Raw genomic sequence first — 84,649 nt, forward strand, 5'->3', positions numbered from 1 at the left:
TCGCCGCACTGGGCGCCGGCGGCGAGCAGGGCGTGGGCCGGTTCGTGGAGCACTTCCTGCGGATGTGGGCGGACGGCCCGCACCGCTCCCCCGCGCAGGTGGACGGCACGCTGCGGGAACGCCTGCGCGCCGCGGTGACCGCCAACGTGCTGCGCCATGCGGCCGGCTTCGGCGCCGGGCGGGCGCGGGAGGCCGGCGCGGCCGGGCGCCTGGGCGAGCTGACGGTGCCGACGCTGGTGCTGACCGGCGAGCTGGACGGCGCGGACATCCTGGCCAACGCCCGCGCCGTAGCCGACGGTGCCCCGCACGCCCGCGAACTGGTCCTGCCCGGCGCCGGGCACATGGTCCCGCTGGAGCGCCCGGACCTCTTCGAACGCGAGCTGGACGCCTTCCTCGCCGCCCTCTGACAGCCCCTACCGTCCGTCGGCCGTCGCCGTGACGGACCTCGCCGGCACGCCGACGGCCAGGACGGCGCCGCCGAGCAACAGGCCGATCGAGCCGAGGACGGCGAGGGCGCCGACGCCGAACGCTCCCCCGACCAGGGCGACGCCGGAGCGGCTCGGCCGGGCGGTCCCGGACGGGTTCACGGTGCTCTCCTTCCGCGGTGCCGAGCGGTGCACCGCGAAGGGTGTCCGGGAAACGCGTCGGTCGCCGCGGCCGGCGCGTACCGGTCCGCGCACCGCTTGGCGGCGATCGGGCAACAGCCCCGCAACGGCCGGGGCGGTGCCCCCGGCCCGCTCAGCCCGCGAGGCCGTGGCCGACCAGGCGGCCGCGCAGGCCCGCCAGCTCGCGCCGGACCAGCGGCGGCAGCCCGGCCTCGCCGTCGCCCGCCGCCAGGACCGACCGGACCAGTTCGGCGGCGGCCCGCGGATCGTGCGCGATCAGGTGGCAGTCGGCCACCCGGACGGTGAACAGCAGGCGCAACGACGGAAGTTGGTCCGGCGCCAGCAGGGCGAGCGCGGTCTCGGCGGCGTGCACGGCGCGCCGGGCGAGCCGGGGGTCGTCGACCGCCGCGGCGGCGTCGCGCAGGGCGGCGGCGGCGCCCGCCTCGACCCGCAGCCGCATCGAGGCGATGGAGAGCCAGGCGGCGTCGGCCTCGTCGTGGACCCCGATGTGGTCGAGGTGGTGGCGGGCGCGGGCGATGTGGCGGACGGTGGACCGCACGTCGCCGGTCATCGCGTGGGCGCGGGCCAGGCCGATCTGGCCCATCGCGCCGGCCCAGTGCCGGGCGGGGGCGACCCGGACGATCTCGTGGGCGTAGCCGAGGGCCGCGCCGGGGTCGCCGTCGAGGCGGGCGAGGAAGCTCATGTCGCTGAGCGCGGCGACCTGGGTGGCGGCGTCCTCGGCGAGTTCGGCCCAGCCGAGGGCGCGGTCGAAGCAGGCCATCGCGGTGGCGTTGCGGCCGTCCTGCATGCGCAGCGCGCCGGCGGCGTGGGCGTACTCGCCGGCGAGCCGGGCGAGCGGGCGGCGGGCGGGGCCGGCCGGGTGGGCGGCCAGGCGTCGCAGGACGACGCGCAGGGTGTCCTCGACGGCCTCGGTGCCGGGGCCGTCGGCGCTGTCGCCGGCCCGCAGGTGGGCGGCGAGCAGGCCGGCGAGGGCGTGCACGGTGTCCGGGTCCAGCGGTGGCGCGGCGGCCGGGTCGGCGGCGCGGAAGGCCGCGTGCAGGACGGCGAGGTCGGCTGGCGGGGGGACGTCGCAGCCCGCGGCGTCGTGGAGCGGACAGAGCAGCCCGTAGTCGGGGAGGCGGACCGGCAGTTGGGGGGCCAGGCCGGGCGGCAGGGCGGGGACCAGGGCGGCGACGGGCGGGCCGGGCAGCGGGGCACGGGTCCAGTCGCCGGGGGCGGTCGGCGGCGCGGCGGGGGCGGGGCCGGCCGGCGGCCCGGCCGGGACGGGTAGCGCGCCCTCCTCGGCGAGCCGGCAGGCGTCGCGCAGTTCGCCGCCGGCGAGCAGCAGGTCGTCGAGGCGGTCGGCGATCCGGGGGCTGGTACGGCGGGTGCCGTGTTCGAGTTTGCTGACCGCGGTGTGGTCGTAGCCGATCTCGGCGCCGAGCTGGGCCTGGGTGAGGCCGGCGCGACGGCGCCACTGGCGCAGGCGAAGCCCGAAGGCCCGCCAGGCCTCGTCCTCGGCGGGCTTGGTCGACGCCCGGTTCCGGTGCACGGGGCTGCCCTCCCGAGTGCGTTCCGGGCCCTCCCGGTAGGGAGGTCCGCTGAGGAGGACGGTACTGGACGAGGACCTCCGGCGTACATGAGATGGTCTCAACCACTTTCGGTTACTGGTCTCTACCTCTTCTCCCTTTGGTCTCAACCTCTTCACGCACCGACCCCGGCCTCCCCCGCCGCCCCGGGCCGGGCCCGGCCGCCGCCCTCGACCTGCCCGGACGCCGCGTCAGACCTCAATTCCCGTTCCTGAAAAGGTTCCTGACGCCACTTGACGGAACTTGCCAACCGCCCTCCCCGCACGTCCGGACCGTTGACCGGGCCATGACGGCGTGTGAGGGTTCCGGCACCCGAGCGCGGACGCCCGCACACAGCCGCCCCCCAAACGGCCCCGCGGTGAGCGCCCTGACGGCACACCGTCCGCGATCGAGCACCCCCACGTTCGAGGAGCCTCGGAATGAAACGCAGATTGCTGACGGCGGGCACCACCCTGGCCGTCGTGGCCGGCATGCTGACCGCCACCGCGGTCGGCCAGGCCGCCGCCGACCCCGGTCCGGCCGTCTCGGCGCCGCCCAGCGCCCTGGCCGCCGCCGTCAACGCCGCCGACCAGGCGGCCGCGGCGGGCCTGGACGCCCTGGCCAAGGGCCCGGACGAGACCTATGAGCGCCAGTCCGTGACCCCCTGGCTGGGCGGTCTCTACTCGGTCGCCTACCAGCGCAGCTACAAGGGCCTGCCGGTGGTCGGCGGCGACGCCGTCGTGCTCGCCGACGGCCAGGGCAAGGTCCGCGGGCTGCAGGCCGCCTCCTCCGGCCCGGTGGGCGTGCCCACCACCGCGCTGGTCAGCGCCGCCAACGCGGAGAAGACCGCGCGCACCAAGCTGGCCGAGGTCGACGGCGTGCAGTCCCGCCGCCTGGTCGTCCGGGTCCAGGACGGCGCCGGCCGGCTCGCCTGGGAGACCGTGCTCACCGGCAGCAACGGCAGCGCCCCGAGCACCCTGCACGTCTTCGTCGACGCCCGCAGCGGCGAGGTCATCGACAGCTACGACGACGCGCGCGCCGGCACGCTCAACTCCAAGTGGAACGGCCCGAACCCCACCATCAACACCACGGGTTCCGGCAGCTCCTACTCGCTGCGCGACCCCAGCCGCCCGGGCCTGAGCTGCGCCGACAACGCCACCGGCCAGGTCTTCACCAAGTCCTCCGACTCCTGGGGCACCGGCAGCCCCACCAGCAAGGAGACCGGCTGCGGCGACGCCATGTTCGCGGCCCAGAAGGAATGGGACATGCTCCGCGACTGGCTCGGTCGCAACGGGCACGACGGCAACGGCGGCAGCTGGCCCGTCAAGGTCGGCCTGGCCGACGTCAACGCCTACTGGGACGGCTCCTCGGTCTCCATCGGCCACAGCAACGCCAATGAGTGGATCTCCTCGATCGATGTCGTCGGCCACGAGTTCGGCCACGGCATCGACCAGTTCACCCCCGGCGGCGCCAACAACGAGAACGGCCTGGGCGAGGGCACCGGCGACATCTTCGGCGCGCTCACCGAGGCCTACGCCAACCAGCCCGCCCCGTACGACAGCCCGGACTACCTCGTCGGCGAGATGATCAACCTCGTCGGCAGCGGCCCGATCCGCAACATGTACAACCCCTCGCTCGTCAGCAACAACCCCAACTGCTACTCGGCCTCGATCCCGAGCACCGAGGTGCACGCGGCCGCCGGCCCGCTCAACCACTGGTTCTACCTGCTCGCCGAGGGCTCCAACCCCGGCGGCGGCAAGCCCACCAGCCCCACCTGCAACAGCTCCTCGGTCACCGGCGTCGGCATCAAGGACGCCGGCCGCATCTTCTACGGCGGCATGCTGCTCAAGACCAGCGGCATGACCTACAAGCGCTACCGCACCACCACCCTGACCGCCGCCAAGAACCTCGACCCGAGCTGCAACCTGTTCAACCGCACCAAGGCCGCCTGGGACGCCGTCAGCGTCCCCGCCCAGAGCGGCGACCCGACCTGCACCGGCCAGGTCAGCGACTTCTCGATCTCGCTGAACCCGGGCTCCGGCCAGGTCCAGGCCGGCTCCTCGGCCACCGCGACGGTCGGCACCCAGGTGACCCAGGGCAGCGCCCAGAGCGTCAACCTGACCGCCTCCGGCGCCCCGAGCGGCGCGAGCGTCAGCTTCAGCCCGTCCTCGGTGCAGACCGGCGCCTCCGCCACGATGACCGTCTCCACCAGCGCGACCACCGCGCCGGGCAGCTACGTCATCACGGTCACCGCCACCGGCCAGGCCACCCACACCGCGCAGTACACGCTGACGGTCGGCGGCGGCAACCCCGGCGGCAGCGCGCCCGACATCAGCGTCACCAACGTCCAGGCGCACCTGGCCCAGCTCAACAGCATCGCCTCGCAGAACGGCGGCAACCGGCGCACCGGCACCAGCGGGTACAGCCAGTCGCTGGCCTACGTGAAGGCCAAGCTCCAGGCGGCCGGCTACCAGGTCAGCGAGCAGACCTGCGGCAGCTGCAGCTACACCGCCAACAACCTGATCGCCGACTGGCCCGGCGGCCCGTCCGACCAGGTCACCATGTTCGGCGCGCACCTGGACGGCGTCAGCGCCGGCCCTGGCATCAACGACAACGGCTCCGGTTCGGCCGTCCTGCTGGAGAACGCGCTCGTCCTCGCCCAGCAGAACCCGACCCTGACCCGCCACGTGCGGTTCGCCTGGTGGACCGGCGAGGAGCAGGGCCTGCAGGGCTCGCAGTACTACGTGAGCCAGCTCAGCTCCGCCCAGCGCAGCGCCATCAAGGGCTACTACAACTTCGACATGGTCGGCTCGCCCAACGCCGGCTACTTCATCAACAACGTCAACTCCACCACCTCGGCGCCGATGAAGGCGTACTGGGACTCGCTGAACCTCCAGCCGGAGGAGAACGTCGAGGGCCAGGGCCGCTCGGACGACGCCTCGTTCCAGTCGGCCGGCATCCCGACCTCGGGCTACGCCGCGGGCGCCAGCGCCACCAAGACCTCGGCCCAGGCCGCGAAGTGGGGCGGCACGGCGGGCCGCGCGTACGACTCCTGCTACCACTCGTCGTGCGACACCACCAGCAACATCAACGCCACCGTGCTGGACCGCAGCGCCGACGGCGTCGCCTACACCCTGTGGAAGACCTCGGTCGGCAGCGGCCCGATCCCGACCAACGACTTCTCGGTCTCGGTCAACCCGGCCACCGGCAACGTCAAGCCGGGCGCTTCCACCACCGCCACGGTGAGCACCCAGACCACCTCCGGCTCCGCCCAGACGGTGAACCTCGCCGTCTCCGGCGCGCCGGCCGGGGTGACCGCCTCGGTCAGCCCGTCCTCGGTGCAGTCCGGCGGCTCCGCGACGCTGAGCATCGCGGTCGGCTCGTCGGTCCCGAACGGGACGTACAACCTGACCGTGACCGGCACCGGTTCGGTCTCCCACACCAGCAGCTACTCGCTGGTGGTCACCTCCGACCCGGGCCCCGGTGGCGGCACCTGGACCCCGGGCACCACGTACCAGGCGGGTGACGTCGTCACCTGGAACGGCGTGAGCTACCGGTGCCTCCAGGGCCACACGGCCCAGGTGGGCTGGGAGCCCAACATCGTCCCGGCCCTCTGGCAGGCGATCTGAGCGGACCGGATCGTCTCCGGGACGGGATAAGGGCGGTGCCGCGGTTCGTCGAGGGGGACGGACCGCGGCACCGCCGCACGTTCGGGCGGCGGTCCGGCAGGAGCGCGGCGCGAGCACGGCGGCTGACGTAGAGTCGGCGCGGTCCGTCCGTCGCCGACCGAGGAGAGCTGCTGTGACCACGACCGCGAACCCCGGCTCATCGCCCGCAGCGCCCGTGCCCGAGCTCGCGCCGGCCGAGGTCGCCGAGTGGCGCGCCGAGGAGGCCGAGCTGATCGAGCTGCTGGCCCGCACCCGGCAGCGGCTCGGCGGCGTCGCCGCCTTCCGGATCGGCCCGCGGCCCACCGTCCTGGTCGCCGACCCCGAGGCCGTCCAGCACGTCCTCGGCCGGCACCCCGAGCGCTACGTCAAGCGCTCGCACCGCGCCCGGATGCTCGCCGGGGACGGCGTGCTCTCCGCGACCGGCGATGCCTGGAAGCGCCAACGGCGCATGCTGCAGGCCCAGTTCACCGGCCCCGGGATGCGCCGCTACGAGCAGCGGATCGCCGCCGCGGCCCGCCGCACCGCCGACCGCTGGGCCGGGTACGCGCACACCGGCGAGCGCGTCGACATCGGCGAGGAGATGCGCCACTTCGCCCTCGACACCATCTGGCGCGCGCTCACCGGCCACCCGCTGGACGCCGCCACCGAGCGCGAACTCGACCGCGTCCCCGCCGTCGTCGCGGCCCTCCCCCAACTGCCCGACGGCGCAAGGGCCCACGACGCCGTCGCCGGTGACCTGGCCCGGATCGACGCCGTCGCCCACGCCGCCATCGAGGCCGCCCGCCGCCGCGAGGACGGCCCCGACGGCCCCGGGGTGCTGCGCGACCTGCTCGACGCCGCCGAGCACCACCCCGAGTACACCGACCGGCTGATCCGCGACGAGCTCGTCACCCTGCTCGTCGCCGGCCACGAGACCACCGCCACCACCCTCACCTGGCTCTACCTGCTGCTCGACGCCCGCCCCGACGCCCGGGCGTGGGCCCTCGCCGCCGGCCCGGAGGGCTCACCCGAGCGGCGCGAGGCGGTGCAGGCGCTGGTCGGCGAGACACTGCGGCTCTACCCGTCCGCGTGGATCCTCCCCCGGCACGCGCTCACCGACGACACCCTCGCCGGCCACCACGTCGAGGCCGGCACCGACCTGCTGGTCTGCCCCTACCTCACCCACCGCGACCCGGCCCTGTGGCCCGACCCCGAGCGCTTCGACCCCACCCGCTTCACCGCGGACGGCACCCGCCCCGCCCAGCTCGGCGCCTACTTCCCCTTCGGCCTGGGCGCCCGCGCCTGCCTGGGCACCCAGTTCGCCCTGCGCGAGTCCACCGCCCTGCTCGAACTCCTGCTCCCCGCCCACACAGTGGACTTCCTGAGCATCCCGGCGGGCGCCGTCTGGGGCATCACCGTCCGCCCCGACGGCCCGACCCCGGCGGTCCTGACGGCAGCCACCGGCGGCTGAGTTCGGCAGCAGCGGCGCGGCTGGGCGGCCGGGGGCGGCATCCGGCCCATGCTCGCCGATCCCGCCTTCCTCGACTGGGTGCGCCGGATCCACGCCGGCACCCGGTTCACCACCTCGGTCTGCACCGGTTCCGTGGTGCTGGGCGCGGCCGGTCTGCTGAAGGGCCTGACCGCGACCACGCACTGGGCGGCGACCGCCGAACTGGAGTCCCACGGCGCGGTCTACACCGCCGACCGGGTGGTCCGCCACGACCGGCTGATCACCGCGGCCGGGGTCTCCTCCGGCATCGACATGGCCGTCCGGCTGGCCGCCCTGCTCACGGACGAGGTCACCGCCCAGGCGATCCAGCTCTGCACCGAGTACGACCCGCAGCCCCCCTTCGACACCGGCTCGGTGGAGAAGGCCCCGGCCGAGGTGCTCGCCCGCGCGCAGGAACTCGGCTAGGAGCGTGTTGCGCCCCTACGGCGCGCAGCAGGAGCGCGCGCCCCGGGCGCACGCCCACACCTCTCCCGTCGCGGAGGCGTAACGCGGGCGGCGGGTGGAACAGTTGGAGACCGGGAGCGGCGGCCGCGTCAGGCACGCCGCTCCCCCCGACCGCTGTTCCGCAAGCCCCACCGTTCGCACAAGGACGTGCCCATGAGCGACGACCCCGCCGGCCTCGCCGTCACCGACCAGATCCGGGCCGCGGGCGACCACGCCGAACGCCTGCTCATCGCCGCAGGACGCCCCGCCCCCGTCCGGACCACGCCCGACCGCGCCGCGCCGTGGTTCCGCGAGACCCGGGCGGTGATGCTCCGGGCCGAGGCGGACGGCACCCTGCGCCACTGCGACCACCTCACCGCCCCTCAGCCGACCGTCGTGCTGGCGGAGGCGGCGGACCGGCTGGTCTGCTGGGACTGCTACACCAAGGCGCAGGCCCTGCGTTGCTGCCACGTCTGCGGCGGCCCGGCGGGGACGAGGTCGCTGTACGGCGGCGTCGAGGCGGTGATCCGCGGTCCGGCGGCCGTCTACTCGCGCGTCGTCTGCCGGTCCTGCGCCGAACCGGCCGGCCCCCGCGGCACCTTCGGCAACGGCGGCTGACCCCCGGGGACGAGCGCGCCCGGGCGCCGGGAAGCCTCCTCCGAGCGCCCCCGCTGTCCGCCGGAGCTCCCGCGCAACGGCCCCGACGTGCCGCCCGGGGGTGCGGCGGAGACCGGTCAGACCCGGTGGCGCGGGGTGAGCAGGCCGCTCTCGTAGCCGATGATCACCAGCTGGACCCGGTCCCGGGCGTCGAGCTTGTCCAGCAGATGACCCAGGTGCGTCTTCACCGTCGCCGCGGAGACGTGCAGTTCCTGCGCGATCTCCGCGTTGGACCGCCCGGCACCCACCAGTTGGAGCACCTGCCGCTCCCGGCCGGTCAGACCGTCCAGCGCGGGCGGCGGACCGGCCGGTTCGGTGGCCGGATGCCGGCAGAACTCCGAGATCAGCCGGCGGGTGACACTCGGCGAGAGCAGGCTCTCCCCCGCGGCCACCACCCGGATCGCGTGCAGCAGGTCGGCCGGCGGGATGTCCTTGAGCAGGAAGCCGACGGCTCCGGCCCGCAACGCCGCGAAGACGTGCGCGTCCAGGTCGAACATGGTGAGCATCAGGACGCGCACGCCCGGGTGCCGCGCACAGATCGTCCGGGTGGCCTCGATGCCGTCCGTCCCGGGCATCCGCACGTCCATCAGCACCACGTCGGGCCGCTGCTCGGCGACCAGCTCGATCGCGGCGGCGCCGTCCGACGCCTCGCCGACCGCGGTCAGGCCGGGTTCGGCGTCGATCAGCATCCGGAAGCTGCCGCGCAGCAGCGCCTGGTCGTCCACCACCAGGACACGGACGGGCTCGGTCACACGGTCCTCCACACGATCGTCGTTCCACCCCGGCCGCGGGGCGATGGGCAGGGCGGCCGGCCGGCCGGGCTCACCCCGGACCCGGGCGGTTCGTCGCGCCGGTCCTGATCATGGCTCCTGACCCACCGGCACCAGGGCCCGGTAGGGCAGGTCGGCCCGAACGGCGAAGCCGCCGCCGGTCAGCGGGCCGGCCTCGAACCGTCCGCCGAACAGCTCCACCCGCTCCCGCATGCCGATCAGACCGTGGCCGTGGCCACCGCGGTGCCCGGCCGCCTCCTCGGTCCCGTACCGGGTCGGGTGCCCGCCGCCGCGGCCGGAGCGCCGGGCACCGCGGACCGCGGCGGCGCCCTCGTCGGTCACCTCGATCCGCAGCTCCCGTCCGTCGGCGACCAGCTCGACCCGGCAGCGGGTCGGGCCGGCGTGCTTGAGCACGTTGGTCAGCGCTTCCTGCACCACCCGGTACGCCGAACTCTGCACACCCTGCGGCAGGTCGGCGGTCCCCTCGGTGCGCAGTTCGGCGGTGAGCCCGGCCGCGGTGGCACCGGCCACCAGCTCGGGAAGCGCGGCGAGCCCGGGCGCCGGCCGCAGTCCGTCCAGGCCGTCGGCCTCCGGTCCGGACTCGCCGGCCCGCAGGACGCTGAGCATCTGCCGCATCTCGCTCAGCGCCGAGCGGCTGGAGGTCTCGATCACCCGCAGCGCGTCGCCGGCCCCCTCCGGGTGGGTGGCCAGGAGGTGATTGGCCACCCCGGCCTTCACCGCGATCACCCCCACGTGGTGCGCCACGATGTCGTGCAGCTCCCGGGCGATCCGCAGCCGTTCCTCCGCCACCGCCTCCGCGGCGACCCGCCGGGCCGACCGGGCGGCGTGCGCGCGCCGTTCGCGGACCGCACGGCCCAGCACCCAGGCCATCCCGGCCACGGCCAGGCCCGCCAGGTGGAGCACGACGTCCTGCCCGCCACCGCTCGGGACGCCCGAGACCAGGAGCAGCACCAGCACACCGCCGCTCACCGCGCCGATCGCGGGGGTGGGCACCCGCCGGGCCGGACTGGTGACGGCCACCTGGTAGAGCGCGAAGGCCACCGCGAGGAACGGCTCCCGGACGGTACCGGCCGCCGAGGCCACCACCGAGGCCGCCGTGACCACGGCGCAGACCGCCGCCGGGCGGGCCCGGCGCAGGACCAGCGGCAGTCCCATCGCGGCCGCGAGGGCGAGCCGGACCGACCATCCGCCGTGGGAACTCCACGCCGGACCCGGCAGGGCCAGGAAGAGCGCCGTCAGCGCCACCGCCACCAGGCCGTCGGCGGCCGCCAACTCGCCTCGGCTCAGCGGGCGGACAGCACCGTCGCGGTACGGTGTCCGCCAGGTCGGGGGGAGTCGGGCCATGCGCCCACCGTATCCGCCCGGGCGGGCCTGCGCCTCGGCCCCGGGAATGACCGACCGTGGTAGGAGACGGCACCGGTGGAGCCCGCCGTCTCCGCCTCCGGGTGGAGGCCGCGACTCGGAGCGCCGGCCGATGTGCCGCGGCACCGCCGCACGGCAGCCTGCTGTCGTGATCGAACTACGGCAACTGACCAAGCGCTATCGCGACACCGTCGCGATCGACGGGCTCACCTTCACGGTCCGGCCCGGCCGCGTGACGGGCTTCCTGGGCCCGAACGGGGCCGGCAAGTCCACCACCATGCGGATGATGCTCGGTCTGGAGCGCCCCGACGAGGGCGACGTCCGCTACCACGGGAAGGCCTACCACGAGCTGTACGAGCCGCTGCGGCACATCGGCGCGCTGCTGGAGGCCAAGGCGGTGCAGAGCAGCCGCACCGCGTACCACCACCTGTTGTGGCTCGCCCAGACCAACCGGATCGGCCGCGTCCGGGTCCGCGAGGTGCTCGCCATGGTGGGCCTGGAGTCCGTCTCCTCCCGGCGGACCGGCGGCTTCTCGCTCGGCATGGGCCAGCGGCTGGGCATCGCCGCGGCCCTGCTCGGCGACCCGGAGGTGCTGCTGCTGGACGAACCGGTCAACGGCCTGGACCCGGAGGGCGTGCGCTGGATCCGCACGCTCCTGCGGCGGCTGGCCGCCGAGGGCCGCACGGTCCTGGTGTCCAGCCACCTGATGAGCGAGATGGCGATCACCGCCGAGCACCTGGTGGTGATCGGGCGCGGCAGGCTGCTCGCCGACACCAGCACGGACGACTTCATCGCCGACAACTGCCGGCCGCGGGTCCTGGTCCGCACCTCGGAACCGGAGCGGCTGCTGGGCGTCCTGGACCGTGCCGGGCTGACGTTCCGCCAGGAGGAGCCCGGCACCGTGGTCGTCGACGGCGCCGGAACGGAGGAGGTGGGCCGGATCGCGGCCGCGGCCGGGCTGGTCCTGGGGGAGCTGGCCACCCGGACGGCCTCGCTGGAGGACGCCTTCCTCCGGCTCACCGGCAACGCCGCGGAGTACCGCACCGAGGCCTTCACGGGAGGGAACCGTCATGTCCTCTAACGCGGCGGCGGCCGTGGTCCAGGCCGAACTCACCAAGATCAGGACGGTCCGGTCGACGGTCGTCCCCCTGCTCGTCACCCCGGTCGTCAGCATCGGGATCGGTGTCCTGAACGGCGCCTCGGCCCGCTCGGCGATCGACAGCGGCAGCGACCCGCTCCTCGCCGACTTCGATCCCGTGGAGGCCGGATTCGTCGGTGTCGAGATGGGCCAGCTGGCCATGATCTCCTTCGCGGTCCTGCTGGTCTGCACCGAGTACGGCAGCGGCATGATCCGCACCTCGCTGGCCGCGGTGCCCCGGCGCGGCCTCTTCTACCTCTCCAAGATCGTCGCCGCCGCCGCGGTGGCCCTCCTGGTGGCCGTGCCGACCGCGTTCCTCGCCTTCTTCGCCGCCCAGGCGGCGCTGGGCCCGCACGGCATCGGGCTGAGCCACCCAGGAGCGCTGCGCGCCGTGTTCGGGGCCTGCCTCTACCTGACCCTGATGTGCCTGTTCGCGCTGGGCATCGCGACGATGCTGCGCAGTACGGCGCTGGCGCTCTCGCTGTCGTTCGCGTTCGTCTTCGTGCTCTCCCCGGTGGCCAGTGTCATCCCGGCACTGCGCACGGTGGCCCGCTATCTGCCCGAACACGCCGGCGCCCAGGCCATGAAGGGCGATCCGGCCCTCGCCCCCGCGACGGCTCTGCTGGTCGTCGCCGCCTGGGCGGCGGCGGCCCTGCTGGCCGGCCATCTCACGCTGCGCGGCCGCGACACCTGACCGCCGCCGACGCCGCAGGCCGCTCCCACCCTTCGGTGGAAGCGGCCTGCGGCCGTGTGCGGGCCCGACCGGGCGGAGGTGAACCCGCGCGCCCGACCGCGGACGGGTCAGCCGCGCTCGACGTCGACCTCGGTGAGGCGGGCGAAGCGTTCGGGATCGGTGCGGCGGATGCGGCGGGCCACCAGGAAGCCGGCCAGCGCGACGAGCGGCAGCGGGAGCAGCAGGAGCGCGTTCACCAGGCCCGAAGCGCCGGTCAGCAGGCTGAAGTTGAAGACGGCGAGCACCGTCAGCAGGGCCAGTCCGGCGGCGGCCAGCAGGGGCGCCCAGACCACCCGGAAGGCCGACATGCCGCGCCGGTCGCGGCGGAAGAACGCCCAGACCGCCACCGCCGCGAGCGCCTGCATCGCCATGATGCCCAGCACGCCCACGCTGTTGGACCAGAGCAGCACCACCAGGTAGGGGTCGGCGGCGAGCACCGCGCCCAGCAGGATCACCAGCGCGTTGAAGCCGCTCTGCACCAGCACGGCCGGGCCCGGGGAGCCGGAGCGCCGCGAGATCCGGCCGAGCCGGCGGGGCAGCAGGCCCTCGCGGCCGAGGGCGTAGAGGTAGCGGGCGGCCGCGTTGTGGAAGGCCAGGGTCGAGGCGAAGGCGCTGACCACGATCAGGACGTGCATCGAGTCGGACAGCCAGAGGCCGACGAAGCGTTCGGCGGCGGTGAAGGTGAGGTCCGGGCCGTCGGCGGCACGGGCGGCCGCGACGGCGGCGTCGGTGCCGTAGGCGCCCATCACGATCCAGGTGCCGAGGGCGTAGAAGACGGCCAGGAAGCCGATCGCGATGAAGGTGGCCCGGGGCACCGTGCGGCGCGGGTCGCGGGCCTCCTCGGCGTAGATCGCCGTCGCCTCGAAGCCGGTGAAGGCGCCGATGACCAGCACGAACATTCCGGCCACGCCGCCCTGGGTGAGCAGCGAGGGGTCGAAGGAGACCGGGTCCAGGGCGGCCGTGCCGCGCTCGGAGAGCACCCCGCCCTCCATCACCAGCAGGGACAGCACCTCCAGGACCAGCGCCACGCCGAGCACCTTGGCGCTGAGCGTCACCTTCAGCCAGCCCAGGACGCCGACCACCACCACGCAGACGCCCGACAGCAGCCACCACGGCACGTGCGCGCCGGTGCGCTGTTCGATGTGTTCGGCGGCGAAGTAGCCGAAGGCGGCGGCCACGCCGGGGGTGATGAGGTTGTAGCAGACCACCGCGACGTAGGCGGTGATCACGCCCATGGTCCGGCCGAGACCGCGCGCGACGTAGGCGTAGAAGGCGCCCGCGTTGCGCACGTAGAGGCTCATCGCGGTGAAGCCTGCGGCGAACAGGACGAGCAGCGCGCCGGAGATCAGGTACGCGGCGGGGGCGGAGGCGCCGCCGACGCCGATGGCGAACGGCGCGATGCCCGCGAGGACGGTGAGCGGCGCGGCGGCAGCGACCACGAAGAAGACCAGGTCGGTGGTGCCGATCTGGCCGCCCGCGAGGCGGCCCGGCGCGGCCGGCGACGCGGCGGGGGCGGGAGCGGCCGCGGGGGCGGCGGCAGCCGGGGCGGGCCGGGTTCTTTGCGCGGAGGGGTTCACGGTGGGGGCGTCCTTCCAACAGGGGTGGAGCAGGGGCCGGACGGGCCGAGGGTGGGGCCTCGGCCGGCCGCCGGGGAGGGGGTGTCAGCGGGTGCGGTCGAGGACGACCCGGCCGCCGTGCAGGACGAGCAGCCGCTCGGGGTGGGCGGCGACCGCCTCGGCGACGGAGCCGGCGGCGACCGCCACCAGGTCGGCCGGGGCGCCGGGGGTGGGCCCGTAGTCGGCGAGGCCGAGGGCGGCGGCGGCGTGGGTGGTCACCAGGTCGGCGGCGAGCCGCAGTTCGCCGTCCGTCATCAGCTCGCCCTGGAGGCCGATGATGGTGGCGCGTTCGAGCATGTCGCCGGTGCCGTACGGCCACCAGGCGTCGCGGATGTTGTCGGAGCCGGCGAACACCCGCACGCCGAGCTCGTGCAGCAGCTTGACCGGCGGCATGGAGCGGCTCGGCCCGTTGGTCATGATCGCCACTCCGGCGTCCGCCAGCCTCCGCGCGGTGTCGAGGAGTTCACCGAGTCCGAGCTCCCCCAGCGCGTACGCGTGGCTGACCGCGACGCGGCCGCCGAGGCCGAGGGCCGCCGTGCGGTCGGCGATGTCGCGCAGCTGGGAGGCGCCGACCGGCCCGCCGTCGTGGAGGTGGATGTCCACCCCGGCGCCGTGGCGCTCGGCGAGGCCGAAGACGACGTCGAGCTGACCGTCCACGTCGCCGTCGAAGCCGGCCGGGTCCAGGCCGCCGATCAGCTCGGCGCCCTCGCGCAGGGCCGCGTCCAGCAGGTCCGCGACGCCGGGGGTGGCGACCACGCCGCTCTGCGGGAAGGCGACCAGCTGGACGTCGATGACGTCGCGCACGCGCTCGCGCACCTCCAGCAGGGCGTGCAGGTGGTCCAGGCCGGTGTCCGGGTCGACGTCGACGTGCGAGCGGACGTGGCCCGTCCCGAGGGCCGCCATCCGGCGGGCCAGCGCCTCGGCCCGCTCGGCGACGGGCGTACGCTCGGCGACCTCGCGGCGCTGGGCGCGCTCGGAGGCGATCTGGGTGCGCAGGTCCGCGGTGGGGCGGTGCGGCTGCCAGGGCGCGCCGAGGAAGGTCTTGTCCAGGTGGGCGTGGCCGTCGACCAGGGCGGGCAGCAGCAGTGCGCCCCGCAGGTGGACGGCGCCGGGGCGGACCGTGCCGGGGCGGTCGCCGTCGCCACCGTCGGACGGCCGCGCGTCCACCGGGGTGAGGGCGGCGATCCGGCCGTCGGCGAGGTGGACGTCGACCGTGCTGCCGTCGGGCAGCGTGGCGTCGAGCAGGAGGTCGGGGGTGATCACATGAACGTCCAGATTTCGGGGGTCGCGAGCCCGCCCGGTCCTGCCGTGGTTATCGGGGGACGGCGGCTCGGCCCGGGCGGGGGCCTCAAGCTATCTGGTATACCGAATACCAGACAAGGGGTATCGGCCACCGATCTGAAATGATCTGTGCGGCCCCGCGACCAGGCGCCGCCCCCACCCGACTGGAGCACCCGATGACCGATACGCCCGGCGACGTCCACCAGTCGCTCCGGGACCTCGTCTACGTCCAGCTGCGCGAGCGGATCATCGAGGGCGAGTACCCCGCCGGCCGCCGCCTGGTCGAACGCGAGCTGGCCGAGACGATGGGTGTCTCCCGCGTCCCCGTGCGCGAGGCCATGCAGCGCCTGGAGGCGGAGGGCTTCCTCACCGTCCAGGCCCGCCGGGGCGCGGTGGTCGCGGAGTTCGGCCCCGCCGACGCCGAGCACTTCTTCGCCGTCCGGGAGTCCCTGGAGGCGCTCGCCGCCAGCCTCGCCGCGGTGCACGCCACCCCCGCCGGGCTGAAGAACCTCGAACGCATCCTCGCCCGCACCCGCCGGGCCGCCGAGAACGGGCGGCTGCGCGAGACCGTCGGCCTCAACGCCGACTTCCACCGGGCGATCGTCGAACTCTCCGGCAACCCGCTGCTCCAGGACATGATGGCCCCGCTCGACGGCCGGCTGCGCCGGCTGTTCCGGCTCACCTCCGGCCCCGAGAGCAGCACCCCGATGTGCACCGAGCACGAGCAGCTGCTCGCCGCCATCCGCGCCCGCGACCCCGAGGCCGCCGCCGACCTCGCCCGCCGCCACGTCGGCGGCACCCGCGCCTTCGCGCTCACCGCCCTGGCGAACGACTGAGGGTGCGGCGCGGGACGCGACCGGAGACGCCGGCCGGGAGCGCGGCCGCCCCCCAGGGTTCTGGGATGGGCAGCGGCACGGCCCGGCGAGCAGAATTGGCGTAGACCACTGGACCCCCCACCGCCGGGCTCCTCCGCCGCGTCCGGCCGACCGGAGGCACGCATGCTGCGAAGACTCACCTGGCTCCTCGCCCTGCCGACCCTCGCGCTGGGCCTGCTGGCCGGCCCGGCCGTCGTCCCCGCCAACGCCGTCACCGAGCACGAGTTCATCACCGACTACGGGCAGGTGGGACCGCTGCCCGCACCGGTGACCCCGCCCCAGCAGTGCACCTACCGGCGGCTGCACCTGGACGCCGGAACGTACTCCTGGACCCTCAACAGCCCGGGCGGCAGCGCGCCCGGCGAGGACATCCGGGTGAACGGCGGCGACTACGACTGGTCGCTCTGCGTCTACCCGCTCTCGCTGGTCTACCAGATCGACACCAAGCTCCAGCCCGTCGGGCAGAGCGGCTACTACCTCAAGACGAACACCTTCTCGACGTCGTTCGTGCACACCGCCACCTGGGGCTCCACCCTCTACCGCTGGGGTCCGCTCTGACCCGCGGCGCGCGGACGCCCCCCACCCGTCCCGGGCGGGGGGCGTCCGCGTGCCGCGGCCGACCGGCCGTCAGTCCTGGTCGGTCGACGGTTCGCCGGCCGGCGCGGTGGACCTGCCGCCCGACGGCGCCTTGGACCTGCCGCCGTTCGGCGTCGCGGCCCGGCCGCCGGACGGGGCGCCGGAGGGCGCACCGGAGGCGGTACCGGACGGCGAGCCCGTGGCACCCGGGGTGGCGCCCGGGTCCGGCCTGGGCGCCGGGTCGGGGATGTCCGCCATCGGCATCGACTGCTTGGGCGCGCCCCGCAGCGCCTGGTTCATGGCGTCCCGCCAGATCGGGCCGGGCCCGTCCGCGCCGAACACCTCGGTGCGGTACTTGCCGTTGATGGTGATGTTGCGCATCTCCACACCCCCGGCGGGGCCGCCGAGCCAGACCGAGGTGGCGAGCTGCGGGGTGTAGCCGCTGAACCAGGCGGCCTTCTTGTGGTCCGAGGTGCCGGTCTTGCCGGCGATCTGCCGGTCGCCCTCCAGGCTGAGCGCCGAGCCGGTGCCGCCGCTCTCGGTCACCCCGTTCAGGATGGTGTTCAGCACCTGGGCGGTGCTCTCCGAGAAGGCCCGGTCGCAGCGCGCGGGCGGGACGTTGACGTCCGTGCCGTCGACGGTGGTGATCTTGTTGATGGCGACCGGGGCGCAGTACTTGCCACCGGCGGCGAAGGTCGCGTAGACGTTCGCCATGGTCAGCGGGCTCACCTCCTCGACGCCCAGGGCCATCGCGGGGACCTCGTCCAGCGCCTTTCCGCTGGCCCGGGAGGTGATGCCGAGCTTGTTGGCCATCTGCTTGACCGCGCAGAGGCCGATCTCCTCCTCCATCTGCACGAAGTAGGTGTTGACCGACAGGGCCATCGCCTGCTTCAGCTGGTACGGCCCCTTCTCGCTCGCGGACTCGTTGGGCACCGTCACCTTGGGCTTGCCGGTGTTCTTCCAGGTGCCGTCGCAGGTCTTCATCGTCGGGTAGTCCATCTTGTTCGGCGAGGAGTACTCCTGGGTCGGTGACAGCCCCGCCTCCATGGCCGCGGCCGCGACCACCGGCTTGAAGGTGGAGCCCGGCTGGAATCCGTTGCCACCGCCCATCGCCGCGTCCGCGTTGAGGTTGACGACGGTCTGGTTCTTGGCCGGCTCCAGGCCGTAAGGGCGGGTCTGGGCCATCGCCAGGATCTTGCCGGTGCCCGGTTCGACCATGGTGGCGGCGGCCGAGACGCTGTCGGTGACCCGGACGTTGGAGCTCACCGCGTTCTGGGCGGCGGTCTGCTTCTCCGGATCGAGCGTGGTGTGGATGTTCAGACCGCCCTGGTCCCAGAACTTCTTGCGCTCGGCCGCGGTTGCGCCGAACACCGGGTCCTGCTTGACCACGTGCCGGACGTAGTCGCAGAAGAAGCCCATGCCCGCCTGGGCGGTGATGCAGCCCCGCTGCGGATCCCTGTACTTCAGGCCCAGCGGGGCGGCCTTGGCCTCCTTGGCCTGCTCCTCCGTGATGTGCTTGTTCTCCAGCAGCTTGTCGATCACGGTGTTGCGGCGGTTCAGCGCGGCCTGCGGGTGCGCCTTCGGGTCGTACTGCGAGGGGTTCTGCACCAGGCCGGCCAGGGTGGCGGCCTCGGCGACGGTGAGGTCCTTGTTGGACTTGCTGAAGTAGCGCTGGGAGGCGGCCTCCACGCCGTAGGCGCCGTTCCCGTAGTAGGTGATGTTGAGGTAGTTGGTGAGGATCTGCTCCTTGCTCAGATCCTCCTCCAGCTTGATCGAGACCTTCAGCTCCTGGATCTTGCGGCCCAGGGTCTTGCGCATCGCCTCCCGGACGGCGTCCTGGTCGTCGCCCGCCTTCTCGATGTTGACGTTCTTCACGTACTGCTGGGTCAGCGTCGAGGCGCCCTCGGAGGCGGTGCCGCTCTCCGCGTTCTTGCTGATCGCGCGCAGCACGCCCTTGAGGTCGACGGCGCCGTGCTCGTAGAAGCGGGCGTCCTCGATGTCGACCTGCGCCTGCCGCATGTACGGCGACATCTGCTCGGCGGCGATGACGGTGCGGTCGCGCTCGTAGACCTTGGCGATCAGCCCGCCCTTGGCGTCGAAGACCTGGGTCGCCTGGGTGAGCGGCGGGGTCTTGAAGTCGTCCGGAATGTCGTCGAACCCCTCCGCCGTGCTCTTGGCGGTCAGCCCGAGCGCGCCGGCGGCGGGCAGGGCTATGCCCGCGAGCAGCACACCGGACACCACGCTGACGCCCAGGAACGTCGCGCTGTGGCGGACGTACCGGAGCGGCGACTTCCGGGCGGGCCCGGCCGCTTCGCCGTCGGCCCGGTCCTCGGTCGGGAGAAGATTCGATTCCATACTTCCTGGATGTCGTGGAGGCCGCGAATCGTTGCGCGCCTGCGCGAATTTCCGCTCCGGTTCGGGCAGGAACAGCCCAAAAGGGCACATCCGGGCCGCTCCGGCCGCCCCGCTCCCCGGGGCGGGCCGACGGGCCGGGCTGATCGGTGCTGCCGCGCTCTGCCGCTGACCGGCCCGGGCACCCCGGTCCGGCCGGCCGGTGGCCGACGGCACCTGATCCACGTCCGAACTCCCCGCCACTGCCGCCGGGTTCAGCCTCCGACGGCTCCGCCCCCACTGCGCCCCCAGGTCCGCCCCACTTCCGTCCCCGCCCCGCCCCCGCGCTCGCCCCGTTCGCTCCCGTCCGCCGCCCGCACAACCAAGCAGGATCCTGCCCCAGCAGGATCCTGCCGCTCATCGATCGGGGTCGCGGCGGAGGTCAGCGGACGCGACGCCCGTCCGGGATCACCGGAACGCCCCTGGTGAGGGCAGCGGGGTTCGACAGGCGCCGACGGGCCGGGTGGTGCCCGGAGGACGCCGCGGACAACGACCCGCGGGGCGCGGCGAACGTCACCCGCGGCGGTACCACCGGAGCCGCGTCGTCGGCGAGGAACCCGGAGAGGAACCGTCGCTCCGACGGGCTGAGCGCGCGGGAACGGCCGGAGACCGCGTCCCTGGCGACCACGACCGTCCGTGCCCGCATGAACGTGTTCGCGTCACGACACACCTTGACCACCACATGCGCGGAACTGCGCCCCAGCCGGGCCACCGTCAGCCGCACCAGCAACGGTTCCGGCCGGTGGTACAGCTGCTCCAGATAATCGATCTCGTGCCGGGCGATCAGGAATCCGGACGGGAATAGGGATTCCCGGACGGCGACCGGGTGGTGGCAGCACAGGTCGTAAATTCCCTCCTGAACGTAGGAGACCAGCCGGGCGTTGTTGATGTGCCCGTTCTCGTCGACGTCGCTCCACCGGGTGGGACAGACCACCACGTGTGCGTCGACGTCCACCAGGTGTGCGTCGACGTCCACCGCCTGGGTGGCTGCCGCGTTCACCGCTGCTCTGCCGTGGAACCGGTGAGCAGCAGCGCCCGGCGCAACCGCGCGTAGTAGACGGCGTGTTCGGACGCCATCCGGGCCGCGGTCCAGCCTTCCTCGGCCGCCTCGGCGGCGGCTTCGACGACCAGGCTGTCGAGCACGCCGTCGACCGCCCGGCACAGATCGGCCACCGCCGAGAGGCGGTTCGCGACCTCGGCCCCGCCCGCGGCGTGGCGGGCCGGGAAGGCCGCGAGCGATTCCAGTGCGAGCCGCAGCTCGTCCACGGTCTCCGACCGTGATTCCGAAACGAAATTGCGCACAGTTCTCTCCCTGAATGGGTAGGGCATTTCTGGATGGTGCGGACCCGCTGAGCGGGCTCGGTTTCCCCCGGCGCCATGGACGCTATCCCAGCCCGGGGCGCTACCGGGAGGTATACGGAACCAGAGCGGAAACTGACCACTATTGGAGTAGTTTGGCGTTGCATAAAATCAGCCGCATCCTCCGAATGCCAGCCCGGCCGGTCCCGTCCCCCGCCCCTCCCGCCACCCCTCCCCGCGGTCCCGCCACCGGCCCACCGGGTCATCGCCCGATCCCCCAACTGGTCCACCAGCGCGCCTTGTAGAGGTGCGTGCCGGGCAGACTGCGGCTGCCGTCGGGGCGGTGCAGGGTGAGCACCGAGGTGCACCAGGTGCAGGGGCCGGCGTGGTCCGGGGCGGTGGTGAGCAGCCGCCCGGTGCCGGGTTCGTCGCCCACGCTCTTGATGTCCCGCTCGGCCTCCTCGCCGCCCAGCCGGATCCGGGTGAAGCGGTCCGCCGTCGGGTCGAAGCGCCACAGGTGCTCCCCGGTGCTCACCCAGAGCCGGCCGGGCTCGGCGAGCACCGGCGACAGGTCGTGGCCGCCCGGCTCGGGCAGCGGCACCGCGCGTTCGACGCCGAGCAGCGGGGCGGCCGCGGTGCCGCCCACCCGCAGTGCGGTGAGGGTGTCGTCGCCGAGCGCCCAGAGCAGCCCGGAGCGCCCGTCCCAGTGCACCCCGTGCGCGCCCGGCAGCCGGTACTCGGCGTGCGCGGTGGTGCGCGGTCCGAGGGAGGCGGCGTACAGCCGCACCCAGCCGCCGGTGGAGGCGGCGACGGCGACGTTGCCGTCGGGGAGGAGTTCGGCGCTGTGCGGGTTGGCGTGCTCTCCGGTGTCGGTGGCCCACGCGGTGGCGCCGGTCGCGGTGTCGACGACGGCCGCCAGTCCGCCGGAGGCGGTGACCAGCAGGTACCGGCGGCCGTCCCGCACCCGGCTCTTGGCCTCGTCCGGCGCCCCCCAGCTGCGGTGCGGGTCGAGGTCGTCGAGGTCGCCGGCGGTGTCCGCGGACCACGACCAGACCACCGGCTGCCGGTCCGGGCCGCGGTAGGCCATCAGTTCGTCCGCGCTCTGCACCACCAGCACCCGCCGCGAAGCCTGGTCCACCACGGCCACCGCCCACCCCGGCCGCACCCCGGCGGCCGTCGCCGGCACCGCGCCCGCGCCCACGGCCAGGGCCGCCAGGCCGGCCGTCGTCCGCCACAGCCGTGCCCGCTTCGACACCGCCGGCACCTCCCGTCGTCCGTCCCCCGCAACCACCGTGCGGTGCGGGCCCGCCGGCCGCCAGCGCGCGGCATCCGACCGGCGTAAGCGGGCTCGGGCCCCCCGCTTGTCGTACCCGGCTGGTTAGATCGGAAGCCGCGGGCACGGCGAGAGGAACCGGAGAGACGATGAGCACGGGCACGAGGAACGGCGCACAGGCACCGGAGCCGCACGCGGCGGACACCCACGACCTGATCCGGGTGCACGGCGCGCGCGAGAACAACCTCAGGGACGTCAGCATCGAGATACCCAAGCGCCGGCTGACGGTGTTCACGGGCGTCTCCGGCTCGGGCAAGAGTTCCCTGGTGTTCGACACGGTCGCGGCGGAGTCGCAGCGGCTGATCAACGAGACCTACAGCGCGTTCGTGCAGGGCTTCATGCCGTCGGTGGCCCGGCCGGACGTGGACGTGCTGGACGGCTTGACCACCGCGATCATCGTCGACCAGCGGCGGTTGGGCGCGGATCCGCGCTCCACCGTGGGCACCGCGACCGACGCCAACGCGATGCTGCGGATCCTGTTCAGCCGGCTCGGCCGGCCGCACATCGGCTCGGCCAAGGCGTTCTCCTTCAACGTCGCCTCGATCAGCGGCGCGGGCGCGGTCACCGTGGAGCGCGGCGGCCGGACGGTCAAGGAGCGGCGCAGCTTCAGCGTCACCGGCGGCATGTGCCCGCGCTGCGAGGGCCGGGGTTCGATCTCCGACATCGACCTCACCCAGCTCTACGACGACACCAAGTCGCTGGCCGAGGGCGCGATCACCGTGCCCGGCTACACCGGGGACGGCTGGATGACGCGGGTCTTCAGCGGCTCCGGCTTCCTCGACCCGGACAAGCCGATCCGCGACTACAGCGAGCGGGAGCTGCGGGACTTCCTGCACCACGAGCCGACCAAGGTGAAGATCAGCGGTATCAACGTCAGCTACGAGGGGCTGATCCCGAAGGTCCAGAAGTCCATCCTGTCCAAGGACCGGGAGGCGATGCAGCCGCACATCCGGGCGTTCGTCGACCGCGCGGTGACCTTCGCCGCCTGTCCCGAGTGCGACGGCACCCGGCTGACCGAGGCCGCCCGTTCGTCGAAGATCGACGGGATCAGCATCGCCGACGCCTGCCGGATGCAGATCAGCGACCTCGCCGAGTGGGTGCGCGGCCTCGACGAGCCCTCGGTGGCGCCGCTGCTCGCCGCGCTGCGGCAGACCCTGGACTCCTTCGTCGAGATCGGCCTCGGATACCTCTCGCTGGAGCGGCCGGCCGGCACCCTGTCGGGCGGCGAGGCGCAGCGGGTGAAGATGATCCGCCACCTCGGCTCCTCGCTCACCGACGTCACCTATGTCTTCGACGAGCCCAGCACCGGCCTGCACCCGCACGACATCCAGCGGATGAACGGCCTGCTGCGCCAGCTGCGGGACAAGGGCAACACGGTGCTGGTGGTGGAGCACAAGCCCGAGGTGATCGCGATCGCCGACCACGTGGTGGACCTCGGTCCGGGCGCGGGTTCGGCGGGCGGCACGATCTGTTACGAGGGCTCGCTGGAGGGCCTGCGCTCGGCCGGCACGGTCACCGGCCGGCACCTGGACGACCGGGCCGAGGTGAAGAAGGCGGTGCGCACGCCCACCGGCAAGCTGGCGGTCCGCGGCGCGTCCGCGCACAACCTCCGGGACGTCGACGTGGACATCCCGCTCGGTGTGCTGGTCGCGGTCACCGGTGTGGCCGGCTCCGGCAAGAGCTCGCTGGTGCACGGCTCGATCCCGGCCGGGGAGGGCGTGGTGTCCGTCGACCAGAGCCAGATCCGCGGCTCGCGGCGCAGCAACCCGGCCACCTACACCGGTCTGCTGGAGCCGATCCGCAAGGCGTTCGCCAAGGCGAACGGCGTGAAGCCGGCCCTGTTCAGCGCCAACTCCGAGGGTGCCTGCCCGACCTGCAACGGCGCGGGCGTCGTCTACACGGACCTGGCGATGATGGCCGGGGTGGCCACCACCTGCGAGGACTGCGAGGGCCGGCGCTTCGACGCCTCGGTGCTGGAGTACCGCTTCGGCGGCCGGGACATCAGCGAGGTGCTGGCGATGCCGGTGACCGAGGCGGAGGCCTTCTTCGCCGTCGGCGAGGCCCGCACGCCCGCCGCCCACCGCATCCTGACCCGCCTGGCGGACGTCGGCCTCGGTTACGTCAGCCTCGGTCAGCCGCTGACCACCCTCTCCGGCGGCGAGCGGCAGCGCCTCAAGCTGGCCACCCACATGGGCGACAAGGGCGGGGTCTACGTCCTGGACGAGCCGACCACCGGTCTCCACCTGGCCGATGTCGAGCAACTCCTCGGTCTGCTGGACCGTCTGGTCGACTCGGGCAAGTCCGTCATCGTGGTCGAGCACCACCAGGCCGTCATGGCGCACGCCGACTGGATCATCGACCTCGGCCCCGGCGCCGGCCACGACGGCGGCCGTGTCGTCTTCGAGGGCACCCCGGCCGAGCTGGTCGCCGCCCGCTCGACGCTCACCGGCCGGCACCTGGCGGAGTACGTCGGCGCCTGAGCCCGTGGCGCCCCCGGGTCGGCCGGTTCTGCCCGCCGGCCCGGGGGCTTCCGCGTCTACCGCCCGGCGACGGTGTCCGCGAGGCGGGCGAGGGGCGAGGTGGTGGGGCGGCGGCGGGCGGCCTCCTGGCGGTCGGCGGTGTGGTAGGCCGCGTAGAGGGCGTGCACGCCGAGCCAGCGCAGGGGTTCGGGCTCCCAGCGGCGCACGGTGTGGCCGACCCAGGGCAGCCGGGTGAGTTCGGTGTCGTGGCCGAGGACGAGGTCGCGCAGGGTGCGGCCGGCGAGGTTGGTGGTGGTCACGCCGCTGCCGACGTAGCCGCCGGCCCAGCCGAGGCCGGTGCGGTGGTCCAGGTCGACGGTGGCGCACCAGTCGCGGGGCACGCCGAGCACCCCGGCCCAGGCGTGCTCGATCCGGGCGGTGCGGGCGGCCGGGAAGAACGCGTGCAGGATCTCGCGGAGTTGGCGGATGGTGGCGGGCTGGGTGGCGCCGTCGGTGTCGGTCCGGGAGCCGAAGCGGTAGGGGACGCCGCGTCCACCGAGGGCGATCCGGTCGTCGGCGGTGCGCTGGGCGTACATGTAGGCGTGGGCGAAGTCGCCGAGCACCTCACGGCCCTCCCAGCCGGCCTCGGCCCAGAAGGACGGCGGCAGCGGCTCGGTGGCGATCATCGCCGAGTTCATCGGCAGCCAGGTGCGGCGCTCCCCCGCCAGACCCGAGGTGAACCCCTCGGTGGCGCGCAGCACGTAGCGGGCGGTGACGGTGCCGTGCGGGGTGACCGCCCGGGGCTTGCGGCCGCCGCGGATGCCGGTCACCGGGGTGCCCTCGTACAGCTCGACGCCCAGCCGCTCGACCGTCGCCGCGAGGCCGGCGGCGAGCTTGGCGGGCTGGACGCGGGCGCCGTAGGGGCTCCAGACCCCGCCGAGGGTGCCGGCGACGAGCAGCCGTTCGGCGGTCTCGCCGGCGCTCAACTCCTGGACGCGGTCGGGCCCGTAGCTTCGTTCGGTCTCGGCGAACTCGCGCAGCCGGGCCAGTTGGGCGGGGGTGCGGGCGACCTCCAGGACGCCGCCGCGCACCAGGTCCGCGTCGATGCCCTCGGCGTCCAGGGTGTCGGCGACCTCGCCGACCGCCGCGTCCATCACCCGCTGCATCGCGGCGGCGCCGGCCCGGCCGTGGCGGCGGGCGAAGGCGCCGCGCCCGGCGAAGCCGTTGTAGAGCCAGCCGCCGTTGCGCCCGGAGGCGCCGTAGCCGCAGAAGCGCTGTTCCAGCACGGCGATCCGCAGTCCGGGGTCGGCCTTCTTGAGGTGGTACGCCGTCCAGAGGCCGGTGTAGCCGCCGCCGACCACGCAGACGTCGACCTCACGGTCACCGGGCAGCGCCGGCCTCGGTTCGGGCAGTCCGAGCCGGCCCCACCAGAAGGACACCCCGCCGTTCACGCCCCTGCCACCGGATCCCACGGACCCCGACCTCCACTCGCGTTGATCGTTTCCCGGGACGGTACGCCCGCGTGCCGTTCGGGAACCACCGACAGCCTGGAAGAATCCGCACCCCGGCCCAGGCACCCTGTCAGGCCGACAGCCGTTCGAGGACCTCGCCGGCCGTTTCGTCCCCGTCCGCCTCGCCGGCGGCGGTGCGGGCGTCGAAGGCGGCGTTCCGGGCGCGGGCGAGGGTGCCGGCGTCCCGGGCGGGGTCGAGGAAGGCGGAGCGCCGGGGGGCGAGGTGCAGCAGCACCTTCTCGTCGCTCCAGTCGACGGTGAGCTCGACGAGGCCGCTGTCGTCGCCGGCCATCGTGTCGGCGAGGCCGCGCAGGGCGGTGAGCACCCAGATCATGCCGGGGAGTTCGAAGTCGACGCGGGTGTCGAGGTCGACGGTGAGGGAGCCGGTGGCCTCGTCATGGCGGAGGGCGAGTTCACCGTCCTCGTCCAGGCCGTGGAGGAGGGCGGCGTGGTCGCCGTCGATCCAGCGGTCGCACTCGGCGAGGGCGGCGGGCAGTTCGGCGCGGTAGCGGCGGCGGACGGCCTCCTCGCGCCAGGGGGCGCAGAGGCCGGTCCAGTCGGCCTCGGGCCGGGCGGAGGGCGGGGCGACCGGCGAGCGGAGGAACGCCCGCAGCCGTGCCGGGTCCATGGTGACGGCCGCCGTCACCGTGAGGTACCTCGCCATGCCCACCCCTTCGTCGGTCCGGTCGCGCCGGGTGCGCGGGGGCCGATTCTGCCCGCCCCCGCCGACAGCCGCGGCGTGCGCGGCGTCGGGGCGGGGACGGGCAGGGCGTCACGGGGCGGGCGTCAGCCGAGGGTGGAGGCGGTGACGGGCTCGCCGATCGGGATGGTCTGGCCGGCGAGACCGGTCTTGACGAACTGCCAGGTCAAACCGTTGATCACGCCCTGGCCGAGGGGTGCGAACCTGGCGAAGGCGGGCTGGCTGAGGTCGATGTGGGTGGAGTCGCAGGACGGACACTGGTCCTTGACGGGCACGGTGAGGGTCTTGCCCTGGTAGCTGACCTTGACCGAGATCCCCTTGCAGACCGGGTCGTTGTTGGGGTTGGCGGTGGTCCACCAGGTGTGCGAGACGGCGACGAGCAGCTGGGTGGCGGCATTGATCTGGGTGCCGCAGGCGCCGTAGCCGGCGTCGTTGTAGTAGGTGGCCTTGCCGGTCATGGGCTTGTTGATCGGTATCGCGGCACTCGCGGTTCCGGCGCTCAGGGCGACGATCGCGGCGGCGGCCAGCGGAACGCCCGCCAGGATCCGCAGCTTCGGGGCAACGCGCATGTGGGTCCTCCCAGTTGGGTCGTTGGGAAGGACGGTAGGCGGGATCGGGACGAGTGGTACAGACAGATGACATGTTGTCATGAACACAAGCCGGGAATCTTTACCCGCACGACCGAAGGAGGGACGATACGTGACCGCACCACTCCTCCGCGCGTTCAGCAGGGCACCCGTTCCCACGTCCTCGGAGGCCCCCGTGCGCACCCTCGCCCTGCTCGCCGTCCTCACCGCCGCGCTCACCGGAGCCCTCGCCGGACCGGCCGCCGCCGCCCCGGAGGTCCGGGAGGTCAACCAGGGCTACAGCATCCCGGTCGGCGCCGTCACCGACCTCGGCGCGCTGCCCGTGCTCGGCGGCCTCGGCCTGGACTTCGCCCGCCTGCTGGGGGCCTGACGAACCCCGCCCCGGACTTCGAACGGCCCGCCCGGACGCGCTCCGGACGGGCCCTTCCGCTGCCGGCGGGGTTTCTTCCGCTGCGAAAGTTAGTAATCCCGACACGCCCCCGACAGGCGGGAACACGCCGCCGCAGCCGTCCCGTCACCGCCCGACCATCGTCCGCAACGCGGCGCCACACGGCCGCAACATGCCTTCTCACCGGGCAGAACGGGTGATTGACAGGGAGGCGGGGGCTTCAGCACGATGAGCGCCGAGCCCACTCGCAGCGCCCCGGACCCGGAAGGAGGGCCGATGAGCACGGTTCACCGCACCGCCCCGGCCCGCCGCGGCTGTCGCTGTTGTCGCGGGGCACTCGCCCGCTGATCCCGGGCCGCCCGGCCCCCGCGTGCCACTCTTCACCGGCCCGCTCCTCACCGCGTCGCGCCGTGCCGCGTCACACCCTTCACCGCGTCACGTCCTTCACCGCGACCCGCCCCGCCCGCGTCCGCCGCCGGGGCGTACCCACGCATCCCCATGTCCGCTCCACGAGAGTCGAGGAACCGCCATGTCCACCGCCACCACCACCGAGCTCCGCCTCACCCCCGCCGCCGGCCGGATCGGCGCGATCGTGCACGACGTGCGCCTCGGCGGCGACCTGCCTGCCGAGACCGTCGCCGCCCTCGAAGCCGCGCTGTACGAGCACAAGGTGCTGTTCTTCCGCGGCCAGCAGCACCTCGACGACGCCGAACACGAGGCGTTCGCCCGCCTGTTGGGCCAGCCGGTCGGCCACCCCACCGTCCCGAGCGCCGACGGCCGGTACATCTTCGAGCTGGACGCCACCAAGGGCGTGCGCGCCAACAACTGGCACACCGACGTCACCTTCGTGCCGTCCTACCCCAAGGCCTCGATCCTGCGCGCCCTGGAGCTGCCGCCGGCCGGCGGCTCCACCGTGTGGGCCAACACCGCGGCCGCCTACCAGGACCTGCCGCAGCCGCTGAAGGTCCTCGCCGAGTCGCTGCGCGCCGTGCACACCAACGACTACGACTACGCGGCGAGCCTCGCGCTGCGCCCCGAGCTCGCCGAGAACGCCGAGGTGGCCAACCTGTTCCGCCAGGTTTTCGTCTCCACCGCGTTCAAGACCGAGCACCCGGTGGTCCGCGTCCACCCGGTCACCGGCGAGAAGAGCATCCTGCTCGGCGCGTTCGCCCAGCGGATCCAGGGCGTCTCCGGCGCCGACGGCAAGGCGCTGATCTCGCTGTTCCAGCGCTACGTGGAGCGGCTGGAGAACACCGTGCGCTGGGACTGGCAGGTCGGCGACGTCGCGATCTGGGACAACCGGGCCACCCAGCACTACGCCGTCAACGACTACGGCGACGAGCCGCGCCTGGTCCGCCGGATCACCCTGGACGGCGACCTGCCGGCCGGCGTGGACGGCGCCCCGAGCCGGCTGCTGGAGCCCACCGAGCCGCCGCGGGTGGCCGGGCTGGTGCCGGCCGAGCAGCTGGAGGCCGAGCGGCGGGACGCCCAGCAGTAGGAGACCGGGCCGCAGCCGACCGGGCAGCAGGCCACACCAACCCTCGCGCAGCGCTGAGCGGCGCCGGATCCCCGAAGGACGAAGGATGTTCGCCGAGCTGACGAGCACGGTCGTCACCACCGCCCCGCCGCGCACCGGGGACGCGCGGCGGGACGTCAACGCCGCCGCCGTCCTGCGGGCGGTGCTGGACCACGGTCCGGTGGCCCGCAGCCGGGTGGCCGCGCTGACCGGCCTGAGCCCGGCCGCCGTCTCCCGCCAGGTGGTCGACCTCGTCCGGCTCGGGCTGCTGCGCGAGCGGCCCGAGCTGGCGGCGGCCCCCGGCGGCGGCGCGGTCGGCCGCCCGCAGCTCCCGGTGGACGTGGATACCGAGCGGATCGCGGTGGCCGGCCTCCACATCGGCCTGCCGTCCACCACCTTCGCCTTCCTCGATCCGCGCGGGAACGTGCTGCACCGCAGGGAGTTGAACCACCGGGGACGCACCGGCCCGGCCGTGCTGCGGCCGCTGCTGGAACGGCTGCCCGGGCTGCTCGCCGCCGCCCCGGACGGCCGCACCGTGGTCGGCCTGGGCGCCGTCACCGGCGGCACGGTCGACCGCGATCGCGGACGGATCATCCGTCACGATCCGCTCGGCTGGCAGGACCTGCCGCTCGGCGAGCTGCTGGCGGACGCCTGCGGGCTGCCCGTCCAGGTGGACAACCACGCCCGCGCGCTGACCCAGGCGGAGATCCTGTTCGGCCACCCGGCGGCCCGGCGCTCGATGGTGCACCTGTTCGTCGGCCATGTGGTGGACGCGGCCCTGGCGGTGGCCGGTGCCGTGCACGTCGGCCCGGCCTCGCCGACCGGGGAGATCGCCCACCTGCCGGTGCCGGACAGCGACGTGCCCTGCCACTGCGGCCGGACCGGCTGTCTGGTGGCCGCCGCCTCGGACACCACGCTGTTCGAGGCGGCGGCTGCCGAGGGGATCACCGAACGGCCCGACCGCGCCGCGCTGGTGGCCGCCGTCAAGGCCGGCGACCCGCGGGCCGACCGGCTGGTGCGGCGGCGCGCGGAGGTCGTCGGCCGGGCGCTCGGCCTGCTGGCCGACGTGGTCAACCCCGATCTGCTGGTCCTGACCGAGCACTTCACCTCCCTCGACCCGGCCTATCTGGAGGTGGTGCGCGCCGCGTTCGCGCGCGGCTCGCACCTGCGGCGCGACACCGGCCTGGTGATCGCCCAGCGGCGCGGCGCCGACGTGCTCGCCGTGGCCGCCGGGGCGGCCTCGCTCGGCGCCCTGTACGCCCGCCCGGTGCACGCCCTGACGACCGCCCCGCCCCCTCGCCGACCGACCCCGACAGCTCCTTCCCGCAGAGGATCCCACTCGTGACCAGCTTTCCCACCGCCTCCCCGCTCTCCCGCCGGGCGCTGCTCCGCGGCGGCCTGGCCGGCGCCGGCCTGCTGACCCTGGCCGCCTGCCGCTCGGCCGCCGACACCGCCGCCGGACGGAGCGCCGGCGACGCGGCGGGCCCGCGCCGCGGCGGCGTCCTCACGGTCGGCGCCGGTGTCGACTTCACCCCGGCCCTGCTGTTCGCCCAGAGCGCCAACACCCTCGTCCAGCGACTGGTCTTCAACACCCTCACCCGCTACGACGACCAGCTGAAGCCGCAGCCCGAGCTCGCCACCTCCTGGGAGGTCGCCCCGGACGGCACGAGCGTCACCCTCAGGCTGCGCGAGGACGTGACCTTCCACAGCGGGCGCCGGTTCACCGCCGACGACGTGGTGTTCGCCGTCAAGAACCTCCAGAACCCGGCCCGCTCCGCCCAGTTGCGATCCACCGCCGCCGCCGTCACGGACTTCCGCAAGAACGGCGACTTCGAGCTCACGCTCGTCCTCGCCCATCCGGTGAGCAATCTCTTCGACCTCTTCGAGTTCATGATCATCCCGGACTCGGCGACCGTCGAGGAGGCCTTCGCCGGGACGAAGCTAATCGGCACCGGCCCCTACACCTTCACCGAGCGCAAGCCCGGCAGCTCGCTCACCTTCGCCCGCAACGCCGCCTACTGGAACCCGGGCCGCCCCTACCTGGACGGCGTCGAGATCCGCGTCGTCCCGCAGCAGGAGTCGCTGCTCTCCTCCCTGCGGACCGGCCAGACCCACCTGTCCTACAGCGTCCGCGGCAAGGACGTCGCCACCCTCCGGAGCGACCCGCAGTTCCGCGTCACGCCCTACGACACCGGCTCCGGCGCCCACTACATCGGCGTCAACCTGACCGCCGAGCACGTCGGCGACAAGCGGGTGCGGCAGGCCATCGCCTGGGCCGTCGACCGCGAGCGGCTGGTCCAGCAGGCCCTCGGCGGCTACGGCACCGTCTCCTCGACGCCCTGGCCCAAGTCCTCCCCCGCCTACGCCGCGGACGCCTCCGCCCACTACCGCCACGACCCGGAGCGCGCCCGGCAGTTGCTCAAGGACGCCGGACTCGGCGGCATCAGCCTGCCGTTCGCGCACAGCAACGACCCCGGCAGCACCTCCATCGCGCAGATCCTCCAGTACGACCTCCAGCAGGTCGGCATCGAGACCGTGCTGCAGCCCACCGACTCGCCCACCATGCAGAAGCAGCTCATCGCCCAGAGCATGCCCGCGCTGTGGACGCTGAGCCACGGCTTCGCCCAACTCCACCCCGCCACCCTGGCGGTGAGCGCCTACCCGTTCAACGAGGCCAAGAACAGCTCGCACTTCAGCTCGCCCGGCTACACCGACATCGTCCAGCGCGCCTGGAAGCGGCCGGACAGCGACAGTGCCGAGGCCAAGGCGCTCTACGGGCAGATCACCGACGTCCTGCTCGACGAGCAGTTCGTGATCGACCTCGCCATCGCCGGCCTCACCGAGGTCGCCGGCGGCAAGGTCCGCGGCGCCACCCTCAACAAGTTCGGCTACCTCAACCTCGACGACGCCTACCTCACGGCCTGAGCGGACGGCCCGAACCCATGCGAAGCTTCCTCCTCAAGCGGCTGCCCTCCGGGCTGCTCGTCCTCCTCCTCGCCTCCTTCCTGGTCTTCCTCATCCTGCGCCTGATCCCCGGCGACCCCGCCACCACGCTGGCCGGCCCCGACGCCGGACCACCCGCCGTCGCCGCGATCCGCGCCCAACTCGGCCTGGACCGGCCGCTGCTGACCCAGTACCTGCACTGGCTCGGCGATCTGCTCAGCGGCGACCTCGGGCCCAGCTACTCGATCGGCGGCCAGGTCGCCGACCTGATCGGCGACGGGATCGGCGCGACCGTCCAACTCACCGCCGCCGCCCTGCTGCTGGTCGTCCTGCTGGCCCTGCCGCTGGGCGTGCTCGGCGCCACCGCCCGGCGCCGCCCGGTCGCCGCCGCCGTCCGCGCCTTCACCACCGCCGTGCTGGCCGTGCCGCCGTTCGTCACCGGCGTGCTGCTGGTGCTGCTGTTCGCCGTCACCCTCGGACTGCTGCCGGCCGGCGGCCACGAGTCCCTGCTCGACGCCCCCGACCTCGCGCTGCAGTACCTGCTGCTGCCCGCCGTCTGCCTCGCCCTGCCCAGCGCCGCCGTGCTCGCCCGCTACCTCACCGACGGCATCCACCGCGCGCTCGCCGAGGACTACGTGCGCACCGCCACCGCCGTCGGCGTCTCGCGCCGCCGGATCGTCTGGCGGCACGCGCTGCCCAACGCGCTGCCCTCCGCCGTCACCGTGCTCGGCCTTCAGATCGGCCACCTGGTCGCCGGGGCGGTGCTGGTGGAGCGGATCTTCGCCTGGCCCGGACTCGGCCAGCTCGTCGAACAGGGCGTGCTGCGCCGCGACTACCCCGTGGTGCAGGCCCTGCTGCTGCTGATCGTCGCCGGCTACGTCGCCGTCCAGCTGCTCACCGACCTCGTGTACGCCTGGCTCGACCCCCGGATCCGGTGGGAGTAACCGATGACCGCCCTGACCGCCCCCGCCCCGGCGCGCCCCGCGCGCACCTCCGCCCGCAACCGCTACCTCGCCGGGCTGCTCTCCGCCCGCGGGCTGACCGGGCTCGCCCTGGTCGGCACGATCGCGCTGGCCGGGCTGCTCGCCCCGCTGCTCACCGACCACGACCCCGACGCCCAGGGCCCGCTCGCGCTCGCCGGGCCCAGCGCCGAACACCCGCTGGGCACCGACGACCTCGGGCGCGACCTGCTCAGCCGGGTCCTGCACGGCATCACCACCGACCTCGCGCTGACCTTCGGCGCCGTCCCGGTCGGCGCGCTGATCGGCTGCTCGCTCGCCCTGCTCGCGGCCGGCCACCGCTGGGCCGACACCGCCGTCCAGCGGGTCTTCGACCTGGTGCTCGCCTTCCCCGGCATGATCCTGGCGCTGGCCGTCACGGCCGTGCTCGGCCCGGGCCGCTGGCCGGTGTTCATCGTCATCGCGCTCGCCGAAGTCCCACTGTTCGGCCGACAGTTGCGCTCCGGCATCCTGGTCCAGCGGGAGCGCGAGTACGCGCTGGCCGCCCGGGTCGGCGGCGCCTCCCGGGCCCGGGTGCTGCTGCGGCACGTGCTGCCGAACGCCGTCGACCCGCTGATCGTGCAGACCGCGGTGGCGCTGTCGGTCGGTGTGTTCATCGAGGGCGCGATGAGCTTCCTCGGGCTGGGCGTACGCCCGCCGGAGCCGACCCTCGGCTCGATCCTCAGCCAGTCCGTCGGCTACCTCGCCACCCATCCGACCTTCGCGGCCGCCCCGCTGGCCGCCACCACCGCGCTGGTGCTCGGCTTCACGCTGATCGCCGAGGCCCTGAACCGGGGAATCCGCCGATGACCACCAGCACAGCGTCCGACGACACCCCGCCCCGCGCCGACCGCACGGTCCTGCGGGTCACCGACCTCACCGTGGCCTTCGAGGGCACCACCGCCGTGGACGGCGTCGGCTTCGACCTCGCCGCCGGGGACACCCTCGGCCTGGTCGGCGAATCCGGCTCCGGCAAGTCCACCACGGCGCTCGCCCTGCTGCACATGCTCCCCGCCGGGGGCCGGATCACCGGCGGCTCGGTGCAGTTGGCCGGCCAGGACCTCGCCGCCCTGCCGGAGAGCGCCCTGCGCGCCGTCCGCGGACGGCGGATCGCCATGGTCTTCCAGGACCCGATGTCCTCGCTCAACCCGGTGCTCACCGTCGGCAAGCAGCTCGACGAGGCGCTGCGCGCCCACGGCAGGCACCCCGACAGGCGTGAACGGGCCACCCGCGCCGTCGAGCTGCTCGACCTGGTCGGCATCCCCGACGCCGCCGGGCGGCTGCGCGACCATCCGCACCAGTTCTCCGGCGGACAGCGCCAGCGCGTCATGATCGCGCTCGCGCTCGCCAACGACGCCGAGGTGCTCGTCGCCGACGAACCGACCACCGCCCTCGACCCGACCGTCCAGCAGCAGATCCTGCGCCTGCTCACCCGGATCAACCGGGAGACCGGCACCGCGCTGGTGGTGATCAGCCACGACCTCGGGGTGATCGCGCAGACCTGCCGCCGGCTGCTGGTGATGCGGCACGGCCGGGTGGTCGAGTCCGGCGCCACCGCCGAGGTCCTCGGCTCGCCCCGGCACCCGTACACCAAGCAGCTGCTGGCCGCCGTCCCGCGTCTGGAGGCGCCCTCGGCGGCCGCCGCCAACAGCGCGCCCGGCACCGAACCGCTGCTCACCGTGACCGGTCTGCGCAAGACCTACGGCGCGCGGCGGCGCGCGGTCACCGCGCTGGACGGCGTCGACCTGGTGCTGCACCCCGGCGAGACGCTCGGACTGGTCGGCGAATCCGGCTCGGGCAAGTCCACACTGGCCCGCGCGCTGGTCCAGGTGCACGCCCCGACCGGCGGCGAGATCCGTTTCCGGGGGCGGGAGTTCGGGCGTGGCGGCGAACGGGACGCCCGGCGCGAGGTACAGCTGGTCTTCCAGGACCCGTACGCCTCGCTCAACCCCCGGATGACCGCCGGGCAGATCATCGCCGAGCCGCTGATCGCCCACGGCCTCGGCGACCGGGCCGCACGCGCCCGGCGGGTCGCCGAACTCCTGGAGCAGGTCGGCCTCGATCCCGACAGCGCCGAGCGGCATCCGCGCGCCTTCTCCGGCGGCCAGCGCCAACGCATCGGCATCGCCCGGGCGTTGGCGCCCGAACCGAGCGTGCTGATCTGCGACGAGCCGGTCTCCGCACTCGACGTCTCGGTCCAGGCCCAGGTGCTCGATCTGCTCGCCCGCCTGCAGCGCGAGCTCGGCCTCGCCCTGCTGTTCATCGCCCACGACCTCGCCGTCGTCCGGCAGGTGAGCCACCGGATCGCCGTCATGCACCGCGGCCGGATCGTCGAGACCGGCCCGGCCGACCGGGTCGTCACCGCGCCCCAGCACCCCTACACCACCGAACTCCTGGCCGCCGTCCCGCGCCTGGACACCCGGCCCGCCGTCCGCACCGGCCGGCCCGCCGCCCTCACCACCCGGAGCACCGCATGAGCGCATCCCCCGACGCCCGGCCGTACCGCGATCCGTACGCCGGCTTCCCCGGCACCGTCGGCCGCACCTTCCGGGAGTCCACCCCGGCCTGGCCCGACCGGGTCCGCCCGCGCGAGGGCGCGCCCAACATCGTCGTCGTCCTGGTCGACGACCTCGGCTACAGCGACATCGGCCCGTTCGGCTCCGAGGTCCCCACCCCGGTCCTGGACGGCCTCGCCGAGCGCGGCGTCAAGCTCGCGAACTACCACACCATGCCGCTCTGCTCCCCCGCCCGGGCCGCCCTGCTCACCGGTCTCAACCCGCACCGGGTCGGCTACTCCTTCGTCGCCAACGCCGACCCCGGCTTCCCCGGCTACGGCATGGAGATCGCCGACGACATCCCCACCCTCGCCGAACTGCTGCACGACGCCGGCTACGCCACCTACGCCGTCGGCAAGTGGCACCTGACCCGCGACTCCGCCTCCAACGCCGCCGACCACCGCGCCAACTGGCCGCTGCAGAAGGGCTTCGACCAGTACTACGGCGTCCTGGAGGGCCTCACCAGCCTCTTCCACCCGCACCAACTCGTCCGCGACAACAGCCCGCTGGACATCGACGAACTCCCCGACGGCTACTACTACACCGACGACATCACCGACCGCGCCATCGACATGGTCACCTCGCTGCGCGCCCACGACGCCGACAAGCCGTTCTTCCTCTACCTCGCCCACAACGCCGTGCACGGCCCGCTGCAGGCCAAGCCCGAGGACCTCGCCCGCCACCGGGGCCGCTACGACGACGGCTGGGACGAGCTGCGCGCCACCCGGTTCGCCCGCCAGCTCGCCGCCGGCCACTTCCCGCCCGGCACGCGACTGCCCGACCGCAACACCGAATCCGGCTACGAGGTCGGCCCGTGGAGCGAACTCACCCCCGCCCAGCGGCAGCTCTACGCCCGCTACATGGAGGTCTACGCGGCGATGGTCGACAACGTCGACCAGAACCTCGGCCGGCTGCTCGACACCCTCGCCGCGCTGGGTGAACTCGACAACACCATCGTGGTGTTCACCTCCGACAACGGCGGCACCGGCGAGGGCGGCGCCGAGGGCACCCGCAGCTACTTCAGCCGCTTCGTCCACCACCCCGGCCTTCCCGAGGACTGGAACCCCGACGTCGAACGGGAGGTCGAGCTGATCGGCGGCCCGCGCTCGCTGGTCCACTACCCGCGCGGCTGGGGCATGGCCTCCAACACCCCGTTCCGCCTCTACAAGGGCCAGACCCACGCGGGCGGCGTGCGCGTCCCGTTTGTGCTCTCCTGGCCCGCCGGCCTCCCGCGCGCCGAGGGCGACCCCGGCGTGCGCACCCAGTACCAGTACGTCACCGACCTGCTGCCCACCCTGCTCGACCTCGCCGGCCTGGAGCGGCCCGCGCGGCGCGGCGGCCAGGACACGCAGTCCCTGGACGGCTTCACCTTCACCTCCGTCCTGCGCGACCCGGCCGCCGCCTCCACCCACCCCGAGCAGTACTGCGAGATGACCGGCAACCGCAGCTACTACCGCGACGGCTGGAAGCTGGTCACCCTGCACCGCCCCGGCGCCCCGTACGACGACGGCGAGTGGGCGCTGTACGACCTGCGCACCGACCCCACCGAGATCCACGACCTCGCCGCCGAACACCCGGACGTCGTCAAGGAGTTGTCTGCCGCCTGGGAGCAAGCGGCCTGGCGCAACGGCGTCTTCCCGCTCGCCGACGGCAGCGGTGCGCTCGCCCGCCGCCACCCCGACGACGCCCGGCTGCGCCGCCCGCTGCGCCTGCTCGCCGGCACACCCGAACTGGAGCGCTACCGCTCGTCGCGGCTGATCTCCTTCCGGTCCTTCGCCGTCGAGGTCGAACTCGCCCACCACGGCGCCGAGGACGCCGGCGTCCTGGTCTCGCACGGCGACCAGGGCGGCGGCTACAGCCTCTACGTCGAGGACGGCCGGCTGCACCTCGCCTACAACCAGTACGGCGAACTCTTCGAGGCCGACGCCGGCCCGCTGGCCCCCGGCGCCCGCCTGGTCACCGTCGAGGCGACCGCGGTGGCCGGCCTGCGCTGGGAGTTCCGCGTCCTGGTCGACGGCACCGAGACCGGCCGGCTCGGCCCCGTCCACCAGCTCATCGGCATGGCCCCGTTCCAGGGCATCAGCGTCGGCGTCGACCGCAGGTCCCCGGTCTCCTGGCCGCTGTACGAGCGCCACCGCTCCTTCCGCTACAGCGGCGCCCTGCGGGCCGTCACCTACCTGCCCGGCGAGCCCGCCCCCGACGACCCGGAGACCGTCGCCCGTGCGCTGCGGGAGGCCGCCGCCGCCTTCGAATAACCGATCAGTCAGCCGATCATCGCGCTATCCTCCGGAAGGCTCTTGTCGTCCGTCCTGTCCGGGGGAACAGTGATCAGCGAACTCCTTCCCGAAGCCGTCGTCGTCGAGACCGCCTACTCCGACCCGCCCGAGGCCCGCCTCGAACCCGAGGAGCAGGCGGTCATCGCGCGCGCCGTCGAGTCCCGCCGCCGTGAGTTCACCACCGTGCGCCACTGCGCCCGGCTCGCCCTCACCCGCCTCGGCGTCCCCTACCGCCCCCTGCTCCCCGGCCTGCGCGGCGCCCCCGGCTGGCCCGACGGCGTCGTCGGCTCCCTCACGCACTGCGCCGGCTTCCGCGCCGCCGCCGTGGCCGGCGCCGAGCACGTGCTCTCCCTCGGCATCGATGCCGAACCCGCCCTCCCCCTGCCCGAGGGCGTGCTCGACGCCATCGCCCTCCCCGCCGAACAGCAGCGCAACACCGCCCTCAGCACCGCCCACCCCGACACCCCCTGGGACCGCATCCTCTTCAGCGCCAAGGAATCCGTCTACAAGACCTGGTTCCCCCTCACCCAGCGCTTCCTCGACTTCTCCGAGGCCGACCTCACCCTCCACCCCGACGGCACCTTCACCGCCACCCTCCTCGTCCCCTCCCCGCTCGCCACCCTCGCCGGCCGCTGGCGCGTCCACAACGGCCACCTCGCCACCGCCATCACCGTCCTGCGGTAGCGGGCCGCGTTCAGCCCGCGGCCGGTCCGCCACGCCGGCCGTGGGCGACGTGCGGCTCCTTCACCTGCTTCGCCCAAGCCGGTCCCGAGCGGTCCGGAGGCCTCGGCCGATGACCTCCGCCACCGCGGCGGTCAGATCCAGCCGTGGCGGCGGGCGTGGTGGAGGGTGGCGGCGGGGTGGGGGGTGCCGAGTTTGGTGGCGGCGGTGGCGAGGTGGTGGCGGGCGGTTCGTGGAGGGACGGGAGTGCCGGTGGCGGTGAGGTCGAGGATGTCGATCTCGTCGGCGGTCAGGACGGTGGTGTCCGGGGCCAGGAAGTCCGGGTGGATGTAACGGGCGCCGGTGTGGACGGTGCGGGCGACGTGGGCGAGGTGGGCCGCCGAGACGCTGCGGGGCAGGAAGGCCCGGGCGCCGGCGCGCAGGGCGCGGCGCAGGTCTCCCGGGCGGTCGTGGGTCGTGATGATCACGGTCGGGCAGGGCGGTAGCGGCGCCCCGTCGAGGGCCGGGGAGCGCAGGGCCAGGAGGGCGACGTCGGCCCGCCGGCGGGCGGCCAGGGCCCTCGCGGCCGGGGCGGAGTCGGCCTCGGCGACGACGGTGAGCCCCTCCTCAAGCGCCAGGAGGGCCGCCAGGGCCTCTCGGCGGACGGGCTCGTCGTCGGCCAGCAGGAGGCGGAGGGCGGGGAGGCGCGCGGTCATGCCGTTCAGCCTTCCAGCCACCCCGGGGTGGCGGAAGTGCGTGCACTCACCGAGGGTGCTGGAACTTCTCAGTGGCGGCCCGTGACAAATGTCATGACGGAACGTCACCCGAGCCGGGCGGGGCGGAGGAATCCGCAGGTCGGGGCAGAAGTGGGGCCGTGGGCTCATGCTCCTGGGACAAGGGTGGAGGGAGGGTGGTGGTACGTCGCCCGTCGGACTGGAGCACGGGCCGAGATGATCACGAGGTGTCACCATGAGTAGCAATTCTGTGAGCGAGGTTCCCGCGCTGGCGGTGACCGTGCACACGCAGGAGGAGGGCGGGGTGGCCGGCGAGCGGGTGGGGTACGGCTTGCTGACCAGTACGGAGACGGTGCTGGTGCCGGATCCGGTCGAGGCGCTGGCCAATCCGTGGCGGAGGTTCGTGGCCCGGATCTCGCGGTCACCGGGGGGCGGCGACGACGGGGTGGTGGTTCCGGTCGGCGGCGTCAGTGTGGCGGCGCTCGACGGCGAGGGGATCACGGCCGCGGCGGCGGTGCTGACGCTCGTCTGGGCCGAGCCGTTCGGTGTGGCGGCCGTGAAGGCCACCCGGGCGCAGTTGGCGGAAGCCCTGCTGCGCAACCACGGTGACCAGTGGGCGACGTACGCCGAGCTGGGGTTCCGGGTGGTGCCGCCGGAGAAGGACGGGCCTCCGGACACCTGGTGGCTCGGGGCTCCCGACACCATCGTCGGGGTCGCGGGGAGTGCCGACGTCTACGCGGGAGGCACCTGTTGCAGCAGCCGGATCTGCTGCAGGGCGCCGCAGACGGCAGCGGAGTGATGGTGGCGGTGGCGTGATGGTGGCGGCGGTGGCGCAGGGGCAGGCGCAGGCACAGGGCCGGGCGCGGCGGCGGGGGGCGGCGCGGTGGCTGCGGTCGGTGTGGCTGCAGGACACCGCGCTGGCCGTGGCGGCGGTCATTCCGGAGCTGTTCTACTTCGGCACCTTGATCGCCCCGTGGGCGGACTGGCAGCAGCGGATGTGGATGCTGCTGCTCGCCCTGGCCGAGGTGCTGGCACTGGTGCTGCGGCGCCGCCGGCCGCTGGCGGTGTTCGCCGCCGTGTGGGTCATCGCGATCACCTCCGACCTGCTGTCGTGGGCGAACACCGTCGACTACACGCCGTGCTTCGGCCTGCTGATCGCCCTCTACACGGTGGCCGCGCAGTACCGGCGGCCGGTGGCGCTGGGCGTCCTGGTGGCGAGCCTGATCCCGATGGGGATGGCGATCGCCGAGACGATCGGCGACTACGAGGGCCCGCTGACCACCCCCGTCCTGGTCGCGAACATCGCGTTCTACGCCCCGGTGACGCTGGTGGTGTGGGGGTTCGCCCGGTGGAGCCTGGCGACCAGGACGGAGGCGGAGCGGCACCGGCAGGAGGTCGCCGAGGCGCGGTTGCGGGTGACCCAGGAGCGGGTGCGGATCGCGCGGGAGCTGCACGACATCGTCGCGAACGCCGTCGCGGTGATCGTCATGCGGGCGGAGACGGCGCGGGCCACGGCGCTGGAGGATCCGGCGTGCTCGGAGGCGTTCGCGCACATCGAGGACCTCGGGCGCTCGACGATGGCCGAGCTGCGGCACATGCTGCGGCTGCTGCGCGGCTCGGAGGCGGCCACCGAGGACGGCTACAGTCACGGGCTGGGCGATCTGGATCAGCTGCTGGCGGACGTCCGCAAGGCCGGCGTCCGGATCGCGCTGGAGGTCCGGGGCACGCCGCTGCGGGTCGACGACAGCGTCGGTCAGACGGCCTACCGCCTGGTCCAGGAGGCCGCCACCAACATCACCAAGCACGCCGGCCCGGGGACCCGCGCGGTCGTGCGGATCACCTGGGACCGGGCGCTGCTCATCGAGGTGGTGGACGACGGTGCGGGGCGCCCGCCGGACGGGGAGCGCGAGGAGGGCCAGGAGCTGTCGACCGGGCACGGGCTGCTGGGGCTGCGCGAGCGGGTGGCGCTGTACGGCGGGCTGCTGAGCGCGGCCCCGTACGGGCCCGGGTTCCGGGTGGCGGCGGCGCTGCCGGTGTCCACGGCGGCCGGCCCGGCAACGGTGCCGCGGTGACGCGGTGAGGCGGCGGCCGGCTCCGGGCCTGGCGGGTCAGCAGCCGAGCCGGACCTGGGCGGCGCGGCGCAGCGTTCCGGCGGCTTCGGTCCGGGCGCAGCGGACGATGCCGTTCTCCACCGACCCGTACGTGATGAACGTCCCCGTGGTACCGCTGCCCGGGACGGCGCTGACCCACTCGCCGGTGTCGGGGCCCGTCCGGACGCAGACGTACTTGACGTACTCGCCCAGGACCCTGCGGGTCCCCCGGTAGAGGCCGTAGCGGTCCGGCTGGTTGTAGCTCCACGTGGTGGTGAGGGTGAGGCTGCTGGTGGACGAGGTGGTCTTCTGGACCGGGAAGCCGACCCAGGCCTCGGCCTTGAGGAGGATCTCGCTCTCCGCGGCGGTGATGTTCGCGTTGCCGTCGACGGAGGTGGTCACCGGGGCCACCCGGGGCAGGACGTCGGTGCGCGTCCCGGATCCCTCGCCGACGACGACCATCGTGAGGTAGTCGGTGACGATCGGGTCGACCTGGGTGTGGATCACATCCACCCAGGGGGCGTCCACGGCGGGGTTGCAGCTCGACCGCAGCGAGCGGGTGTCGGCGTGGGCGGTGGCGGCCCCGACACCTCCGAGTTCCAGCAGGGCCAGGGCCGTCATGGTGGCGGCCGCGGTCGCGGCGGTGCGGCGGTGGCGCGGGCGGTGGGCGGGGGTCATCCGTACTCCTCCGTCGGTCGTGAACCGGCCGGGCGCGGGCGCGCCCGGGCGGACGTGCGCGGGGGGTGCGTCACGCATCCTCACCGGGACGACGGGGGCGCCGGTATCCCAGATTTGTTGGGTGGTTCGTTCCTTCCGGCGGAACGTCCGCCTACCGGAAGGCGTCGGAGAGGCGGGTGAAGGTGCGACCGGCGGCCAGCAGGGCGGGGAGGGCGGCGGCGACGCCGCGGGCGGTGCCGGAGGCGGGCCGGTTCATGTGGGCGATGACGATGCCGCCCGGCTCGGCGTCGGCCAGCTCCCGCTGGACCTGGGCGGCGGGGAGGGTGGCGCCGCCGTCGGCGTTGGTGCTGAATCCGGCGATCCGCTGGCCGAGGTCGGCGGCGATGCGGGTGGCGACATCGTCGTAGTGGGCGGTGCCCGAGCGGAAGAAGCGGGGCGGGCGGCCGAGGAGGGCGGTGAGCTTGGCGAGGTTGCCGGCGACCTCGTCGTAGACCTCGCCGGGGTCGCGGGTACCGGCGATGCCGTAGGCGGAACGGCCGGTGACGGAGAGCGGGCGGTGGGCGGTGCCGTGGTTGGCGATCTCGAAGAGCGGGTCGGCGGCGAGGTTCGCGAAGACCTCGGGGTTGGCGTCGATCCAGCGGGCGTTGAGGAAGAGGGTGGCGGGGACGGCGTGGGCGCGGAGGGTGTCGATCAGCGCGGCGTCGTAGCCCGAGCCGCCGGAGCCGCCGCAGGCGTCGAAGGTGAGGGCGATGGCGCGGGCGGCGCCGGGGAGGGCGGTGAGCACGCCGGGGACGTCCAGGCCCCAGCTGGTGGGCGCGGCGGCGGCGTAGCGGGTGGTGACGGCCGCCCGGGTGGGGAGGGTGGTGGCGGGCGCGGAGGCCGGCGGGGAGGCGGGTGCGGAGGCCGGTGCGGAGGACACCTCGGCGGAGGGGGAAGGGGTCGCGGAAGGAACCGGGGAAGGGGCCCCGGACGGCGACTCCGACGGGGACGGGGTGATCGGCGGTGGGGTGATCGGCGACCGGGTCGGCGGCGCGCCCGGAGTGGGCGCGCAACCGGCCAGCGCGGTGCCGGCCGCGGCCGCCAGGAGGGTCCGCCGACTGAGTGCCATGAGAGCTCCGCACCTGTCCGTCCGTCAGAGATCACCGTTCCACGCCCCTCCATTCAGGGCCTCCGCGCCCGCCCGTGCAAGCCGACGCGGCCTTCACGGGGCTGCCGCACGGCCGTGGGGCCCGGCTCACCGGGGGTTCACCGGGGCGGGTACGAGACTTCGCTGACATCCCGGCGAGAGCGGAGGCTTCCGATGGCTGAGGACATGCACGAGGACGGCAAGGCGCGGCCGGCCCGACGCGGACTACTGGCGGCGGGGGCGCTCGGGGCGGTGGCGGCGGCCACCGCGACCGCGGGCGTCGCCCGGGCCGCCGACGGCGGGACGGCCGACGGCGCGGCGGCCGACAGCACGGCGGCCGGCGGCGCGGCGGGCACCGAGCGGACGATCACCCTGACCGGCAAGCTGCCGACCGGCGCGCCCGACTTCGTCCACCTCCCCTTCGACGTCCCCGGCGGCGTCCGCGAGATCGCCGTCTCCTACCGGTACGACAAGCCGACCGTCCCGCCCGGCACCCCGGGCAACTCCTGCGACATCGGCCTCTTCGACGAGCGCGGCACCGAGCTCGGCGGGCGCGGCTTCCGCGGCTGGTCGGGCGGCTCCCGCACCGAGTTCACGGTCAGCCGGGAGCAGGCCACGCCCGGCTACCTGCCCGGCCCGGTCCGCCCGGGCCGCTGGCACGTGGTGCTGGGGCCGTACCAGGTGGCGCCGCAGGGCCTGGAGTACCGGGTGGACGTGACGCTGCGGTTCGGCGCGCCCGGGGGCGAGTTCACCCCCGCCTACCCGCCGGAGCGCGCCCGGGGGCGCGGGCGGGCCTGGTACCGGGGCGACTGCCACCTTCACACGGTGCACTCCGACGGGCGCCGCCGGCCCGCCGAGGTGGCCGCCGGCGCGCGCGAGGCGAAGCTGGACTTCATCGTGTCGACCGACCACAACACCACCTCCTCGCACGGCGTGTGGGGCCCGCTGGCCGGCCCGGACCTGCTGATCGTGCTCGGCGAGGAGGTGACCACCCGCAACGGCCACTGGCTGGCGCTGGGCCTGCAGCCGGGCCAGTTCGTCGACTGGCGCTACCGCTCGCGCGACGAGGCCTTCCCCCGGTTCGCCCGCCAGGTGCGGCGGCAGGGCGGCCTGGTGGTGCCGGCCCACCCGTACTGCCCGTACGTCGCCTGCCAGTGGAAGTTCGGGTACGAGGACGCGGACGCCGTCGAGGTATGGAACGGCCCGTGGACGTACGACGACGAGTCGGCCGTGGACACCTGGGACGCCCAGCTCGCGGTGGCGCTGCGCGACGGGCGGTCCTGGCTGCCGGCGATCGGCAACAGCGACGCGCACAGCGTCCCGCAGGTGATCGGCTCGCCGCACACCGTGGTCCTCGCGGAGGACCTGAACCGGGACGCCGTGCTGGCGGGCCTGCGCGCCGGCCGCAGCTGGCTCGCCGAATCGGCGGCGGTCCAGCTGGACTTCACCGCGACCGGCAACGGCCGGCAGGCCGGGATCGGCGAGGAACTGGCCGTCCCGGCGGACGCGCCGGTGGATGTGCGGCTCGCCGTCTCCGGGGTGCCGAACGGAACGGTGCGGTTCCTGACCGACGAGGGCCAGCTGCACCAGGAGTCGCTGCCGGCCGACGGCGCGGGCACGGTGGTGTGGCGCACCACGGCCTCGCTCACCGCGTTCGTCCGGGCCGAGGTACGGCACCCGAAGGCGGACGGGACCCCGGGCCGGGGCAACTCCATGGGCCCGGACCTGCCGTGGGGGCCGATGGCGGCGCTGACCAATCCGATCGTGCTGCGGGCCCGGAGGTAGCGGGGAGGCGGCCGGGAAGCGGGGGGACGGCGAGGGGACGGCGGGAGGTCCGGGGAGGGGAGGACTCCGGGGTGTGCGGTGGACTAGGTTGATCTCCGACAGCAGTCAGTCGATATGACGAGACGGTCGGCTGTCCGTCGTATGGCCGGATTTGCCCGCGCGCTCCGGCCGTCCCGCCCCGGCCCCCCGTCCGTCCCCGGCCCGTGAAGGGATCAGCAGCTGTGAACCGTACGACCGTAGGTGGGCCGGAGCTCGGGGGCGGACGGGGGGCCGGCAGTGTGGTCCTCCTCTCCGACCCGGCCGCCGGTGCCGGGAGCGGCGCGGTCGCCCCGCTGGTCGCGGACGCGCTCTTCCCGAGCGTCCACCTGCGCGCGGAGGACTTCCGGCGGGCGGTCCGGCAGGGCTACGTGGAGGCGGACCGCCCGGAGGCGCGGCGGCAGAACGTGACCGCGCTGGCGGCCACCGCGCAGGCCGCGTTCGCGTTCGCCTCGGGCGGCTACCAGGTGGTGGTGGAGGGCTCGGTCGCGCCGACGGCGCTGGACGCCTTCCGCCGGGAGAGCCGGGCCACGGGGGCTGCGCTGCACTACGTGGTGCTCAACGCGGGCGCGGTCGCCGGGAGCGCGGTCGCGGAGGCGGACGGCGCGGCCGGCGACGACCCCGAGGCCACGGCCGACACGGTGCTGGCCGGGCTGCGGCGGGGGGCCTACCTGCTGGGGTGGTGACCCGGCGTGGAACGCGGAAGGCGGCCCGCCGGTCCGGGGGTGACCGGCGGGCCGCCGCTGCGGCCGGTCGCCCCGGTGTCCGCCGCTCCCACAAGGGCGGAGGCCCGGGCGACCGTTGGCCCGGCGCTCGCACGGGGGACGAGCGCCGGTGGCGGTGCCGCCACCCTGGACTACGGGCGGCGGGGCGGGAACGGTTCACTCCGTTCCGCTTCCGCGCTCTCGCGGACGCCCTCACGGACGCATTCGCGGACGCATTCCCGGGCGCCTTCGCGGGCGGGCCGTCAGCTCGCGCCCGCCATGCCGTGGGCCTCCAGGATCGGCCGCAGGGCGCGGACGGCGTAGAAGTTGCGGGACTTGACCGTGCCGACCGGCACCCTCAGCACCTGGGCCGCCTCCGCCATCGACCGGCCGTTCATGTGCAACTCGACCAGGACGTCCCGGTGGTGGGGCTGGAGCTCGGCCATCGCCGCCGCCACGTCCTGGGCGACCAGCACCTCGTCGTACGGGTCGTGGGTACCGGCGTGGTCCTCCGGGGCCTCGTCGGCGACCTCCTGGGCGCGGGCGGTCTGCATCCGGTAGTGGTCGATGGCGATCCGGCGCGCCACCGTGAACAGCCACGGGCGGCTGTGCTCGGGGCCCCGGTGCATGGCCGCCGGGTTCTGCCAGGCGCGCAGCAGGGTCTCCTGGACGATGTCCTCGGCCTTGCCGCGGTCGCCGCTGGTCACCCGGAGCATCGCGCGCAGCAGGTAGCCGCCGTGCAGCCGGTACAGCTCGGCGAGGGTGTCCTGGTCCAGGGTGGGCCGGGCGGAGCGGTCGGGCCGGGTGGCCGCCGGGGCGACGGGCCCCCGGGCGTCCTCGGTGGTCGTCCCTGCGTGGGCGGTAGCGTCGATGGCCACGGCTGTTGAGCCCCTTACGACATTCGTCATTCGTCGGCGCCCCGGTCGTGGTTCGGGACCTGGGGCGATCGCTGTCTCGGCGCGCGGGGGCGGGCCACGGCGGGCGGGCCGCTCTCCCGGGCGCTGCCACGCTCGCAGCCGCCGCCAACGGCGGGCCAACGCGAGGGCGCCGACGACGTTGGTGCGACGTTGGGGGCGCGTTCGAGGGCGCGCGGGCGGGCGCCGGCGAGCCGCCGCGGGCGCCGTCACTCCGCGCGGTGGCCGTCCCGGTTCCGGCCCGCGCGGTTCCGCCCGACGCGCACCGCGGCCGCGGCCAGGCCCACCAGCGCCGCACCGCCCAGGCCCACCCCGGCCAGCGCCGACGCCAGCCGCCGGGCCGAGGGGTCCGCCGGCGGCGGGACGACGACCGGCTCGGGGGGCGACGGCGTGCCGGCACCGGCCGACCCGGCCCCGGACGGACCTCCGGCGGCCACCGCCGTCACCGGGTCCACCGTGCCCCAACCGACAGTCTGATCGGGCAACTCCGTACCGGGCCGGTAGGCGGTGGTCCGCAGCCGCTCGGCCAGCTGGTCCACGGTCAGCGACGGCGACCGGCCGAGCACCAGTGCCGCCGACCCGGCCACCAGCGCGGCGGCGTAGCTCGGTCCCGAGGCGATGAACGAGCCGCCGCCCGGTCCGGCGGCCACCAGCCCCTCGCCGGGGGCCACCAGGTCCACCCGCGAGGCCCGCCCGCCGGTGCCGCCGGTACCACCACCGGCGCCGGACGACGGGGCCTCCGGGGCGGCGGACGCCGAGCGTTCCGCCGGGGCGCCGTCGGCCCCCAGCGCGGCCACCGCGAGCACGCCCGGATACCCGGCCGGGTACACCGGGGCCGCCACCGACTGGCCGTCCGGGCCCGCCGGCGCGACCAGCAGCACGCCCTTGGCGGTGGCGTAGCCGACCGCCTCGGCCAGCGCCGGCGCCGCCTCCGCGATGGGCGCCGCGACCACCGCGATCCGCGCACCGCCGTCCGCCGCCGCGCGGATGCCGCGGGCGAGCAGGTCGGCGTTGGTACTGCCGGCGTCGTCGGTGACGGCCACGGACAGCACCTTCGCCCCGGGCGCGATGCCGGACGGACCGCCGTCGGCCGTCCGGCGGCCGGCGATCAGACTCGCCAGGAAGGTGCCGTGGCCGACGCAGTCCCGGCCCGCGTCGCCCTCGCCGTGCAGGCGCGGCCCGAGCGTCAGCCGCCCGGCCAGCGCCCCGGTCCCGGCCGAGGCCTCCACCCCGGACCCGATCACCGCCACCGTCACCCCCTCCCCCCGGCTCAACGGCCACACCGCCTCCGGCCGCAGATACGCCTGCGCCCACCCGGCCCGCTCCGCCACCCGCCCCGACGGCTTCCGGCACCCGCTCTGCCGCACATCGGACAGGGTCTGCCCCATCACGGGAATCTCCGCGGCCCCGCCGGCCGGCGCCGGCGACCCCGCCGCCCGCACCGGCCCCGAGGCCGCCGAGGGACCCGACGCGGCGGAACCGACCGGCCCGTCGGCGACCGGCGCACCCACCCCACCAGCGGCCGACCCGGCCGCCACCGGCCGAACCCGTCCCGCCACCGCAGAAGCAGCCACCCCGGCGGACACCGGGGACACGGGCACACCACCGGCGACCCGCACGGCCGTCGCCGGAGGCGCGGGCGCAGTCACCCCACCGGCTACCGCCCAAGTCACCGCCGAGGGCGCGGGCGCGGCCGCACGCCCGACGGCCGGGGCAAGGGCGGTCAGGGCCGCGAGGCAAGCTGCCGCCGCGGCGGCGCCGGGGCGCGTGCGGGTGGTGGTCGCCTGGGGCTGCCGGAGCGGCGCAACCGCCACCGAGGCCGCCACCGGCGCAGGCACCCGCCCAGCGGCCGGGGCCGGAGCGACTGCTGCGGCGGCAGCGACAGCAGCGGCGAGGAGCTTCACGTGGGGCTGCCGGGGCGGTCCAGGGCGATGTCCTCGGGCAGCAGGAGGCTCAGCTCCGACAGGTCCGCGACGTCCAGGCGGCTGAGGCGGCCGGCCTGGCGGGTGATCATGCCTTCCAGGGTCTGCCGGGCGAAGCGGCCGTTGCCGAAGGTGCGGTCACGCGGGACGGCGGCGAACAGGTGCTCCAGGGTGGCCAGGGTCTCCGGGGCGCACGTGTACCCGGCGGACTCGGCGTGGTTGCGGACGATGGTGACCAGTTCGGCGTCCGCGTAGTGGCCGAAGTCGATCTGGCGGGAGAACCGGGAGGCCAGGCCGGGGTTGGACGACAGGAAGTGCCGCATCTCGTCGTCGTAGCCGGCGACGATCACCACCACCTCGTCGCGGTGGTCCTCCATCAGCTTCATCAGGGTGTCCACGGCCTCCTGGCCGAAGTCGCCGCCGCCCCCGTGCCGGGGCGTCAGGGTGTACGCCTCGTCGATGAACAGCACGCCGCCGCGGGCCCGGTCGAACGCCTCCTTGGTGAGCTGGGCGGTGTGGCCGACGTAGCGGCCGACCAGGTCGGCGCGGGCGGTCTCGACGAGCTGGCCGCCGGGCAGCACGCCCAGTTCGGCGAGCAGCCGACCGTAGAGCCGGGCGACCGTCGTCTTGCCGGTGCCGGGCGGGCCGGCGAAGACCAGGTGGTGGCTGATGGTGGCGGTCGGCAGCCCGGCCTCCTCGCGGCGGCGGACCTGGCGGATCAGGTTGACCAGGTCCTCGACCTGGGCCTTGGCGGCGGGCAGGCCGACCAGTGCCCGCAGCTCGGCGAGCGGTTCGGTGCCGTCGGCCTCCTTGACGGGCGGTTCCAGCTCGACGCCGACGTCCTCGGGGACGAGCAGCGCGAGGTCCTCGTCGCTGATCTCGCCCTGCTCGGCGAGCCGGGTGGCCTGCCGGTCGACCATCTCCTCGAAGACCTTGCGGGCCGACCGGCCGTTGCCGAAGTCCTCGCCGCGCGGCATCCGTTCGAAGAGCACGGTGAGCGCCTTCCCGGTGCCCTCGGCCAGTTCGTAGCCGTGGCCGCCGGCGGCGCGTTCGACGATGGTGACCAGCTCGTCGACCTCGTAGTTGGCGAACTCGACGGTCCGGCTGAACCGGGAGGCGAGGCCGGGGTTGGAGGCCAGGAAGTCGCCGATCTCGGCGGAGTAGCCGGCCACGATCACCACGATGTCGTCGCGGTGGTCCTCCATCAGCTTGACCAGGGTGTCGATCGCCTCGCGGCCGAAGTCCGGGCCGGAGCCGGATCCGGACCCGGCCGAGAGGGTGTACGCCTCGTCGATGAACAGCACGCCGCCGAGCGCCTGCTGGAACACCTCGGTGGTCTTGATGGCCGTGCCGCCGATGATCGAGGCGACCAGGTCGGCCCGGGCCACCTCGGTCAGGTGCCCGCTGCGCAGCACGCCCAGCTCGGCGAGGATGGCGCCGTAGAGCCGGGCGACGGTGGTCTTGCCGGTGCCGGGCGGGCCGGCGAAGACCAGGTGGCGGCTCATCGGGAGGGCCGGCATGCCGGCCAGTTCGCGGCGGCGGGCCAGCTTGTTGAGGTTGACCAGGGTGGCCACCTGCTCCTTGACGCCGGCCAGGCCGACCAGCGACTCCAGCACCTCCAGCGGGCCGGGCGGAGCCACCGGAACGGACGGACGGGCGGCTTCCGCGCCGGCTTCGGCGCCGGGCCCGGCCTCCCCGGTGGGGGCGGGCGGGCCGTCGGTGCGCGCGGTGCCGTTGCCGGTGGCTGCGGTGGCGGTGCCGTGCGCGTCGGGCAGGCCGTTCTCCTCACTGGTCAGCTGCTCGACGGCGAGCCGTTCGTTGGGCGCGGTCTGCCGCAGGCCGGAGCCGCGGTTGCGGGCCAGGGTGCAGCCGGTGAGCCGGACCGCGTCGGTGGAGTCGAGGCGCACGCCGTCGCCGATGTTCTCGACCGCGTCGACCTGGGCCAGGACGGCCCGGCCGCCGGCGCCGATCCGCACGCCGTGCCGGCGGTTGCCGTGGGTCCGGACCCGGGTGCAGGTCAGCTCGCCGCCGTCGTCGACCGCGAGGCCGTCCTCCCCCGAGCCGACGACCTCGCAGTCGCGCAGCGCGGCCCGCCCCACCTTGCCGACCAGCACCCCGGTGCCCTTCGCGCCGCGCACCACGGCCGCGCCGAGGAAGGTGTCCGCGCCGTCGGAGATCCGCACCCCGGCGCGGGCGGCGTCCACCACCTCGACGCCCTCCAGCCGGCCCCGGCCGTCGCGCAGCGCCTCGACGCCGTCGGCGCCCGCGCCGGTGACGGTCAGGTGCCGCACCCTCGGGTTGGCGCCGCCGCCGATCGACAGGCCGGGGCCGGTGACGTCCCGGACCTCCAGCCGGTCGATGTCGGCGGCGCTCTCCTCGGCGAGTTCAACGCCGGCCCCGCCGCAGTCCCGGACGACGGTGCGGGTGAGCACCGGTCCGGCGGACTCGCCGACCCAGATGCCGGTGCCCTCCGCGCCGGACACCTCGCACTGCTCGAACTTCCCGCGCGAGCGGCCGGTGATGTGGATGCCGTGGCCGGCGGTGCGGGCGGTGGTGCAGCGCAGCAGCTCGGGGTCGGTGCCGCCGGCCAGCGCGATGCCGTGGCCGGTGGTGGCGCTGACCGTGCAGTCCTCCAGCACCACCCGCGCGGCGGAGCTGATGTAGACGCCGATGGTGGTGTCGCGGACGGCGGTGCGCAGCAGCCGGGTGGTGGAGCGCTCCTCCAGGGCGACGGCGGGCTTGTCGGTGACCGAGATCTCGCAGTCCTCGAAGGTGCCGCGGGCCTCGCCGTTGGCGCACACGCCGTTGCCCCGGGCGTCGCGCAGCACGCAGTTGCGCAGCAGCGGGTTGGCCCGCTCGCCGACCACCACGGCCGAGCTGCCGAGGTGCTCGATCACGCAGTCCTCGATCACGCTGGTACCGGTGGAGGTCTCGACGATGCCGGCGCCGGCCGGGTTGGTGACCCGGCAGTCGCGCATGGCGAGCGAGCCCTGCTGGCGGGTGAGGACGGCCGTCCAGGAGCTGCCGACCACCTCGCAGTCGGAGAGCGCGGCCTGCCCGCGCGGCACGTCGACGGCGGGCAGTTCCTCGTCCTGGCCCTGGACGACCAGGCCGGTGAGCTGGACGGCCTCGGCCACCACCTGGACGACGCAGCCGCGCCGGGCGGTGATCCGGACGCTGCCGCGCGGCTCCTCGGCGGTGATGGTGACCATCTTGGTGATGACCAGGTTCTCCTCGTAGCGGCCGGGGCGGACGGAGATCACCGCCCCGCTGCGGGCCGCCGCGAGTGCGTCGCCGATCGTGCGGTACGGGCCGCCCCGCTGCTCCGGGCACACCGTCAGCACATGGCGCGACATGGCCTTCCTCTCCTGGGGGTCTTCGTCGTTCTTCGGGGGTGGAGGTGGAGCGGGTGGGGCCGGGGCCTCAGGAGGCGGTGCAGTCGGCGCGGACGGCGGAGGCCGCGAGGTGCGCCTTGTCCGTGGCGCTGTTCCCCCAGTCGAGGCCGCGCGAGTGCAGCATCACCGCGATCTTTCCGCCGCCGACCGCGAAGGTCTTCTCGGCGGTCACCCAACTCCCCCGGCTGGTGGTCTGGTTGACCGAGAAGTCGCCGATGGTGCCGCTGTTCGGCGTGGAGCTGTTCTGGACGGTGTAGTAGGCGGGTGAGCCGCCGACCGCCTTGGGGTCGGTGTTGTTCGGGACGTAGACGGAGATCTTGCAGGTACCCGTCGTGACCGGGGCGGTGGAGAACGTCCAGACCACCGAGTTGGTGTTGTCGTCCTTGGTCGCCGAGCCGGACATCGGCATCGACACGTACTTGCCGTTGCAGCCCGAACCGCTGTACCCGCCGGCGGAGTTGGTGGTCCAGCCGGCGCTGCCCTGCTCCCACCAGCCGTTCTGGGCGTAGGCCACGGAGGAGGTGCCGCAGTTGGAGCCGCCGATGGCGCTGTAGGTCGCCTTAGCGGCGGCGGGCGGCGGGGCCGGCTGCTGCGGTGCCGAGGGCTGGGGGGCGGGCTGCTGGGGCGCCGGCTGCTGGGGGGCGGGCTGTTGCGGCGCCGGCTGCTGAGGGGCGGGTTGCTGCGGCGCCGGCTGCTGGGGCGCGGGCTGCTGCGGCTGTTGGGGCACCGGCTGCTGCGGCGCGGGCTGCTGACCGGCGGCGGGCTGCTGCACCGTCTTGCCGCCACTGTTCGGCTGCTGCGGCGCCCCGTTCACGGGTGCCTTGGCCGCCGGCCCGGTCCCGCCGCCCGACTGGGTGCCCGGCTGGGTGCCCGGGTTCACCGGGACTCCGGCCGTGCCGCCGCCCAGGGCGAGGCCGGGGACGGTGCCCGTCCCATCGGCCGGCGCCGTGGCGGCGGTGCCCGGGATCTCCCCCGTCACGGCCGGGTCGGTGGGCGCCGCGGTCGGGGCGCCGGTCACCGGCGGGTCGACGGGCGCGGGCGGCACCGGGAGCTCGCCGATCTCCGGGCCGTCGACGAGCTGGTGGTCCGCCTGGTTCACCCCGCGCCCGTCGCCCTTCTTCTCCTTGGCACCGTCGGGGCCGTCGGTGATCAGGAACGGCAGGCCCATCAGCACCACACCGGCGGTGGCGGCGGCGACCAGCGCGGGCCGCTTGAACCGTCGACGGGCGGGCGGCTCGCCGGGGTCGCCCCCGTCCGGGTGCCCGGCCTCGACGGAGACGGGCTCAAGCGCCCCGGGCTCCTCGCCCGGCCCGTACCCAGGGTCGGGCACCGGCACGGGACCGGGCAGCACGGCGCCGGTGCCCGGTCCCGGCTCCGCCGGGGTCACCGGCCCGTACTCCGGCACCGCGACCTGCTCGGTCGGTGCCTCCGCCGTCACGGGGTCGGTGCCGGAGGGCGCGGAGGCCGGCGGCGCACCGGCCGGCGCCCCCTCCTCCTCCATCTCCCAGTCCATCGACGGCAGCTGAATGCCCGCCGCCCCACCCCGAGCCCCGTTCCCGCCCGTACTCGTGCTCACCGCAGCTCCTCGGCCTCGCATGCCGTCCCCTGTCGACGGGACCACCCGGCCGACAGGACCTCGGGTGCTCCCAATCCGTAGCTACGGCCGGACCCGGCCGGACGGTTCACCCGTCCTGCCCGGGGACGCGGCGGGTCGGCGTGAGGGCGGCGAAGATGCCGTCCTCCAGGTTCTCCGGGTTCTCCGGGTTTTCCGTACTCTCCGGGTTTTCCGTGAGGTCCGGGGTCTCCGTGAGGTCCGGGGTCTCCGGGACGTCCGGCAGCGGCTTCCGGTTCAGCTCGGGGTCCGACGGGCCCGGCAGGTCCGAGTCGACCGAATCGGTGTCCGAGTCGTCCCCCGGCCGTGAGCCCGGGAAGCGGTGGAACTCCTCCTCCTCGCCGTCGTAGGGCCGCGCCGTCCACCAGGAGACGCCCGACGCATCGTGCGGGTGCAGGACCTCCGGCAGTTCCAGCGGCTCCGAGTCGTACCCGCCCCGGTACGACGGGGCCGTCACCCACGACTCGTACGACACCTCCTGCCGGTGCTCGCCCGACAGGTCCTCCGCCACGGTGACGGACGACTCCTCGACCGGCAGGACCGGCCGTCGGCGCGGGGCGCGCAGCGACGGCCCGATGCCCGGCAGCCAGCCGTCGGTCTCCTGGAGCAGGTCCGGCGTGTCGTCGGACAACCCGTTCCGCGACGACAACGACTCCGACGTCGTGGTCTCGTCCTCCGAGATCTGCCACCGCTCCGACGTCGGCACGTCCTCCACCGTCCGCACCTGCGGCGGGACCTGCTTCGGCGGACCGGCCTGCTCCGTGGTCGTGTGCTGTTCTTCCGGCTCGTTCTTCACCGGCGCCCGCCGCACGGGCGGGGTCTGCACCGGCGGGATCTCCACCGGCGCCCGCCGCACCGGCGGGGTCTGCACCGGCCGGGTCCGCACCGACAGGTCCTCCCCCGCGTCGCGCGGGGGCGGTCCGACCCGGAACCTGCGGATGCCGCCCGAGGAGTGGACCGGCTCGGACCCCTCCGCCCGCGCCACCGGGGCCGCGGTGGCCTGGATGACCACCTCCACCTCGTGCGGCGACGTGCGGAGCACCTCGCGCAGCCTCCGCTCCAGCCGGTCGGTCTCCCGGCCGGCCCGCTCCGCCGACACCTCCAGGACGATCTCGACCCTCCGCGGCCCGTCGCCCTCGGCCTGGAGGACCTGCCGCCGGACGTCGGCGAGCAGCCGGTTCATGTCGCCGGCACTGCGGGCGTCGGCCGCCAGACGGATCGTCGGGTCCTCCCCGGCGGCCGGCTCGCGCAGGCTCAGGTCCACGGGCTGGTGGGGGCCCGGGGCGTCCCACCGCGCGTTCACGTCGGCCGCCGACAGGTCGAGGTCCTCACCGACGTGCGCGGCCAGCTCCTGGAGGCGGCGCCGGTCCTCCGCCGCCACCGGCCGGCCGTCGAGCACCCTGCGGAGGTGGTCGAACGCGCCGCCGGAGGACTCGTCCTCGGCGAGGTGGAGAAGCCGGTCGAGGCCCCGCAGCCACCGCGCGGCCCGGTCCCCCTCGGTGGTGAGCGACCCGGCGAGCAGTTCCCGGGCGATGTGGCCGACACCCAGGATCCGGGCGCGGTCGGCCGGGACGTCCGGGTGCAGTCCCAGCGCGGCCGCCACCGTCACCACCGCCGTCTCCGGCGCGCCGTGCAGGCGGAGTTCACCGTCACGGGCATCCTCGTGGAACCGCAGATAGCCGCCGGACGGCACGTCCGTGTCGCCCTTGACGTGCTCGACGGGGATGTCGATCTCGATCGCCATGAGCTCCTTGCGGGCCAGCCTCTGCTCGCCCCTGTGGTAGGTCACCTCCACCTCGGCGAAGCCCTGGTAGCGCGCCGTGTCGGTCTTGATCTTGGCGTTGTTCACCAGCTGGCCGCCCTCACCGGTCGCGAGGTCGGTCCGGTGCTGGTAGGCGCCGTCGAGGTAGCCGCCGCCGCGGCCGCCGACGAACTCGTGGAGGTCGCCCTTGGCCCCACCGGTGACCCGGCCCGCCAGTTGGACCGTGCGCTGGGCGTTGACGCCGTCGGTGACCGCGGTCGTATTGGTCGGGTTGGACTCCGACTCGGCGTCGGTCCTCAGGAAGTCCAGCTGCTTGATCTTCACCCTGACCTCCACCCTGACGTCGCCGGCCAGGTCGGTCGGCCCGATCAGGAGCGTGGAGTTCCCCGGGCCGTTCAGGAGCGTCGGCTCCCCGGCCTTCGGGGCCTGACCGGCGCCCTCGGGCCGAGTGGCCGAAGTCGCCGGGGTGACCGGGGTGAGCGGAGCCAGCGGGGTGAGCGGGGTGCTGAGGCGGCTCGCCAGCGCCACCGGGTCGATCATCCGGTTCACCATGCCCCGGACCCGGTCCCAGGTGCCCGGCCCCAGGAACTCCTCCGCGCCCTCCGTCAGTTGCCGCCGCGCGTCCGGCCCCATGCCGACCGCGCGCACCACGTCGGTGTCGACCAGCCCGTGCGTCCACACCCGGTCCGGCGGGATCCGCACGACGCCGCTCCCCGGCCCGTGATCGGCCAGCGCGCGCAGGGCGGCCCCGCGCGGCGCGGTCGCGGAGTCGAAGACGTTGCCCGGGTTGGGTGTGTTCCCGGCCGGCGCCTGCGCCCGGGTCTCGGCGATGTCGATGACCGTCTCCATGCCGACCGGGCGCCGGAAGTAGGCGTGCTTGGTGGCCATCACGAAGGGGGGCTCGGTGCCGACCGGCTCCTTCCACTCGACCCGGAAGTGCAGGTCCGCCAGTCCGGTGAAGATGCTCGCGTTCTTCGGCTTCACCTTGGTGGTGTTGCCGGAGCCCGCGCGGTTGGACCAGGTCTCCTGGGTGTCGTGGCCGGTCGACCCGGTCAGCGACCCGCCCGCGTACCAGGGGCCGCCGGAGACCCCGACCGTGGCGCGCAGCTGGTGGCCGGAGCCCGTGCCGCCGCCCGTCGCGCCGTCGGCCGCCGAGTGGGTGTGCTCGGTCTGCGTGCCGGTGTTGAACTCGGTGGTCGTGGTGCTGCCGGTGTGGGCGAGCCTCCTGACGGACGCGCCGATCCGGATGGTCACGCCGCCGTCGGAGACCACCAGTTCGCGGCCCGACATCATGGCCTTGAGCTGGTCGTGCAGGGTGTTCGGGGTGAGCACGTCGTAGAGCTTGTGCCGCAGGTCCGACCGGCCCAGTCCGTCCAGCCACTTGACGAGGTTGCGCCCGCCGAACTCCCCCGGGTCGCCGGCCCCGCGCAGGACGGCCTTGCCGAAGTCGAGCGGCTTCGTACCGGTCCGCGCGCCGTCCGGCACGAAGACGTCGGTGATGACGTCGGAGGAGCCGAGCAGGTGCGTCTGCCAGATGCGGTCCGGGACGGCCCGGGGTGCCTCGACGGTGCCGTACTGCGGGGTGACGACCTCCGTCTTCATCGTGATCGGTCCGAGTTTCGTCGTGCTGGGGATCAGGCCGCCCGTCCAGCCGCGGATCTCCACCTCGAACACGGCGTCGGCGTCGGACACGGCGGCCCGCGAGACGTTCTTCGCCCGGTTGACGACGCTGCCGGCGGTCTCCAGGGCGATCCCCGTCGCGGAGTCCCGGCGGTAGGAGTAGTCGACGGTCAGCGCGGTCTTGCCGTCCCTGCCCGGCTTGCCGGTCAGCCCGACCGTGCCGGTGGTGCGTTCCCGCTCGTCGTACGACACGCCGTGGCCGGTCCGGTTCTGCGTACCGACCTCGATCTCGGCGTCGTTCACCTCGCGGCGCAGCAGGGGGGCGTCGTTCAGCCTGGCCCGGACGAGGACCTCGGCCGACCAGCCCGGCCCCCCGACCGGCACCTTGAGCACCCCGCCCCGGGTGAGCTGGGAGAGGTTGGCCTGGAGCGTCTTCGGCCCGAGCTCCTCGGCGAGGGTGCGCTCCAGTTCCCGGGTCACACCGCCGCGCACGACGAAGCGCTTCTGCAACGCGTCGCGGACCTCGCTGAGCAGCTGTCCACCGCCGCTGCGCCCGTCCTCCAGTTCCTTGAACGAGACCACGCTGGAGGCGCCGAGCTCGTTGCGCGGCAGGACGGTCCGCGTCTCCGTCTCCGCGGCGGCCTTCGGGGACCGCACGCTGAACTCGGTGCTGACGTCCCCGGCGACCTCGTGCGACGCGCCGCGGCCCTCCAGGGTCACCGTGAACCTCACCGTCCCGCGGTGGATGTTCTGCGCGTCACGGATCTTGCTGTTCCCGTAGAGCTTGTCCGCGGCGGAGTCGCGGGAGCCGACGCGGGCCCGCTCCTGGAGGCCGAGGTCGGTGTTGCCGTAGGGCGGGTTGTCGGCCACCGGGAAGGTGACGCCGCCCTGCTTGACCTTGTGCTTCCCGCTCTGCCGGCGCTCGGAGCCGAACGTGCTGGTCTCGTTCTGCCGGCTGAGGTCGGCGTTGTTGCTCTGCCGCAGGAACTCCGAGTCCGTGAGGGTGGCCCGGATGGTCACCTTGAGGTCGCGTCCCAGCGCCGCGTCCTTGAGCACGCCCGGCTTGCCCTGGTCGAAGGAGTTCAGCTCGAACTCCTCCCCGCGGGTCATCGCGCTGAGCCGGGACGCCAGCGCGGGCTGGGTGACGAGCTGCATCACCTCGTCCCGGACGTCCGGCCACAGGCGCCCGTAGTAGTTCTTTCCGGCCCGCTCCAGGTCGGCCCGCAGCTCCCCGACGGAGCCGAGGTCACGGACGACGGTGGACTCCGGCAGGAGGCTGCCCGTGAGCTCGTGCTCCGACGCCGGCCGCGCCTGCGCGTCGGTCCGCGGTGTCGTCCCCGGCGGTGCCGCCGGCGGCACCGCCAGGTCCGACTGGGGCATCAGCGTGCGGAACCCGACCGGTACCTCGACGACGTCGCCCAGCTGCCGGTCCCCGTCGTGGACCACCACTTCCAGGTAGCCGTCGCCGTCGAGCATCGCCCCCGGCTCCTTGGTCTTGGTGGTGACCGCGGTCTCCAGCGTCCGGCCCGAGATGTGGATCGAGTCCGAGCCCTTCCGGATTCCGTAGGCACCGCCGACGTTGCGGTCGTCGGCGCCGAGCCGGCCGCCGCCCTGGAGCTGCCAGAGCCCGCTCAGGACCTTCCGCTTGAGCCTGGTCGTCACGGAGCCCGCGCCGGTGTTGAACTCGGTCTCCTTGGTGAGGGCCAGCAGGTTCAGCTCGCGGCTGGCGGCCTTCACCTCGATCCGCACGTCGCTCCCGGGGATCCGCAGGACGACGGACTCGCCGTTGGTCATGCCCTTGAAGTCCTGCTGGAGGCGCTGGTAGCCGAACTCGGCCACTAGCCGGTCGGACAGCGTCGCGGTGTCGCCCTTGAACGCCGCCCGGACGTCGGCGTGCCGGGCGAGCAGGTCGACGACGCCCGCCATGACCTGCCGCTGGACGGGCCGGCCGGGCGGGGTGTTCAGTTCCTGCAGCTCCACGCTCCCGCCCGCGTCCTCCCCCGGCGCCGGGCGCAGCCGCGGCAGGCCCTTGGCGTGCACGTCCAGCATGACGTGGGACAGGTGCAGCCTGGCCTGGGTCCGGTGGCCCTCGGCGAAGTTCTCCGGCCAGGCCTGGTGGCCGGGATCGGCGTCCCCGGCGGAGGCCCGGGTCTCGCGCTGCGGGATGCCCACCTGGACCGGCGTCGCCAGGACGTTCCCGGCCGTCGGGTCCAGCCGGCGGGAGAGGTCCTCGGTTCCGCGCCGGCCGGTCGGCTGGTACCCCACCTCCAGGAGCAGCCTCCCGTCGAACATCTCGGTGACCTCGGTGGTCTTGGAGCGGGAGAAGAACCGCGCCCGGGTCGTCAGCCCCTCCCAGGACGTCAGGTCGCCCTGGACCCCGCCGGAGCCCTGGATCCGGAAGAGCTTGAAGAAGTCGAACCGCCCCTGGAGGCCGAGGCCGAGCCGCTTGCGCCCGCCGCGGGTCGTGCCGAGCGTCACGATGCGGTCGCTGCCGCCCTCGTACTCGAACTTCGCCTTCGCCTTCTCCTTCGCCCGGTGCACCAGGTCCGCCACCTCGCCGCGGACGGTGACGGTGCCGTGCCGGGCGTCGGTGCCGACCGGGATGTGCAGGACCTCCCCGCGGGAGAGGGCCGACACCTGGGCCCGCAGGCCGGAGTCGCTGAACAGGCTCTCGGCGAGCGTGCGGGCGAGCGCCTGCCGGTTGACGGTCTCCGGCGGGAGGACCTCGGCGATCCGGGCGGCGAGGTTGCCGACCAGCACGGAGTTCGGCTCACCGAGGCTGGTCACCATGTGCGAGCCGGAGAGCATGCCGGACTCGGTGACGGCGCGCGGGGGCAGCAGTGGCGCCCGCTCCTCGGCCTTGGGCAGGACCGGCAGCACGACGTCCTCGCCCTTGGGCGGGGCCGGGATCTCCTGGATCTCCGACTCCTCCTTGGGCTTGACCACGAGCTCCGTGTCGTCACCGCCCTTGGTCACCGGCCCGGTGTTCTCCTCCTCGGAGCGGACCAGCGGCGCCCGGGTGCCGGAGCCCTGCCCCTGCTTGCCGGACTCGGCGTTCTCCATCTCCTTGATCTGCCGCAGGATCTCCGGCATGTCCTCGTCGGACACCCGCGTCGTGGGCTCGCGCTTGTCGCGCACCGGGTGCTCGCGCACGTCCTCGCCGTCGCCGGCCGGCCGCGGGGCCTTGCGCTTGCCCGCCGTCTTCTCCTGGAGTCGCTGCCGCTCCTCCTCGGTCGGCTCCTCCTCCGACGAGTCCTCCTCGTCCCGCCGGCGGAGCCGCTCCCGCTCCTCGGCCTCCCGCCGCTCCGCCTCGCGTCGTTCCGCCTCCAGCCGCTCGGCCTCCCGTCGTTCCGCCTCCCGCCGCTCGGTCTCCAGCCGCTCGGACTCCCGCTCGGCCTGCTCCCTGCGGAGCCGGTCGAGCCGGTCCCGCTCCTGCCGCTGCTCGGCGGCGGCGACGGTCGAGTAACCCTCCTGCTCGCTGTGGTCGAGCGTGACCCGGCGGCCGTTCGCCGGACCGAACTCGGCGACCGTCGAACGGTCGCTGCGGACCTCCACGAGGGTGACCCGTAGGTCCAACGCGGCGGCCGTCAGCACGGCGAACGCGTCGCGCACGGCGCGCGGGTCGCGCACGGCGTCCCAGCCCTGCTCCCGCCAGGCGGCGATCTCCCGGTGGAGGTCCGCCACGAAGGCCGGCCAGTCCGCCACCTCCTCACCCAGCCGGCGGGCCCACGCCGCGTACAGCTCGTAGGCCTCCCTGCCCAGTTCGGGGTCCTGCCGGAACCGCTGCTCGACCAGCTCGCGCAGGGCCCGCTCCGCGCCTGCCGGGTCGCCGGCCAGCCGCGCGGCCTCGTCCGCGCCGAGCAGCCCGGTCAGCACCCGCGGATCGTCCTCGACGAGGGCGCGCAGCATCGGTGCGCCGCCCGCTTCCTCCTCCGGCCGCACCGCGTCCCGTGCGCGGGGAGCGCCGTTCTCGGCCGGGGTGGAGTGCTGCCGGGAGCCCTCCTGGCCCGGCTCGCCCCAGACCTCGGAGATCCGGCCGCCCTCGCGCCGGACGTGCACGGTGACGCCGCCGGCGGTGCCGTGCAGCACACCGTCGGCCGGCAGCTGCTGCCCGGTCCGTCCGGCGCGGTCGAGCACGACGCCCGCCGCGTAGCGGACGTCGTCGGCCGACCACTCGCGCGGCAGGCCGGGCCCGCGCGGGTCGTTCCAGGCACTCTCGGTGAAGTGCGGCCGGAGCGTTCTGACATCGAACTGCGGTACCACGGGTGGAAGTTGCTCCCCGGGCCGGCGCGGACCGGGCTCGCGCAGCGCCGCGGGGCCGGTGGTCGGCAGCACCCGGTCGGAGTAGGTGGTCACCGGTCCCGCCAGGTCGAACAGCTGCCGCAGCGCGCCGCCGGGCCGGTTCCAGCCGAACCCGGGCAGCAACTGGCCCACCAGCGTCGAGACGGTGGACCCGGCGGCCTCCTGCACGGTGAGGCTCCGGAAGGCGCCCGCGGGCTCGGCGACCGGGACGACGCTGACGTTGACCAGCAGCGGCTGCCGGCCGCGGTTGCCCTGGGCCCAGGCCTGCTGGACGTCCTGGTTCACCCGGTCGGTGAAGGCGCGGACCTGCTGCTCCGTCACCCCCTCCTGCGGGCGCACGTGCAGCGGGACGGCGATGTCGATGCCGTGCTGTCCGGAGTTGAAGAGCACCCGCCGGACGAGCAGCCGGCCCGTACCGGCGGTGATCTGCCGGGTGGTGCCGGTGGCGATCACCTGCTGCTGGTCCCACGTCTCCGTGTGGGCGCCGGGCTGGAGGTCGGTGGGCCGGTAGGCGAGGTGCCGGCCGTCGCGGCTGACGCCCTCGATGCGGACGCCGTCCGCCTCGCCGATCCAGCGGTAGGTCCGCTCGTCGATCCGGACCCGGTGGAAGGCCGCCGCGTGCGCGGACTCGACGGCGCGCAGCACGCCCGTGCGGGCCCACGCGCGCGGGAACATCGTGCGCACCGAGCTGCCCTGCGGCTCGAACCAGTGGTTGCGGAACTCCGAGAGCGGCGCGTCGGGGGCGACGGTCGCGTCGAGGAAGCGCACCCGGGCCCGGTAGGTGCCGTTGGCGTGCGGGGCGCCGCGCTCGATCACCTCGACGCCGCGCAGCCGGTGCCAGGTGGCGAGGTCGATGTTCGAGCGCGGGGCGAACTCCTGGTGCAGGCCGGTGAGGGACTGCCGGTCGCCGTAGTGGGAGACGTCCTGCGCCCGCTGCCCGTAGCGCAGCAGGCTGTCGGGCCGCGAGGGCGCGTAGTCGAGATCCGGGTCGCGCGGCGGCAGCGGGTCCAGGTCGGACAGGCCGTCCCAGGGCGTGGCCGTCCGGCGGGGGCGGGTCGGCGCGGCGGGCGGGGCCGGTGTCCCGGCCGGCTCCGGCTGGGTGTCGGAGGGCCGGAAGGACAGGAAGCGGTCGCCGTGCAGCTCGCCCTCGATGCGCACGCCGGCGTACTCGCCGGTCCAGCGGTGGCGTCCGCCGCCGGCCGGGACCACCGTGTTGTGGCGCAGCGCGTCGAGGTAGGCCTGTTCGGCCGCGTAGACCGCGTCGTCCTCGGTCCAGTTGCGCGGGAACAGCCGTCGCCGCCGGGCGGTGTCGGTGGTGAGCAGGTCGCCGGCGGCGCTGCTGGTGCGGACGTCGGCCGAGCGGCGCGGGCCCGGCGGGGCGGCCTCGTACTCGACGTGCAGCACGCCGTTCGGGTGCTGCTCGACGAGCCCGGAGGGCCGGCGGCGGTCGGAGCCGGCCGGCGGCAGCAGGTGGCCGCCCTCGGTGCGGCGGTCGCCGTACAGCGAGGACTGCCGGGCGTCCAGGTCGAAGGAGGCCCGGGGCGGCAGCGGCCGGCCGTCGGGGGCGAGGTGGGTGGAGGGGAGCCGGGACGGCTGGGTGCCGAAGACCTCGTCGATGGCGGCGCCCAGCTCGCGCAGGTTGCGCGGGGCCAGGGTCGGGACGGTGTCGACCCGCTGCGAGCCGATGCCGGCGAGCTGGTCGGCGGAGATCCGGCCGTGCTCGACCCGGTCGGAGCCCATCATCCCGGCGTCGGTGTAGATGGTGTGCCGGTTCTGGTAGCGGCGGTACTCGTCGTCGAGCCCGAGCAGGTGGCCGAGTTCGTGGGCCAGGGTGTCCGGGGTCGATTCGAGGGACCAGGTCTCGTTGTCCTCGTGGAGCCTGCGGCTGAACAGGTCGACGATGTGGATGTGGTGGTTCACGTCGGCCGAGTGGTCGACGAACTCGGGCCGCACCCGCAGCACATCGCCGTTGGGCAGCCGGTGGCCGGTGTTGTAGGCCTGGTTGACGCCCTCCCAGACCCGGTCGATCACCTGGCCGATCTGCTCGTCGGTGAACTGCTCGACGGGGGCGTCGTAGCCGTAGCCCTCCTCGATGCCCGCCTCGGCCGGCTCCCGGCGGATGTGGATGCGCACCACGATCTCGGTGGCGGGGTCGCCGTTCTCCAGGAAGCCGCGGCGCACCTCGTAGCCGCGCAGGTAGGAGGCCGAGACGGAGCGCCGGAAGGCGTCCAGGGGTTCGCGGACCTCGCGCGCCGCGGTGATCTGGGCCAGCTCGGTCTCGGCGGGGTCCACCAGCATGGTGAGGTCCTCGCCGTGGTCGGTCTGCGCCGGGGAGGACTCCCGCTCGGAGAGCATGTCGGTGTCGTGGCCCGCGGTGTCGTCCCGGTGCGGGCCGTCGTCGGTGATCCGCACCACCGCCTCGCTGTCCGGGCCGTGGTGCGTGGTGTTCCCCTGCTGGTCGGTCACCTCCAGCCGGACGTGCAGGGCGTGCGCCAGCACCGGGGCGAGCGCGTCGCCGAGCCCGGCGTCGTGGGTGCCGTCCGAGGCCACCAGGGCGTGCCGCAGGCCGCGCAGCTCCCGGGCGGTCGCCAGGTCGGGCGGCAGCCCGGGGCGGAAGGCGGTCAGCACCTCGGCGGGCAGGTCCTCGGGCCGGGTCCGCTGGAGGTACTCGGCCACCTCGGCGGTCAGCAGCCGCAGGACCTCGGGCCGCCCGGTGCCCGGCGGGAGGCCGTGGTGCGCGAGCAGGGCCCCGACCAGTTCGGGCGAGGCGTCCGCGACGGCGTCCAGCAGCGGGTGGCCGTCCGGCGGCGTGAGGTGCGCCGCGGCGGCGGGGGTGATGGCGGGAGACGGGGCGGTGTCCACCGCGATCGGCGGGACGTGCAGCTGCGGCAGGTCCCGCTGGTCGCCGACGCCGCTGACCAGGACGATCCTCCCGTCCACCACGTGGACGGCGAGCTCGACGCCGCCGAAGGAGCCCCGGACGACGTCGGTCACGGTGGTGCCGTGGCGGGCGTCGTGCGCGTCGAGGAGCTGGACCGCGGCCCATCGGGCGTCGCGGGCCGTCCACTCCCGGGGCAGGCTGTGCTCGACGGGCAGGTGACGCGGATCGACGGCGAGGGCCTCGGGGGTGAACCGCTCGTCCAGGCGGCGCAGTTGCAGCGCGGTCTGCTGGTCCCAGCCGGGCAGCACGGCGGGCGGGTCCTCGCCCGGCCGGTGCGGTCCGGGTTCGCGCAGGTCGGCGGGGACGCGGGGGGCGCCCTGCTGGGCGACCAGGTCCGCGAGCGGGGTGGTGAAGTCGTTCAGGGCGTCGGTGATCCCGTGGAACACGTGCTCACCGGCCTGGACGGCCAGCGGGCCGAGGACGTCCGTGGCACCCGACACCGCGTCGGGGCGGACGAACGCCTCGGAGAAGACGTCCGGACGGCCGGGGGCGAAGTCCAGGACGACGGCGATCAGCCTCGGCGGCAGCCCGTTCGCGTCCGCGGTCTCCAGCACCCGCTGCTGGACGTAGGCGTTCACCCGGCTCTGGATCTCGTTCTCGGCGAAAGCCAGCTGACGGGACGTCAGCCGACCCTCGGCGACCGTGCGCACGGGGACGGTGATCCGCAGGCCCTCCTGCCCGGAGTCGAACAGGACCCGGGAGACGGCGAGCGGGCGGTCGCCCATCCAGGTCACGGTGTCCGGGGAGGTGCGAAGCACCCGCCGCTGGTCCCACTCCGTCATGGGCTGGGTGTCGGTCGGGCGGTGGGCCAGGTGGGCACCGTCGCGCGAGAGGCCCTCGATGCGGACCCCGTCGGCCTCGCCCACCCAGTAGTACGTCCGGCCGTCCGCCAGGTACACCCGCTGCGCGGCCGGGACGCCGTCGTGCGCCTCGTCGACCCGGGTCAGCAGTTCCTCGGCCCGCCAGTTCCGCGGGTACATGGTGCGCCCGCTGCCGCCGTCGGCGTTGCCGCGGAAGCGCCAGCGGGTCGGGAACTCGGCGAGCGGAGAGTTCGGCGCGACGGTCGGGTCCAGGAAGGCCACCCGGGCGCGGTAGGTGCCGTTGTGGATCGGCGGGGTGGTCTCGACGACCCGCACGCCGTGCGCCCGGAGGGTGTTCGCCGGGTCCGCGACGTGGTCCGGGTCCAGTTCGTGGTGCAGGCCGGTGAGGTTCTGCCGGTCGCCGTAGCGGACGATGTCCTCGGCGCGCTGGCCGAACGTCCCGAAGCCCTGTCCCGGGTCGTCGGGGGCGGGCCGGTGCGGGGCGTTCAGCGGGGGGTCGACGTCCGGTTGCCGGTCCGCCGGACGGAACGACAGGAACCGGTCGCCGTGGACCTCGCCCTCGATCCGCACCCCGGCGTACTCGCCGGTCCAGCGGTGGCGGCCGCCTTCGAGCGGCACCACGGTGTCGTGGGCCAGCGCGTTCAGGTAGGCCTGTTCGGCCGCGTACACCGCGTCGTCGCCGGTCCAGTTGCGCGGGAACATCCGGCGGTGGACCGGCGCGGTGGTCAGCAGGTCGCCGGCGGCGGAGAGGGTGTCCACCTGCCGGGCCCGGGGGACGGCGGGGGACGCGGAGAAGTCGGCGACCACGACGCCGTTGCGCTCCACCCGGACCACCCGCTCGGGCGCCGTCCGGTCGGAACCGGCGGGGGGCAGCAGGTGGCCGCCCGGGTTGCGGGTGTCGCCGAACAGCGCGGACTGCCGGGCGTCCAGGTCGAAGGCGGCCCGGCGCGGCAGCTCGTGGGTGTTCGGCGGCGTCTGCACGGGGCCGAGCGCCTGCTCGATGACCGCACCCAGTTCGCGCAGGTTCCGGGGCGTGAGCGCGAACCGCATCGGGGTGCCGTCCGGGGTGACGCCGGCGTCCATGTCGACGCGGGCCCGGTCCTGGGCGGCCAGGGTGCCGGCCATCAGTCCGGCGTCGGTGTGGACCGGCCGGGGGCGGACCTCGTAGGAGACGGGCACGGGGTTGCCGGTCTGGTCGGGCACCTCCTCGTGGAGGCGCCGCTCCCGGTACTCGTCGGGGAGGCCGAACAGGTGGCCGATCTCGTGGCCCAGGACGGGGCCCTCCGAGTCCAGGCCCCAGAGGTCGTTGTGCTCGCGGACGTCGCCGTCCAGGACACGGACCTCGTGGTGGGCCCGGGCCGGGTCCTCGACGAACTCGACCCGCACCACCAGGACGTCGCCGTCGGGCAGCCGGTGCCCGGTGTTGTAGTACTCGTCCACGCTCCGCCGGGCACGTTCGCGCAGGTTGTCCAGGGCCTCGGTGTGGTCCTGGCCGGCCGGCAGCTGCGAGGTGTCGAGGTGGATGCGCACCACGGCCTCGACCGCCGGGGTGCCGTCGAGCAGGAAGCCGCGGGCGGCCTGGAAGCGCCGGTGGTGGGTGGAGGTGCTGCTGTGCAGCGCCGGATCGGTGGGCGCGGTGATCTCGACCGGGTCGAGGACCATCGCGAACCTCAGGTCGGGCGCCGGCGCCTCGTGGGCCGGGCGCGGCCCCGCCGGTGCCTCGTCCAGGTCCATGAGCAGCTCGGACTGCGTGTCCTGGTCCCCGGAGCGGCTGCCGGAGCCGTCTTCGGAGCCGTCCTCCCAGCCCATGTCCTCGTCGTCGGAGGACAGCATGAGGTCCAGCGAGTCGGTGGAGGACATGGACTCGTCGGCGTCCGAGTACAGGTCCATGTCCTCGTCCTCGTCGGAGCGGAGGCGGCCGTTCTGCGAACCGTCGCTCCCGGAGCCCTCGTCCGACCCGGGGAAGTGCGGCAGCACCTCGGTCTCGCCGGTGCGGTGGGCCGGCCGGCCGGCGCCGCGCTCGGGGATCGGGACGGCACGCTGGGGCGGCGGAACGTGGCCGTCCGCGACCGTGAAGTCCACGATCCGGCGGCTCCAGTCGCGCACCACCGTGATCTCGACGCCGGCGAACTTCACCCGGACCTGCGAGCCGCCGTCGTCGAGCGCGGTCTCGTTCCCCAGCGGGCGGCCCGCGTAGGCCGCGTAGAGCCTCTCCCCGGCCGTCCACTCCTCGGGCAGGCCCCGGCCGGCCCCGGTCCGCAGCGGGCCGACCTCACCCGGGGGCACCGTGATCGTGGTGAGGTCGGCGACGACGGCCGGGCGCCGGCCGGCTCCGGGGGCCACGGGCTCGGTGAGCGGGGCGGAGTTGCCCCGCACCCGGCCGCCGGGCTGGGTGTCCGCCGGGCGGTGGATCACGTGCCGGCCGTCCCGGGTGATGCCCTCGATCGTGACGCCGTCGCCGGTGCCGGTCCAGTGGACGGCACCGTTCACGACGCGGTCGTCGGCCTGGTTGCGGGTCGCGTACGCCGTCTGGACGGCGTCCTGGATCCGCCCGGCCCGCCAGTGCGACGGGTAGAACATGGTCGACGGGTGGTCGGCCCGCCGGAACCAGCGGGAGGGGAACTGCGCCAGGTGCGCCCTCGGGGCGACGAACGGGTCGAGGAACCAGGCGGTGGCGCGGTAGGTCCCGTTGGGGTTGGAGTGGAACGAGCGGTTCCCGATCCTGACGCCCGCCCGGGCACCGGCGCGCTCCACCTTGGTGAAGCCCCCTTCCTGGGGCCCGCCGAGGTCCGGTTGGTGGTGGAACCCGGTGAGGGTCTGCCGGTCGCCGTAGCGCACCAGGTCCACCACCCGCTGCCCGAAGGCGTCCGGGAACGGGTGCCACGGCAGGTGCGGGGCCGGACCGAGCCCGCCCTGGTCGTCGGCCGGCCGGAAGGAGACGATCTCCGACACCTCGACCGGGCCGTCCGGCCGCTGCTCGGTGCGGACCTCGACCCGGCCCTCGATCCGCACCCCGCCGTACTCGCCGGTGAACGTCCAGCTGCCGGGGCGCAGTTCGGTGAAGGCGGGGGTCTTCTGGCGGCGGGCGTGCTGGTAGGCCTGCTCCGCCGCGTAGACCGCGTCGTCGGACGACCAGTGCTCCGGGAACATCGTGCGACCGCGGTCCACGGGCCGGCCGGCCGGCCCGAGCGCGAGATCGCCGGCCAGCCGGTGGTGGACCGTCGTCGCCTCGGGGGCCCGGCCGTCGAGCACCCGGAAGGTGCCGTTGCGGTTCTCCGACCCCGCGATCCGCTCCGGCCGCGGCCGGTCCGAACCCGGCGGCGGGAACAGGTGGCCGCCGCCGTCGCGCCCGGTGCCGTACAGCGCGGCGCGCCGGGCGTCCTCGTTCACCCGCGGCCGCGGCGGGTGGGTGCCGCCCGGGGCGGGCCCGCGGTCGGCACCGAACGCGGTGTCGATCACGGCGCCCAGCTGGCGCAGGTTCCGCGCCTTCAGGACCGGCCGCGGGTCCTCGTGGTTCTCGGTGCCGGGCGGATTGTCGGTGTCGAGCTTGGTCCGGCCGAAGCGGTCACGGGTGGTGGCGCCCATCATCCCGCCGTCGTCGTGGACCGCCCGGACCCGGCCGGGGCGGGAGAGCTCGCGGTACTCGTCCGGCAGCCCGAGCAGGTGGCCGACCTCGTGGACGACGGCCTTGGCCGGGGTGTCCAGGCCCCAGTTGAGGGCGTTGGGCCGCGGCTGCGTCGGGTGGACCTGCACGGTGTGGTGCGCTTCGCCGGGGGTGCGCACGAACGCGAGCTTCACCCGCAGCCGGTCGCCGCTCGGCAGCCGCTGGCCGAGGTCGTAGATCTCCGCCATCCCGGCGCGGGCGTTCTTGGCCAGGTCCTTGAGGCCGTCCTTGGTGGCCCGCTTCGCCATGTCCAGGTCGCCGGTGTCCAGGTAGACCTTGACGGTCACCAGTGACTCGGTGTCACCGTCGGCGAGCCTGACCCGGCTCACCGAGAAGCGCTGGAGCCACCGCTCCTCCAGGCTGCGCTCGAAGGGGTCCGTCGGCGGAACGACCTCGCGGGTCGCGAGCACCCGGTGCTGCTCCGGCGCGGGCTTGGTCAGCTGCTCGGGGAGGCGCTGGTCCGGCTGGGCCCAGAAGTCGGTGATCCGGCCGTCCTCCACCCGCACGGTGAGCTTCACCCCGGCGAACGCGCCGTGGCGCAGCGTGGGCGCGGCCGTGCCGCCGTCCGGCACCGGGCCGACCGGGACGCGGGCCGCGAAGCGCGCGACCACGCTCGCGGCGTACCGGGCCTCGTCGGCGGTCCACTCGCGCGGCAGGTGGCGGCCCTCGGTCGGGCGGTCCCACGCGTCGGCCGTGAAGAGCGCCCGCACCCCGTGCAGCATCGTCTCGCCGGACACGGTCTGCGGCGGCGCCGGCGCCTGCTGCCGCACCGCGGCCAGGACCTCGTCCAGGCCCGTTGCGGTCACGGCCTCGTGCAGCCGCGGCACGGCCTGCTGGAGGGCGAAGCCCTGGCCGGGGACGTAGTGGACCTCGGTGGCGTCGTCGTCCCGGGTGAACCTCAGCCCGAGTTCCACCCGGGTGGTGCCGTCCTGATGGCCGGCCAGCAACCGGCCGGCGGCCCGGTGCAGCTCGATCTGGGCCCGCGTGAAATCGGGCTGGGAGAGGTTCTCGGTGCCCCGCGGCCGGACCCGGGCGGTGAGCCGGACGACCTCCGTGCCGTCGGACATCAGGTCGCGGTGAACCGAGACCGGTCCGAAACCGGCCAGTTGCACCTCGGCTCCCCGGCCGACCGTCGCCGGCGTGCCGACGTCGTACCTCGGATCCCGGACCGACTGGTACGGGGACGGGCGGTGGCCCATGAGGCTGCCGTCCGCCAGGTACATGCCCTCGATCCACACACCGTCGACGTAGCCCAGCTTGAAGGTGACGCCGTTCTCGACGCGCACCAGCTGGGTGCTCCCGAGCGCCTCGTCGACCCGGGCGGCGAGGTGGGCCTCGGTCCAGCCCTTCGGGTAGTAGACGGTTCCGGGGTCGAGCAGCGACCGGCTCCAGCGCGAGGGGAAGGCCGCGAGCGGCGCGCCCGACTCGACCGAGGGGTCCAGCTGCGCCTTGAAGACGCGGACCGTGCCGTTGGGCAGGGTCTCCTGCCGCTCGCCGTCCTGGAGGGCGGGCGGGCGCCGCGGGCCGCCCTTGAGCGTGCCGTCGGTCTCGGTGGGCTGCCAGGCGTTGTGCCGGGCGAGCGGCGCGGCGGCGTTCGCCGGGGCCGTCGTGGTGGCGGCGGCCGGCGGCGGCACGGGGGTGTCGGAGCCCGGGGGTGCCTGCGGGAGGACCTCGTCGTCGGGGGTCCGGGGCGGTGTCACGGTGTCGTCGGCCGGGTGGACGACGGGCGTGTCCCGGCCGAGCAGCACCGAGGCGATGCTGCCGGTCTGCTGCGGGGTCCGGGGGGCGGGCTCCTGCACCTCGTGCCGGCCGGCGTCGTCGGTCCCGGCCGGCGGGCGCGGTGCGACGGGCGGCTTCGGGTCCGGCTGGGGGACCGTGTGGTCGCCGGAGGTGGTGGTGACCGGTGCCGGTCGGCCGCGATCGCCACCGGCGTGGGCCGTCGCGGTCGCGGTGGCCGTCGCATGGGTGACGGTGGTCGTGGTGGTGCCGTCGCCCCGGTTCCGGGGGGCACCCAGCCCGTCGCCGCCGGACTCGGTCGGCACGGGCGACGCCGGACGCTGCCGGCCCGGGGTGCTCTTCCGGGGCGCCTCCTGGCCCGGCGTCTCCGCGGGCCTCCGCTCCGGCGGCTTCTGGTCCGGCGCCTTCTGCTCGGAGTCCTGCGGCCGGGGCTTCGGCGCGGCGGCCGCGGTGCCCTCCGACTCGACCTTGGCCGGCGTCGCGGGGGCGATCCCGTCCCCGGCCTTCGCCCCGCCCTTCTTCGGCGTCCCGGTGGACGCCTCGTGGTCCTTCGGCACCGGGGTGTCGGGGCTGCCGCCGACGGTGCGGGTGGGCGTCTCGGCCGGCGACAGGTGGTCACCGCCGCCGCGCTCCTCCGCCAGGAAGTCGACGTAGGGCAGTAGTTGCTGCATCCACTCGGCCACCTCGTGGTCGGCCGGCGGGGTCTTGATGTCCACGCCCGAGACGTGCGACAGGCCCTTGGCGACGTCCTCCAACGAGTCGATCCGGAAGCTCTTGGCGAACTCGAAGGCCTCCGGGTGGCCCATCCGCGGCACCGGGAAGGGCACGATCTTGCCGGACGCCATGCTGGCGAGCGCGGCGAAGCTGATCGGGTGGTAGAGCGGGAAGTACTTGCCCGCTCCCTCCTTGACGGCCTGGAACTGGGTGCGCTGGACCAGGTCGGCGTAGCCGTGCATCAGCGGCGAGGTGCCGAGGTGCAGGACGTGGCCCATCATCGCGGTCATCATGCCGCCGACGAAGCTGCCCGCGGTGACGGTGAACTCGTGGTTCTCGCCGAAGATGAGGTTGTAGAAGCCCTCGCTGAGCACGTTCTGGGTGCCGGACTGGATGTAGTTGCCGAGTGCCAGGCCGAGCTGGAACATCTTGTTGCCCTGCGTCAGGCCGTCGGCGAGGTCCGGCAGGTGCTTGCCCAGCGCCTCGACCTGATGGGTGGTCAGACCCTTTCCGGCGTTGCGCTCCTGGGTGAGGATCTCGCCGAGCGCCTCCTTCAGGCCCTCGCTGGCCGCGCCCCGGGACAGCACGCTCTGCTGGGCCTTGCCCACCCACTTCTGGGCGAAGGCCTCGCCCAGTTCGCGGCCGAGCGCCGCCGCCTCCTTCTTCCCGAGCTGCTCGCCGAGGTGCTTGACGAAGGTCTTCTCCATCTCCTTGACGAAGATCCCGGAGAGCGTGCCCTTGCCGGTCTTCCCGAAGCCCGCCTGGAGCTGCTCGGCGGAGGCCTCCATCAGGTTGCCGAGGTCCCGGGCGAACGCCGTGGCCTGCGCCTTCTTCAGGGCCTCGTCGGCGGCCGCCTTCGAGGCCTCCTTGCCGATGGTGCCGAGGGTGCCCTTCTCACCGGACTTGGCGGCCGCCTCGGCGGCGGTCTTCAGCGTGCCCTTGAGGCTGTTCAGCTCGCCGCCGACCAGGTAGTCGCTGAGCTTGTCCGCCAGCAGCCGGCCTCCGCTCTTGCCGAGGAGCCGGCCCAGCAGCTTGCCCAGGCCCAGGCCGAGCAGGTCGAGCGGACCGCCGAGGATGCCGCCGATGACACCGAAGAGCACCGCCTGCTTGGTGTACTCCTTGTCGATCTCCTTGCGGTTGCCCTGGCCGATCTGGAGGTTCTGGATGATGCCGTCCATCAGCAGACCGCCCACGATGCCCGAGAAGGTGTGCATCGCGATGGTCTTGAGCAGGTACTTCATCAGGGCCGTGAGCGCGACCTTGGTGAGCAGCTTCTTGAGCACGATCCCGGACAGGCTGGTGCCGAAGCTGAACGGCGCCCAGAAGATCGCCAGTGCGATCTCGACCAGCAGCTGCACCAGCTGGGCGATCGCCATCCACTTGGTGTACTCGACCGCGTTGGCCACGTCACCGGCGCAGTCCGCCAGCGCCTTGGCGGTCTTGGCCGCTGCCGAGACGTAGTCCTCCCCGGCCTTCCCACCGGTGCCGGAGCGGCCGATGAACGCGTTCATCTGGTACGCGAACGTGGTGGCGGCCTGGCCCTTGAACTGCCGGGCACAGGCGATCGCCACCTTCTCGATCAGCGCCCGCAGCTCCGGCAGCTCCTTGTGCAGCTGCTCGTAGGCGTCCCGCACCTCACGCAGGTCCCCCTCCTTGATCTCCGGCCAGGGCATGCCGGTGATGATCGTGAAGAACCGTGCGGTCGATTCGTTGACCTCGATCGAGGAGTGCGCCACGGGAGCTGCCTGCCGTTTCCGGTTGTGCGTAGGGTCGGGCCGTCGGCTACGGGTGGATCAGAAGCCGTTGGCGAGGTCGTTCGCGTGGTCGCCGGCCCGGTCGAGGGTGACGGCGAGGAGCTCCCCGTTCTCGCCGACCGAACCCACGGTGGAGCCGATCTTCAGCAGCAGCTCGTAGAGGTTCTTGGTGCCGTCGTCGACCTGGGTGTGGTACTGCTTGCCGATGTCGTCGTTGCCGCCGACGCTCAGGTTGATCTCGTTGATGTGCTCGGCCTCGGTGGTGAGCTGGGCGACGAAGTCCTTGAGCTCGAAGAACTCGGCGAAGCTCTTCCTGAGCATCGCCGTCTTCGCAGTGGTGTTCGGCTCAACCACGGAACTCCTCCTGCCGGTCGGTCCTCTTCTTCCGCTCCTCGGCGTCGTGGCCCGGGCCCATCGCCCAGAGCGGTTCGAGGATCTCGTCCAGTTCGGTGCCGCCGGTCATCGAGAGCCGCAGGGTCTCGCCGATCCCGTCGAAGCGCGAGATGCGCTCGGCGACCTGCCTGCCGACGTCGGCCCGGGCCTCGTTGAGCACGTCGGTGAGGACCTTGGCGAGCTCGGCGGGGGCCATGTCGCGGTAGTCGTTGGTGTGGAAGGTCATCGAGACGACCTGGCCCTGCGAGCCGACCTTGACGGTGACCATCCGGTCCTTGGAGGTGACCGAGCCGGTGAGCTCGTTCATCTCCTGCTGCATGGCCTCCGCCCTGGCAAGCTCGGTCTGCATGTCCGCCATCGCCTGGGCGATCTGGTCCGCGAACGGGTTGCTCATGCGCTGCTCCTCATCTCTGCTCGTGGCCCGGCTGCCCTCCGGTCCGCCGGATCGGGCGGACCGGAGGGCACCCGGCCGGGGGTCAGCGTCCGATGACGCCGTGCACGGCACCGGAGTCGGTGCCCCAGACCTCTTCGTCCTCCGCCAGCCAGGTGGTGCGGCGGCGGTCCTTGTCGTTGCCGGCGCCGCCCGCGCCGGCGCCGCCCATGCCGCCGCCCGGCATCATCGGCATCCCGCCGGAGGTGGTGGTGGTCCCCCGGCCGGTCAGGGCGGCCTGCTCCTGGGCCGCGGCCCGGGCGGCACGCTCCGCGGCGACGCGCTCGGCGTTGGCCTGGTCGACCGCGGCCTTGGTCGCGGACGGGTCGCCGCCCGCGGCCAGCGCCCGGTTGCTGAGGCCGCCGCCCATCCCGGTGATCATCGGACCGCCGCCGAGGCCGAGCGATCCTCCCCCGCCCGAGCCCCCGGCCCCGAGACCCAGGGTGTTGTAGGAGAAGCCGCCGGCACCGAACTCGTTGGGCGTCAGCAGGTTGTCACCACCGCCGCCGTCGTCGCCCGCCGCGGAGTAGCGGTCGGCGAGCAGCTGCCGGTACTGCGAGACGGTGTTGCCCCCGCCGTCGCGCAGGATGCCGTCCGGGCCGATGGTGTAACCCGGGCCGGCCACCATCGGGTTGCCGTTGGAGTCCAGGACGGGGTTGCCGTTCTCGTCGACGATCCGCCCGTCCTTGGTGATCACGGAGCTGGGGGGCACCACCACGGGCCGGTTCGAGCCGCTGCCGCCCGGGAGGAGGCTGTCGGGCAGCGGGCCGGTGTTGAGGTTCGGGAAGGGGTTGCCGATCAGGTCGGGGCCGGTGCCGGAGCTGCCGCTGCCCGGGCCGCCGGTGCCGAGGTTGGGGTTCGGCGTGTTGCCCAGGTTGAGGTTCGGTGTGTTGCCACCGCTGTTGCCCCCGATGTCACCGAGGTTGAGGTTCGGCGTATTGCCGCCGCTGTTGCCCCCGGTGCCACCCCCGCCGCCGCCACCGACGCCCTTGATGTCCTTGATGTCGGGACCACCGGTGATGTCCTTGATGTCCGGACCACCGCCGCCCTTGGTGTCCGGGCCGCCGGTGATGTCCTTGATGTCGGGGACGTCCTTCGTCGGGTCGTCCTTGCCCGGGTCCTTGGTCGGGTCCTTGGTCGGATCGTCCTTCGTGGGGTCCTTGGGGTCGGGCATGATCAGCGGGAAGGGCTTCAGCGGCTGGGCGGCGTTCGTGGCGGCCCCGTAGGCCGTGGTGATCGCGGTCAGCGCGTCGTCGGCCGCCTTGTCGAGGATCTTCACGACATTGGCGACCCAGATCTCCCGGGCCCGCTTGTCGACCTGCTTCCAGAAGTCGACCGTCGTGGGGTCGCCGAACGGCGCTCCGGTCACGGTCACCTTCAGCGAGCTGAGCAGGTCGAGCCTGCCGTAGGCGTCGGCCGCGCCGTTGGCCGGGTCCTCCCGGCTGTGCCACGTCGGGGTCCGGTCGGACGCCTTCTCGATCTTCAGCGTCGCGCCCTTGAGCCCCTCCATCAGCGCCGCGGTCACCGTGTTCGTCGGCCAGGCCTGCGTCGATGCCCACCAGGCCTGGAAGCCCTTCCACAGCGCCGCGATCTGGTCCTCGACGAGCGCCTTGCACGGCGTCAGGTAGGAGCCGACATCGGCCATCCGGATGATCCGGTTGTCGGCGTCGATCTCGTTGCGGAACGCCAGGAGCAGGGCCCGCAGGGCGTTCGCCGCGCTGCCCTGCCAGTCGCCGTCCGCCTCCCCGATGCCCTTCACCCAGTCCGTCCCGATCTTGGCGATCCAGCCGTCGAGGAAGTAGGTGAAGTCCCGGAGGTTGTCGGCCGCCTTGGTGAAGCCGGCCGGGTCGAGCCGGTCGTTGCCCTTGATCGTGCCGTCGACGAAGCGTTCCAGCGGCGCCCTGCTGGCCGTCCACGCCGCGAACTTGGCACCCGCGCCGTCGAGGTTCGGGTAGTTCACATTGGTGCCGACGACGTAGCTGGCGTGCTTCACGTCCGTGCTGACGCCCACCGTGTAGGTGAAGTACCAGGCCACCCAGCTGTCGAGCGCCACGTCGGTGCCGTCGCCCTGGACGCCCTGCCAGCCGTAGTGCACCACCTGCTTGCGGACGTCGGTGTTGACCCACGGCTTCTCGTCGTCGCGCACCGACTCGCGGGTGGCCGGCTTCGTGTCGGCCGTCGACTGGAGGAAGGTCAGCGCGTCCTCCCAGATGTGCCCCATGGCGTCCCCTCTCGCGGCCGAGCCCGACCGGACGTGGCGCGGGGCCGGCCCTGGCCCGGGCCGGCTCCGCGGTGGTGGCGGGGGATCCCCCGCCGGATTACTTGGCGCCGGTGGTACCGGAGTTCAGCGTCCGCCCGGCCAGCTTCATGAACTGCGCGTAGTCCAGCGCGTCGTCCAGCGCGTTGTTCAGGTAGCGGTCGGCGAGCTGGAGATCGATGATCAGCGTCTCGAACTGGCCGACGACCGTTCCGAGCATCTTGGCGACCGAGTCGTCATAGGCCTTGAGCGTGGTGGCCAGCGTGCCCGGCGCGGTGAAGTTGCCGGAGTTGTTGCCCGTCAGGAACGGCGTGGTGCCGTCGGCGTAGGCCCTGAGCTCCCGCACCGGCACGGACGTCTTGACGGCGTCGAGGAACGCCTTGACGGTCGTGTTGGAGAAGGTCGCCAGGAAGCCGTCGGTGATCTTGACGGTCCCGCCGTCCTTGTCCCCGTTCTCCTCGTCCGCCACGCCGGTCAGCCCTGGACGTGGTCGAAGTGGGTGCTCGCCCGCATGTCCGCGTCCTTGATGGCGCCGCGGATCTCGGTGAGCGCGTTGTGGGCGTTGACGATCTTGCCGCCCATCGCCACGTCGGCGTCGTGGAGCGTCGTGGCGAGAGTGCCCGCGGCGACCGAGAAGTCACCCACCAGCTCGACGTTGATCTTGCTGGCGAGGTAGGACCTGAGGTCCTCCATCTGATCGTGCATGGTCTTGGCATGCGCCTCCAGATCGCTGATCGCGGTGTCGACACCGGCGTAGTGGAGTGACATGTGGCCTTCGGCCATGGTGGGTCCCCTTCTGATCGAACGGTCGGTGGGTGGGTACGGGGGTCAGCGGGCCGAGCCGGGGTTCAGGACGCCCTCGACGTAGGACGCGGGCCCGGGCTCGCCGCCGAGGCTGTTGGTCGCGACCGTCAGGGTGTGGTCGCCGGTCGCGGAGAAGATCTGGCTGGTGTCGCCGAACTTCCCGTGGAAGGCGTCGTAGTCCCGGCTGACCTTCGCGTACTGCTCCAGCCAGGCGTTGATGTTGTTCTGGAAGGCGGTGCTGGCCGCGCCCTCGAAGCTGTCCCGGATGGCGGTGTTGATGTCCTCGATGTAGGAGGCGGTCGTCCTCATCGCCGCGTACTTCTGCTCGACCTGGGTCCTGATGTCCTGCAGGACCTGCTGGCTGACCGTCGTCTGCTGCGCCACGTGCGTACCTCCTCCGCTGCCGCCGGCCGCTCCCGGCCGGCGGGATTCGCCGCGGGCCGGTCGGGCCGGCCCGCCAGGGTGAACGGGACGGCCCGGTGCGGCGGTTCACCCCGCCCGGCGCCGTCCCGGATCAGCGCGTGCAGTGGCCCTCGCCGGTCACCGCGGGCTGGACGACGCCGCCCGCCAGCGGTGCCGGGTCCAGGCTGGGGCCGGTCGGCAGCAGGGACAGCACCCGCCCGGGCACCGCCGTCGGCGCGGCCTTCGGGTAGCCGAGCCGTTCGGCCACCGCCGGCGAGGCGAGCGGGTACTTCACACCCGCGTCGGTGACCAGGTACAGCGTGCCGCCGTAGCCCGCGCCGGACAGCGCCCGGACCAGCGCGCCCCCGCCGGGGCGCACCGCGATCCGGTCGGCCGGGGTGCAGCTGGGCAGCACCCCGGGCTGGAGCACCGGCGGCAGGCCGAGCACGGGCGCGGCGTCCAGGACGGACACGTCCAGCTCGCCGCCCGCGTCGGCCGGCCGCAGCGCCGCGCACAGGGCCTGTTCGCCCCGGGGCGCCAGCGGCGCCGGGGGCCGGGCGGGCAGTCCCTCGGGGGTGAAGGCCGCCGCGGCCGAGGCCGGCGCGGTGTGCGCGGCGAGGTCGGCGGCGCCGACCTGCGCGGGCGTCGCCGGGCCGTTGCCGTAGGCCTCCTGCTGGGTGCGCGGATCGCCGAGCAGCAGGGCGAACTGGGTCGGGGTGACGGCCACCAGGCCCTGTTCGGCCAGCAGGTAGCGCTCCTCGCCGGTGCCGGTGAACAGCTGGCCGGTCCGGGTCGGCCGGCCGGAGAGCGCCGGGCCGTCCTTGCCCCGGCCCGGCACGTCGGGAGCGCGCAGCTCCGGTCCGCCGGGGAACGCCGCCAGGAAGGAGGCGGTGACCGGCACCGGGGTGACGGAGCCGTAGCCGAGCGCCCGCACCGCGCCGCCCGCCGCGTCCACCGCGAAGCGGCGGCCGTGCCAGAGCAGGTGGACTGCGCCGTCCGGCCCGGTGACCAGGACGCCCTGCTCGCCGGCCGGCCGGCCGCTCTGCCGGGTGCCGATCGCGACCGAGAGCTGCGGGGCGGGCTTGGCCGCCGGGGCCCCGGTCCCGGCGGCCACCGTCCGCATGCCGCAGAGCAGCCAGTCGGCGCCGCCCACGGCGTTCGCGGCGGGCAGGCCGTCGGGGGCGCCGACGATGCCGACCGGGGTGCCGCGCCCGGTGCCCTCCAACGAGCGGGCCGAGACCTGGTCGACCTTCAGCTGGTCGCCCGCCAGCAGCCGCGCGCTGGCCTCGTTCAGCACGGGGTGGAGCAGGCCGCCGGCGTAGACGTAGCGGGCTCCGCTCTCCTTGACCACCACCAGGGTGCCGGGCTGCTTCCAGCCGCTCGCGCCGCCGGGTTTGACCAGGCCGTAGACACCGGCGCCGGCACCGATCAGCAGGGCGACGGCGAGGCCGATCGCGGCGCCGCGGTTGGTCCGGCCGACGGGGGTGTCGGGGGCGTCCGGCTCGGCGCGCAGGACGCCGGCGGCGACCCGGCTCATCACGAACAGGTGGGCCTGCACCTGGTCGCGTCGGGACTGCATCGCGGTGGTCCTCCTCGCTGCGGGACACCTCGGGTCGGATGCCTCGGGTCGGATTCCGGGGGGGTGCCTGGGGGGTGCCTGGGGTCGGCTGCCCCGGTCGGGTGCCGGGGTCGGGTGCCGGGGTCGGTCCGGCGCGGGCCGGGCGGGTCAGCCCGCCAGACCGCGCATCGCCCCGTAGAAGCCGAAGACCTGGAGCGCGAGCGGCAGCAGGGCGAGCGCGGCGAGCGAGTGCAGCAGGTCACCGGCCCGGCCCCAGTAGGGCAGCAGCCGCCGGCCGGGCAGCGTCCAGGCGGCGGCGCAGAGCCCGCCCGCGACGACGGCCAGCGCGGTGAACACCCCGAGCCGTCCGCCCGGCGCGGCGTCCCAGCCCATCCGCACGGCCAGCAGGCCCAGCCCCAGCGCCCCGGGCAGCAGCAGCGCGAGCCGCTGGCGCAGCCCGCCGATGTCGCGGGCGTGCAGCAGCACCAGCACCGACAGGTCGGCGGCCATCGCCGTGGTGCCCCAGCCGTCGTCGCGGGCGGGCGCCAGCACGGCGAGCGCGAGCGCGCAGGCCGAGCCGACCGCGACGAAGAACCCGACCAGGTAGCTGTCCGCGACCAGGCTGCGGGCGAGGACGTCGTCGGCCGGGAACGGCTCGATCTCCTCCTGGAGCTCGTCGGCGTTGCGGGGCAGCGCCGGCAGCCGCAGCCCGGCCAGCTTGAACGACAGCGCGGGGACGAACGCGCCGAACAGCACGGCCGCGGCGGCGACCCCCGCGGCGACATCGGTGGCCGGCAGCCCGTACGCGGCGAGCGCGCCGGCGGCGAGGGCGAAGACGGCGCTCGTCAGCAGCCCGGCGAAGAACGGCCCCGAACCGACCAGGGCCAGGGCCACCGCGGTGGCGCCGACCGCCGCCGAGCCGCCCGCGAGCAGCCGGGCCGGGCCGGTGACCCCGGGGACCAGCGCCGCCGCCGCCGCGGCGTGGCAGACCCCGGCGGCGGCCAGCGCCGTCCCGGCCGGGGAGTCGCCGAGCAGCCGGGCCGCCGCGGCCCCGCCCGCCAGCAGCAGCACCGCGACGACCGCGGCGGCGGCGCAGCGCGGGCCGTCCGGGCCGGGCCGGGCGAGCAGCAGCAGGCCGCCGGCCAGCGTGAGCACGGCGAGGACCAGTGCGAGGTGGTGGGTGATCGCGGGCCGCCAGGAGTCGCCGCGGGCGGTGGTACCGGTGCGGACGCCGTCCACCAGGTCGTCGAAGTGCACCTCGGGCAGCGTCTCCCGGACCGGGCGCAGGAACAGTTCCTCGCCGTCGGCCAGCCCGATCTCCTCCAGGGTCCGCTCCTCGTCGAGCGGCGGACCGCCGAGGCGCTGCAGGACCCAGCCCGAGTGCTCGGTACCGCTCTCCGCGACGTCGGGGCCGGCGTAGCCGAGGACGGCCGGCAGCAGGTCGGCGAGGACCACGTCGCCGGGCAGGACGAGTTCGAAGGCGGTGCCGGGGGCGCGGAACCTCAGCCGTACCAGTCCTGTCGCCGCCGTGCTGGTGCTCACCTGTCGCGTCTCCCGTCTGCCCGTGCTCCCGTCACACAGGTACGGACCGCGCCGGGCGGACGGTTCACCCGCCGCGGCGAAGGCGCTCGGTGAACCGCCGGAGCCCCGCGGGCCGTAGGCCCGAGTGCGGTGCGGCCCGGGCCGTCGGGCCCGCCGCCACCGGCGTCGGCGCCGGCGCCGTGAGAGGAGAGCCCCCGTTGAGCGTGGTCCTGGTCGATCGTCCGCCCCGGCGCCCCGGACCGGCGATGCCGGACGGCGAACTGCAGTTGCAGGAGCCGCCGGTGCTTCCGGAGGCGCAGAGCGGCATGTCCAACATGATCGCCATGGCGCCGATGGCGCTGAGCTCGCTCTCGATGGTGATGATCTTCCTCAACCCGCAGGGCGGCGGCGGGCCGCTCACCTATGTGGCGATGGGCATGATGGGCCTGTCCGCCGTCGGCATGCTGGTGACCCAGCTGTTCCGCAGCGCCAGCGACCGCAAGCGCCAGCTGCGCGGCGAGCGCCGCGACTACCTGCGCTACCTGTCCCAGGTGCGCCGCCAGGTCCGGCGCCACATCGTGGACCAGCGGCTGGCACTCGCCTGGCGCCACCCCGCGCCGGACTCGCTCGGCTCGCTGGTGCGGACCTCGCGGCTGTGGGAACGACGGGCGGCCCACCCGGACTTCGGCGACGTCCGGATCGCGACCGGCTCCCAGCGGCTGGCGGTCAAGCTGGCCCCGCTGGCCACCCAGCCGGTCGAGGACCTGGAGCCGCTCTGCGCGCACGCGCTGCGCCGCTTCATCCACGCCTACGGCTCGATCGCCGACCAGCCGATCGCCGTCCATGTGCGCGGCTACGCGCATGTGCTGCTGCGCTGCGAGCACCCCGCGCCGGACGCCGACCCAGCGGAGACCGCCCCACCCGCGGTGGAGCGCGCCGAGGCGGCCGACCCCGGACCGGCCCGCGCGCTGGCCCGGGCCATGATCGCCCAGCTCGCCTTCTTCCACGCCCCGGACGAGCTGCGCGTCGCGGCCGCCGTCTCCCCCGAACTGCGCGAGGAGTGGGCCTGGCTGAAGTGGCTGCCGCACGCCCTGCACCCCACCGAGACGGACGGCGCCGGCCCGGTGCGCCTGGTCGCCGACTCCCTGGTGGGGCTGGAACAGCTGCTGGGCCCGGAGTTCACCGACCGGCCGCCGTTCGAGCCGGAGACCCAGCCCGGCCGGGACGAGCCGTTCACCGTGATCGTCCTGGACGGGGTGAAGCTGCCCGGCGGCAGCCGCGCCCTGCTCGCCGGGTACCGCAACGCCGTGCTGCTGGACGTCTCCGGGGCGGTGGAGTGGCAGCACGCGCCGTTCCGGCTGCGGCTGCGGATCACCGGTGACCGGCTGGACCTGGTCACCGCCGACCGCAACCGGCGCGACGAGACCACCCCACTCGGCCGCCCGGACGCGCTGGGCCGGCCGGCCGCCCGCCGCTACGCCACCACGCTCGCCCCGTACCGGCTGGGCGACGCGGTGGACGTCTCCGAGCCGCTCAGCACCGACTTCGACCTCACCTCGCTGCTGGGCATCAACGACCTGCACCAGCACGACGTCGCCCGCAGCTGGGCCGAGCGCCCGCGCGGCCGGCGGCTGCGGGTGCCGATCGGTGTCGGCGCGGACGGCAAGCCGGTGGAGCTCGACCTCAAGGAGTCGGCGCAGGGCGGCATGGGCCCGCACGGCATGCTGATCGGCGCCACCGGCTCCGGCAAGTCCGAGCTGCTGCGCACCCTGGTGCTCGCGCTCGCGCTCACCCACTCCTCGGAGACGCTCAACTTCGTCCTCGTCGACTTCAAGGGCGGGGCGACCTTCCTCGGCCTGGACCAGCTCCCGCACACCTCGGCGGTGATCACCAACCTCGCCGACGAGGCCGCCCTGGTGGACCGGATGCGCGACGCCCTGCACGGCGAGCTGAACCGCCGCCAGGAGCTGCTCCGCTCGGCCGGCAACTACAGCTCGCTGCTGGACTACGAGACCGCGCGGGCCGGCGGCGTCCAGCTCGACCCGCTGCCGACGCTCTTCGTGGTGGTCGACGAGTTCAGCGAACTGCTCTCCGCGCACCGGGACTTCATGGAGCTGTTCATCATGATCGGCCGGCTCGGCCGCTCGCTGGGCGTGCACCTGCTGCTCGCCTCCCAGCGGCTGGACGAGGGCCGGATGCACGCCCTGGAGTCCCACCTGTCCTACCGGGTCGGCCTGCGTACCTTCTCCGCCATGGAGAGCCGGGGCGTGCTGGGCGTGCCCGACGCCTACCAACTGCCCTCCCAGCCCGGCAACGGCATCCTGCGCAGCGACATCGCCACCCTCACCCGGTTCAAGGCCGCCTACGTCTCCGGGCCCTACCGGCGCCGGCGCGGCGCCGTCCAGCAGGCCGCCGTGGCCGGCCAGATCGTGGCCTACGGCACCACGTACATCGCGCCGCGCGATCCCGACCCGGAGGTGCTGGCCGCCGAGGAGGCCCGGGAGGCGGCCGAGGAGAACGCCCCGAACCTGCTGGACCTGGCGGCCGCGCGGATGCTCGACGCCGGCCCGCCCGCCCACCGGGTCTGGCTGCCGCCGCTGGACGTGCCGCCCACCCTGGACGAGCTGCTGCCGCCGCTCACCCCCACCGCCCGGCACGGCCTGGCACCCGACGGGCGCCCGGCGGCCGGCACGCTGACCGTCCCGGTGGGCGTGGTGGACCGCCCGTTCCAGCAGCTGCGCGAGCTGCTGACCGCCGACCTGTCGGCCGCCGGCGGCCACGTCGCCGTCGCGGGCGGCCCGCAGAGCGGCAAGAGCACCCTGCTGCGCACCCTGATCACCGCGCTGGCGCTCACCCACACGCCGCAGGAGGTCCAGTTCTACTGCCTGGACTTCGGCGGCGGCACGCTCTCCTCGCTGCGTGGGCTGCCGCACGTCGGCGGCGTCACCGGGCGCCACGACCCGGAGCGGGTCGGCCGGACGATCGCCGAGGTCAACGGCATCATCGCGCGGCGCGAACTGCGCTTCGCCCAGCTGGGCGTGGAGTCCATGACGGCCTTCCGCCGCCGCAAGGCCGCGGACGACCCGGAGCTCGCCGACGACCGGCACGGCGACGTGTTCCTGGTCATCGACGGCTGGAGCACCCTGCGCCAGGAGTTCATGGACCTGGTGGCCGCGCTGACCCCGATCGCCGCCCGCGGCCTCAACTACGGCGTGCACCTCGTCGTCGCCACGGCCCGCTGGGGCGAGCTCTCCAGCAATGTGCGCGACCAGTTCGGCACCCGCTTCGAGCTGCGGCTCGGCGACCCCATCGACTCCATGATCAACATGCGGGCCGCCGAGACCGTCCCGCACAGCCCCGGCCGCGGCCTCACCAAGGAGCGGCTGCACTTCCTCGGCGCCGTCCCCCGGATCGACGGACAGGGCGGCGCCGAGGACCTCGCCGACGGCGTCGCGGACCTCGTCGACGCCGTCAACGAGCACTGGAGCGGCCCGCGCGCGCCCGAGGTGCGGATGCTGCCGCTGCTGCTGGACTCCGCCGCCCTGCCCGCGCCCGAGGGCCGGCTGCGGGTCGCCATCGGTCTGGAGGACACCGCGATCGCGCCCCTCTGGCACGACTTCGAGGAGTCGCCGCACCTGCTGGTGGTCGGCGACAGCGAGAGCGGCAAGACCAACCTGCTGCGCCTGCTGGTCGCCGGGATCACCTCCGCCTACACCCCCGCGGAGGCCCGGATCATGCTCGTGGACTTCCGGCGCGGCCTCTACGAGAGCGTCCCGGAGGAGTACCGGCTCGGCTACGCCGTCTCGGTGGACGTGCTCCGGCAGGTCGTCACGGGCGCGGCCCGCGCCATGGAGGCCAGGCTGCCCGGCGAGGAGATCAGCCCGGCCCGGATGCGGCTGCGCGACTGGTGGACGGGGCCGGAGCTGTTCGTCGTCGTCGACGACTACGACCTCGTCCCCGGCCAGTCGAGCGGCAGTCCGTTCGGCCCGCTGCTCGAACACCTGGCGCAGGGCACCGAGCTCGGACTGCACCTGATCGTCGCCCGCTCGGCCAACGGGATCGGCCGGGCGTACAGCGACCAGCTGCTGCGCCGGCTCCAGGACGTCAACACGCCGGTCACGCTGCTGTCCTGCCCGCCGAGCGAGGGCACGCTGTTCGGCAGCGTCAAGCCGCGGGTGCTGCCGCCCGGCCGCGCGCTGCACATCACCCGGCGCCGGACGGTGCAGGTGCAGACGGGGCTGATGCCGGAGCCCGAGCCGGAGGCCGGGCCGGGATCCGGGTCCGAGCGGGCGGCACGGGCGTAGGCGGGTGTCCGCGGCGGGCGGAAGCGACGGGCGCCGTCGGCGGGCGCTTCCGGCCGGGCGCCGGTGAACCGGGGACACGGCGGGGGCCGTAGTCCAGGACGATGAGCCTCTCCCGCACCGGTGCGCGCTCCGACGAGCCCGCGCCCCCGGCCGAGCCCCGCCGCCGCTTCGGCTTCCGGCGCGGGCCGCAGCGCGCCCTGCCCGCCGCGACCGCGCCCACGGCGGTGCCCGCGCCCGTCGCCGAGCCGGTCCGCGCCGAGCCGGTCCGCGC

At 74.4% G+C, this 84,649-nt stretch carries 53 protein-coding genes (1 of these 53 running past the window's edge); 24 read left to right on the plus strand and 29 right to left on the minus strand.

The features are described 5' to 3' along the window. Window positions 1-407: the 3' end of an alpha/beta fold hydrolase gene (locus ACFVVU_RS27870; protein WP_387792979.1), read on the plus strand. The gene continues 424 nt to the left of window position 1, outside the view; the window shows 407 of its 831 coding nt (coding positions 425-831); its start codon lies beyond the left edge, outside the window; the stop codon is at window positions 405-407. A 6-nt stretch (window positions 408-413) separates the two neighbouring features. Here ACFVVU_RS27870 and ACFVVU_RS27875 read toward each other — a convergent pair whose 3' ends face one another. Together ACFVVU_RS27875 and ACFVVU_RS27880 are read right to left on the minus strand one after the other, a co-directional pair. Next, window positions 414-587 (minus strand): hypothetical protein, encoded by a 174-nt coding sequence (locus tag ACFVVU_RS27875; protein ID WP_387792981.1) that lies wholly within the window; start codon window positions 585-587, stop codon window positions 414-416. Between the two features lie 151 nt (window positions 588-738). Then, complete coding sequence (locus ACFVVU_RS27880; RefSeq protein WP_380682394.1) at window positions 739-2,157, minus strand: helix-turn-helix domain-containing protein; 1,419 nt, start codon at window positions 2,155-2,157, stop codon at window positions 739-741. Window positions 2,158-2,613: 456 nt separating this feature from the next. On the opposite strand from ACFVVU_RS27880, the gene ACFVVU_RS27885 reads away from it, so the two are divergent. The 4 genes from ACFVVU_RS27885 (at window position 2,614) to ACFVVU_RS27900 (ending at window position 8,371) form a co-directional block, all read left to right on the plus strand. After that, window positions 2,614-5,802 carry a M28 family peptidase gene (locus ACFVVU_RS27885; RefSeq protein WP_387792983.1) on the plus strand — a complete coding sequence of 1,063 codons (3,189 nt, stop codon included), beginning with the start codon at window positions 2,614-2,616 and terminating at the stop codon, window positions 5,800-5,802. A 172-nt stretch (window positions 5,803-5,974) separates the two neighbouring features. Further along, entirely contained in the window at window positions 5,975-7,291 is a 1,317-nt protein-coding gene (locus ACFVVU_RS27890; protein ID WP_387792985.1) for a cytochrome P450, read from the plus strand. A 48-nt stretch (window positions 7,292-7,339) separates the two neighbouring features. After that, on the plus strand, window positions 7,340-7,735 hold the full coding sequence (locus tag ACFVVU_RS27895; protein ID WP_387792986.1) for a DJ-1/PfpI family protein: 396 nt from the start codon (window positions 7,340-7,342) through the stop codon (window positions 7,733-7,735). 192 nt (window positions 7,736-7,927) lie between these two features. After that, window positions 7,928-8,371: a hypothetical protein gene (locus tag ACFVVU_RS27900; protein WP_387792988.1), complete on the plus strand. Its 444-nt coding sequence runs from the start codon at window positions 7,928-7,930 to the stop codon at window positions 8,369-8,371. Window positions 8,372-8,487: 116 nt separating this feature from the next. On the opposite strand, the gene ACFVVU_RS27905 is transcribed toward ACFVVU_RS27900, so the two are convergent. Then, entirely contained in the window at window positions 8,488-9,162 is a 675-nt protein-coding gene (locus ACFVVU_RS27905; RefSeq protein WP_380682389.1) for a response regulator, read from the minus strand. 108 nt (window positions 9,163-9,270) lie between these two features. After that, window positions 9,271-10,545 carry a sensor histidine kinase gene (locus tag ACFVVU_RS27910; RefSeq protein ID WP_387792990.1) on the minus strand — a complete coding sequence of 425 codons (1,275 nt, stop codon included), beginning with the start codon at window positions 10,543-10,545 and terminating at the stop codon, window positions 9,271-9,273. A gap of 166 nt (window positions 10,546-10,711) precedes the next feature. Between ACFVVU_RS27910 and ACFVVU_RS27915 the strand changes: the two genes are divergently transcribed. Both ACFVVU_RS27915 and ACFVVU_RS27920 read left to right on the plus strand, forming a co-directional pair. Then, window positions 10,712-11,644: an ATP-binding cassette domain-containing protein gene (locus ACFVVU_RS27915; RefSeq protein WP_387792992.1), complete on the plus strand. Its 933-nt coding sequence runs from the start codon at window positions 10,712-10,714 to the stop codon at window positions 11,642-11,644. Beyond that, the gene (locus ACFVVU_RS27920) at window positions 11,634-12,395 is read left to right on the plus strand and encodes an ABC transporter permease (protein WP_380715163.1); all 762 of its coding nucleotides are present in this window, start codon (window positions 11,634-11,636) and stop codon (window positions 12,393-12,395) included. The genes ACFVVU_RS27915 and ACFVVU_RS27920 overlap by 11 nt, the downstream gene beginning before the upstream one ends. Window positions 12,396-12,502: 107 nt before the next feature. Here the strand turns inward: ACFVVU_RS27920 and ACFVVU_RS27925 are convergent, their stop codons facing one another. Further along, window positions 12,503-14,011 carry an APC family permease gene (locus tag ACFVVU_RS27925; RefSeq protein ID WP_387792994.1) on the minus strand — a complete coding sequence of 503 codons (1,509 nt, stop codon included), beginning with the start codon at window positions 14,009-14,011 and terminating at the stop codon, window positions 12,503-12,505. Between the two features lie 84 nt (window positions 14,012-14,095). Then, entirely contained in the window at window positions 14,096-15,313 is a 1,218-nt protein-coding gene (locus ACFVVU_RS27930; RefSeq protein ID WP_387792996.1) for an amidohydrolase family protein, read from the minus strand. A gap of 194 nt (window positions 15,314-15,507) precedes the next feature. Here ACFVVU_RS27930 and ACFVVU_RS27935 point away from each other — a divergent pair, with 194 nt between their 5' ends. Together ACFVVU_RS27935 and ACFVVU_RS27940 are read left to right on the plus strand one after the other, a co-directional pair. Next, a complete protein-coding gene (locus ACFVVU_RS27935) occupies window positions 15,508-16,167 on the plus strand; it encodes a GntR family transcriptional regulator (RefSeq protein ID WP_380682385.1) in 660 nt (219 codons plus the stop codon). A gap of 162 nt (window positions 16,168-16,329) precedes the next feature. Beyond that, on the plus strand, window positions 16,330-16,764 hold the full coding sequence (locus ACFVVU_RS27940) for a hypothetical protein (RefSeq protein WP_380682384.1): 435 nt from the start codon (window positions 16,330-16,332) through the stop codon (window positions 16,762-16,764). 69 nt (window positions 16,765-16,833) lie between these two features. Here the strand turns inward: ACFVVU_RS27940 and ACFVVU_RS27945 are convergent, their stop codons facing one another. The 4 genes from ACFVVU_RS27945 to ACFVVU_RS27960 all read right to left on the minus strand — a co-directional run bounded on the left by ACFVVU_RS27945 (window position 16,834) and on the right by ACFVVU_RS27960 (window position 21,727). Further along, entirely contained in the window at window positions 16,834-19,137 is a 2,304-nt protein-coding gene (locus tag ACFVVU_RS27945; RefSeq protein WP_387792999.1) for a transglycosylase domain-containing protein, read from the minus strand. A gap of 418 nt (window positions 19,138-19,555) precedes the next feature. Beyond that, the gene (locus tag ACFVVU_RS27950; protein WP_380681885.1) at window positions 19,556-20,173 is read right to left on the minus strand and encodes an acyl-CoA thioesterase; all 618 of its coding nucleotides are present in this window, start codon (window positions 20,171-20,173) and stop codon (window positions 19,556-19,558) included. Beyond that, a complete protein-coding gene (locus ACFVVU_RS27955) occupies window positions 20,170-20,475 on the minus strand; it encodes a hypothetical protein (protein ID WP_355365310.1) in 306 nt (101 codons plus the stop codon). Before ACFVVU_RS27955 ends, ACFVVU_RS27950 begins: the two co-directional genes overlap by 4 nt. Before the next feature lie 259 nt (window positions 20,476-20,734). After that, complete coding sequence (locus ACFVVU_RS27960; protein ID WP_380681883.1) at window positions 20,735-21,727, minus strand: DUF6528 family protein; 993 nt, start codon at window positions 21,725-21,727, stop codon at window positions 20,735-20,737. 167 nt (window positions 21,728-21,894) lie between these two features. On the opposite strand from ACFVVU_RS27960, the gene ACFVVU_RS27965 reads away from it, so the two are divergent. Beyond that, window positions 21,895-24,285, plus strand: coding sequence for an ATP-binding cassette domain-containing protein (locus ACFVVU_RS27965; protein ID WP_387793001.1), 2,391 nt, complete (start codon window positions 21,895-21,897; stop codon window positions 24,283-24,285). 56 nt (window positions 24,286-24,341) lie between these two features. Here the strand turns inward: ACFVVU_RS27965 and ACFVVU_RS27970 are convergent, their stop codons facing one another. From ACFVVU_RS27970 to ACFVVU_RS27980, 3 genes are all read right to left on the minus strand, one after another. Continuing rightward, a complete protein-coding gene (locus ACFVVU_RS27970) occupies window positions 24,342-25,715 on the minus strand; it encodes an NAD(P)/FAD-dependent oxidoreductase (protein ID WP_387793002.1) in 1,374 nt (457 codons plus the stop codon). Window positions 25,716-25,845: 130 nt separating this feature from the next. After that, entirely contained in the window at window positions 25,846-26,439 is a 594-nt protein-coding gene (locus tag ACFVVU_RS27975) for a hypothetical protein (RefSeq protein WP_387793004.1), read from the minus strand. Between the two features lie 122 nt (window positions 26,440-26,561). Continuing rightward, window positions 26,562-27,044: a cysteine/serine endopeptidase inhibitor gene (locus tag ACFVVU_RS27980; RefSeq protein ID WP_387793006.1), complete on the minus strand. Its 483-nt coding sequence runs from the start codon at window positions 27,042-27,044 to the stop codon at window positions 26,562-26,564. Between the two features lie 130 nt (window positions 27,045-27,174). Between ACFVVU_RS27980 and ACFVVU_RS27985 the strand changes: the two genes are divergently transcribed. The 9 genes from ACFVVU_RS27985 (at window position 27,175) to ACFVVU_RS28025 (ending at window position 38,422) form a co-directional block, all read left to right on the plus strand. Continuing rightward, window positions 27,175-27,432: a hypothetical protein gene (locus ACFVVU_RS27985; RefSeq protein WP_380681878.1), complete on the plus strand. Its 258-nt coding sequence runs from the start codon at window positions 27,175-27,177 to the stop codon at window positions 27,430-27,432. 547 nt (window positions 27,433-27,979) lie between these two features. After that, window positions 27,980-28,948, plus strand: coding sequence for a TauD/TfdA dioxygenase family protein (locus tag ACFVVU_RS27990; RefSeq protein ID WP_380681877.1), 969 nt, complete (start codon window positions 27,980-27,982; stop codon window positions 28,946-28,948). Between the two features lie 85 nt (window positions 28,949-29,033). Then, a complete protein-coding gene (locus tag ACFVVU_RS27995) occupies window positions 29,034-30,311 on the plus strand; it encodes an ROK family transcriptional regulator (RefSeq protein WP_380681876.1) in 1,278 nt (425 codons plus the stop codon). Further along, the gene (locus ACFVVU_RS28000; RefSeq protein WP_380681875.1) at window positions 30,308-31,891 is read left to right on the plus strand and encodes an ABC transporter substrate-binding protein; all 1,584 of its coding nucleotides are present in this window, start codon (window positions 30,308-30,310) and stop codon (window positions 31,889-31,891) included. Before ACFVVU_RS27995 ends, ACFVVU_RS28000 begins: the two co-directional genes overlap by 4 nt. A gap of 17 nt (window positions 31,892-31,908) precedes the next feature. After that, the gene (locus tag ACFVVU_RS28005; protein WP_380681874.1) at window positions 31,909-32,853 is read left to right on the plus strand and encodes an ABC transporter permease; all 945 of its coding nucleotides are present in this window, start codon (window positions 31,909-31,911) and stop codon (window positions 32,851-32,853) included. Window positions 32,854-32,856: 3 nt separating this feature from the next. Further along, window positions 32,857-33,717: an ABC transporter permease gene (locus ACFVVU_RS28010; RefSeq protein ID WP_387793009.1), complete on the plus strand. Its 861-nt coding sequence runs from the start codon at window positions 32,857-32,859 to the stop codon at window positions 33,715-33,717. Further along, window positions 33,714-35,384: an ABC transporter ATP-binding protein gene (locus tag ACFVVU_RS28015; protein WP_387793011.1), complete on the plus strand. Its 1,671-nt coding sequence runs from the start codon at window positions 33,714-33,716 to the stop codon at window positions 35,382-35,384. The genes ACFVVU_RS28010 and ACFVVU_RS28015 overlap by 4 nt, the downstream gene beginning before the upstream one ends. Beyond that, window positions 35,381-37,717 carry an arylsulfatase gene (locus ACFVVU_RS28020; RefSeq protein WP_387793014.1) on the plus strand — a complete coding sequence of 779 codons (2,337 nt, stop codon included), beginning with the start codon at window positions 35,381-35,383 and terminating at the stop codon, window positions 37,715-37,717. Before ACFVVU_RS28015 ends, ACFVVU_RS28020 begins: the two co-directional genes overlap by 4 nt. A gap of 69 nt (window positions 37,718-37,786) precedes the next feature. Continuing rightward, the gene (locus ACFVVU_RS28025) at window positions 37,787-38,422 is read left to right on the plus strand and encodes a 4'-phosphopantetheinyl transferase (protein ID WP_387793043.1); all 636 of its coding nucleotides are present in this window, start codon (window positions 37,787-37,789) and stop codon (window positions 38,420-38,422) included. 131 nt (window positions 38,423-38,553) lie between these two features. Here ACFVVU_RS28025 and ACFVVU_RS28030 read toward each other — a convergent pair whose 3' ends face one another. Further along, entirely contained in the window at window positions 38,554-39,114 is a 561-nt protein-coding gene (locus ACFVVU_RS28030; protein WP_387793015.1) for a response regulator, read from the minus strand. A gap of 253 nt (window positions 39,115-39,367) precedes the next feature. Between ACFVVU_RS28030 and ACFVVU_RS28035 the strand changes: the two genes are divergently transcribed. Together ACFVVU_RS28035 and ACFVVU_RS28040 are read left to right on the plus strand one after the other, a co-directional pair. After that, window positions 39,368-39,931, plus strand: coding sequence for a hypothetical protein (locus ACFVVU_RS28035; protein ID WP_387793016.1), 564 nt, complete (start codon window positions 39,368-39,370; stop codon window positions 39,929-39,931). A gap of 28 nt (window positions 39,932-39,959) precedes the next feature. Next, window positions 39,960-41,204 carry a sensor histidine kinase gene (locus tag ACFVVU_RS28040; RefSeq protein WP_380681867.1) on the plus strand — a complete coding sequence of 415 codons (1,245 nt, stop codon included), beginning with the start codon at window positions 39,960-39,962 and terminating at the stop codon, window positions 41,202-41,204. Window positions 41,205-41,240: 36 nt separating this feature from the next. Here the strand turns inward: ACFVVU_RS28040 and ACFVVU_RS28045 are convergent, their stop codons facing one another. Both ACFVVU_RS28045 and ACFVVU_RS28050 read right to left on the minus strand, forming a co-directional pair. Next, the gene (locus ACFVVU_RS28045; RefSeq protein WP_387793018.1) at window positions 41,241-41,900 is read right to left on the minus strand and encodes a hypothetical protein; all 660 of its coding nucleotides are present in this window, start codon (window positions 41,898-41,900) and stop codon (window positions 41,241-41,243) included. Between the two features lie 151 nt (window positions 41,901-42,051). Then, window positions 42,052-42,819 (minus strand): polysaccharide deacetylase family protein, encoded by a 768-nt coding sequence (locus ACFVVU_RS28050; protein ID WP_387793020.1) that lies wholly within the window; start codon window positions 42,817-42,819, stop codon window positions 42,052-42,054. A 381-nt stretch (window positions 42,820-43,200) separates the two neighbouring features. Here ACFVVU_RS28050 and ACFVVU_RS28055 point away from each other — a divergent pair, with 381 nt between their 5' ends. Then, window positions 43,201-44,811: a CehA/McbA family metallohydrolase gene (locus ACFVVU_RS28055; protein ID WP_387793022.1), complete on the plus strand. Its 1,611-nt coding sequence runs from the start codon at window positions 43,201-43,203 to the stop codon at window positions 44,809-44,811. Between the two features lie 278 nt (window positions 44,812-45,089). Then, a complete protein-coding gene (locus tag ACFVVU_RS28060) occupies window positions 45,090-45,533 on the plus strand; it encodes a hypothetical protein (RefSeq protein WP_380681863.1) in 444 nt (147 codons plus the stop codon). A 281-nt stretch (window positions 45,534-45,814) separates the two neighbouring features. Here the strand turns inward: ACFVVU_RS28060 and ACFVVU_RS28065 are convergent, their stop codons facing one another. The 13 genes from ACFVVU_RS28065 to eccD form a co-directional block, all read right to left on the minus strand. Then, window positions 45,815-46,429 carry a sigma-70 family RNA polymerase sigma factor gene (locus ACFVVU_RS28065; RefSeq protein ID WP_380681953.1) on the minus strand — a complete coding sequence of 205 codons (615 nt, stop codon included), beginning with the start codon at window positions 46,427-46,429 and terminating at the stop codon, window positions 45,815-45,817. Between the two features lie 245 nt (window positions 46,430-46,674). Then, the gene (locus tag ACFVVU_RS28070; RefSeq protein ID WP_387793044.1) at window positions 46,675-47,853 is read right to left on the minus strand and encodes a S8 family serine peptidase; all 1,179 of its coding nucleotides are present in this window, start codon (window positions 47,851-47,853) and stop codon (window positions 46,675-46,677) included. Window positions 47,854-48,365: 512 nt separating this feature from the next. Further along, on the minus strand, window positions 48,366-51,743 hold the full coding sequence (locus ACFVVU_RS28075) for a right-handed parallel beta-helix repeat-containing protein (protein ID WP_387793025.1): 3,378 nt from the start codon (window positions 51,741-51,743) through the stop codon (window positions 48,366-48,368). Between the two features lie 67 nt (window positions 51,744-51,810). Continuing rightward, complete coding sequence (locus ACFVVU_RS28080) at window positions 51,811-53,358, minus strand: hypothetical protein (RefSeq protein WP_387793027.1); 1,548 nt, start codon at window positions 53,356-53,358, stop codon at window positions 51,811-51,813. Window positions 53,359-53,464: 106 nt separating this feature from the next. Beyond that, window positions 53,465-72,691, minus strand: a complete 19,227-nt coding sequence (locus ACFVVU_RS28085; protein ID WP_387793030.1) for an EndoU domain-containing protein — start codon at window positions 72,689-72,691, stop codon at window positions 53,465-53,467. Between the two features lie 57 nt (window positions 72,692-72,748). Next, window positions 72,749-73,063, minus strand: coding sequence for a hypothetical protein (locus ACFVVU_RS28090; RefSeq protein WP_380681948.1), 315 nt, complete (start codon window positions 73,061-73,063; stop codon window positions 72,749-72,751). Then, window positions 73,056-73,496 carry a YbaB/EbfC family nucleoid-associated protein gene (locus ACFVVU_RS28095; RefSeq protein WP_387793032.1) on the minus strand — a complete coding sequence of 147 codons (441 nt, stop codon included), beginning with the start codon at window positions 73,494-73,496 and terminating at the stop codon, window positions 73,056-73,058. Before ACFVVU_RS28095 ends, ACFVVU_RS28090 begins: the two co-directional genes overlap by 8 nt. 82 nt (window positions 73,497-73,578) lie before the next feature. Next, complete coding sequence (locus ACFVVU_RS28100) at window positions 73,579-75,753, minus strand: hypothetical protein (RefSeq protein ID WP_387793033.1); 2,175 nt, start codon at window positions 75,751-75,753, stop codon at window positions 73,579-73,581. 97 nt (window positions 75,754-75,850) lie between these two features. Next, entirely contained in the window at window positions 75,851-76,258 is a 408-nt protein-coding gene (locus ACFVVU_RS28105) for a hypothetical protein (RefSeq protein WP_380688916.1), read from the minus strand. A gap of 5 nt (window positions 76,259-76,263) precedes the next feature. Continuing rightward, on the minus strand, window positions 76,264-76,572 hold the full coding sequence (locus ACFVVU_RS28110; RefSeq protein WP_387793035.1) for a hypothetical protein: 309 nt from the start codon (window positions 76,570-76,572) through the stop codon (window positions 76,264-76,266). A gap of 45 nt (window positions 76,573-76,617) precedes the next feature. After that, a complete protein-coding gene (locus ACFVVU_RS28115; protein ID WP_380688920.1) occupies window positions 76,618-76,977 on the minus strand; it encodes a hypothetical protein in 360 nt (119 codons plus the stop codon). A gap of 130 nt (window positions 76,978-77,107) precedes the next feature. Beyond that, window positions 77,108-78,574: a type VII secretion protein EccB gene (eccB, locus tag ACFVVU_RS28120; protein ID WP_387793036.1), complete on the minus strand. Its 1,467-nt coding sequence runs from the start codon at window positions 78,572-78,574 to the stop codon at window positions 77,108-77,110. Window positions 78,575-78,721: 147 nt separating this feature from the next. Then, on the minus strand, window positions 78,722-80,095 hold the full coding sequence (eccD, locus tag ACFVVU_RS28125; RefSeq protein ID WP_387793038.1) for a type VII secretion integral membrane protein EccD: 1,374 nt from the start codon (window positions 80,093-80,095) through the stop codon (window positions 78,722-78,724). Between the two features lie 245 nt (window positions 80,096-80,340). Between eccD and eccCa the strand changes: the two genes are divergently transcribed. Next, window positions 80,341-84,378 carry a type VII secretion protein EccCa gene (eccCa, locus tag ACFVVU_RS28130; protein ID WP_387793046.1) on the plus strand — a complete coding sequence of 1,346 codons (4,038 nt, stop codon included), beginning with the start codon at window positions 80,341-80,343 and terminating at the stop codon, window positions 84,376-84,378. Window positions 84,379-84,649 lie beyond the last annotated feature (271 nt).

Origin of the sequence: Kitasatospora sp. NPDC057965 (genome assembly GCF_042887135.1) — a bacterium.
GTDB lineage: Bacteria > Actinomycetota > Actinomycetes > Streptomycetales > Streptomycetaceae > Kitasatospora.

Coding starts and splice junctions, on each gene's coding strand:
- eccCa (WP_387793046.1), top strand. CDS start 80,341: ATGCCGGACGGCGAACTGCAGTTGCAGGAGCCGCCGGTGCTTCCGGAG.
- ACFVVU_RS27995 (WP_380681876.1), top strand. CDS start 29,034: ATGTTCGCCGAGCTGACGAGCACGGTCGTCACCACCGCCCCGCCGCGC.
- ACFVVU_RS27965 (WP_387793001.1), top strand. CDS start 21,895: ATGAGCACGGGCACGAGGAACGGCGCACAGGCACCGGAGCCGCACGCG.
- ACFVVU_RS27980 (WP_387793006.1), bottom strand. CDS start 27,044: ATGCGCGTTGCCCCGAAGCTGCGGATCCTGGCGGGCGTTCCGCTGGCC.
- ACFVVU_RS28030 (WP_387793015.1), bottom strand. CDS start 39,114: ATGACCGCGCGCCTCCCCGCCCTCCGCCTCCTGCTGGCCGACGACGAG.
- ACFVVU_RS28075 (WP_387793025.1), bottom strand. CDS start 51,743: ATGTCGCGCCATGTGCTGACGGTGTGCCCGGAGCAGCGGGGCGGCCCG.
- ACFVVU_RS27920 (WP_380715163.1), top strand. CDS start 11,634: ATGTCCTCTAACGCGGCGGCGGCCGTGGTCCAGGCCGAACTCACCAAG.
- ACFVVU_RS28010 (WP_387793009.1), top strand. CDS start 32,857: ATGACCGCCCTGACCGCCCCCGCCCCGGCGCGCCCCGCGCGCACCTCC.
- ACFVVU_RS27885 (WP_387792983.1), top strand. CDS start 2,614: ATGAAACGCAGATTGCTGACGGCGGGCACCACCCTGGCCGTCGTGGCC.
- ACFVVU_RS27940 (WP_380682384.1), top strand. CDS start 16,330: ATGCTGCGAAGACTCACCTGGCTCCTCGCCCTGCCGACCCTCGCGCTG.
- ACFVVU_RS28095 (WP_387793032.1), bottom strand. CDS start 73,496: ATGAGCAACCCGTTCGCGGACCAGATCGCCCAGGCGATGGCGGACATG.
- ACFVVU_RS28055 (WP_387793022.1), top strand. CDS start 43,201: ATGGCTGAGGACATGCACGAGGACGGCAAGGCGCGGCCGGCCCGACGC.
- ACFVVU_RS27900 (WP_387792988.1), top strand. CDS start 7,928: ATGAGCGACGACCCCGCCGGCCTCGCCGTCACCGACCAGATCCGGGCC.
- ACFVVU_RS27975 (WP_387793004.1), bottom strand. CDS start 26,439: ATGGCGAGGTACCTCACGGTGACGGCGGCCGTCACCATGGACCCGGCA.
- ACFVVU_RS28100 (WP_387793033.1), bottom strand. CDS start 75,753: ATGGGGCACATCTGGGAGGACGCGCTGACCTTCCTCCAGTCGACGGCC.
- ACFVVU_RS27895 (WP_387792986.1), top strand. CDS start 7,340: ATGCTCGCCGATCCCGCCTTCCTCGACTGGGTGCGCCGGATCCACGCC.
- ACFVVU_RS27910 (WP_387792990.1), bottom strand. CDS start 10,545: ATGGCCCGACTCCCCCCGACCTGGCGGACACCGTACCGCGACGGTGCT.
- ACFVVU_RS28005 (WP_380681874.1), top strand. CDS start 31,909: ATGCGAAGCTTCCTCCTCAAGCGGCTGCCCTCCGGGCTGCTCGTCCTC.
- ACFVVU_RS28020 (WP_387793014.1), top strand. CDS start 35,381: ATGAGCGCATCCCCCGACGCCCGGCCGTACCGCGATCCGTACGCCGGC.
- ACFVVU_RS28035 (WP_387793016.1), top strand. CDS start 39,368: ATGAGTAGCAATTCTGTGAGCGAGGTTCCCGCGCTGGCGGTGACCGTG.
- ACFVVU_RS27945 (WP_387792999.1), bottom strand. CDS start 19,137: ATGGAATCGAATCTTCTCCCGACCGAGGACCGGGCCGACGGCGAAGCG.
- ACFVVU_RS27990 (WP_380681877.1), top strand. CDS start 27,980: ATGTCCACCGCCACCACCACCGAGCTCCGCCTCACCCCCGCCGCCGGC.
- ACFVVU_RS28015 (WP_387793011.1), top strand. CDS start 33,714: ATGACCACCAGCACAGCGTCCGACGACACCCCGCCCCGCGCCGACCGC.
- ACFVVU_RS28110 (WP_387793035.1), bottom strand. CDS start 76,572: ATGGCCGAAGGCCACATGTCACTCCACTACGCCGGTGTCGACACCGCG.
- ACFVVU_RS28070 (WP_387793044.1), bottom strand. CDS start 47,853: ATGGGGCAGACCCTGTCCGATGTGCGGCAGAGCGGGTGCCGGAAGCCG.
- ACFVVU_RS28045 (WP_387793018.1), bottom strand. CDS start 41,900: ATGACCCCCGCCCACCGCCCGCGCCACCGCCGCACCGCCGCGACCGCG.
- ACFVVU_RS27935 (WP_380682385.1), top strand. CDS start 15,508: ATGACCGATACGCCCGGCGACGTCCACCAGTCGCTCCGGGACCTCGTC.
- eccB (WP_387793036.1), bottom strand. CDS start 78,574: ATGCAGTCCCGACGCGACCAGGTGCAGGCCCACCTGTTCGTGATGAGC.